At 62.7% G+C, this 84,034-nt stretch carries 55 protein-coding genes and 1 tRNA gene; 16 read left to right on the top strand and 40 right to left on the bottom strand.

Features of this window, described 5'->3' with window-relative positions:
- Nucleotides 1-19: 19 nt before the first annotated feature.
- The 5 genes from JSS27_14610 to JSS27_14590 all read right to left on the bottom strand — a co-directional run bounded on the left by JSS27_14610 (nucleotide 20) and on the right by JSS27_14590 (nucleotide 6,938).
- Nucleotides 20-1,081 (bottom strand): phosphoribosylformylglycinamidine cyclo-ligase, encoded by a 1,062-nt coding sequence (locus tag JSS27_14610; protein MBS0210177.1) that lies wholly within the window; start codon nucleotides 1,079-1,081, stop codon nucleotides 20-22.
- A gap of 590 nt (nucleotides 1,082-1,671) precedes the next feature.
- Nucleotides 1,672-3,165: a hypothetical protein gene (locus tag JSS27_14605; GenBank protein MBS0210176.1), complete on the bottom strand. Its 1,494-nt coding sequence runs from the start codon at nucleotides 3,163-3,165 to the stop codon at nucleotides 1,672-1,674.
- A 243-nt stretch (nucleotides 3,166-3,408) separates the two neighbouring features.
- Nucleotides 3,409-3,942, bottom strand: coding sequence for a DUF4416 family protein (locus JSS27_14600; GenBank protein ID MBS0210175.1), 534 nt, complete (start codon nucleotides 3,940-3,942; stop codon nucleotides 3,409-3,411).
- A 10-nt stretch (nucleotides 3,943-3,952) separates the two neighbouring features.
- Nucleotides 3,953-5,209 (bottom strand): MFS transporter, encoded by a 1,257-nt coding sequence (locus tag JSS27_14595; GenBank protein MBS0210174.1) that lies wholly within the window; start codon nucleotides 5,207-5,209, stop codon nucleotides 3,953-3,955.
- Nucleotides 5,202-6,938 (bottom strand): proline--tRNA ligase, encoded by a 1,737-nt coding sequence (locus tag JSS27_14590; GenBank protein ID MBS0210173.1) that lies wholly within the window; start codon nucleotides 6,936-6,938, stop codon nucleotides 5,202-5,204. The genes JSS27_14595 and JSS27_14590 overlap by 8 nt, the downstream gene beginning before the upstream one ends.
- A 237-nt stretch (nucleotides 6,939-7,175) precedes the next feature.
- Between JSS27_14590 and JSS27_14585 the strand changes: the two genes are divergently transcribed.
- Together JSS27_14585 and rnr are read left to right on the top strand one after the other, a co-directional pair.
- The gene (locus JSS27_14585; protein MBS0210172.1) at nucleotides 7,176-8,162 is read left to right on the top strand and encodes an HD domain-containing protein; all 987 of its coding nucleotides are present in this window, start codon (nucleotides 7,176-7,178) and stop codon (nucleotides 8,160-8,162) included.
- A gap of 358 nt (nucleotides 8,163-8,520) precedes the next feature.
- A complete protein-coding gene (gene rnr, locus JSS27_14580; GenBank protein ID MBS0210171.1) occupies nucleotides 8,521-10,872 on the top strand; it encodes a ribonuclease R in 2,352 nt (783 codons plus the stop codon).
- A gap of 104 nt (nucleotides 10,873-10,976) precedes the next feature.
- Here rnr and JSS27_14575 read toward each other — a convergent pair whose 3' ends face one another.
- Nucleotides 10,977-11,492, bottom strand: a complete 516-nt coding sequence (locus JSS27_14575) for a transposase (GenBank protein ID MBS0210170.1) — start codon at nucleotides 11,490-11,492, stop codon at nucleotides 10,977-10,979.
- A 287-nt stretch (nucleotides 11,493-11,779) separates the two neighbouring features.
- A complete protein-coding gene (locus JSS27_14570) occupies nucleotides 11,780-12,979 on the bottom strand; it encodes a DNA-binding transcriptional regulator (GenBank protein MBS0210169.1) in 1,200 nt (399 codons plus the stop codon).
- A gap of 226 nt (nucleotides 12,980-13,205) precedes the next feature.
- Between JSS27_14570 and JSS27_14565 the strand changes: the two genes are divergently transcribed.
- Together JSS27_14565 and JSS27_14560 are read left to right on the top strand one after the other, a co-directional pair.
- Nucleotides 13,206-14,321, top strand: coding sequence for a Gfo/Idh/MocA family oxidoreductase (locus JSS27_14565; protein MBS0210168.1), 1,116 nt, complete (start codon nucleotides 13,206-13,208; stop codon nucleotides 14,319-14,321).
- A 54-nt stretch (nucleotides 14,322-14,375) separates the two neighbouring features.
- Nucleotides 14,376-18,818, top strand: a complete 4,443-nt coding sequence (locus JSS27_14560; protein ID MBS0210167.1) for a ThuA domain-containing protein — start codon at nucleotides 14,376-14,378, stop codon at nucleotides 18,816-18,818.
- 14 nt (nucleotides 18,819-18,832) lie between these two features.
- On the opposite strand, the gene guaA is transcribed toward JSS27_14560, so the two are convergent.
- The 19 genes from guaA to JSS27_14465 all read right to left on the bottom strand — a co-directional run bounded on the left by guaA (nucleotide 18,833) and on the right by JSS27_14465 (nucleotide 47,085).
- A complete protein-coding gene (gene guaA, locus JSS27_14555; GenBank protein ID MBS0210166.1) occupies nucleotides 18,833-20,431 on the bottom strand; it encodes a glutamine-hydrolyzing GMP synthase in 1,599 nt (532 codons plus the stop codon).
- Between the two features lie 310 nt (nucleotides 20,432-20,741).
- A complete protein-coding gene (locus JSS27_14550; GenBank protein ID MBS0210165.1) occupies nucleotides 20,742-23,591 on the bottom strand; it encodes a PQQ-dependent sugar dehydrogenase in 2,850 nt (949 codons plus the stop codon).
- 41 nt (nucleotides 23,592-23,632) lie between these two features.
- A complete protein-coding gene (locus JSS27_14545; protein ID MBS0210164.1) occupies nucleotides 23,633-24,961 on the bottom strand; it encodes a right-handed parallel beta-helix repeat-containing protein in 1,329 nt (442 codons plus the stop codon).
- A 7-nt stretch (nucleotides 24,962-24,968) separates the two neighbouring features.
- Entirely contained in the window at nucleotides 24,969-26,429 is a 1,461-nt protein-coding gene (locus tag JSS27_14540) for a DUF1501 domain-containing protein (protein ID MBS0210163.1), read from the bottom strand.
- Between the two features lie 3 nt (nucleotides 26,430-26,432).
- Complete coding sequence (locus tag JSS27_14535; GenBank protein ID MBS0210162.1) at nucleotides 26,433-28,949, bottom strand: PSD1 domain-containing protein; 2,517 nt, start codon at nucleotides 28,947-28,949, stop codon at nucleotides 26,433-26,435.
- A 232-nt stretch (nucleotides 28,950-29,181) separates the two neighbouring features.
- The gene (locus JSS27_14530) at nucleotides 29,182-30,408 is read right to left on the bottom strand and encodes a right-handed parallel beta-helix repeat-containing protein (GenBank protein ID MBS0210161.1); all 1,227 of its coding nucleotides are present in this window, start codon (nucleotides 30,406-30,408) and stop codon (nucleotides 29,182-29,184) included.
- Nucleotides 30,409-30,420: 12 nt separating this feature from the next.
- Nucleotides 30,421-30,897, bottom strand: coding sequence for a GNAT family N-acetyltransferase (locus JSS27_14525; protein ID MBS0210160.1), 477 nt, complete (start codon nucleotides 30,895-30,897; stop codon nucleotides 30,421-30,423).
- Between the two features lie 69 nt (nucleotides 30,898-30,966).
- A complete protein-coding gene (locus JSS27_14520; protein MBS0210159.1) occupies nucleotides 30,967-32,319 on the bottom strand; it encodes a DUF5009 domain-containing protein in 1,353 nt (450 codons plus the stop codon).
- 12 nt (nucleotides 32,320-32,331) lie between these two features.
- Entirely contained in the window at nucleotides 32,332-33,294 is a 963-nt protein-coding gene (locus JSS27_14515; protein ID MBS0210158.1) for a glycosylase, read from the bottom strand.
- 133 nt (nucleotides 33,295-33,427) lie between these two features.
- On the bottom strand, nucleotides 33,428-33,919 hold the full coding sequence (msrB, locus tag JSS27_14510; protein MBS0210157.1) for a peptide-methionine (R)-S-oxide reductase MsrB: 492 nt from the start codon (nucleotides 33,917-33,919) through the stop codon (nucleotides 33,428-33,430).
- 203 nt (nucleotides 33,920-34,122) lie between these two features.
- A complete protein-coding gene (locus JSS27_14505) occupies nucleotides 34,123-35,262 on the bottom strand; it encodes a bifunctional methionine sulfoxide reductase B/A protein (protein MBS0210156.1) in 1,140 nt (379 codons plus the stop codon).
- 397 nt (nucleotides 35,263-35,659) lie between these two features.
- The gene (gene bla / locus JSS27_14500) at nucleotides 35,660-38,326 is read right to left on the bottom strand and encodes a subclass B3 metallo-beta-lactamase (GenBank protein ID MBS0210155.1); all 2,667 of its coding nucleotides are present in this window, start codon (nucleotides 38,324-38,326) and stop codon (nucleotides 35,660-35,662) included.
- A 220-nt stretch (nucleotides 38,327-38,546) separates the two neighbouring features.
- Complete coding sequence (rarD, locus tag JSS27_14495; GenBank protein MBS0210154.1) at nucleotides 38,547-39,479, bottom strand: EamA family transporter RarD; 933 nt, start codon at nucleotides 39,477-39,479, stop codon at nucleotides 38,547-38,549.
- A gap of 125 nt (nucleotides 39,480-39,604) precedes the next feature.
- Nucleotides 39,605-41,251, bottom strand: a complete 1,647-nt coding sequence (locus JSS27_14490; GenBank protein MBS0210153.1) for an alpha-D-glucose phosphate-specific phosphoglucomutase — start codon at nucleotides 41,249-41,251, stop codon at nucleotides 39,605-39,607.
- A gap of 263 nt (nucleotides 41,252-41,514) precedes the next feature.
- Nucleotides 41,515-42,168 carry a ribose-5-phosphate isomerase RpiA gene (gene rpiA, locus JSS27_14485; protein MBS0210152.1) on the bottom strand — a complete coding sequence of 218 codons (654 nt, stop codon included), beginning with the start codon at nucleotides 42,166-42,168 and terminating at the stop codon, nucleotides 41,515-41,517.
- Between the two features lie 74 nt (nucleotides 42,169-42,242).
- On the bottom strand, nucleotides 42,243-43,613 hold the full coding sequence (gene zwf / locus JSS27_14480; protein ID MBS0210151.1) for a glucose-6-phosphate dehydrogenase: 1,371 nt from the start codon (nucleotides 43,611-43,613) through the stop codon (nucleotides 42,243-42,245).
- Between the two features lie 204 nt (nucleotides 43,614-43,817).
- A complete protein-coding gene (gnd, locus tag JSS27_14475) occupies nucleotides 43,818-44,837 on the bottom strand; it encodes a decarboxylating 6-phosphogluconate dehydrogenase (protein ID MBS0210150.1) in 1,020 nt (339 codons plus the stop codon).
- A gap of 219 nt (nucleotides 44,838-45,056) precedes the next feature.
- On the bottom strand, nucleotides 45,057-46,529 hold the full coding sequence (locus JSS27_14470) for a neutral/alkaline non-lysosomal ceramidase N-terminal domain-containing protein (GenBank protein ID MBS0210149.1): 1,473 nt from the start codon (nucleotides 46,527-46,529) through the stop codon (nucleotides 45,057-45,059).
- A gap of 121 nt (nucleotides 46,530-46,650) precedes the next feature.
- A complete protein-coding gene (locus JSS27_14465; GenBank protein ID MBS0210148.1) occupies nucleotides 46,651-47,085 on the bottom strand; it encodes a carboxymuconolactone decarboxylase family protein in 435 nt (144 codons plus the stop codon).
- A gap of 153 nt (nucleotides 47,086-47,238) precedes the next feature.
- Between JSS27_14465 and JSS27_14460 the strand changes: the two genes are divergently transcribed.
- Nucleotides 47,239-49,794 carry a VWA domain-containing protein gene (locus JSS27_14460; GenBank protein ID MBS0210147.1) on the top strand — a complete coding sequence of 852 codons (2,556 nt, stop codon included), beginning with the start codon at nucleotides 47,239-47,241 and terminating at the stop codon, nucleotides 49,792-49,794.
- A gap of 222 nt (nucleotides 49,795-50,016) precedes the next feature.
- Here JSS27_14460 and JSS27_14455 read toward each other — a convergent pair whose 3' ends face one another.
- Entirely contained in the window at nucleotides 50,017-50,886 is an 870-nt protein-coding gene (locus tag JSS27_14455; protein ID MBS0210146.1) for a dienelactone hydrolase family protein, read from the bottom strand.
- 184 nt (nucleotides 50,887-51,070) lie between these two features.
- On the opposite strand from JSS27_14455, the gene JSS27_14450 reads away from it, so the two are divergent.
- Entirely contained in the window at nucleotides 51,071-51,517 is a 447-nt protein-coding gene (locus JSS27_14450) for a hypothetical protein (GenBank protein ID MBS0210145.1), read from the top strand.
- A gap of 202 nt (nucleotides 51,518-51,719) precedes the next feature.
- On the opposite strand, the gene JSS27_14445 is transcribed toward JSS27_14450, so the two are convergent.
- The gene (locus tag JSS27_14445) at nucleotides 51,720-53,864 is read right to left on the bottom strand and encodes a PPC domain-containing protein (protein ID MBS0210144.1); all 2,145 of its coding nucleotides are present in this window, start codon (nucleotides 53,862-53,864) and stop codon (nucleotides 51,720-51,722) included.
- A gap of 319 nt (nucleotides 53,865-54,183) precedes the next feature.
- Between JSS27_14445 and JSS27_14440 the strand changes: the two genes are divergently transcribed.
- Together JSS27_14440 and JSS27_14435 are read left to right on the top strand one after the other, a co-directional pair.
- Nucleotides 54,184-56,076, top strand: a complete 1,893-nt coding sequence (locus JSS27_14440; GenBank protein ID MBS0210143.1) for a CocE/NonD family hydrolase — start codon at nucleotides 54,184-54,186, stop codon at nucleotides 56,074-56,076.
- Nucleotides 56,077-56,218: 142 nt separating this feature from the next.
- Nucleotides 56,219-57,433, top strand: coding sequence for an MFS transporter (locus JSS27_14435; protein MBS0210142.1), 1,215 nt, complete (start codon nucleotides 56,219-56,221; stop codon nucleotides 57,431-57,433).
- A 207-nt stretch (nucleotides 57,434-57,640) separates the two neighbouring features.
- Here the strand turns inward: JSS27_14435 and JSS27_14430 are convergent, their stop codons facing one another.
- Nucleotides 57,641-57,826: a hypothetical protein gene (locus tag JSS27_14430; protein MBS0210141.1), complete on the bottom strand. Its 186-nt coding sequence runs from the start codon at nucleotides 57,824-57,826 to the stop codon at nucleotides 57,641-57,643.
- 367 nt (nucleotides 57,827-58,193) lie between these two features.
- Here JSS27_14430 and JSS27_14425 point away from each other — a divergent pair, with 367 nt between their 5' ends.
- A complete protein-coding gene (locus JSS27_14425; GenBank protein ID MBS0210140.1) occupies nucleotides 58,194-59,642 on the top strand; it encodes a GGDEF domain-containing protein in 1,449 nt (482 codons plus the stop codon).
- Between the two features lie 103 nt (nucleotides 59,643-59,745).
- On the opposite strand, the gene JSS27_14420 is transcribed toward JSS27_14425, so the two are convergent.
- Nucleotides 59,746-60,612, bottom strand: a complete 867-nt coding sequence (locus tag JSS27_14420) for an SDR family oxidoreductase (protein ID MBS0210139.1) — start codon at nucleotides 60,610-60,612, stop codon at nucleotides 59,746-59,748.
- Nucleotides 60,613-60,822: 210 nt separating this feature from the next.
- On the opposite strand from JSS27_14420, the gene corA reads away from it, so the two are divergent.
- Nucleotides 60,823-61,956 carry a magnesium/cobalt transporter CorA gene (corA, locus tag JSS27_14415; protein MBS0210138.1) on the top strand — a complete coding sequence of 378 codons (1,134 nt, stop codon included), beginning with the start codon at nucleotides 60,823-60,825 and terminating at the stop codon, nucleotides 61,954-61,956.
- Between the two features lie 817 nt (nucleotides 61,957-62,773).
- On the opposite strand, the gene JSS27_14410 is transcribed toward corA, so the two are convergent.
- The 4 genes from JSS27_14410 to JSS27_14395 all read right to left on the bottom strand — a co-directional run bounded on the left by JSS27_14410 (nucleotide 62,774) and on the right by JSS27_14395 (nucleotide 67,431).
- A complete protein-coding gene (locus tag JSS27_14410) occupies nucleotides 62,774-64,174 on the bottom strand; it encodes a HAMP domain-containing protein (GenBank protein MBS0210137.1) in 1,401 nt (466 codons plus the stop codon).
- Nucleotides 64,167-64,820, bottom strand: coding sequence for a response regulator transcription factor (locus tag JSS27_14405; GenBank protein MBS0210136.1), 654 nt, complete (start codon nucleotides 64,818-64,820; stop codon nucleotides 64,167-64,169). Before JSS27_14405 ends, JSS27_14410 begins: the two co-directional genes overlap by 8 nt.
- A gap of 84 nt (nucleotides 64,821-64,904) precedes the next feature.
- Nucleotides 64,905-65,663 carry a hypothetical protein gene (locus tag JSS27_14400; protein MBS0210135.1) on the bottom strand — a complete coding sequence of 253 codons (759 nt, stop codon included), beginning with the start codon at nucleotides 65,661-65,663 and terminating at the stop codon, nucleotides 64,905-64,907.
- Between the two features lie 364 nt (nucleotides 65,664-66,027).
- The gene (locus tag JSS27_14395) at nucleotides 66,028-67,431 is read right to left on the bottom strand and encodes a sulfatase-like hydrolase/transferase (GenBank protein MBS0210134.1); all 1,404 of its coding nucleotides are present in this window, start codon (nucleotides 67,429-67,431) and stop codon (nucleotides 66,028-66,030) included.
- Between the two features lie 325 nt (nucleotides 67,432-67,756).
- Here JSS27_14395 and JSS27_14390 point away from each other — a divergent pair, with 325 nt between their 5' ends.
- On the top strand, nucleotides 67,757-69,124 hold the full coding sequence (locus JSS27_14390; GenBank protein MBS0210133.1) for a DUF1501 domain-containing protein: 1,368 nt from the start codon (nucleotides 67,757-67,759) through the stop codon (nucleotides 69,122-69,124).
- Here JSS27_14390 and JSS27_14385 read toward each other — a convergent pair.
- The gene (locus JSS27_14385) at nucleotides 69,121-70,062 is read right to left on the bottom strand and encodes a porin family protein (GenBank protein MBS0210132.1); all 942 of its coding nucleotides are present in this window, start codon (nucleotides 70,060-70,062) and stop codon (nucleotides 69,121-69,123) included. The genes JSS27_14390 and JSS27_14385 overlap by 4 nt on opposite strands.
- A gap of 232 nt (nucleotides 70,063-70,294) precedes the next feature.
- On the opposite strand from JSS27_14385, the gene JSS27_14380 reads away from it, so the two are divergent.
- On the top strand, nucleotides 70,295-71,560 hold the full coding sequence (locus JSS27_14380) for a beta-lactamase family protein (protein MBS0210131.1): 1,266 nt from the start codon (nucleotides 70,295-70,297) through the stop codon (nucleotides 71,558-71,560).
- Between the two features lie 191 nt (nucleotides 71,561-71,751).
- Here JSS27_14380 and JSS27_14375 read toward each other — a convergent pair whose 3' ends face one another.
- Complete coding sequence (locus JSS27_14375) at nucleotides 71,752-72,846, bottom strand: alpha/beta hydrolase (GenBank protein MBS0210130.1); 1,095 nt, start codon at nucleotides 72,844-72,846, stop codon at nucleotides 71,752-71,754.
- A gap of 52 nt (nucleotides 72,847-72,898) precedes the next feature.
- On the bottom strand, nucleotides 72,899-73,891 hold the full coding sequence (locus JSS27_14370) for a PIG-L family deacetylase (GenBank protein MBS0210129.1): 993 nt from the start codon (nucleotides 73,889-73,891) through the stop codon (nucleotides 72,899-72,901).
- A 771-nt stretch (nucleotides 73,892-74,662) separates the two neighbouring features.
- On the opposite strand from JSS27_14370, the gene JSS27_14365 reads away from it, so the two are divergent.
- Nucleotides 74,663-74,744, top strand: a tRNA-Leu gene (locus JSS27_14365).
- Between the two features lie 217 nt (nucleotides 74,745-74,961).
- Here the strand turns inward: JSS27_14365 and JSS27_14360 are convergent.
- Nucleotides 74,962-77,289: an aminotransferase class III-fold pyridoxal phosphate-dependent enzyme gene (locus JSS27_14360; protein ID MBS0210128.1), complete on the bottom strand. Its 2,328-nt coding sequence runs from the start codon at nucleotides 77,287-77,289 to the stop codon at nucleotides 74,962-74,964.
- Between the two features lie 262 nt (nucleotides 77,290-77,551).
- Here JSS27_14360 and JSS27_14355 point away from each other — a divergent pair, with 262 nt between their 5' ends.
- Nucleotides 77,552-78,589, top strand: coding sequence for a Gfo/Idh/MocA family oxidoreductase (locus tag JSS27_14355; GenBank protein MBS0210127.1), 1,038 nt, complete (start codon nucleotides 77,552-77,554; stop codon nucleotides 78,587-78,589).
- Nucleotides 78,590-78,599: 10 nt separating this feature from the next.
- On the opposite strand, the gene JSS27_14350 is transcribed toward JSS27_14355, so the two are convergent.
- Nucleotides 78,600-80,291 (bottom strand): hypothetical protein, encoded by a 1,692-nt coding sequence (locus JSS27_14350; protein ID MBS0210126.1) that lies wholly within the window; start codon nucleotides 80,289-80,291, stop codon nucleotides 78,600-78,602.
- 251 nt (nucleotides 80,292-80,542) lie between these two features.
- Here JSS27_14350 and JSS27_14345 point away from each other — a divergent pair, with 251 nt between their 5' ends.
- Both JSS27_14345 and JSS27_14340 read left to right on the top strand, forming a co-directional pair.
- Nucleotides 80,543-81,313, top strand: coding sequence for an SDR family oxidoreductase (locus tag JSS27_14345; GenBank protein MBS0210125.1), 771 nt, complete (start codon nucleotides 80,543-80,545; stop codon nucleotides 81,311-81,313).
- 135 nt (nucleotides 81,314-81,448) lie between these two features.
- Nucleotides 81,449-82,942 (top strand): PQQ-binding-like beta-propeller repeat protein, encoded by a 1,494-nt coding sequence (locus tag JSS27_14340; protein MBS0210124.1) that lies wholly within the window; start codon nucleotides 81,449-81,451, stop codon nucleotides 82,940-82,942.
- A 12-nt stretch (nucleotides 82,943-82,954) separates the two neighbouring features.
- Here JSS27_14340 and JSS27_14335 read toward each other — a convergent pair whose 3' ends face one another.
- Nucleotides 82,955-83,872, bottom strand: coding sequence for a dihydrodipicolinate synthase family protein (locus JSS27_14335; protein MBS0210123.1), 918 nt, complete (start codon nucleotides 83,870-83,872; stop codon nucleotides 82,955-82,957).
- Nucleotides 83,873-84,034: the final 162 nt, after the last annotated feature.

The raw sequence follows: 84,034 nt of genomic DNA, 5'->3' as shown, positions 1-84,034 counted from the left end.
CTCAAGTGCATAACAGGCTCTAGGCCCAGCAAACCCGCGTGCTGCCTTCCACCATCTGCCCGAGCGTCCAGTTCTCGAGGCCCATGTCGGTCAACTGGTGCTGGATGCTGGTGGCGTAGTAGGGGCTGACGACCAGGACCAGGCCGATGCCCATGTTGAACACGCGGTCCATCTCGGCCTGCTCGATTTCGCCCATTTCTTGCAGCCAGGTGAACAGCTTCGGCACCGGCCACGAGTCGCGGCGAATCACCGCCTGTAATCCCGCGGGAATGATTCGTTCCAGGTTCTCGTGCAGCCCACCGCCGGTAATGTGGGCCAGGCCGTGTACCACGCTCTTCACCGTGTAGTTGGCCAGAATCTGTCGCACCGGCCGGGCATAGATTCGCGTCGGCTCTAGCAAAGCGTCGGCCACGGTGCGGTCGAGCGCCTCGACATGGTCGTTGATCTGGTAACCGCCGATGTCAAACACAACCTTGTGGACCAGGCTGTAGCCGTTCGAGTGGAACCCGCTGCTGGCCACGCCAATCAGCACGTCGCCGGCGGCGATCGCCTTGCCGTCGATGACCCGCTTCTTCTCGACCACTCCCACGCAAAAGCCGGCCAGGTCGTAGTCGCCGTGCTGATACGTGCGGGGCATAATCGCCGTCTCGCCGCCGAGCAAGGCGCAGTCGCTTTGCAGACAGCCGTCTGAGATACCCTGGACAATCTGCTCGAGCCGGTTCGGGTCGTCGTGCGACATGGCCACGTAATCCAAGAAGATCAGCGGTTCGGCCCCGCAGCACAGGGCGTCGTTCACGCTCATGGCCACCAAATCGATGCCGACCGTGTCGTGACGGTCGGCCATCGTCGCCACCGTCAGCTTGGAACCCACGCCGTCGGTGCAAGCGACCAGCAGGGGCTCGTCATACTTGCGCGAGAACAATGGCCCGGCAAAGTCCAACTGGAACAATCCGGCAAAGCCGCCGACCAGCGGCACCACGCGCGGCGAGAAGGTCCGAGCCAACAGCCGCGGCAGCCGGGCCATCGATTCTTCGTAGATGTCGAGATCAACGCCGGCGTCTTTGTAGCTTGCCTTGGCCATGTGCTGCACGTGCGACGGTTTTGGTGAAAAACAAGCCGCGATTCTACCGTAAGTGGCAGCAGCCTTGTAGGGCCAGAAAGCGTGCGGAAAACAGCCGCCCAAGCGATGGGCTTTCCAACTGGGGTGGCACGCCCGTCCTTCGGGCGCGGGGAAGCAGGTGCTCGTTGCAACGGCGCATGAGCAGTTCACCACGCCCTGCGCTGCGCTGGGGACGTGCCACCCTAAGGCATGCCGCACACGTGCTACTTCGTCGCCTCGGCGCTGATGACATTTGCGCTGGCCAGGAGAACGATCGACAACGAGAGGAGTGAAACGTATCGCGCAAGTGTGAGCATCGACGAGCCTCAATCGTGAGCGAGTAGACGCAAACCCTTCTCCCCCCGGGAGAAGGTGGCGGCGCTAGCCGCCGGATGAGGGTCACGCCGCAATCTAGCGCGACGTCGTTGCCCTCCCCCCTGCGCCTCCCTACAAGGTAGGGGTGTTCATCTGTTCGCGCGCCGACGTCGAGATGAAAAACACGCTCTTCGCCAGCGTTGCGAACATCACACCGTTCTAAACCCCGGCCGCGTCCGATGCGACCGCCGGCGCGACTATTTTTTTCCCTTGTGCTCGACTTGCGGCCAATAGGTCGAGAAGTCGAACTCGGGGCTGTTGTCCAAGTCGTGGCACGCCGCACAGGCTTTGTCCTTGGCCAGTTGCACCGTGATCTTCATCCGGTCGCGACCCACATCGCGCAAGGCCGCGTCGCTTCCCCGCTCGGCCGCCACGTGGCCGGCGCCGGGGCCGTGGCAGTTTTCACAGCCGTTTCCCATCAAGTGCGGCGTTTGGTCCATTCCGACGAAGCCCGACGCGTACGGGAAGAACTCCTGCGGGTTCCAGCCCGTCGCGTGGCAACTGATGCACTCGGGGTCAAATTGCCGCGCCGGAGTCAGCTTGGCCAGCGTCTCGGTGGCGTGAGCGTGGGGCGTTTCGGCCCAAATGCCGTACGCCGTCGGGTGACATTCGGCACAGGCCTTCGAGCCAACGAACTGGCCGTTCGGGTCGGTCGGGCCGCTCGCCCGCGGGAAAGCTTTTGGCCGCAGGCCCAATCCTTCCCAGCCGAGGGTCTTGAGTTGCTGCTGGTAATTCTCTTTCAGCTTTTGCATCTCGGCCGAGTCGACAAACCGATCATCGATCGGCACCCGCTGGTAGCGCACCGGAGCGGCCTTGTCGGCGTATAGTCCCAGCACGATGCCGAACATCCCCTTGTGTCCGACTTCGATCAACAGTGTTTCGGTCCCTTCGATTCGGTTGGGTTCGGCGGGCGGCTCCGATGCCCCGTGGGCGGTGACCACGACCTGGTACTGGGGATACTTCTTGGCCAGTCGCGCTGCTTCCTCGGGTTCGCCATAGCAGAGCAGAATCCGGAAATCACTTTCGGCGGCGAGCTTGGGGGTCACCTCGTCGAGCGCCGTCTCGGCAGCGACGAACTTAACGTCTTCGTTGTTCACATCTTTTTGCAGCTTGTCGGTCAGGACGGCCGTCACGCCCAGCTTGCGCCCGCCGCGCTCGACCACGCGATAGCGGCTGGTCAGCCCCGAGTCGATGGCGAACAGCCCGACGTTGGCCGCCACGAACCGGCTGGGCGAACCATCGGTCTCGGCGACACTCGACGCCAAAACGCCCGCCGGCAAGCGCAGATCGTCCGGCCCCCAGCCGACCGCTTCATAGCCAATGGCGCGAAGCGACTCGACGGCGGTCTGGAACTTGATCTCTTGCTGCAGGCCGAACCGCTTGATCGTCTCGCCCAGGTCAACCGGCAACACCGGCCAGCCCTTCTCGGCAAGTTGCTTGACCAGTGTGTGCCGACGGCTCAGGCCGCCTTTCTGATTCTCCAGGCCCGCGCAGCCACACGGCTCGATGTACCCCATCTGTTCGCCGGTGATCAGGATCGCGACGTCAGGCTTGGGCCAGTCGACGAACAACGGCTGGTGCTTGGCATTGGGGTCGTGTTTGGGCGCGCCGGCGGCCGTGGGGACCGAAGGGGCTACGGGCGCTGACGGTGCGGCGGGCCGCTTGGGCGCTTCGACGGTTGCTGGCGGCACCGGAGTCGTCGGGGGCGTGGGCGGGGGAGGCGTCGGCGCGGCGGGCGTCTCAGGCTTAGCCGGCTCTTTCGCCGGGCAACCGGTTAACCCGAGCGCGACGCCCACAAGGAAAAGGCCAAGCCAGACTGAGGGTCGCGCGCGCATCGTCACTCCTTGAACCATTCATTCGATCCTTCTACATCCGTGTGGCCATACGGCCGACGCTCGATTGTCGGCCGAGGGGCGAATTCTGGCAATCCTGGTTTAGCTAGCTTGCGCTCGCAGCCAGCGGCGGACGGTGTCGAAAAAAGCGTGATAGTCCGCGCGGCGGTAGTCGGGGAACGTGTATTCGTGGTCGCGCCAGGCTTTGTGCTTGTAGAACAGCGTGATCTCGGCGTACATGCCGCGACCGAGGTAGATGCGATGGGCGTGGTCCTTGGTCGACGCCAGCACCAGCTTGGCCGGCGAGATGTAGCCGCTGTCCAGGTTCAACGGCCGCGGCTCCGGGTGGCGTCCGAGCGCCGCAAACTCGTCCTCCCAAGCGTTGGTCTGGTACTTCCACTCGACCAGCTCGCCGGGGTCGACCAGACGTTCAAAGGCCAGGAATGTTTTGCCCAGGCCGGCACCCATCGTCGAGGTGTAGTAATCGGTCTGGGCAAAGTCGAACGTCGGACTGCGCAGCGCAATCGGCCCCCACGCGGCAGCCAGCGTTTGCTCGGCCCAGGACAGCGCTTCGGCATGGCGCGTGATCACCGCGACCAGGCGTACGACCGGAGCATGTGGTGAAGGCTGGCCCATAGTTTGACCGCTAAGCGTGAGAAACTTCTGGCCGCGGCGCGCGCACCAGCGTCAACAACCCCGCCGCGACGGCGGCCATGCCTGCGCCGAAACCGAATGCAGTCAGCGCGCCGAGACTTTCGTACAAATACCCGAACAGCACGCTGGCCGGCAACGCGCCAAGCCCCATCGCGAAGTTGTACCAGCCATAGGCGATGCTCTTCCGCTCGCGTCCGGCTAGATCGGCCACGAACTTCTTTTCAATCGGTTCGGTCACGGCGTAGTAAATGCCATAGACGAGAAACACCGGCCAGACTTGCCACGCGCTGGTCAGAAACGCCATCGTCAGATAGACACACGCATAGATCGCCCAGCCGGCGACGATCATCGGTCGCGCCCCCAGCCGGTTCACGACCGCGCCGGCGGCGATGCTGCCGGAACTTTTCACCAGATGCAGTGCCAGCCAGAGCAACGGAATCTGCCACCCCGGCATCCCCAAATCTTCGGCGCGCTTGAGCAGAAACATGTCGCTCGAATTGCCCAGCGTGAAGATCAACATCGCCAGCAGAAACAGCCGGAAGTTTCCATCGAAGGGCTTCAAGCTGAGCGAGAACTTCTTGTCGTGAAGCTCGTGCGGTGGCACATCTTGCAGGCCGAACCGCAGCAACAGCACCACGCCGATCCCTGGAATGATCGTTCCAAAGAACAACCAGCGCACGGCCACGGGATTGCTGTGCATCAGCGCCAGCACGGCCGTGGAAATCAGCGGGCCGATCGACGCCCCCAGATGGTCCATCGCCCGCTGAAAGCCGAACGCCCGGCCCAGTTGACTCGGCGCGGTCGTCTCGGCGATCAGGGCGTCGCGCGGCGTGGTGCGAATCCCCTTGCCCAGTCGATCGGTCACGTATGTGGCCGTCAGATGCCAAGGCAACGTCGCCAGCCCCGCCAACGGTCGCACCAGTGCCGTCAGCCCATAGCCCAGGATCACTAGCGGCTTGCGAGCGCCGATCCGATCGGACAGGCCGCCGGACGTGAGCTTCAGTAAGCTCGCCACCGAATCGGCCAGCCCTTGAATCCAGCCCAGGTCGACTGCCGTGCCGTGCAGCACGTGCGTGACGAATTGCGGCAACAGCGGGAACGTCATCTCACTCGAGATGTCGTTCAACAGACTGCACCAGCCCAGCACCTTGACGTTGCGACTCAAAGCTGGCTTGGCGGCCAGTGCTGGCTTGTCACCCGGTGCGGGGATCGCGTGAGTCGCATCGCTGGTGGCGTCGGGCTCAGGCATTGACGTCTCGCTGGGCCTTGACCAGCTCGGCAATCTTGGCGGCCGCGCCGGCCAGCGGAATCTGGCTCGGCTCGGGCTGGTTGCGCCACTTGATTTCGAGTTGGCCGTCTTTCAGGCTGCGACCGCCGACCACCACGCGCAGCGGAATGCCGATCAGGTCGGCGTCTTTGAACTTCACGCCCGGCCGCTGGTCGCGATCGTCGAGCAGCACGTCAACGCCGGCGTGTTGCAGCTCTTTGTAAAGCGACTCGGCCGCTTGCATCACATCGGCCTGGCCGGCATTCAACGGCGAAACGATGACCTCGTACGGCGCCAGCGACATCGGCCAAATGATGCCGTTCTCGTCGTGATTGCTTTCGATCAACGACGCGAGGATCCGATTCACGCCGATCCCGTAGCAGCCCATGATGATCGCGTGCTGCTGCTCCTTGGCGTCAAGGAAGCGGGCGTCGAGCGATTCGGAATACTTGGTCCCCAGCTTGAAGACGTGGCCAATTTCGATGGCGTGGCGAATGGCCAGCGGCTTTTGACAGCGATGGCAAGGATCGCCCTCAGTTGCATTGCGCAGATCGGCGAACTGCCCGGCTGGCAGATTGAAATCGCGCCCCAGCTTCGCGCCGGTGTAGTGCTTGTCTCCTTCGTTCGCGCCAACGACGGCTTGCACCATTGCGGCCACGTCCTTGTCGGCCCACATGTTCACGTTCAGGCCGACCGGGCCGGCAAAGCCGACCGGCGCGCCGGTGACTTGTTGCACCACGTCGGCCGGTGCCATTTCGAGCTTCGTGGCCTTCAGCGCGCGGCGGACCTTCCCTTCGTTCGCGTCGTGATCGCCGCGCACCAGGATAGCCACCGGTTTGCCGTCGGCAACATAAATGAGCGTCTTGACCATTTCGGCGGACTGGCATTTGAGCAACTTGCAGACCGCGTCGATGCTGCCGACCTGCGGCGTGTCGACCTTGATCAACGGGCCCGCCTCGGCCTTGGCGGCCGGCGGTTTCCGCTCGCCGATGTCGGCCCGTTCCAGGTTGGCGGCATAGCCGCACGATTCGCAGTGGACGACCTGGTCTTCACCGTGCTCGGCCACGACCATGAACTCGTGACTGGCGTCGCCGCCGATCGGCCCGCTCTCGGCTTCGACGGCCAGGTACTTCAAGCCTGCGCGGCTGAAGATGCGGCAATAGGCGGCGTACATCTTGTCGTAGCTGGCGTTCAGCCCTTCGATCGAGGTGTCGAAGCTGTAGGCGTCCTTCATCAGGAACTCGCTGGTCCTCAGCACGCCGAAACGGGGGCGTTCCTCGTTGCGGAACTTGGTCTGAATTTGATAAAGCGTGATCGGCAGTTGGCGATAGCTATTCACATGGTGCGCCACGAGATCGGTGATCACTTCCTCGTGCGTGGGACCGAGGGCCATGTGAACCTGTTTGTTCTGGCGACGCACCTTAAAGTTGATCAGGACGTTGCCGAACGCTTCGACGCGGCCGGTCCGCTCCCAAAGCTGAATCGGCGTCAGCGCCGGCATCAGCACTTCGACAGCGCCGGCCTTGTCCATTTCCTCGCGGACAATGCGCTCGGCCTTGCGCAGCGCACGGAGCCCCAGCGGCAAGTACGTATAGGCCCCGGCCATCAACTGGCCGATCAGGCCGGCGCGGACCATGAGAATGTGGCTGGGGATTTCCGCCCCTTCGGGCGTTTCCTTCATGGTGGGGATGAGCGTCTGGCTCCAACGCATAGCAACGTCCTTGAACTACTGGGCGGTCGTGAATGAGCGGTCTGGGCAAAGCGAGCATTCTAAAGCAGCGCCCAGAATCAAAGAACCCCATCGACGACAAGATGTTCGCGACAATCCCAGCACCTTACCCATTCGCCGGTTGACTGTTATCATCATGAGCTTAAAGCGTCGGGCCGGCGGTCTTTGGACCACGTCCCGATCGCTTCGACGCAACGGAGTTTCACGCAAAGGCAAGACATGGCGCGGCGCAACGTCAAGGAACTTGGGCATCAGGACTCGATCGACCAGATTTTTCTGGCCGCGCAAAAACAGCTCCGCCCCAACCGGAACGGCAACCTTTACTTGCAGGTTGAACTGTCGGACCGGACCGGTTCGATCAGCGGCCGCATGTGGAACGCCACCGAGGCAGACTACCGCGGCTTTGAAGACGGGGAGTTCGTCCGGGTCGAGGGAGCGACCCAGCTCTACCAGGGGGCGATCCAACTGATCTTCACGAACATCTGCCGGGCGCGCGAGCAAGAAGTCGATCCGGCCGATTTCATGCCGTTGACGCCGGCCGAGATCGATCGGATGGCGGTCGAGGTGGCCAAGATTCTGCGCAGCCTGGGGAACCCGGCGCTGCGGAACCTGGCCGAATGCTTTTTGACCGATGCCGAGTTCATGAGTCGGTTCACCCGAGCGCCGGCCGGCGTGAAGAACCATCACGCCTACATCGGCGGCTTGCTCGAGCACGTGCTGCAATTGATGCAGGTGGTTCGCGCCGTGGCGCCGTGCTATCCGGTGCTCGATGTCGACTTGCTGATGATGGGCGCTTTCTTGCACGATATGGGCAAGATCGAGGAGCTGGCCTACGACCGGGGCTTTAGCTATACTGACGAAGGGCAACTGATCGGCCACCTCGTCATGGCCGTTGGCATGCTCGATGCCAAGTTGCGCGACGCCGAGCGACTGGCGGGAGAACCCTTCCCGCAAGAAATGGCGCTCAGGCTCAAGCACATGATCGTTTCGCACCATGGTCAGTACGAGTATGGCAGCCCCAAGCTGCCGATGACCCTGGAAGCCATGGCGCTCAATTTGCTGGACACGATGGACGCTCGGATCCATTCGTTCGCCCAGTTGATGCGTGACGATCCGAACCTGGACAGCCCCTGGACCAGTTTCAACCAGGCGCTCGCGCGCAAGCTGTTCAAAGGCGCTCCGACCGAAGACAATAACGGCCGGTAGGTCATTCGATAATTCGGCGGGTGACAAAACTCAGCGGCGTGCGCGACACCGGGCGAACCCTTCTCCCCCCGGGAGAAGGTGGCGGCGCTAGCCGCCGGATGAGGGTCCCGCGTCAAGCTGAAAGCAATGTCGCGCGCGAGCAACGCGAGCGGGTGAGGGTGAAAACGTCGCAGGCCAAAACGCATCGCGCAAATGAGCAAGGGCTCTGAGCGCAGTGTCCATTGGCCACCAACGCATTTACCCTCCCCCCTGCCCCTCCCTGCAAGGGAGGTGTGTTTGTCGCGCAAGCCGCGCACATCAAAATATTTTCCGCATCGACCTCCAGCGAGGTCAGAAAGTCTCAGAGTAAGTCAGTTTTATGAGTGAACAGAATTCCAAGCGTGAACCTTGGGAAGAGGCCATCGTGGCCTTTGTCAATCAAGAGAATTACCGGCCGGTCAAGCCGCGAGTGTTGGCCGAGCAGCTCAATGTCTCGGAAGAGGACACGGTGGCGTTTCGCCGGGTGGTCAAGCGACTGGTCAAGCAAGGCAAGCTGAAGTTCGGCGCCAAGCACCGCGTCGGCCCGCCGGGCCTCAGCCAGCACGAGTTGCACGATCGCCAGCAGAAGACCAAACATCGCGGCGAGACGATCACCGGAACATTTCGCCGGGCACAAGGGGGCTTTGGCTTCGTGCGGCCCGCCAATACCGCGCCGAGCGAAGGGCGCGATCGCGACATTTATATCGCCCAGGAAGACTCACTCGACGCGGCCACTGGCGACGTGGTGTTGGTCCGCGCCAAGAAGAAAGGTGGCGGCAAGCGCGACGGTCGCTTCGGCGGCTTGCGTGGCGAGATTGTCGAGATCGTCGAACGCCAGACGCGCCGCTTTGTCGGCAGCTATTTCGAGGCCGGCGGCAGCGCGTTTGTGCAAGTCAACGGCACGTTGTTCAATCGGCCAATCGCGGTCGGCGACCCGGGCGCTCACACGGTCCAGACCGACGACCAAGTCGTGATCGAGATGCTCCGCTTCCCCACTCAGTGGCAGGACGGCGAAGCGGTGATCGTCGAAGTACTGGGCGCGCGCGGTCAACCGGGCATCGACACGTTGACGGTGATTCGGCAGTTCGACCTGCCCGACGAGTTCGATGACGAGACGTTGCAAGACGCCCGGGCCGAAGCCGACCGGTTCGACGAATCAATTCCGCCGGGGCGCACTGATCTGACTGGCGAGGTGATCATCACCATCGACCCGATCGACGCTCGCGACTTTGACGACGCGATTTCGCTGGCCTGCAACTCGGAAGGGCACTGGCGCTTGGGCGTGCATATCGCCGACGTGTCCCACTTTGTGCGGCCGGGCAGCGCGCTCGATCGCGAAGCGTACGGGCGCGCCACGAGTGTTTACTTGCCTGATCGCGTCATCCCGATGCTGCCCGAGCTGATCTCGAACGGCCTGGCCAGTCTTCAGCCCGACAAAGTTCGGTATGTGAAGACGGCGTTCATCGACTTCTCGCCCGAGGGGATTCGCACCGGCGTTGAGTTGCACTCGGCCGCCATTCGCAGCCGGCGGCGGTTCACCTATGAAGAAGTCGACGAGTACCTGGCAAATCCCGAGGCCTGGCGCGAGAAAGTGACGCCCGAGGTACACTCGCTTCTGGGGCGGATGCACGAGCTGGCGATGATTCTGCGCGGGCGGCGAATCAAGCGTGGGGCGCTCGAGCTGACCATGCAAGAAATCAAGGTCAAGCTCGACAAGAGCGGCCAGGTGACCGGCGCCGTCCGCGTCGAAAATACGGTCAGCCATCAGATCATCGAAGAGTTCATGCTGGCCGCCAACGAAGCGGTGGCCGAGAAGCTGGCCGACGCCGGGGTGGCGTTCCTGCGGCGCGTCCACGCCGCGCCGTCGCCGCTAAAGCTCAAGGCGCTCAACGAGTTCATGACCGCGCTCGGCTTCGAGACCGAAGGGATGCACAGCCGCTTCGAGCTACAGCAGTTGCTGAAAGACGTCGCGGGACAGCCCGAGCAATATGCCGTGAACTACGCCGTGCTGCGCAGTTTGCAGCGGGCCGAGTACAGCCCCGTCGAGGAAGGTCACTTCGCGCTGGCCAGCAAGTGTTATTGTCACTTCACCAGCCCGATCCGCCGCTACCCGGACCTGACGATTCATCGCTTGGTCAATTCGCTCGTTCACAAGGGCAAAGCGGCCAGCGACGAGACCGAGTTGATGGTTCAAGGTCAGCACTGCTCGGCCAACGAGCGCCGCGCCGAGGACGCCGAGCGCGAGCTGGTCAAGATCAAGCTGCTGACGTACATGCAGGACCGCATTGGCGAAGAGATGGACGCCGTGCTGACCGGCGTCGAATCGTTCGGCTTGTTCGCCCAAGGGATCGAGCTGCCGGCCGAAGGGCTGATTCACGTCACGTCGTTGGAAGACGACCGGTACATGTACGACAAGGCGACCCATTCGCTGACCGGCCGCCGTCACGGCAATCAGTACCGGTTGGGGGATCGGGTGCGAGTGAAGATCGCCCGAGTCGACATCGAGCGGCGCGTGCTCGACTTGCGCTTGGTGCGCGACCTGGGACGCCCCCAGGACGCCAAGCACGGCGGCCAGCGTCACGAACCGCGTGGCAGCAAACGTCCCCGCCCCGCCAAGCACGAAAAACGCGGCAGCAAGCCCACCGGCAAGCCGGCCAAGCGCCGCGGCAAGCACAATCGCAACAGGGAGTAAGCTGCTGTCGCGTCGGACCCCAAACATGGAGTGGCCCTGATTGCGCCAGCAACCAGGGTGGCGCAGCCACAAGAAACTCGATGAACACGGCGTCAAGCTAGTATCTAGTCAATCCAGGTAATCGGCACACCGACGGTACGTTGCTGATCATACCAGCGCGCCGAACTCCAGCGCCAATCGGTCGCCTGCTCTACAAGTCCGGCCTTCACGGGATTGTTGTGCATGTAGACCAGCTTTTCGTGCAGTTTGTCAGGTTCATAGATCTCAAACGCATAATACTTGGGCTGCCAGAACCTCGGACTCTCCCCGGCAGCTAAGCAGTATTCCGGAGCTCGCTTCTGCAACCAGTTCCGAATCTGCATGCTCGATGAGCGCTTCCAGGCTCGCATGAACTTGGCTAGTTGATGCGTTTTGGGTAGCCAAATGAGCGCGTGTACATGATCTGGCATGATCACAAACCCTATGCAAGCCGCACCGAATTCCTTGAGCTGACGATTCAACGTGCCAAGAACAAATCGCTTAGGAACGTCACGGGAAAGGAGCTTGCGCTTTCGATAAACCGAGAAAGTAATGAAGTGAACGTAAAGTTGGTCATCGACGACGTGACGCTTTTGGACCATTAAGTATCGACCAGCTCGGAAATGCCTATGCGAAGACAGATGCCTTCGGCAGTATCTCCATTCAGTGAACGCACAACAATGGTTTCTTGTCGCTGACGCGACCTCGGTTGCTTCGCAACCGAGGCCACCCAGTGGTTGAGTGCGTGACCAGATTCGGGGTGGCCCTGGTTGCGCCAGCAACCAGGGTGGCGCAGCCACAAGAAACTTGATGAACACGGAGTCAGGCTAAAGGCACTTCAGAACTCGTTGCTTCCAGCGAGAACTTGCCATTCATCACTCAGCACTCATCATTCCGCCTTCACCTTGTTCCCTCGAAACTCGGTCGGCAGTGTGCCAGTCTCGCGTTTGAACGCGACGGTCAGGTATTCGACGTGCCGGTAACCCGCCCGCTCGGCAATCGCCGCCAAGGGTAAATCGGTCTCGGTGAGCAACTGTTTCACGCGATCGATCCGCACTCGCACGATTTCGTCGTGTGGCGTGCGGCCGATCAGGCCGGTGAACCGCGACTCGAGCACCCGCCGCGACCAGGGAACCACGCGCAGCACGTCGGCCACCGTGATCCCGTCGCAGGCGTGATCGCGGATGTACCGCACCGCGGCCGACACCACCGGATCGTCGATGGCCAGCGCGTCGGTCGACGCCCGAGTAACCACGCCCAGCGGCTTGAGCAGGTGCGCCCCCGCGGCCACATGTTCGCCAGCCATCATGCGGGCCAACAACTCGGCCGCCAGGTAGCCGGTTCGATGCGTATCGGGCGCCACACTCGACAACGGTCGCCACGCCAAGTCGCACAGCAATTCATCGTTGTCCACGCCGATCACCGCCACCTGGTCAGGCACGTCGATCGCTTCGTCGCGGCAGATGTCCAGAACCTGCCGCCCGCGAATGTCGTACGCCGCCATCACGCCGACCGGCTTGGGGAGCGAATGGAGCCAACTGGCCAATTGCCGGCGCTCGTGCTCCCATGTTTCGGAGGTCGAGCCTGAGGCGCGGGGCTGGAACACACTGGCCGCAATGCCGCGCTCGGCCGCGATTCGCACAAACGCTTCACAGCGCAGCCGCGACCATTGGAATCGATCGTCGCCACAGAACGCGACCTGGCGAAAGCCGCGCTCGAACAAATGTTGCGCCGCTAGTCGGGCAACGGCCTCGTCATCGGTTTCGACAAAGGGCAAGCTGGGGACGTGCCGAGCGGCGCTAACGTCAACCGCCGGCAAGCGCGTGCGCCGCACGGCGCGGGCGATCTCGGCGGTTTCGATGCGGGCGATGATGCCGCTGCCTCGCCAACGTCCCAGCCAACTTGGCGCCGGCTCGCCACGTCGCTGCTCGCCCAAGTAGAACGACCACGGGCCGTGCTCGCGGACGTAACTGCGAATGCCGCGCAGCAGCCCGCGGGCATAGGCGTTCGACGTTTCGATCAGCAGCGCCACCTCCGGTCGCTTGGCGCGAGGAGCGCTGAGGGCGGGCGGTTTGAGCTTGGTAGGCATGGCAGAGCGTGGGGCAAAATCTCAAGTAATAGGACACAACGTGCGGGCTGTGGCGGCACGCCTGCGCAAAAGTGCGATAACCCAGCCTGATCGATCACGTAAAAAAACTCAACAAGATTGCGTTGATTCTCATGGCGGCGAACGAAGCAGCCACTAGAATCAAACCAGCCCGCCGCGAACCCGTCGAGGATATCAGCACACTCAGCCCTCCAGGAGCACGCTCGCCATGGCCAAAGATCGCGTCAATGTCGCCGCCGTCGGACTCGCCTTCGGCGCCGAGTTTGTCCCCATCTACCAGCGACATCCCCAGGCCCGCGTGACGGCCATCTGTCAGCGCAATCCCGAGAAGCTCAAGCAGGTCGGCAACGCGCTGGGGATCGAGAAGCGGTACAGCAAGTACGAGGATGTGCTCAAGGATCCCGAGGTCGACTTCGTCCATATCAACACACCCATTCCCGATCACGCGCCGATGTCGCTGGCCGCGCTGCGTGCCGGCAAGCACGTGATGTGTACCGTGCCCATGGCCACCACCGTCGAAGAGTGCCAGCAGATTGTCGAGCTGGTGAAGAAAACCGGCCTCAAGTACATGATGGCCGAGACGGTCGTCTACTCGCGCGAGTTCTTGTTCCTGAAAGAGCTCTACGAGCGCGGCGAGCTAGGCAAGATCCAATACATGCAGGCCTCGCATCCTCAGGACATGGACGGCTGGCCCGATTATTGGGAGCGGATGATCCCCATGCACTACGCCACCCACGTCGTCAGCCCGGTGCTGGGACTGGTCAACGCCAAGGCGGAGTACGTGTCTTGCTTTGGCAGCGGAACGATTCGCGACGATCTGCAACGCAAGTCGGGTAACAAGTTTGCTGTCGAGTCGTGTCACATCAAGCTGCAAAACAGCGACATCTCGGCCCACATCTGGCGCTGCTTGTTCGACACTGCCCGGCAATATCGCGAGAGCTTCGACGTCTATGGCACCAAGAAAAGCTTCGAGTGGACGCTGGTCGAAGGGCGCGAACACGTGCTGCACACGGCCAAGCTCCCCGAGCCACAAATCGCCTCGCCGATCGAAGTGCCCGACTTCGCTCACCGGCTGCCCGAGCCGATTCGTCAGTTCACTTCGACCATCCAGGACGCGCATCACTTGTCGTTCATTCAAGGTGGCGGCCACGGCGGTTCGCACCCGCACCTGGTGCACGAGTTCGTGACCGCGATTCTCGAAGATCGTCAGCCCTACCCCGACGCCGTGACGGCGGCCAACTGGACCTGCGTGGGCATTTGTGCTCACCAGTCGGCCCTGCGCGGCGGCGAGATCGTTAAGCTGCCAGCCTTCACGCTCGGCTAAGGTCCGCTCGGCCCGTATTGCCCGCCCTACCCTGCTGTTCGCACGAGGTTCGTCATGTTTCGGAACGCTCGATTGGTTCGCTGCGCGCTGATTCTTGGTTTGTTTGGCGCGTACGCTACTGCGCCAAAGGCCGAGGCCACCGATGCGCCCAAGCTGCGCGTGATGTTCCTCGGCGACAACGGGCATCACCAGCCGGCGCTTCGCTTTAAGCAGTTGCAGCCCGTGCTGGCCGAGCGCGGCATTGCACTCGACTACACCGACAAGGTTGAAAGCCTGAAGCCGGCCCACCTGGCCGAGTACGCGGCCGTGATGATCTATGCCAACCAGGATCGCTGGTCGCCCGAGCAGGAAGCGGCGCTACTCGACTATGTGCGCAGCGGGCGGGGGCTGGTCGCGCTGCATTGCGCGTCGTTCTGCTTTCGCTCGTCCGACGCGTATGTGAACATGGTCGGCGCGCAGTTCAAAAAGCATGGCACCGGCACCTTTCGCACCGAGCTTGCCGAGCCGAATCATCCGCTGATGCGAGGCTTTGCCGGGTTCGAGAGCTTCGACGAGACTTACGTCCACGCCAAGCACAACACGGCCGGGCGCACCGTGCTGGAATATCGTGTTGATGCCGAGGGACGCGAACCGTGGACCTGGGTGCGCGACGAGGGACGCGGCCGAGTGTTCTACACCGCGTGGGGACACGACGAGCGGACTTGGGGGAACCCAGGGTTTCAGAATCTCGTCGAGCGCGGCGTCCGCTGGGTAACCCACAGCGACGTGCCGGTCCCCGATTTCGCCGCACCGGCGGCCGAGTACAAGCCAAATCTGACCGCCAAGCGGACCGACGTGGCGCCGTTCGAGTATCGCCAGGCCCACGTGCCGTTCTACCCGCCCGGAGGCGCTCGCAAGGGGGACGGTGAGTGGAACAAGATGCAGCAGCCCCTCGCGGCCGAGGAATCGCTCAAGCATTACATCACGCCCGACGATTTCGAGGTGCAACTATTCGCGGCCGAGCCCGAGATCGGCAAGCCGCTGGCCATGGCCTGGGACGAGCGCGGGCGACTTTGGATTTGCGAGACGGTCGACTATCCGAACGAACTCCAATCGCCGCCGACCGGGCGCGACCGGATTCGCATCTGCGAAGACACCAACGGCGACGGCCGCGCCGACCGGTTCACCGTGTTTGCCGAGCAGTTGAGCATTCCCACGTCGCTGGCGTTCTATCGCGGCGGGGTCATTGTTCAGGACGGCACCGAGACGATTTATCTGCGAGACACCAACGGGGACGATCGCGCCGACGAGCGCGAAGTGCTGCTCACCGGCTGGGCCCTGGGCGACACGCACGGCGGCGTCAGCAACTTCCGCTACGGACTCGACAACTGGTACTGGGCCACCCAGGGCTACAACCAGTCGTCCCCCACGCGGCCCGACGGCAAGAAATTGGCCGAGTTCCGGATGGGCTTCTTCCGCTTTCAGATGAACGACCGTCCGCGGCAGGTCGAGCAAGTCGAGTTCATTCGCTCGACGAACAACAACACCTGGGGGCTGGGCATCAGCGAAGAAGGGCTGATCTTCGGCAGCACCGCCAACGGCAACCCCAGCGTCTTTATGCCGATTCCCAATCGCTACTACGAGCAAGTCCGCGGCTGGGGGCCGAGTGTCCTCAAGTCGATTGCCGAGGACAACCACTTCGAACCGGTCACCGACCAGGTTCGCCAGGTCGACCACCACGGCGGCTTCACGGCGGCCGCGGGGCACGCCCTCTACACGGCCCGCACGTATCCTCAGGAGTATTGGAATCGGACGGCGTTTGTCTGTGAGCCGACGGGGCACCTGATTGCGACGTTCACGCTGAAGGCCGACGGGACGAACTTCCGCGCGCGCAATGCTTGGAATCTGGCGGCCAGCAACGATGAATGGGCCGCGCCGATCATGGCCGAGGTCGGGCCCGACGGGAACGTCTGGTTCATCGACTGGTACAACTACATCGTCCAGCACAACCCGACGCCGATCGGCTTTGAAACCGGCAAGGGGAACGCGTACCAGACCCCGCTGCGCGACAAGACCCACGGCCGCATCTATCGGCTGGTCTGCAAGTCGGCCGCCAAGGAACCAGCTTTCACGCTGGCCGGCGCCACGCCCGAGCAGTTGGTCGCGGCGCTCCGGCACCCGAACATGCTCTGGCGCTTGCACGCGCAACGGTTGCTGGTCGAACGGGGCGAAGATGATGTCGTGCCGGCGTTGCTGGAGTTGGTCAAGGATTCAAGCGTGGATGAAATCGGGTTGAACACCGGTGCGATTCACGCGCTGTGGACCATGCAGGGGCTGGGAATCTTCAATGTCAAGGGATTGCCAATTCCAAGGGACATTATCGCGGTAGAAAAGGCATTGAAACACCCATCCGCGAGCGTTCGCCGCACAGCGACTTCAGTGCTCCCAAGTATTGAATGGACTTGCCATACGATTCTTCATAGAGGGCTATTTCGCGATGTTGATCCGCAAGTTCGGCTGGCGGCGGCTTTGAAGGCGGCCGAGGTTCGGACAAATCATGACGGCGCGTTATTGGCAATTTGGCTCCTTCAAGATGAAAGCGTACTCAACGATCCCTTGATGATTGATGCCGTCCTAGCAGTCGCTGCTCGACATGATTTGCCATTTCTGCTTGAGTTGATGGAAGAGCCAGGAGAAGCGGAGCTAAAACTGAAACCAGCGGCGTTGGAAGTTGTGCGTCGCGTTGCCGAACATTGCGCGCGGCTTGTCGATTCTCCCCAGCCGATACTTGGGCCAGGCGAGTGGCGGCGCAATATCGATTTGGTGGTTGCCAAGTGGTTGCCTGACCTTCTCAACGCTCGTGCAGAGAATAGCGACGCAATTATTGATGGGCTTGCGGCCGGTTGGCCGAAGGGACGGCCCGCATCGGAAATCGCTGATGCGAACGAAGCATTTATTCATTTGTGGGACCGCGCGCCTCAAGGTAAACGTGGGACTCTTTTCCAATTAGCTCGCAAGCTCGGTAGCAAGGCCCTCGAAGAACGCTCGACCGAGTTGGTCGCATCACTGGCTGCCAATGTCACTGACGAAAAGCTCCCCGTCGAGCAGCGGATTGCCGCGGCTCAGCAACTGATCGACTTCCGGCGCGATGACGCCGAGGTGGTGGCCAAGTTGCTCGGCGCGATCTCGCCGCGGACGCCGTTGCCCCTGGCCAGCGGGTTGCTCGAAGCCGCGGGGCGCAGCGATTCCCCCGCTGTCGGCGAGAAACTGGTTGCGAACCTCCCCGTCTTTACGCCGGCGCTGCGCACCGTGGCCCTGCGGGTCCTCCTGTCGCGGGCCGACTGGACCCGGGCGCTCCTCACCGGTATTGAAGGCGGCCAGGTGCAGTTGGCCGACCTTTCGCTCGACCAGCGGCAATCGCTGGCCAATCATCCTGACAAGCAGGTGAAAGCCCGCGCCCAATCGGTGCTGAAGCGCGGCGGCGGACTGCCCGACCCGAATCGCCAGAAAGTGCTCGACGAGCTGCTGCCGCTGGCCAAGGAAAAAGGAACCGTCGCGGCCGGCAAGCTGGTCTTTACCAAGCAGTGCGCCAAGTGCCACATGCACCGAGGCGAAGGGGCCAAGATCGGCCCAGACCTGACCGGCATGGCCGTACACCCCAAGGCCGAGCTGCTGGTCCACATCATCGACCCAAGCCGCAGTGTCGAAGGAAACTTCCGCGTCTACAGCGTGCAAATGGACGACGGCCGCGTGTTTACAGGATTGTTGGCGGGCGAGTCGCGCTCGTCGCTGGAACTGTTCGACGCCGAAGGGAAGCGGCACGTGATTCCGCGCGAAGAGGTCGAGCAACTGGCCGCGTCGACCAAGTCGCTGATGCCTGAAGGGTTCGAAAAGCAAGTCACCAAGGCCGAGATCGTCGACCTGCTCGAGTTCCTGGCCGATCGCGGGCAATACCTGCCTTTGCCGCTGGCCAAGGCGGCCACGATCGTTTCGACCCGCGGCATGTTTTACAGCGAAGGGAACATGGGCGAGCGGCTGGTCTTCGACGACTGGGGGCCGAAGACGTTCGAGGGAGTCTTCTTCCAGTTGATCGACCCGCAGGGGGACCGCGTGCCGAACGTGGTGATGCTGAACAGCCCGAACGGCTCGGTGTCGGCTCGCATGCCGCAGCGCGTCGAAGTGCCCTGCAACACGGCGGCCAAGGCGATTCATATTCTGGGTGGCGTCAGCGGCTGGGGCCATCCCGGTGGCGGCAAGGAGGCGAGCCTGATCGTGCGGTTGCGCTACGCCGACGGCGCGACCGAGGACCACGCGCTGGTCAACGGAGTGCATCTGGCCGATTACATTCGCCGGATCGACGTGCCCGAGTCGAAGTTTGCTTATGACCTGCACGGCCGACAGGTGCGATATTTGAAGTTGCAGCCGAAGCGCGACGCGGTCATCCAGACGATCGAGCTAGTCAAAGGCAAGGACAAGACCGCCCCGATCGTGATGGCGATCACCGTCGAGCCGAAGTGAGCGTTCACTGCGCCCTATTCCCATTCGATCGTGGCGGGGGGCTTGGAACTGATGTCGTACACGACGCGGTTCACGCCCTTGACTTCGTTGATGATCCGCGTCGAAATGTGGGCCAGCACGTCGTACGGCAGCCGGCTCCAATCGGCGGTCATGAAGTCTTCGGTCGAAACGGCCCGCACGGCAATCGTGTCGTCGTAGGTCCGCGCGTCACCCATCACGCCGACGCTCTGCACAGGCAATAGCACGGCAAAAGCTTGTTGCGTCTCACGGTACAGCCCCGCCTGCTTGATCTCCTCGACCACAATCGCGTCGGCCTGGCGCAGCTTGACAAGCCGCTCGCGCGTCACCTCGCCCAGACAACGAACCGCCAAGCCCGGCCCGGGGAACGGATGACGCCAGACAATTTCCTCGGGCAGTCCCAGCTGCAGGCCCAGCCGGCGGACTTCGTCCTTGAACAAATCGCGCAGCGGCTCGATCAGCTTGAAGCTCAAATCCTCGGGCAGCCCGCCGACGTTGTGGTGCAGCTTGATCGTGGCGGCCGGGCCGTCTTTGGCCGCGCCGCTTTCGATCACGTCTGGGTACAGCGTCCCCTGGGCCAGGAACTCAGCCCCCGAAATCTTGGCCGCTTCGTCGGCGAAACAGTCGATGAACGCGCGGCCGATGCGGCGACGCTTCTCTTGCGGATCGGTCACGCCGGCCAACGCGGTCAGGAACCGATCTTCGGCCTTGACCACGTGCAGATCGGTGGCAAAGTGCGTGGTGAACTCGCGGATCACCGAGGTCTCTTCGTCCTGACGCAGCAGGCCGTTGTCGACCAAAATGCACGACAACTGCGACCCGATGGCGCGGTACAGTAGCGCCGCCACCACCGACGAGTCGACGCCACCAGAAAGCCCGCAAATGACGCGGCGATTGCCGACGCGCTCGCGAATCTCGCGGACCGCCTCTTCGGCAAAGTTGGCCAGTTGCCAACTACCGCTGCAGCCGCAAACGCGACGCAAAAAATTCGACAACAGCGCCTTGCCGATCGGCGTGTGAGTGACCTCGGGATGAAACTGCAGGCCGTAGACTGGCAGGCTCTCGTGGCGCACCGCGGCGATGGGGCACGTGCCCGTCGCGGCCAGCGGCTTGAAGCTGCTGTCGACCTTGGTCACCTGGTCGCCGTGGCTCATCCAGACTTCGCTGGTCGGCGGCACGCCCTCGAACAAGACGTCAGGGGTGGTGACGTTGATTTTGGCGCGACCGTACTCGCGGGCGGGAAAATTCTGGACATGGCCACCAAGAACGTCGCAGGCCAGTTGCATGCCGTAGCAGATGCCGAGCACCGGTATGCCCAGGCGGAAAATCCGTGGATCGCAGCGCGGGGCGCCATCTTCATAGACGCTGGCCGGCCCGCCCGAGAGGATGATCCCTTTGGGCTTCAACTCTTCGATTCGCTCGGGCGTGATGTTGTAGCGGACAATTTCGCAGTAGACCTGATCTTCGCGCACGCGCCGCGCGATGAGTTGCGCGAACTGCGAGCCGAAATCGAGAATCAAAATCTTTTCGTCGGCCAGCCGTCGGGCCGGCGGGGTCTTGCTGCTAGTGGTCTGGGTCTTACCGCTGGTGCTCATGGCCCACAGAATCCGTGGAAGGCGATCGTTTCGCGCTGGGCCGCGAGGGCCGTTGGCGAAAGCCGCGTGATAGGCGGCTCGGGCGGTACTTCCTTGGCCGCCGCGACAAACAAAAAACGCCCGACAGTCGCGGGCGAATCGCGAATTATAGGACTTACGGGGTCCGGTGCCTACCACCCCTGAACCATGGCCGCGGCCCCCGCTTTCGAGCGAGATTCGGGCCACTAATCTCAGGTGTATGAAACGCGATGAATAAGGCCGCACAAGGATTTGCGACGCGGGACGCTTTTGGCCGTGGCGCTGCTGATTGTTAACGGTGTGCCGTCAGGAAGGCCAGCAGGTCGCGCAGCTCTTGATCGGTGAACCGGTCGATCAGCTTGACGGGCATGATCGACTCGGGCTGCGGCTGGATGTCCGAGACTTCGGTCGTGCGGACTTTGAACTGTTTGCCCTGGGCGTCGAGGTAGGTGTATTCATCGAGATTGGTGTGAATGAGCATGCCCGAGGCGACCTGGCCGTTGTCGAGCACCATCTGCCAAACCTGGTAGTGCGGGGCGACGATGGCACTGGGCTGCAAGATCGATTCCAGGATGTGCCGCCGCTCGGTGCTGCCGATCAGGCTCAAGTCGGGCCCCACCGATTGGCCGTGCCCCTCGACTCGATGACAGCGATTGCAACCGGCGAGCCGCGCGTTGAAGAACGCCCGCCGCCCTGCTTCGGCGCTGGCCGGTCCATCAAGCCGCAGCAACCAGCCCGCCGTGTCGCGCACGTCGGGTCGCGCTTGATCGGGTGACTTGCCGAGCGCCCGGGCAACCAGTTCGGCGCTGTCGGGTTGTTGCGTGGCCAGTTGTTGCAAGCGGGACTGCTGCTCGGCCGAAAGCTGCGCGCTAGTTAAGGCCCGCAATGCTTCGTCGCGCAGTAGTTTGCTCGAACCGAGCGCGAACTGCACTAGCGCTGGCACGTCGGCCGTCGGCGCCGAGGTCAGGCCGACGAGCGCTTCGGCCCGGACTTGCTCGTCGCGCGACGTGTCGTTCAGAATCTCGGTCAACAGCGCCAGGCGCTTTTCACTGGGGTGCTCGGCCAGCGAGCGGACTGCTTCCAACTGCAACGGCACGTCGCTTTGATTGGCCAGCCGCTTGAGCAGATCGAGCGACAATTGCTTGTGCGTGGCCGGCACCAGGCGCAACAACGTGGCGCGGCGCGCGGCCGGCTGGTTCGAATCGTTGAGCAGCTTGACGAAGTGATCGGCCATCTTGGCGTCGCTCACCTCTTCGCCGTCCAGTCGGGCCAGCGCTGTGGCCAGGCCTTGATACAAGCGAACCGAAAGGCCAGGCCCTTCCAGCGCGCTGGCGACCTGGGGACGCAGCTCGGTCAATTGTCGATCGGCGATCCACTTGGCCGCCAGAAAGCGAACCGCTTCGTCCGAGTCGGCCAGCCAGTCGGCAACGATCTTGGGATCGTTCATCCCGGCGGCGCGTTGGGCCAACAGGAGCCCGATCCGCTGTCGCGGTGTCTTCAAGTCGTCGGGACGAATCGCGGCCAAGCGTTCGCGGTTGTGCCCCAACTCGCGAACCGCCGCCGTACGCAAGAAGGGATCGTCATCGTCAAGTAGCGTTAGCAGCTGTTCAGGCGTGGCAATTGCGGAAATTGCCGCCAAACGCACGGCAGCAGGCTGTTTGGCGTTAAGCCAGTCGGCATTCCAAAGTTTAAGCTTATTCCTCAAAGCGATTTCGACAACATGGGCACGGAACGGGACGTCTGTCTCGATGTTCATCAATAAAAGCAGGGCGTCGCACGGCTCAATACAAGTGTCTGCGATTGTTGCCAATACTCGCAGTTGTTGCTTTTGATCGCGGCCAGGCTTTCTTGACAAGGTTGCAAGCAACTCGTGTCCATCTTTAGTTGCGACAAGTTCTCGCGCCGCTTGCTCACGCATTGAGCGGTCATGACTCTGCAACCTGTCTTCTAGTTTCTCCGGGCGAGGCTGCGGCTTGGCGCCAACCTGTCGCAAATGCCAGACCGCACCTTGGTGGTGCAGGTTGTAATCACGGCGGACCCAATCGCTGAAGTACAGCGAACCATCTGGCGCCGTGGCCAAGCCGACGGGGCGGAACTCGGTTCCGCCTTGTACGAACGGCTTGCGCTCGGCCACGTATGATGCGCCGCGCGGCTGCAATCGATAGCGCTCGACGCGATGATCGGCCCAGGAGGTGACCAGCAAGTCGCCCCGATACTCGTCCGGCAGGCCGTCCGACTCGTAGCTCAGCACCTCGCAGGGGGCTTCGCCGGTTCCCGAGACCATGGGGAGCGTGCCGGGCAACTGGCCGTTCCAGCTTTGAAACGGGTGGCGTCCCGAGCGGCCATAGCGAAACTGATAGCCGTAGTCGCCGCCGTCGATCACGTGCAACAGCCGGCACGGCGGGCTTGAATCGGGATCGTTATCGACGCACCAGACGCGACCAAAGACGTCGATCGTCAGCCCGAATGGATTCCAGAATCCGGTGGCCACGCGCTGCAGCTTGGCCCCTGCGGCCGTGCAGCGGAACACGTTGCCTCCCTCGCCCTGATCTTTGATCGTCGAACCGTCAGCAGCCACCAACTCGTAGCTGGCTCCCAGGTTTTCACCCATGCCGAACCAGAGGTTCCCCTCGGCGTCAAACGTCAGCCCCGACAGCCCGTTGTGCGGATAGTTCCCCGCGGTGTTGAGCTTGATGATCGTTTGCTTCGACTCAGCCGCGCCGTCCCCGTCGAGGTCGCGGAGCCGGAAGATTTCGCTGCGGGCGGCCACGTACACGCTGCCATCGCGGGCGGTGGCCAGGTCCATCGTGGCGTCCGAGCCTTCGTAGAATGTGGTGAACTTGTCCGCGCGGCCGTCGCCGTCGGTGTCCTCGAGGATGCGAATCCGGTCGTGCGCGGGGCCTTGATAGTCGGGCGGACGGAAGTGTGTATGGCTTTCAATCACGAGCAGCCGGCCGCGGGCGTCGAAGTCGATGCTCACCGGATGAACGATGTCGGGCGAGGCCGCGAAGCAGATGACTTCCAGCCGGTCGTCCACGACCCGCGGCGCGGTCGGAGCGGGTGCGTCGGCGGCCCGAGAGGTTGTTGCCAACAGGGCGATCACCGCGCCGGCGATGACGCCACCAACCAACGGTTTGCTCAACGTAACGCTCCCAGGCAGAAAAATGACAACGTGCGCGGCCGCTAGGCTCGCAAATCGGCAATCGGCGTGGCGAATCCTTGGACCTGATTGTCGACCAGGTCGATGCGCTTGGCGTGCTCGCCAATGCGAATGCCAGTCCGCTCGGCGGGGGAACGTGTCTCGCGCAACTGGTTCTTCACCAGTTGAATCGCCTCGGTCTCACCCTGTACGTCGATGCCAATACCGCGTTCGTCCCCCGAGTCAACAATCCGATTGTTCTCGATCCGATTGCGATGCGGCGCGAACGGCTGGCCTTGCTCGGGTCGGAACAGGACGCCGACCTTGCCCGAGCGGAGAATGTCGTTGTCGCGAACCAGGTTGTTGTTGTCGTGATGGCCGATTGAGACGCCGTACGAGCGGTTGCCGTCGATCGTATTGCGCTCGGCCAGCCCCCCTTTGACGCCCCAGCAGAAGAAGATACCGATCGTGTTTCGTTCCAGCTTGTTGTTGCGAATCACGGGGCGTTGCGAGCCCGAGCCAGGGTGCAAGCCCAGATCGGTGTTGTCGTGGCTGTGGCAGCGCTCGACCAACACGTCGTGACAGATTTGCCAGCTCATGCCGTCGCCGTTGTAGTTGCGGGCGGTCACTTCGCGCATCGTCATCCGATTGCAATCTTGCAGGAAAATGCAGCCGCCGTAGTTGCCGTTGAAGTTCTCGTTATGCTCCCGATTGCCGTCCAGCGTAATGTTCTCGATCGTCACGTCGGCGATGTTCTCGCCACTGAGCAGCGGAAACAGCGTGGCCACCGTCGACTCGCCCGAGCGCCAGAAGTTATCGCGCAGCGCCCGGTCGAGCTTGAAGCGATTGCCGCTGCGCGCCACCAGAGTTCGCTTAACGACGGTCGTGCCGCCATTGTGCGAGTTCTTGCAGGTCAAACAAACGCCGCCGCCGACCTGAAATCCTGCGGCGGAGGCGAGCGTGATTTCCTGGTCGAACCAATCGGAATCATCGGCTAGCTTGACGCGCGTGGACGGCTCCTTAACGAGCACGCTGTCCGCGCCGCTTCCCAACAGTCGGACCTTTGAAGCCAGGTAAACCGCATTGCGCAGTCGATACGTGCCGGGCAGCACGCGAACCGTGCCACCCCCCAGGCGCGCAACGTAATCGACGGCGGCTTGCAGCGCCTTGTCATCGGCACCCACCAGATCGGCCTTCGTCGGCCCCACGGTCACGGTCAGTTGCTCGTCCCAGCGCGGCTCGCGCGCGTCGCCCGAGGTGGCGCGGGGCTCGTAATCGGTGGTGTCGGGCCAGGCCCAGGCCGAGCGACAAGTCCACGCGCCGGCCAACGCGGACGCAGCGCCAAGAAAACGACGACGAGTCGACGTGCTCATGATTGCCTCACGCCAAAAGTTTCTTCACCACGTTGCCGGCCACGTCAGTCAAGCGGAAATCGCGTCCCTGGAACCGGTAGGTCAATCGCTTGTGATCCAATCCCAACAGGTGCAGGATCGTGGCTTGCAAGTCGTGAACATGGACTTTGTCTTCGACGACCGAGTAGCCCAACTCGTCGGTTGCCCCGATGGTTTGCCCCGCCTTGATCCCGCCGCCGGCCATCCACATGGTGTAAGCGTCAATGTGATGGTCGCGGCCGATCAGCTCGCGCGGCTCGCCCATCGGTGTGCGGCCGAACTCGCCACCCCAAATCACCAGCGTGTGGTCCAATAGGCCGCGCTGCTTCAGGTCTTTGATCAACGCCGCGGCGGGCTGGTCGACTTCGCGGCAACGATCGTCGAGCGGCTGGCCCAGGTGGGTTCCCTGGTTGCCGTGATGGTCCCAGTCGGTGTGATAAAGCTGGACGAAGCGGACGCCGCGCTCGACCAGCCGCCGGGCCAGCAGGCAATTGTTGGCGAACGACGGCTTGCCCGGCTCGGCACCGTATTGCTGCAGGGTGTCGGCCGTTTCGCCCGCGATGTTGGTCAGCTCCGGTGCGCTCGATTGCATGCGAAACGCCATTTCATAGGCGGCGATCCGTGTGGCGATCTCCGGGTCGCCGACCGTGCGCAGCCGTTCGGAGTTCAGCTTGCCCACCGCGACGAAGAATTCGCCCTGGTCCTTAGCGTCGACCCCCGGCGGGTTGGTCATGTTCAAGATCGGCTCGGGGCCCGACATCAGCGGCACCCCCTGGAAGCTGGTCGGCAGGAAGCCACTGCCCCACAACGGCGCGCCGCCGCGCGGGCCGCGTGGTCCCGATTGTAGCACGACGAAGCCGGGCAGATTCTGTGACTCGCTGCCGATGCCGTAAGTGACCCAGGCCCCCATGCTCGGCAAGCCGAACCGCGACGTGCCGGTGTTGACGAACAGCTTGGCCGGCCCGTGGTTGAACACGTCGGTGGTCATGCCACGAACGACCGATATCTCGTCCACCACGGTGGCCAGGTGGGGGAGCAATTCGCTGAGCAGCGTGCCGCTCTGACCGTGCCGCGCGAACTTGCGCCGCGAGCCGAGCAGCTTGGCGTCTCCCTTGATGAAGGCGAAGCGCTTGTTCTTGGTGTACGACGGCGGAATGACCTGGCCGTCGAGTTCGCGCAGCTTGGGCTTCTCGTCGAACAGTTCCAGTTGGCTTGGCCCGCCGGCCATGAACAGGAAGATGACGTTCTTGGCCTTGGCCGGAAAATGGGTCGGCCGCACCGCCAGTGGTGACGTGGCCGGCGGCGCGCCGGTCGCGCCATTGGCCGAGGAATTCAATAGCGAAGCCAGCGCGAGCGAGCCGAGCCCCACGCCGCAATCGGCAAAGAAATGCCGCCGCGTGCGCGCTCGCAGGAGCGCTTGTTCGAGTTGCTGGGCCGAATGCTCGTTCATACGTCACTCTCGCGTCACGAATTCATCCAGATTTAGCAGCACGCGGCCGACGCCGACCCAAGAGGCCGCTTCGACCGGCTCAAAACCGGCCAACGCCTTGCCGGCCGCAACTTGGCGCGCGGCGTCGGGCTTGGCGACGAAGGATTGGCGCTGCTTTTTCAAATAGTCAACGAGCGTCTTTTCCTCTGCTTCCGTCGGATCGCGCGACAGTGTGAACCGAGCGCCGGCCCGCACACGCGCGATGTCGTCCTTGGCCGAAGTGTTCAACATCCGCGCCGCCAGCGCCACGGCGAACTCGACAAAGGCCGGGTCATTGGCCAGTGTCAGGGCCTGTAGCGGCGTGTTCGAGCGCACCCGCCGCGTACACGTCGTATTGGCGTCCGGCGCGTCAAAGACGGTCAAGAACGGATAAGGGCTCGACCGCCAGAAAAAGGTGTACATCGCGCGGCGGTAGCGGTCTTCGTCCTTGCTCTCGGCCCAATACTTGGCGGTCTGGGTGAAGCTGAACATCGCTTTGGGTTGCGGTGGGTAAACGCCCGGGCCGCCGACCTCGCGCGACAACAGCCCGCTGCTGACCAGGGCCGCGTCACGAATCATCTCGGCTTCGAGTCGCAGGCGCGCTTGGCGCGCGAGCAGCTTGTTGTACGGATCCTTCTGCGCGATGTCGGCTCGAGCGTGGGACGATTGCCGGTACGTGGCGCTGGTGACGATCAGACGGTGCAGTTGTTTCATGCTCCAGCCTTGTTGCATGAACCGCGTGGCCAGCCAGTCGAGCAGCTCGGGGTGGGTCGGCCGGTCCCCTTGCACGCCAAAGTCGTTTTCCGTGCCGACGATTCCTTGGCCAAAGTAGCGCTGCCAGACCCGATTGACCGTCACCCGCGCGGTGAGCGGGTTCTGTTTGCCGATCAGCCAGCGGGCAAAGTCGAGCCGACTCGCGGACTTGCCTTCATGTTCCAAGCGAGGCAACACGGCCATCACGTTGGGTTGCACGACCGCGCCGGGGCGGAGGAAATCGCCGCGGAGGTGAACGTGCGTCACGCGCGGCTCGGCCCGCTCGCGCATCACTAGGGCTGTCGTGACCTTGGCCTTGAGTTGTTTGTGGCGCTCTTTCAGGTCGTTGAGGGCCTGCATCACCGGAATCCGCTCGGAATCGTGCTTCTGGAACTCATCGCGCAGGAGTTTCACCTGGGCCGCCGATCGCTTATCGGGCGCGACGCGCAGCGTGATCATCATCGGACTCAGCACCGCCAGCACTTCCGGAGATTTGTTATCACCGGCCAGTAGATCGACCTCGGCCAATAACCGCGCTTCCCAGTCCTTTTGCCGGCCGATGCCGCTCTGATCGACGTCGGCCAGACGTTTTTCGGTTTGGGCGATCTCAGCGGCAATGGCCGGTTCTTCCTTGGTTTGCTGATTGGTCGGCAAGGGCAAGGCCGGCTCGTCGGCGTTATTGAAGATGGCGAAGTACTGATAAAACTCGCGCTGCGAGATGGCGTCGTATTTGTGGTCGTGACACCGGGCACAGCCGAGCGTCAGCCCCAGGAACACGCTGCCGGTCGTGCTGACGCGGTCGACCACCGCTTCGACGCGGAATTGTTCCTGGTCGGTGCCACCTTCCTCGTTGCGCAGTGTGTTGCGATGAAAGCCGGTGGCCACGCGCTGGTCGATCGTGGCGTCGGGCAACATGTCGCCGGCTAATTGCTCGACCGTGAACTGGTCAAACGGCAAATCCCGATTAATGGCGTCAATGACCCAATCGCGGTATTTCCACATCGTCCGCGCGCTGTCGATCGTGTAGCCGTTCGAGTCGGCATAGCGGGCGGCGTCGAGCCAATAGCGCCCCCAATGCTCGCCATAGTGAGGCGACGCGAGCAGGCGTTCGACCGCGGCTTCGTAAGCTCCGGCCGATGTATCGGACAAAAAGGCGTCAAGCTCCTCGGGCGTCGGCGGCAAGCCGGTCAGATCGAGCGAAAGGCGGCGCAACAGCGTCGAGCGATCGGCCTCGGGCGAGGGGGCGAGGCCAGCCGCTTCGACCTTCGCCAGAACGAACTGGTCGATCGGGTTGCGGGCCCAGGTGGCTTGCTTCGTTGTCGGGGGCGCGGGGTTGGCGATCGGTTGATAGGCCCAGTGCTTGCTGACCACCGGCTTGGCGGCGGCTGGCGCCTCGACGGTCGGGCCCTTGGCCCCTTGATCGATCCATTGCTTCAGCAGCGCGATCTCGGTCGGCTTGAGTCGCGGCCCCTCGGGGGGCATCGGCGAGGCGTCGTCCCCGCCGGCGACCGCTTCGATCAGCAGACTCTCGACGCTCTTGCCAGGAATGATCGCTGGTCCGGTGTTGCCGCCCGTGGTCAGTCCGGCGACCGAATCGACCCGCAACTCGGCTTGCTGCTTGTCGGGGCCGTGGCACTTGACGCAATGCGCCGCCAGCAAGGGGTGAATATCCTGCTCATAGCGCACCGGTTCGGCAGCCGCCAGCGGTGCGGCACAAATCAGCAACAAGAGAACAGCGACTGATTTCATTGGCGGGAACTGGACGGGGCTAAGTCCGGTAGGAGGGCGTCACCATTATATCGTGCCCAGACCAAAGGTTGCCATGTTCGGTCGCCTGGCAAGCCGAGCGAATAACACCTCTCCCTGACAGGGAGGGGCTGGGGGAGGGTAGAGACGTCATTAGCCGCAACATTTCTACCCTCACCCGACTCGCTGCGCTCGCCGACCTTTCCCTGGGAGGGAGAAGTGTAAGCCTCAATTTTCACTGGGCGGGCGACGCGCTGGTGATGTTGCTGCTGACTTGCGAGTCGACCAGCTTCGACACGTCGCTGTCAACGTCGGTCAACACATTGCCGGTGAACGTCACCCGGCGGCTTGGCTTACCCGCTAGCTCGACGGCCTTGGTTTGCAGGCCGGCGAAGGTGTTGCCCGTGATCACGATGTCGGTGGTCGAGTCCAGGATGATGCCGCTCGATGGTTGCTTATCGGTGCGGAAGACTCGCCCTTGGCCGACGTAGCTGTCGCTGAAGGTGTTGCCGGTGATTGTGATTCGATCGCTCTCGGGTCCAACCGCCAGCGCCCGGGCCCAGACCAGCGGGAAGCTATTGCCAGTGACCGAGCAACCGTGGGCGTCGCGCAGGTCGATGCCTCCCTTCTTGTGGTGGGCGATCACGTTGGCCGCCAGGGTGATCCCGTAGCAGTCCCGATCGAGGATGATGGCGGTGTCTTCGCATTCCTCGATCATGTTGCTCGACACGATCGACCCGTAGGTGTTCTCGATGACCACGCCATGGCGCAGGTGATCGTCCACGTTGTTACCCGACATGCACAGGTTGAAGCTGTCCAGGCAGCGAACCGCGTCCAAGTTCTCTTCGAAGTGATTGGCCGCCACGACGATGTCGTGCCCGCCCAGGATCTCGAGCCCGCTTTGCTTGTTGTAAGTAATCAACGAATTGCAAACGCGCGGGTCTTCGTAGCATTGATCCAGACGGATGCCGTGACCGCCGTGGTAGCTGACGGTAATGCCATTCAGGAAGATTTCGTTGATGCCGGTGGCGTCGATACCGTGGCCGCATTTCTCGTTGCCGGTCAGGCGGAGGTTCTGCACCTGCACGCGCCAGACGCGGGCCTTCTTGTTCTCGGCGTACCCTTTGGGGCGAATGACAAGGGTCGACTTGCCGGCGGTGTTCACGTTCTTGATGTTGGTGCCGGTCCCCTGGCCGATCAGGAGCGTGTCTTCTTGTTCGACTACTAGCGGCTCGTTGATCTCAAACGTGCCGGCCGGCAATTGGACCACGCCGCCGGTCTTGGGCAAGGCGTCGATCGCCGCTTGGATCGACGGGTAATTGGCGGCGTCGATCGTGGCGACCGCGCCGGGCAAGCGACCGCTGGCCGGAGCTTGTTGCGCCTGACTAGTCGACCAGTGGGCGGCCAAAGCAGCGGCCGCAACGACTACGACACAAGCGATTGAGAATCGGGCGGTTGACATCGTGGGAGTTCCTTACAGTTTGCGGGCGAAATGGACCTGGCGGGCGACTTCGATGAACCCGCATGATGGATAAAGCCGGTTGCCGACCGCGTTTTGGGCCATCGTTTCGATCATGGCGTACGCCAGCCCCTCGCGGCGGAAATAATCGAGCGCGTATTCAACCAACTGGCGACCGAGTCCCTGGCCGCGCATTTCGGCCGACACGGCCAGGTTGGGAATGCGTCCCTTGCCGGCCTCGCGATCGACGCGGGTGGTGACGTAGCCGACAACCGCGCCGGCGGACTCGGCCACGAACACGCCGGCGGGGTTGGCTGCGACGTCTTCGTCGATGTGCCGGGCTTTGCGCCAGCGCCAATCATGTTCGTTCAACACGCCCAGCACGCGCTCGACGTCTTGCTCGAGTGTCACCTCGCCAAACGACTCGACCGTCAACCGTTTGAGGGCTGCCAGGTCGTCAGGTCGATAGGTGCGGATGACCAGCGAAGACATTTTCAAAGGCGCCGATACGTTCGAGTCGAAGCGAATTAGGTAGGAGGGTCAGGCGCGGTATGCGCGCCGTTAGATGCGCAAAAAGATCTTGCGGCGATACATCCACAACAGCACCAGCCAGAACACCAGCCCGACCAGGACGTTTTGCAGAATGGGCAAATCGGCGGCCGGCACCAGGCCAAAGATGCCGTGCTTTACGGCGGCCGCGTCGAACTTGCCAGTCCAGCCAAACAGCAGCTTACCGGCCGATTCGCTCCCCAGGTGGGTTTGCAACGTCTTCAACATCCACGGCTTCAGGAGTTGGCCCAAGAGGTAGCTGGCAATCGAGTTCATCCCCACCACGATCAGCGGGAACGTCCACCAGCGCCACTTGAGCACGTCGATCACCATGTAGAACCCGGCCAGCATCAAGCAGCACCAGCCGGTCGAAAACAGCGCCCACGACGGCGTCCAGATGCGCTTCACCAGCGGGCAGCCCAATTGCGAGCAGATGAGCCCCAAGCCCAATCCGCCAAGGCCGGCCGCGACGAGCATGATTGTTTTTTGCGACGGCGAGCGAGACGTTCGCAGCAACTCGCCGCACATCAGACCAAAGATCATCGTGGCCAGCGAAGTGATGAAATTGATGGTCTGATAGCCGCCGGCGTTGAACTCGAACGGCTTGCCGCGCGGGAGTTCGTTCAGGACTTTCAGGTCGACGGCCTGGCCGACGTTGGCGTTCTTGTGCCAGACCGGTGGGAGCGATTCGAGATGCGCTTGCGCCCACTGGGCCGTGACGCCGGCCTTGGGGTTGCCCGTCTCGAAGTTGATTCCTTGCGTCGGGTACGTGGCGTAGGCGATCCAAGCGCCGACCAACAGCACCGCCGCCACCACGCCTTGCAGCCACGTTGGCCGCCGCCACATCAAATAAAGGAACGGATAGCCCAAGCCGATCTGCGACAGCACATTCATAAACTGCCACTCGGTCGCTGACGCACTGCCCGAGGTGAGAAATACACCTAGAGCGACCAGGATCACGGCCCGCCAGCAAGCGTGGGCGAACATGCCGATCCACGACGCGCCTTGCTGCTGACGCTTCAGATACGAATAGGCCATCGACACGCCGACCATGAACATGAACGACGGCTGGATCAGATCCCAGAACGCGCAGCCCCGCCACTCGACATGGCTGAACTGGTACTGCACGGCGCTCCAAAAGGCGATCGGCTCATGGGCCGCTTGGTTCAGGGCCACATGATTCTTGGCCGCAGCCGCCAGGCCAAAGCCATTGAACATTAGGGCCGTCATGATCAGGCCACGATAGGCGTCGAGCGACAGTAATCGCTCTTGCCCAGCGGCCGTGACCGGAGGATTCGCCGCCGGGCTGCTGGCGGGCTTGGCGGGCGGTTGGGTCGGACGTTCGAGCAACGTGGATTCCGCCATGATGTCACCGAGTTATTGATTGAGGCGCGCCGCGGGCGTGTGCTTCGAGTAGCGCACGCGGACCTGGTCGTGCATGGTGTACAGCCGGAACTTCTGGCCGTCGTCGACCAGGATGCCACTCGATTCGTTCATCACCAGCGGATTGCCGGGATACTTTTCCCAGTGGATCAAGTCGTCGCTGGCCGCCAGGTTCGTCGACCATCGCTTCCACTCGGGCGTGTCGGCCGCGTGGTAGACCGCGTAGTAACGTCCCTGGTACTTCACGACCTGGTTCATCGCCACGGCGTATTGATCGTAGGGCGTTGGCCCGCGGGCGATGACCGGCTCGTCGCTGGTGTTCGTCCAGGTCTTCAGATCGGTCGAAGTCGCCAGCCAGATGCCGGCGTCGCGCCGCTCGTAGTACAAGTACCACTTGTCGCGCTCGCGCCAGAGGGTCGGCGTGCCGTACGGGCCGGGTTCGATCGGCTGGCCATTCACGCGCCGCACGTCGAGCGAGCCGTGCAGCTTCCATTCGACTCCATCGCGCGAGGTCAGCAACTCGGCAAGGTCGTTCAGCCCCTCGGCCACCATGTACCAGGTATCGCCGACGCGGAGAACCTGCATGTCTTCGACCCAATGGTCGCGGACGAGCGGGTTTCGCGGCCAGCGCGTCCAGCTCAGGCCGTCATCGCTGGTGGCGTAGCCCAACAGCTTGATCGAAGGTTTTTGGCCGTCGTACCCGGTGTACCACATTCGATACTGGCCACCTTCGCGGACGATGTAGCCGCGTTCGCGAATCTTGACGTCCCAGTGGCCGGGGCCGGCGCCGGTGAAGATGGGGCTGGCTTCGGCGGGCTCGAACTCGGTGAGTTCTTTGGGGAACTCGACGGCGATGACGGTGGTGGCAAAGGACAAGGAGACCAGCGCTAACGTGGCAAGCGTACGCGCCGCGGCGGTGATTCGTCCCAGGAATGGGCAAAGAGAGCGCGAAATGATGGGCAGGCGGGGCATGAGCGGCAGGCCGGGAAGTGAATTCATTTGGCGGGTAGGCGACCTTAGCCTATTCCATTGGCCGCCGGTTGGCTACCAGGAATTGGCGAAATCGCCACCGGAACCCCGCCAAGGAGCTTCAATCGGCCGTCGCCACCAGCGGGTCGGCCAGCTTGCTCAACTGCTCGCTGGGCGTGAAGTTCAACGACGCCGAGTTCAAGCAGAACCGCAGCCCCGTTGGCCGCGGGCCGTCGTCAAAGACGTGCCCTAGGTGCCCGTCGCAGCGCGCGCAGTTGATTTCGGTGCGAATCATCCCGTGACCTTCGTCGACCTGCTCGCTGACATTGCCGGGCGCGATCGGTTGAAAGAAGCTCGGCCAGCCGGTGCCGGAATTGAACTTGGCGTCGGACGAGAACAGCGGCAGCCCGCAACCGGCACAGGCGTAGACCCCCTGCTGCTTGTTGTCGAGCAGCGTGCCGCAAAACGGCCGCTCGGTGCCGGCGCTGCGCAAGACTTGAAACTGCTCGGGCGTCAGCCGCTCGCGCCACTGCGCGCTGGTCAGCGACAACTTCTCGGTCGCCACCGGGCCGACCAACTCGCCTTGGCTGTTGAAGACGTGGACCTGGATCATCTACTCAAGCTCCGTATCTTGCGCGCCAGATACAATGATTCGAGCCTGCGTGCCAACACGCAAACACCCCTCCCTTTCAGGGAGGGGTAAGGGGGAGGGTAGAGACGTTATTGGCCAGTAATGTTTTTACCCTCACCCGCTCGCTGCGCTCGCGACCTCTCCCTTAAAGGGAGAGGTGTAGCCTGTCGGCTAAAGGGAAAAGCTTACTGTCCCTTGGCGACGTCGCTTTTCTTCATCAGCTCGGGATGCTTGTCCCGAACCTTGCACGCCTTGGGATATGACGTCGACAGGATGTACGGCTGGTTCGGATTCAGCCGCGCGTAATCCTGATGATAAACCTCGGCAGGGTAGAACTCCTTGAGCGGCTCAAGCGTGGTGACGATCTTTTTCTTGAACGCATGTTTTGCCGTCAGTTGCGCGATCTTGTCCTCGACCGCTTTCTTCTGCTGCTCGTTGGCATAGAACACGGCCGAGCGGTACTGTGTGCCGATGTCGTGTCCTTGCTGGTTCAACTGGGTCGGATCGTGGGCGTCGAAAAACACGTCCAGCAACTGGTCGAAGCGAATCACCTTGGGGTCGTAGGTGATGCGAATCGCCTCGGCGTGGCCGGTCGCGCCGGTGCAGACGGTCGGGTAGTTGGCCGTTTCTTTCGAGCCGCCGCTGTAGCCGCTTTCGACGTCGCCGACCCCCAGCAATTGTTCAAAGGCCGCCTCGGTACACCAGAAGCAGCCGCCAGCAAACACCGCGGTCTCGGTCGACGATTGCATGCTCACTCCTTTGGCCGGCGTGCCGGTTGACGGGGCCGATTCGGCCGCCGGGTCGGCCAACTCGGCCAGCTTGGTGCTCGGGGTAAAGTTCAAGGATTCCGAATTCAAGCAGAACCGCAACCCTGTCGGTCGCGGGCCGTCGTCAAATACGTGTCCCAGGTGCCCGTCGCAGCGTCCACAGTTGATCTCGGTGCGCGTCATGCCGTGGCTGTGATCGGCGCGCTCGGCCACGTTTCCTTTGCCAATGGGCTGAAAAAAGCTCGGCCAGCCGGTGCCCGAGTGGAACTTCGAGTCCGACGCAAATAGCGGCAAGCCGCACGCCACGCAAGTGTAGACCCCTTCCTCCTTGTTATCGAGCAGTCGGCCACAGAACGGCCGCTCGGTCCCTTTGCTGCGGATGACGGCGAACTGCTCGGGCGTGAGCAGCTTTTTCCACTCGGCGGGCGTCTTGACGACGCGCGGCGAATTGACCGGGCCGACGAGCTTCCCTTCGCGGTTGAAGACATGGACGCTGACCGTCTTGGCGTCGTGCTTGGCTCCATCGGGAGGCGCGGCATTCGACGAGCTGTAGATCATCAGGACGGCAAACGTCACCAGCACCAGGGCCGTGAACAGAGCGATACGAGCGGGTTGCATAGTGGCGACAACTCCGAAGCGTAAGAGGGAGGACGTTGTTCGGTGGGCACACGTCTATTATAGGCGCGGCAAACACCCCTCCCTTTCAGGGAGGGGCTGGGGGAGGGTAAACGCGCCGCGCGAGCCTGACACGTGACCCTCATCCGGCGGCTTGCGCCGCCACCTTCTCCCGGCGGGAGAAGGGTGATCGGCGCGGCGCATCTTGAAATGGTTCAATCATCTCAAGACGACCCATCAGCCAGGACTTATCATAGCCTGAATCGCGGCAATTCCCCTAGAGGTTTTTGGCCGCTGGCGAGTGACATAACAATGGCCGCAGCCCGAGCGTTACAGCTTCTTAACGCCGCGGATTCTCGTACCAGACGACGTTTTTGCTTTGCTGGCCCGCTACCAGCAAGTCCAGATCCCCGTCCCGGTCCATGTCGACGGCTCTGAGGTCGTACGCCGCCTGGGCGGTGTCTAGAACGTGGGTCGTGAAGCCGCCGCGGCCGTCGTTCTCGAACCAGGCGCAAACCCGGTCGCCGTACGCGCACGTCGCGCAATCAATATCGCCGTCTCCGTCCAAGTCGGCCACCGCGAGCGAGTGGGGCTCTTTGAGCGTGTCGTGGATGTCGTGGATCTGCCAATCGGGAGCCTCGAACCAGATCACTCCTCGGCCGTGGCCGCGCGTGGCAATGAAGTCGACACGTCCGTCGCTGTTGACGTCGGCTTGCTGAATGTTCGTTGCGCCGGCCTGGCGATCGGCCAGCAGGTGCTTTGTCCAGGGCTGGCTGCGATCGGGCGGCGCTTCCCACCAGGCGAACTGCGCCTCGGGCACGGCCTCGGCCTTGTCGCCCCCCTTGGCGGCCAGCGCGATGTCGGCACGCCCGTCGCCGTTGACATCCCCCAAGCCAAAGTAATGGCTCAACCCGGGTGCATCGCGGTTGGCGAACACGTGCCGCGTCCAGCGCTCGGCCCCGCGCACGTCGCGCGGCACGGCCAGCCACACGGCCGACGAGGGGAACGGCTCCTTGGGTTGCGCGCTGTTGGCGATCAGATCGATCTTCCCGTCTCCATCGACGTCCCCTTTCAACAGTCCGTGGATGCCAATGATCTGGTCGTCGACCACGCGCAGCGGCCAGCGCGATTCGAGCGGGCGCTCGGGCTGTTCGAGCCAGAAGACCAGCCCGGGCATGTGCTGGGCGCCGATGTAATCGAGGTCGCCGTCACCATCGACATCGAAGGTCTCGCTGTGGATGGCGTTGTGGCCGGGCGTCTCGTCCAGGATAATCTCGCGCCAATCGGGAGCGACGAACAAGCGTGCCTTGCCGCCGCTGTGACTGATCACGTCGGGCAGGCCGTCCCCCGAGAAGTCACCCGCCACCGCGGTGTTGGTGTGGATGCCTTGGTGGACGGTGTGCTTCTTCCAGGCGGTTGTCTTGGTGTTGGATAATGCACTCTTGATGCTGTCCGCGACCGCGCCGCCGAGCAAATCGTAGCCTTCGCCGTTGAAGTGGACGTCATCGGGCTTGCCGGTCTTTTCGGCGTGGGGGAGCATGAACGTGTACAAATCATCGATCGCCACGCCTTGCGCTTTCATCACCCGGGCCGCGACCTGATTGCGCTCAACGATCTTCTGGGGCAAGTCGGGGCCGTCCTTGGTCTGGGCTGGGCAAGGGGTCGTGCTAGCCCAGATCAACTTCGCTCCGCTCTGCTTCAACTTTTCGACCAGCTCAGTTAATCGCGCTTCATAGTCCGCGAGCTTGGTATTCCGGTCGTGGATGCCGAAGTTGAAATGGACCACGTCCCAACGGGCGTCACCGAGCCAAATGTTGAGCTTCTTTAAGCCATTGGCCGTTGGCCCACAATTCTCGGGGGCGCGATGCACGTTGGCCACGCCAGCCAATGCCTTACGCGCCGGCAACGTGTAACCGCGCGAAATCGAATCGCCGATCAACAGCACTCGCGGCAACATAGGATCGTCCTCGACATAGTCCCAGGCCGACGTGCGCCCGGCGATCGCGTCGCGCTGATACAAGGGCAAATAGAAGCCGCCCAGGTTCTTCTCCAGCACCGTTTCCCATTTCTGGCGCTCGGGCGTCTGCTTGGCTTTCCATTCGGCGAACTTGCGAGCCAGTTCGGCTTCTTCGGCAGCTTTGCGCGCCGCCTCGGCGTCGGCATTGGCCGCGGGGGCGGGTTTATTGTCGGCGGCGGGCTTTACGGGATCGTTGCCCGATTGCTGCTCGGCCAGTGTCTTCAAGTAAGCCTGTTCTTTCTGTTCGACGTAACGCTTGTAGCCGGCGGGGTCGATAAAGGGGTTCGACTTCGGCTGGGCCTTCTGCGCCTCGTACTTGTCGAGCATGCCGTAGTAGTTGCCATGCGCGCCCAGGAACAAATCGCAAGGCAGCGACTTGAGTGTTGCGAAAGTCTTGGCGAAGTCGGTGGCGATCTCCGGGTAGTCGCGATTGTTGACCAGTTGATAGCCCGGGTTGACGTTCGGGCTGCCGATGACGACCACGTCCAGGGCTTTATCACCGTCCTGCTCGCGCCAAGTCCACGTCGTGCATCCGCGCGTGTGGCCGGGCGTCCGCCGAGCCGTTAGCTTGGCGCCGCCGAGCGTCACTTCCTCGCCGTCTTTCAGCACTCGGTCGACAGGGCACGCGGGCCAGTGGCTGTCGGTGTACAGGTACTGCCCCTCGCCGCCGCGGGCGATCACAGAATCGTCCCCTTGCATGACGAACACCTGGGCCCCGGTCATCTGCTTCATCAGGGCGTGACCGGCCACATGGTCGCTGTGAGCGTGACTGGCCAGCAGGATCTTCACGTCGCCGATCTTGAAGCCCAGCGACTCGATGGCAATCCGAATCAGCGGAACCGTTTCTTCAAAGCTGCTGTTGATCAGAATGTGGCCAGCGTCGGTCGTGATCAAGTAGCTGGCCAGCTCCTTCGATCCGACGTAATAGGTGTTGCCCGCGACGCGGTGCGCCGGAAACGGCTCATCGGCCTGGACCGCACCGGACAGCAAGTTAAGAACCAGTACCGAGCACTGAAGCAAGAAAAAATGGAAGCGATGTTGAACAGGCATTGGAATCCGCTCTTGGTTTTGCCGTAGGTCAGGCCTTGGCCTGACAAGATTGTGCCGTCCACTGTCAGCGCACTTCTAACCGCGCGATAGAGCAAGCGAGAAGTGACAGTAGAGCGCACAACGATGTCAGGCCAAGGCCTGACCTACCGAATCCCCTGCACTACACGGTCTCTTCCACCGGCAGCGTAACTTCGGACTCGGTCGCGGGCAACCACTCGGGCCGCCGGCGTCGCACCAGGTAGGAATCGAGCAGATAGACGGCGATGGCCGCCCAGATCATCAGAAAGCTGGTGATTCGCGCCAGCGAGACCGGCTCGCCAAAGGCAAACACGGCCAGCAGCATTTGCACGCTCGGCGCCAGGTATTGCACCACGCTCAGCGTCTTCATCTCCAACCGCTTGGCCGCGCCCGCAAAGAACAACAGCGGCACCGACGTGACCACACCGCTCAGCGCCAACAGCGCGTGCTCGCCCGTCCCGTTGGCCGTGGTGCTTTCGGCGGGCAGCCACGCCAGGTAGGCCAGCCCCGCCGGCGTCAGCGCCAGAGTTTCGACGGTGAGTCCCGGCAGCCCGCCGACCGGCGCAAGCTTCTTCATCAGCCCATAGAGCGAGAACGACACAGCCAAAGTAATGGCGATCCAAGGGACCGCGCCGACGAGCCAAATGGGCGCGACCAGAGCCGCGGCCGCCAGCGTGAAGCAAGCCCATTGCACCCCACGCAGCCGTTCCCCAAGAAACACCACGCCCAGTAACACGTTGGCCAATGGCGTGGCAAAGTAGCCCAGGCTCGATTGCAGCACCTGGCCTCGATCGACGGCATAGATGAACGTCAGCCAATTCACGCCGATGAACAACGTGCTCAGCAGCAACAGCACCAGTGTCCGCCGATTGGTCGCCAACGGTTTGATTTCGCGCCACTGCCCCAACGCCGTCATCACCACCGCCAGCACGGCGAACGACCAGACGACGCGGTAGGCCAGCACCTCGAACGGCGCGATGCCCGCCAGGGCTTTGAAGTACAGCGGGATCAACCCCCACAGGCCGTACGCCGCCAAAGCAAAGATCAACCCGGCGGAGGACGTGCTGCGTGACATGGATGATTGTCGGGGGAGCGAGCGTTTGCCAAAGGGCCTTTAGCCCCCGGTCAGTGACCGGGGGCCAGTAGTGCGAAACAGGGACATCGCATAAGAGCGCAATCGGCGTGTCGGGTTCGCGCGATTTAACCCGCGGTCAGGGCCGCGGTCACGATCTGTTGCGCTTCTTTTACGATCGCGTCCAGGTGGGGCTGATCTTTGAAGCTTTCGGCGTAAATCTTGTAGATGTTCTCGGTACCCGACGGTCGGGCCGCGAACCAGCCGTTGGTCGAGGTGACTTTTAGCCCGCCGATCGACGCATTGTTCCCCGGCGCTTTGGTCAACTTGGCGGTGATCGGCTCGCCGGCCAGTTGCGTATCACGAACGCGCTCGGGTGAGAGCTTCTGCAGCGCGCTCTTCTGCGCCGGTGTGGCCGGCGCGTCGATCCGCGTATAGAACGGCATGCCGAACTCTTTAGTCAGCTCTTGGAAGTGGACGCCTGGATCCTTGCCGGTCGCGGCGGTGATTTCGGCCGCCAACAGGCACATGATTGGCCCGTCCTTGTCAGTGGTCCAGACCGAACCATCGCGGCAGACGAAGCTTGCGCCGGCGCTTTCCTCGCCGCCAAAGCAGCAACTGCCGTCGAACAAGCCCGGCGCGAACCATTTGAACCCGACCGGCACTTCGCACAGCTTGCGCCCCAAGCGGGCCACGACCCGGTCGATCATCGTGCTGCTAACCAGCGTCTTGCCAACGACCGCGCTCGCGGGCCAGTGGGGCCGGTGCTGCAACAAGTATTGAATCGCCACGGCCAGGTAATGGTTCGGGTTCATCAGCCCGGCCGACGGTGTGACGATGCCGTGCCGATCGGCGTCGGGATCGTTGGCGAACGCGACATCAAACTTGTCTTTCAGTCCCAGCAAGCCGGCCATGGCCCACGGGCTGGAACAGTCCATGCGAATCTTGCCGTCGTGGTCGACGCTCATGAACGAGAACGTCGGGTCGACCTTGGTGTTCAGCACCTGGATGTCGAGCCCGTACATGGCGTTGATCGGTTCCCAGTAGCGCCACGCCGCTCCGCCCAACGGATCGACGCCCAGCTTGAGCTTGGCGGCGCGAATCCGCTCCATGTCGATCACGAGCTTCAGGTCCGACACGTACGGCGTGACAAAGTCCTGGCCGTGCGTGGTCGAGGCCTTGAGCGCCGCCGCCAGTGGCACGCGCTTCACGGCTTTATTGTCGCCGCGGAGGATGTCGTTGGCCCGGTTTTGAATCCAATTGGTCACTTCCGACTCGGCCGGGCCGCCATTGGTCGGGTTGTACTTAAAGCCGCCGTCTTCGGGCGGGTTGTGCGACGGCGTGATGATAATGCCGTCGGCCAACTCGGTCTTGCGGCCGCGATTGTGGGTGAGGATCAACCGCGACACGACCGGCGTGGGGGTGACCTGGTCGTCTTTGTCGATCGCGGTTTCGACGCCGTTGGCGGCCAACACTTCGAGCGCGGTCCGGTGCGCGGCGGCCGACAGGGCGTGGGTGTCCTTGCCCATGTAGAGCGGGCCATTGATCCCTTGGCTTTGGCGGTACTCGCAGATGGCCTGCGTGATCGCCAGGATGTGCGCCTCGGTGAACGTGCCATTGCCGGGCGTGCCGCGATGGCCGCTGGTGCCGAACGATACCAGTTGCGTGGCGTCGGCCAGGTCGGGGCGTCGCTCGTGGTATTCGCGTTCAAGCTTGGCGACGTCGATCAACAGTTCCTTGGGCGCAGGTTTGCCGGCCAGCGGAGATCGTGCCACAGGTGCGGTCCTTGTGATGAGGAATCAGTAGGTGCTTCGAACTGTCGGAGCGGCGCGAAGTGCGAACGACAAACACCTCTCCCTTTCAGGGAGGGGCTGGGGGAGGGTAAACGCGCCGCGCGAGCTTGACGCTTGACCCTCACCCGGCAGCTAGCGCCGCCACCTTCTCCCGGGGGGAGAAGGGTTGGCGCCGAGCCGCGCACTACAAAATACCGCATCGAGAGGCTCGCGCCCACGTGCCGAATTCCGCGGCGAAACGGCCATTACTTCGCGACCAGCACCCGCGGATTCATGCCCAGAAAGAACCCCGTTTCAACCACGCCGGGAATGGCCAGAATCGCTTGCGCCAGTCCCTCGGGCTGATTGAGCTGGCCAATGTGGCAGTCGAGGATCAAATTATCATTATCGGTAACGAGCGGCGTGCCTGCGGCGAAGCGAATCTCGAACGTCACCCTCAGCTTGTTGAGTGCCCGCTGAGTGGTGGGCACGGCGAAGGGGACGACTTCGACCGGCAGCTTGCTGCGCGTGCCGAGCTTGGGAACCAGCTTTTCCCGGCCGATCAGGATCACCAACTGCCGCGAGTTCGTGGCCACGACCTTTTCGCGCAACAACGCTCCGCCGTAGCCCTTGATCAGATCCCCTTGCGGATCGACTTCATCGGCGCCGTCGAAGGTGATGTCAAGCGTGGCGACCTCGTCAAACGTCACCAGCGGAATCCCATACTGCGCGGCGAGCGTCGCCGACGCCTGGGACGTGGCCAGCCCGCGGACTTGCAGCCCGGCCTGAACACGCTCGCCGAGCGCCCGAATAAACGCCGCAGCGGCCCGGCCGCTGCCGAGGCCGATCGTGCTTCCCGGCGTCACGAGCGACAGTGCATCGCGGCCAAGTTGGTCAATAGCTTGTGAGTCTGAAGTCACGTTGATTTCGGCTTTCGTGGCTCAATCGCTTTCGGGTCTCATCCAATTCCCTCGGGAGGAGAGATGATTCTCGCTCACCCCACCACGGGGTTTTTCCAGCCGCCGGGGGGCGTGACCTCGTCGACTTCGGTTGGGCCCCACGTTCCTTTCTCGTACTGGTAAATCGGCGTCACGTTCCCCAGCACCGGTTCGACGACCCGCCAGGCTTGCTCGACGTAGTCTTCGCGCGCGAACAGGTTGGGATCGCCGCGCATGGCGTCGGTCAGCAGCCGCTCATAGGCGTCCATCTCGTCGCCTTGCGGTCGGCTGGCGGCGATCAGTTCGATCCGTTCGCCGACCATGTCTTCCCCCGGCGACTTGGTCAGCGCGCTCAGGCCAATCGCCACGTCGGGGCTGATCCGAAAGCGGAACGCCGTCGCCGCCGGGCGCAGCGCCGTCCAAATGGCCGGCGGCCGGCGGAACGTCACCATCACCTCGGTACACGTGACGGGCAAATGTTTGCCGGCCCGAATGTAGAACGGCACTCCTTCCCAGCGCCACGAGGAAATTTCCAAGTGCAACGCCACGAACGTCTCGACGTGCGAGTCGGGGGCCACGCCGCGCTCTTGGCGATAGCCGCGAAACTGTCCGCGGACCACGTGCTCGGCATCGAGCGGCTTGATCGATTTGAGCACCTTGGTCTTCTCGTCGCGAACCGATTCGCTGTCGGCCATGGCCGGCGCTTCCATGGCCACGTTGGCCAGCACCTGCAGCAAGTGGTTTTGCACCACGTCGCGGATCGCGCCGGCCTCTTCGTAGAACGCGCCTCGTCCCTCGACGCCAAAGTCCTCGGCCATCGTGATCTGCACGTGCTCGACAAAGTTCCGGTTCCAGATCGGTTCCAGGAACATGTTGGCAAAGCGGAAATACTGTAGATTCTGCACTGGACCTTTGCCGAGGTAGTGATCGATGCGAAAGATCGAGTGCTCGTCGAAGTTGGTGACGAGCGTCGAATTGAGTTGCTGAGCCGATTCCAAGCTGCGGCCGAAGGGCTTTTCGACGATTACCCGCGCGCCGGTTGCGCAGCCCGAACGCCCCAGTTGGCTGACCACCACCGAAAACATCTTGGGTGGAATCGCCAGGTAATGGGCCGGGTGCTTGGCGTCCCCCAGTTCTTTGCGCAGGGCCTGGAACGTGGCTGGGTCTTGATAGTCACCGTCGACATAGCGCAACAGCTCGCACAAGTGACTAAACAAACCCTCTTCCAGGAGGCCGTGCTTTTCCAGGCTGTCGCGCGCGCGAGCCTTGAGTTGGTCCAGGTTCCAGCCCGCCTTGGCCACGCCGATGACCGGCACGTTCAGGTGGCCGCGTTTGCTCATCGCGGCGAGCGCGGGAAAGATCTTCTTGTAGGCCAGGTCGCCGGTCGCGCCAAAGAAGACCAGCGCGTCGCTTTGCACGTGCTCCATCGATCGATCCTTCTTGCCGCCTTGCACTGACCTTGGACTTCATCTCTCACAGGGCGCCATGCTCAAGCCCCCAAAGGCCTAAGCATGCTTGGTACGCGCCTCGCATGCTCAAACAAGAAGTTTGAGCATGGCACCCGATCGTTGAAGATTGCAGGCATAACTCTTCTGATCTGACGCCGAGCCTATCGCGCTTGCGGGACAAGCTCAACCGCTAGCTGGTTTTTCGTGATGGCCGCCAAACTGAAAACGCATGGCTGACAGCAATTTGTCGGCAAAGTCCGCTTCGCCACGGGAGGAAAACCGCTGATAGAGAGCAGCGCTGAGCACGGGCGCCGGCACGGCCTCGTCAATGGCGGCTTTAATGGTCCAGCGTCCTTCTCCCGAATCGGAAACTCGCCCCGCGAAGTTGCCGAGTTGCTGGTCCTTCAACAGCGCCGTGGCTGTTAAATCCAACAGCCACGAGGCGATCACGCTGCCGCGCCGCCAGACCTCGGTAATGTCGGCTAGGTTCAAGTTGTACTGATAATGCTCGGGGTGCTGTAGCGGCGTGGTCTCGGCATCGACATCGTGTTGGCGCAGGCCGACGTTGGCCTGATGTAAAATCCCCAGCCCTTCGGCATAGGCGGCCATGATGCCGTACTCGATGCCGTTGTGGACCATCTTGACGAAGTGCCCTGCCCCGCTGGGCCCGCAATGCAAATAGCCGCGCTCGGCGGTTCCAGGAACCTGGTCACGTCCCGGCAGACGCGGCGCCGCGTCAACCGACGGGGCGAGCGCGGCAAAGATCGGGTCGAGCCGCAAGGCGATCTCGGGCTCGGCGCCGATCATCAGGCAATAGCCTCGTTCTAAGCCCCACACGCCGCCGCTGGTGCCGACGTCAACGTAATGAATGCCGGCGGGCTGCAGCTCAGCCGAGCGGCGCAGGTCGTCGATGTAGTACGAATTGCCACCGTCGATCACTACATCGTCGGGCGCGAGTAGCGGCTTCAACTGGGCGAGTGTGTGGTCAACGACGGCGGCCGGCACCATCAGCCAGATGGCCCGCGGCTTGGCCAGCTTGCCGACAAACTCGGCCAGCGAGGCGGCGCCAGTCGCGCCCACCTTGGCCAACTCGGCGACTGCCGGTGGATGGACGTCGAACACCACGCATTGATGGCCGCCGCCGATCAGCCGGCGGACCATGTTGGAACCCATCCGCCCCAAGCCGATCATGCCAAGTTGCATGGAGAACCTCGCCAAATCCAATACCATCGTCCCCGCGATCGCGGGGTAGCCTCACCACGACGACGCCACGTCAACACGTTGTATGCCAATTGCCCACGGACGACAATTGGATCGGTGATGAGGAATTAGAAAGGCGCCTAACGGCTCGCCAACTTACGCGGATCGGGAGCGACGCGGTCTGCTAGCGGGCTCAATCGACGTCGGCAAATCCGCTACTTGTTATTTCCCTTTCGCCAGCTCGCGCAGTAGCTCAAGCTGCGTGGCGCGAATCTTCGGTTCGGCGTCCACGGCTAGGTAGCTTGACCGCGCTCGCCAGGTTTCATAGCCGCCTAGCTTGTGCTGCTCGGGTGGGGGCAAATAGCCGTTGTAGCCGTTGGCCAGTTCGATCGTGAACGTCCGCCCGAGCGGGCTCTCGCGCTTGACGGCCAGTCCGGTCTCGGTGAACGTCTCGCAGGGGCTCGACACAATTCCCAACTCGCCAATCTTCAAGGCTTGAATCTTGCTCCGCACGGTCGACGGGTACTGCGACAGCAAGATCGTCTCGCGCGCGTAAATCTCGTCAAGCGTCTTCATCACCGGCTCTTTGGCTGCGGCGACAAGTTGTTTGGCGCGGTCGATTTCCTCGGGACGCGGCAGGCGAACTCCCAACTCGATTTCGCGCTCGCGCGCGGCCAGTGGCGCCCAGGCGTGATACTTCACTTCGGGCAAGGCTTTCATCACCGCCTGGGCCACGCTGTTGGCGACGATGCGACATTGTTCATAGGGCTCTTGCCGCGGCGGCGCGGGGGCGGTGAAGTTGACGTTGTTCACGTCGCCGCTGGTGCCGTTGGACATCATGCCGACAAAGGCCGGCTTGGCGTCGCGCGCGCCGAGCAGCTCGCCGATCCGCTCGGCAAAGGCGCCAAAGTAATCGGCCGACAGCGGTGGCACGCCGCCGACATAGTGCAACGAGTAATTCGCCAGCAAGGCGATCGGCCGGCCACCCTTGGCGCGTAACGCGACAAACGACACTTCGGGATCGACGGTCCCGGCCGGCTCGACAAGATTGGCGTTCTGGCGACCGGGGTTCATCTTCACCGTGTCGGTCGTGTTGCCGAACGGATCGGGCGCAATCGTGCCGGGCTTCATCTTCCAGCGCCGGTTAAACAGTTGCGTCGGGTCGTTGCCCGCGCCCCAGGCGATTTCGGCCGGTTCGAGCTGCGCGTTGGCCTGGTGAATCCCCTTGGCGATCTGCCGGGCGAGGAATGCGGTATATTTACGATCCGGTTCACTTTGAAACACCGCCACCGAAGTCGGGCACGAGTGGGCGTGCGTGGCTGAAATGAGCATGTTGCTTGTCGGGATGCCGGTCGCTTGCGCGGCCATCTGCTTGGCTTCGTCCATGATCTCGCGCGAGATCGCGCAACTGTCACAGACGACGATCGCCAGCTTGTTCTGGCCGTCGTCGAGCACGACCGCCCGCGCGTGGAGCCGGTCATGAACATTGGTGGCCGTCGCGTCGCGCATGTTCCCGTTCACCGAGATCGGCAGTTCTTCGGGCGTGATGTCGGCGGCAAAGGCTCCCGCGCGGAACACGGGTGTTGCGCCCGGCTGGTTTTGGGCCTGGGCGGACTGCGGCCAAAGCGCCGTTGACAAGCTGAATAACCCAATGGCGGCGAGGACGAACGACCGGCGGCGGAGTGCAACGCGCATGATCTACTCCCGGTGGGAATGATGTTGGAGGCGAGTGGGTGGTAGGGAATGGGCGGAAGGATGCGGGCATCGTAACGCGACAGCCCGCGCGCTTCAAACCTTTTTGGGGAGCGCAGGCGGTCTAGCCATCCAGCGGCGGCAGCACGTCGGGCTCAACCTGGTAACCGTCGGCCAGCGCGTTGGTCATGTTGAACAAGCCGGCCACGGCCAGCGCTTCGCCCAGCGCCTCGATCGACAGCCCCAGCTTGCGCAACGCCGTCGTGTGTGAATTGACGCAGTACGAGCAGCCGTTGGTGGCCGAGACGACCAGGGCGATCAGCTCGCGCGTCGTGGCGTCGAGGGCCGGCCGGCGGCCGACCGCCTCGGGATGCATCAGCGTCTTGAGCGATGTCCAAACCAGCTCCAACTGGGCCGGATTCGTGGCCAAGGTGCGCCAGAAGTTGGGCACGAAATCGAGGTTCTTGGTCCGGCGAATGTCGGCAAAAATCTCGGCCACGCGGCCGGTCGCTTCGCTTTCGGCGACCAGTCGAACCGTGGCCTGGCGTGGGCTTTCCATGGGGCGTCTCCAGCAAGGGGTGTCGCCGCCCGGCCGGGCTAGCAGGCCGGCGACGCGGCAATTGTTTCCAGTTTGAAAGCGCTCACTTATACTACTTGGAGCGTGCTCGTTCGATGGGCGACGCGCGGTTCTTATTCGGGACAGAGGCGGTCGATGAGGCTCACGCTACGAGTCTTGCTCGCACACCTGCACGGGCTGTTGCCCGCGGCCGAGGCCGAAGGCCTAGCCGAGCGGATCGCCGCCAGCCCCACGGCGAGCGAGTTGTTCGATCGTCTGCGCCGCTTGAGCGCGCCCGATGCGTTAACTTCCGTCGAGAGCGAAGTCGAACCGGCGTGCGACGACAACACACTGGCCGAGTACCTGGACAATGCGCTCGCGCCGGACGAGGTGGTCGAGTTCGAGCAGCGGCTGTTGCAAAGCGATGCGCTGCTGGCCGAAGTGGTGACGTCCCATCGGTTGCTGGCCGGGTATCTGGGCGAATCATCCGAAGGCGAACCGGCTCTGGCCGCGGCGATGTACGCGCTCGCTCCGCCAGAGCCGGCAACCATCGCACCGACCGCGATCACACGTCCGCCCGAGGTTGATGATTTCACCGACGTGGCCCCGCCGCCGATTTACGTCGCGCCGGCTGCTGCAACGCCACCGCCGCTGGTAACGGCGCTGGCGATTGACCCCGTGCCGGTCTGGTCGCCAACCGAAAATGCGGCCTTGCTCAGCATTGCGCTCGACGCCGCCGAAATCGAAGCCGCCGGCGATGGTCACGCGAACGCGCTGCGGTTCAGCAGCTCGTGGCTCGTGTCGGCCATCAGCAACACGATTGTGATCGTGCTATTGGGCATTTGGGTTGTGCCGACCGTGGCGCTGCAAGCGCCGGTGGTGCTACAGGCTTCGATGCCGGCTGACGACTTGTCCGACCCGCCCAGCGAGTTGACCCTGCCGGACCGGACAATGGTGATCGAGCCCTCGCTGGCGCCAGCTTTATCGCTGAGCGAGCCGTTGCCCCCCAGCCTGACGACTCCGGCCAACGTGGTGGCATCGGCCAGCATGACGCCGCGCCGCCAGCTTGAAAACGTCAAGCTAACACGCGAGCTTCCGGCCGAAGCGATGTCCACCAGCGCGACCACCGCGACGTCGAGCAAGCGGCCGGAACGTCCGCGTTCGGTGGCGGCCGAAGGGGGCGTGACCCAGGCGGCCAATCCCGGCGACGCGGTTGATAATGTGCTGAAGGGAATTCGCCGCGAGATGGAGAACGGCGATCTGCTGGTCGTCTGGCTGCTCGACGCCTCGCTCAGTCTGGTCGACGATCGTCAACTGGTGGCGGCCCGCATCGAGCCGTTCTATCAGGAACTCAACGGCCGGCAGCAGCAATCGCACAAGCTGATGAACGCAGTGGTCGCGTACGGGGCGACCACGCAAGAACTGATCGAGCCCACCCAGTTCGGGCTGCGCACGGTCGAGGCGGTGGCCAAGGTGCCGATCGATCCAACCGGGCTCGAAAACGTGATGACCGCCATCGAGCAATGCGTCTACCGCTATCGCCAGCGCTGGCGGTCGACGATCCAGATTGTCGTCTGGACCGACGAGTCGGGGGACGACATCCTCAGGCTCGAAGAGATCATCGCCCTGTGCCGTAAGCAGAATGTGATCGTCACGGTCGTTGGACCATCGGCAGTGTTCGGGGCCGAACGCGGCAGCCACTACTATCGCGATCTGGCGACGGGCTACGAGTTCCTATTGCCGATCAAGCGCGGGCCCGACACGTCGTTGCCCGAGCGGTTGATGCTCCCTTATTGGCACGATTCGGATCGGCTGCCGTGGACGCGCAACGGGGCGCAAATCGCCCGGGGCATTCCTTGGTACGGCGGGTTGTACCGCGAGCGGTTGTTGTCGGGCGTGGGGCCGTACGCCCTCACGCGGTTGGCGATGGAAACCGGCGGACGGTTCCTGTTGCTCGATCGCGAGGCCGACAGCGGCCCGATCCGCTTCGAGGCAGTGCGGCAGTATCTGCCCGACTATCAATCGGCCGCCGAGTTCATGCACTCGCTCAAGTACCATCCGCTGCGCGCGGCTGTGCTGGACGTGGTGCAGATGACCTATGCCGAGCCCGATGCGTTGTTGCCGCCGGTGATGCGCTTTCATACCGAGCGGAACGACGAATATCCGTTCAATATCTTCACGTTCTACGAAACACCGAACGACTTTCGCAACAATCTGCCACTCTGGTTCACCGAGCAGACCGTCAAGCTGACCCGCGGGGCGCAGTTGATCGAGCGCTGTCTAGCCCGGTTGGAGTTCAAAGGAGCCGAACGCGAATACGAGCGCGAAGAGTCGCCGCGCTGGCGTGCCTGGTACGATCTGACGCGCGGCCGGTTGTTGGCATTGAGCGCGCGGAACGTCGAATACGTGACGACTTGCCAATTGGTCGCCCAGAACCGCGGTATGCTCAACGCCGACACCAACTGCATTCGGCTGGTGCCGTCAATGAACGTCAAGTCGACACAATCGCAGGTGCTGTTGCGCGTGGCCGAAGCCAAGAAGTTGCTCGAACGCTGCGTGCGGCAGAACCCAGGCACGCCCTGGGCTCTGTTGGCGCAATGGGAGCTGGAAAAGCCGCTGGGGCTAGACGTCAATCAGATTGTCGTTCCGCCGCCGCGCCCCGGCCCACCCCGATTGCCAGGCGCCCCGGTCCCGGCGCTACCGGCTTTCTAAGACCCGCCACGGAGGCACGGTGATACGGAGATCTGCACGGAGAGTTCGAAGAGAATGACCAATGCCCAAGTACCAATGACCAGAGGACGTGGCTCAATGTCCTAATGTGAGGATAACTTTATCTTGGTCATTGGGATTTGGTTATTGCGGCTTGTCTCCCTCTCTCCCTAATCTTCTCCTCCGTGCATAACTCCGTGCCTCAGTGCCTCCGTGGCAAAGTCTTCAAGAGACCCCGTGGCCTTTGAACCACTCCAGCATGCGCTTCCAGCCGTCGTCGGCCGCTTCTTTGCGGTAGCTGGGGCGGTAGTCGGCGTAGAACGCGTGCGGCGTGTTCGGGTAAACGTGAATCTCGCTCGGCTTGTTCGCCGCCTTGATCGCCGCGCGCATTTTTTCAACGGTGTCCTGCGGAATCCCCTCGTCGGCGCCGCCGTACAAGCCGAGCACCGGTGCTTTTAGCTCAGCGGCCAGATCGGTCGGATGCTTCGGCTGCAACTCGGTCGCCTGTCCACCGCGCGGGACTAGCCGACCGTACCAGGCCACGCCGGCTTTCAAGTCAGGGTTGTGGGCCGAGTACAACCAGACGATCCGCCCGCCCCAGCAAAAGCCCGTGATCGCGAGCTTGGCGGTGTTGCCGCGGCCCGACTTCTTGGCCCAGGCCACGGCCGCGTCGAGGTCCGACATCACCTGCGTGTCGGGCACCTTGCCCACGACTTTGAAAATCTCCTGGAAGTCGGTCAGCTTCGACACGTCCCCTTGGCGAGCGTACAACTCGGGCGCGATGGCCAGATAGCCCAGCTTGGCCAGCCGGCGGCAGATGTCCTTGATGTGCTCGTGTACGCCGAAGATTTCTTGCACGACCAGAATCGTGGGCAGCCCCTCCCCTTTGGCCGGCGCGGCTCGATAGGCCGGAATCTCGCCGTCGGCGACCGGAATCTTCACTTCGCCGGCTTCGAGTCCCGTGGTGTCGGTGGTGATCGTCTGGGCCGACACGGGCTGGGTGGCCAGCGCGAACCCGGTGGCCAACGTGGTGACGACGAACTGGCGACGAGTGAAATCGAGCTTGGGCAATAGGCTGCGCAGGTCTTCGTGCATGACGTATCGAACTCCTCGGTTGGGAATAAGGCGGTATGATTCAACGCGGCGGAGCCTCTCGGTTCGCCGGGCGTGCGGTGTTACACTAGCGCGCGACCGCGCGGCATGCAACCATTTGTAAGCTGCCCGGCCGGAGTCGGGCATGTGCTGGCTGCCGCGATATGCCGCCGGAGGAGATTAACGGATGTTGTCGCGGATATTGCTAGGATTCTGGTCCGCCTGGTTCGCGATCGTCACGCTGACGAACGTGACCGATGCGTTGCGCTCGGCCGGTGTGCTGCCCGAATCGTGGAAGCTGGCTTCAGGCAACTTTGAGTTGGTGGTCAGGACGATCTCGATCTACGGCTGGCCTCGTGCGGTTGCTTGGGCGATGTTCGCCGGCGTGATCGCGTGGGAATTGTTAGCCACGCTGCTGTACGGACGCGCGGCCTTGTCGCTGGGGCGCGCTGATGCCAACCGGCAGATCGACGCGGCTGTTGGCTTGGGGGCAGGTTTGTTCTCCGCGTTCATCTTGGCCGATGAGTTGTTCATCGCCTTTCCGACCGGTATCGAGGGGACACACCTGCGCATTTTCATGGCGCAACTGGTCACCTGGCTGGTCGTCCGCTGGCAGTGTCGCGACCACGAGTAGAGATACTCCATCATCACAGATTGCGCGCAAACCCTTCTCCCTCCGGGAGAAGGTGGCCGAAGGCCGGATGAGGGTCATCGAACCATTGGATCGCCGCGCCCGACTGACGCGCGACCCTCATCCGTCGGCTAACGCCGCCACCTTCTCCCCGGGGGAGAAGGGTTTTGCGCGGCGTCGCGCAAGGGGGCGAGTGCGCGATTGGTCACTTCTTCTTTTTCTCAGCCTTGGCGACGGGCTTGGTTGCCGGCTGGGCTGACGACGGCTCGGTGACGCTGAGCATGATCGGGTTCGACGAATAGAGCGTGTCGATCGAAAAGCTGATCGACACTCCGGCCAAGACGCCAATCGGCAAGCGCTCGACCAGCAGCGCATCTTTCGCCGCTTCGAGTCCGATCTTCGCTTCCAGCGTGTTGCCGGCCAGGCGCGTCTGGCTCCCCTTGGCCAACGTGACCCCCGGCGGTAATTGCTCGCCGAGCCTGTTGGTGAAGTAATTCAGCGTCCATTCGAGCGAGACCGGATCCTTGTAGTCCTTACTTCGCGCGATCCGCAGCTTGACTTCGGCTTTGCCACCGCGGGGCAGTTGAATCGCGTCGGGCGTCGCCACCACCTCGGTCAAATCGAGCGGCTCGACCACGCCCACCAGCGACGTGTTGATCGGCCAGAAGCCCTGGCCGCCCCCCTGGCCTTGCAATTCACCCGTGATCAACGCCGGCCGGACCACATCCACGGGCTTGCCATCGGCGTCTTTCACCTGCGCACGTCCCCAGACGCGCGCCAGGCTGGCCCCCACCTGGGCGTCCTTGGCCGCCGAGAGAATCATCGCGCCATGGTTCATGCCCGCCGGAACCGTGAGGGGCGTGTACGTGACACCGGCCGGCAACCCATCGACGTGTACTTCAATCGGCCCGTCAAAGCCGTTCAGGCGCGCGACTTTGGCGAACCACATCATGCTGACGCCCGATCCGAGCATGGCGTAATAGAAACGTCCTTGCAATTGAAACTCGGGCCCCGCCTGCTCGATGGCCAGATGATAAACAAAGTTCGGGCCGCCCCGATCGTGAACGTCTTTCAATTGCACCGTGTAGCGCCCGTCGCTCGGCGCGGCAAACGTCAACTCGGCATCCGAGGTGTACTGCTGATCGTCCGCCTCGGATATTTTCTTGCCAGCCGAATCGAGCACGACCAGCATGCTGTCCAGCGGCAAGCCCAGCCGCTTCGAGGTGACATTCAGCCGATAGTACCGCCCCTTCTTGGCGTCGAACGAGTATTGATGCGTCTCGCCCGGCTTGGCCAGTCGGCCGCTGATGCCGACGGGCAAGCCGACTTCAAGTGGCTTGTCCGTCGGCTTGTCATCGCGGGTAATCTGCCGCTCGGCGCTGACCAGATAACGAACCGGATTGGCTTCCTGCTTGTCGATCGCGAAGCGACGTTCGGTGAAGCCGGGCGCGGCATCCTTCGCGGCCTTTAACTCGATTGGGCTCGTCTCATCGCTACCGGCAACGAGCAATTCCCCCTTGGTCGTTGCCCCTTGTTGCATGGCCAATGGGAACGTGGCCAGCCCGACTGGTCGTGCGGCCATCTCGATGCAATACGTGTAGCGCGGGTCGCCCGAATAGCGAGTGTCGCGCATCTCGAGCGCATAGATGCCGTCGGCGGGAAGCGTGGCGACCAGCAACGCATCGCCCCCAAAGAAGTTGTCGTTCTGGCCAATCACCGTCCCGTACGGGTCGTATAAGGTAATAATCGGGTCCAAGTGATAACCACCGCGGCCGACCATGTCGTGAATCGCCGCCGTGACCCGCTGGCCATAAACATTGAACGTGATCCGCTGCCCGCGTTTGCCTTCGAAGCGGTAGAAGTCAACGTCCTCGGCCTTTTCGACCGTGCCACAGACGGCCGCCGGCAGGGTGACCAACTGGCCCGTCTTGGTGACTTCGTTGGGCGAGGTTTGCTCCTCGACCACCGGAAAGTCGGTGATCAGCAAGTGGGTCACGCTCGACACGGCGGCCGGCGTGGCGATGCGCACTTCATAGATGCCCGGCGTCTGCTCGGCCGGCGCCTCGACCGTGAATTTGAAGGGCGTCCCTGCCGTGCCGCGGCCTTTCAGAGGGGCGTCGATCGGCGCCGTCTCGGCCAGTTTCATCATCAAGCCGGGGTGATCGAAGAAGACCTGATACGCCCGGTCGAGTGTGAAGTTGCTGCGCACCTTCACCGTGCCCGTGGTGCCGCGTTGCACGGCCACGGGATAGACGCTGGTCAATTGGCGAAAGCCGATCGCGGCCTCGGTCGTGGCCGCGAACAGGCTGGTGATTGTCAATGCCCAAAGAGCGACGCTGATACGCTTCATCAATCAGTCCTCGCCAGACGCCACGGCTCAATAAAGTGAATTCAATTGTCGCAACCTGGCGTCGAGGCGTCAAATGGGGAGACTATCGCGCTTCGGGTGGCACGGCCGCTTGTCGGCCGTGTTGCGCAAGCAACAAGAAAGAGAACCGGCACACATCTTCTTTTAGCTACTTGGGGATGATCGTTGATCTTTCCCGTCGCTGCCGCGACTCGGCCGCAAGCGGCCGGGCCATCCATCGGTCGGCGTGACGGTGGCGTGGGCGACCGAGGCCGAGTAGATTGACTCGCGTGAGTCGCCGCCCCTTGATACGAGGTTCCTGATGAACGCGATTTTGAAGCGGTTTGTATTTACCTTTGCGGTGGTCGTGGCCATCGCTCCGACGATTTACGCGGCCGAAGCCGATGACGACATCGCCTTTGAAGCCAGCGTGATGGTGCCGATGCGTGACGGCGTGCGATTGGCAACCGATGTCTATCGGCCGGCCAAGGCTGGCAAACCTGTCGATGAAAAGTTGCCGACGATCCTGATTCGCACGCCTTATGGCAAGGGGGACAAGCCGTTGAGCAGCAGCGAAGGTCGCTACTTCGCTCGGCACGGCTACAACGTCGTGGTCCAGGACACGCGCGGGCGTTACCGCTCGGAAGGCGTGTGGCGACTTCTGAATGACGACGGCCCCGACGGCGTGGACGCGGCCGCTTGGATTGGCAAGCAACCGTGGTCCAACGGCAAGCTGGGCATGCTCGGCACCTCGTACGTCGGCGGCACCCAGCACGCGCTGGCGCTGGAAAAGTGTCCCGAGTTGGTCACCGTGATCCCGGTCGACGCGGTCTCGAACATGGGCTACGCCAGCATGCGCAATTCCGGCGCGTTTGAGTTGCGGTTCTGGAATTGGATCATGCTGAACGCCGGACGCGGTAGCCGGGCCGCCAAGGATCCTGGCACGGCGGCGGCCTTGAAGGAGATGGCCGAGCATCGCCACGACTATCTGCAGCAGTTGCCGCTGCGTTACGGTACCACACCGCTCAAGCTGGCGCCGGAGTATGAAGATTGGCTGATTCAGGCCATGCGCAATGGCGAGAACGGCGCCTTCTGGCGGCATGTGAACATCACCGACTTCTCGGCCCGTTACAAGGACATGCCCGTCTACCTGGTGGGCGGCTGGTATGATTCCTGGGCGGCCAACACCACGTCGAACTACCGCGTGCTAAGCAAGCAATTGAAGAGCCCGGTCTACTTGATCATGGGCCCCTGGATTCATGGCCAGCAAGGTGCTTCGGCCCACGGACAAGTCAGCTTTGGTCGCGAGGCGGCCATTGCCGACCCGTTGGCCTGGCGACTCGCCTGGTACGATCATTGGTTGAAAGGCGTCGAGAACAGCGTCGGCCGCGACGAGCCATTTCGCAGCCGGGTGCGCGTTTTCGTGATGGGGACCGGCGACGGCAAGAAGACGGACGATGGCCGTTTGAATCACGGTGGCTCGTGGCGCGACGAGGAAGACTGGCCGCTCAAGCGCGCCAAGCCGGTGAACTACTTCTTACAGCCCGAGGGAAAGCTTTCCACCTCGGCGCCGCGCGGCAACGGGGGCGCGACGTCGTTTTTATTCGACCCCAAGAACCCGGTGCCGACGATCGGCGGCAACATCAGCTCGGGTGACGGCATTATGCTGCAAGGGGGCTGGGACCAGCGCGGCGGCAAGCACGTCTGGAACTTCCAGGAGCCGATTCCCCTGTCGGCGCGCAACGATGTGCTGGTGTTTCAGACCGAGCCGCTGGAACAAGACGTGGAAGTCACCGGCGAGCTGGAAGTGAAACTCTGGGTCAGCTCGACGGTCTTCGATACTGACTTCACGGCCAAGCTGATCGACGTTTATCCGCCCAGCGAGGACTTTCCTGGCGGCTTTGACTTGAACATCGTCGACGGGATTCTGCGGATGCGGTTTCGCGATTCACTACGCGAAGAGAGCACGGCTCCGCTGCGGCGTCTGGAGGTTTATCCGATCACGATTCGGCTTTATCCCACCTCGAACGTGTTCAAGAAGGGGCATCGGATTCGCGTCGACGTTTCGAGCAGCAATTATCCTCGCTTCGACGTGAACCCAAATACTGGCGAGCCGCTGAATGAACAACGGAGCCTGATCGAGGCGATGAACCGGGTGCATCACAATCGGGCCGAGCCGTCGCACATCGTGTTGCCGGTGGTCGAGTCGAACTAGCCGCGCGCATTGCCGTCAGCCGCGGGCCGACAGGATTTCAGAGAGAGCCGCTTCGTTGAGCGATCAAGAACGCTATTCCGCGCTGGGGGCCTTTCGCTGGCGCGATTTTCGCTATCTGTTCGCGGCCACGGGTTGCGCGACGATGGCGGGCCGGGCGCTGATCCTGGTGCTTGGCTACCGGCTTTACGCGCGGACGGGCGACCCTGGCGCGTTGGGGTTCTTGGGGCTTGTCGAGGCGATTCCGGCGCTGCCGTTGTCGTTGTTCGGCGGTCATGTGGCCGATCGTCACGACCGGCGGCGGATATTGTTGATTACTTTGCCCCTGCTGATCGCCTGCGCCGCGCTGCTTTCGGCCAGTGAATTTACCGGCTACGAGCAGGCCGAGTTGCCGTTGATCTTCGCCGTGGCATTCGTGGCCGGCGTGGCGCGCGGGTTTGCCGAGCCGGCGGCCTCGGCGCTCGAAGCGCAAGTAGTCCCCTTCAACTGGCTGGTCAATTCTTCGACGCTCATGGCCAGTTGTTGGACCACGGCCGCAGTGATCGGGCCGTTGGTCGGCCCGTGGATGTACGCCACGTGGGGCGGCGGCGTAACCTACGCGTCGATCGCGGCATTGTACGCAATCGCTTTCTTGGCCATTACGGGAATCGCGCCGAAGCCGATTCCCGTTGCGCCCGAGGGGGAATCGGTCTGGCAAAGCGTCGCCTTGGGCGTTCGTTATGTGTGGCGCGACCAGGTGCTGTTGGGCTCGATGGCGCTCGATTTGTTTGCCGTGCTGTTTGGCGGGGCGATCGCGCTGTTGCCGGTGTTTGCCAAGGACGTCTTACAAGTTGGCGAAGGGCGACTGGGCGAGATGGGAGCGGCGCCGACGTTGGGGGCCTTGTTGACCACGCTCTGGTGCGCGCGCCACCCGCCGGTAAAGCATGCCGGGCGGAACATCTTTCTGGCCGTGGGAGCGTTCGGTGTCACGATGATCGTGTTCGCACTATCAAAGTCATTTTACTTGTCGCTCGTCGCGTTGTTCTTCAGCGGCGTGTTCGATGGCGTCAGCGTCGTGATCCGCCGCTCGATCATGCGACTGCTCTCGCCCGAGCCAATGCGCGGGCGCATCGCCGCCGTCAGCATGGTCTTCATCGGCGCGTCGAATGAACTGGGGGCGTTCGAGAGCGGCATGGCCGCCAAGTGGCTCGGCACCGAGCGTGCGGTCTGGATGGGCGGCGTGATCACGTTGCTGATCGTGTCCAGCGCGGCCCTGGCGGCGCCACAACTGCGGCGACTCAGCCTAGATCCTCAACGAGCCAAGCAGCGCGAGATGGAAGAAGCGGCGAAGCTCGATGAAGAAGCCGCCGGGAACGCTTAGTTGCCCATCGCCGCGAGGGTAGCACTGATTGCTCGCAATCGGTGTTGCGCAGCAACAAGAGGCGGCGCGACCGGCGTCCATGCTTGTTGACACGATTGAGTCGTGCAAGATTAGATCCATCGCCTCTTGCGGGCTGCGCCCGCCCCGGTTGGCGAGCAACCGGGGCTACCCCTTGATGGATCGTCAAAGGAACTATTGCACCGCACCCTAGTGGTGCGCTTCGCGCCATAGGCCAAAGGCCAGCGTGCCGGCGACGATGCAAGCGATGAAGCTGGCCCAGAGCGGGATCATCTCGCCATTGATCGAAACGTCCCAGCCCATGGCGAACCTCGTCAACTGCAGCAGCGCGACAATTGCGAATACCACCACGGCGACCATCTGAATCGGTCTCATGATCGAACTCCCACGGTTGAAGGTTACGGCCTGACGTGTTCGATCGGCCAAGGCCGATCGCCCTTCTCCCATGAGTAATTGTAGGGGGCCAGGCAACCCAGGAGATCTGGGGGTCGCTGGGGCGAGTTGACAGAACACCGCCAACGCGGCCCCGGGACGATTCTGCCGGTTGTAACGCCCGATTCGGCCGGGTGCCCACGAATAGCCGGCTCAGCGATTGGCTAATCGGGCAAACGGTCAGATTGGGTAGGCTGATGCGTCAGGTTTTTGCCTAGCTCGCGACAAAAAGCTACATGCTGGGAGAGACATTTTGCGCGAATCGACCCGCGTGGCCAAAGCGAATCCTGCGCAGTATCGAGGGCATGTCATGGGACCGTTTGAAATCGTGATCATGATTCTGATTGCCGTGGCCCAATTGGCCCTGGGAATCGCGTGTGGCTGGTGGCTCAAGGAACGACGTACGACCGACACTGAGCAACTGCAACCGATGCTGGCCCGGCTGACCGATCTGGCCCAGAACGTCACCGACGACGTGGACGATCACTCGTCGGCGATGAATGATCTGACGCGCGAGCTCAACACCTTGGACAGCGGCGCCGACCTGAACATGTGCGTGCTGGCGGTGGTCGAGCGCATTGCCTCGGCCAACACCAAGCTGCAAACCAAGCTAGCCGACGCCAAGCAGCAGATGCGCGAACAGGCCGAGCGGCTCGACATTCACATCACCGAGGCCCGGATCGACGTGACGACCGAACTGGCCAATCGCCGCGCGTTCAACGACGAGCTCGGCCGGCGTTATGCCGAGTTGCAGCGGACGGGCAACCCGTTCTCATTGCTGGTGGCCGACATCGACCACTTCAAGCGGATCAACGATCAATTCGGCCACGACGCCGGCGACGTGGTGCTGAAGCGCGTGGCCCAGGCCCTGCGGACGACTGTTCGCGACATGGATCTGGTGGCCCGTTACGGTGGCGAGGAGTTTGCCATTCTGCTGCCGATGACGGCGCTGGACCGGGCCGCGCGCGCCGCCGAACGTGCCCGCGAGGCGGTCGAGCAACTGACGCTTGACGGCGAGTTGGCTGGTACGCGCGTGACCATTAGCATCGGTTATAGCCAGGCTGTCCCCAACGACAATTCACGCGAGCTGTTCGGCCGGGCCGACCTGGCGCTGTACGCCGCCAAGGAAGCGGGTCGCAATTGTTGCCGCTCGGACATTGCTGAAACAGCCGTTTCGTCCGCGGTCGATGCTCGGCAATCAGCCGATCTGGTCAACGCCGCGTCGGACACGAACGACAGCGAAAAGCGGATCGACGTGCTGACCGGCTTGCCCAATCGCCGGCAACTGGTCGACGAGCTGAAGAGCGCCTTCTCGGCCGCCCGGGCCAAGAACTCCGACCTGGCGCTGATGCTGATGGCTGTCGATCATATGGAAAAGCTGACGGCCGCTCACGACCAGGTGCAAATCGATCAGTTGCTGCTCCGCATCGCCGCCACGTTGACCGCCGAGGTGCGTCAAGCCGACTCGGTCCTCCGCTATGGTTGGGAAGAGTTCGCCGTGCTCATGCCGAAGGTCAACGCCAAGCAGGCCCTGGCAATGAACCTCCAACTGCGCGAGCGCCTCGAAGCCGAGTTGCCGGAAGTCGGAACCGATCTGCTGCCGACGTTTAGCTGTGGGGTGGCCTTGCTGCGGGCCGAAGACGACCCGATCAGCTTTGCCTCGCGCGCCGAGATGGAATTGGAAAAGGCCCGGACTCTTGGCGGCGGACGCATTTACATCAACGGTGTCGAGCACCAAGAACCAGTGGCCGTGGGTTAACGGGCTCTTGGTAGGGTGCATCGCTCATCCACCCAAGCCGGCGGCTCTGCCGCCAATCCCGGTGGCAAAGCCACCGGCTTGGAACGCGTGACGGATCGGCGCCTCACAGCCCCATCGCCCGTCGCAGGATCCAATCGAGCACTGCCGGCGGCACGTGACGCGCGCCACCCCAGGCGGCCCAGGTCTCGAGTCCCAGCGGATACCGGCTTTTCGGTCGCCGCGCCGTCAGCGCGTGAATCACCGCGCGTACCACGCGCTCGGTTGCCGCGCCGCCGGCCCCCATGTGGAGCGCTCGTTTGGCGACTTTACGAACCGCCGCCTCGTAGGCCCGTTGCACCTCGGGATCGGCGGCGCGATTCAAATCGTCGAGCGAGTTGGCGAACTTTTCCCAGATGGGCGTGTTGATCGCGCCCGGCTCGATGAGCGAGACCTTGATGCCCCACGGTCGAAGTTCGATCCTGAGTGCGTCGGCCATCGCTTCCAGCGCGTGCTTCGACGCGGCATAGGCCCCCATCAACGGCGGCGACACCAGCCCGGCAATCGAACCCATGAATACAATCCGCCCTCGCGCTGTGCGCACCAGCGGCAGGCATGCGGCCGTCACGGCGTGTACGCCCAGCACGTTCACTTCGAGTTGCCGGCGAAAACTGGCGGTCGATTGTAACTCAAGCGGCCCTGGCACAATCACGCCAGCATTGTTCACCAGGGCGTTCAAGCCCCGCTCGGCCGTCGCGGCTCCTACGGTTTCAGCCGCCGCCGCGATTGATGCTTCGTCGGTGACGTCGATCAGCACGGGTGTGATCGCGCCCGGCGTGCGGTCGCCCAACGGCTCGGCATCGGCCAACTTGCGTATCCCGGCAAACACGTGCCACCCTTGCTTGGCCAATGCCGTGGCACAGGCGGCGCCGATTCCGGTGGAAGTGCCGGTAATCAGGACCGTGGGGCGGAAAGTGACTTGATGCTCGGTCATGCGTTCGACTCGGGAAAGCAACGCGGAGGCAGAGCCCGCCACTCTAGTCCGGCAGCCTGCCAGGAATCAATCGCCCCTTTCTTCCCGGCGCTTTCTCGGCGTACTCTGCGCCTCCGCGGTGAAACCCTCTTCTGATGTGTTTCTATCGCGAATGGCGTATGATCGGTGGGAGAGGCACGCCTTGTCACCCTGCGCCCGTCGAGCCACGCGATGCACGATCCTTTGTCCGACAGCATTCCGCATCAGCGAATTCCCCAGCCGGTCTCGTCGTTGAACCTAGGCTTGCCGGGGCGCGAGCCGGGCATTGAAACCCACGAGCTGGCCAAGCTGGCCGCCACCGAGAAGGCGGGCATCACCTGCATCGACTACGCGCCGCACGACGTGCGCGAGCAGCACATCACGGCCAATGTCGACGAGTTCTTGTCGCGCCACCGACCCGAGTGGACCGCCGTCCGTTGGATCAACGTCAACGGCGTGACCGATCCGACGGTCATTCGCGCGCTGGCCGAGAAGTACGAGCTGCATCCGCTGGCGGTCGAAGACGTGATGCACGTGGTTCAACGTCCCAAGGTCGAAGGTTACCCCAGCACCGACGAGCAGCACCCGCGGCTGTTTGTCATCGCCCGGCTGTTGCGCTGTGTCGATAACGAGTTGCATAGCGAGCAGGTCAGTTTGTTCTTGGGGCGCTCGACGCTGTTGACGTTCATGGAGTCGCCCAGTCAGGTCTGGGAGCCGATTCGTCAGCGGCTGGCCACGGCCGGTTCGCGCCTGCGCCAGAACGACGCCAGCTTCTTGCTCTATGCTTTGTTGGACCGGCTGGTCGACGAGATGTTCCCGATCCTCGATTTCTATTCCGACCGGCTTGAGGAGCTGGAAGAAGCCGTTTTGGAGAAGCCAAGCCAGGAGACGATTCACCAGGTCCATTTGATCAAACGCGAACTGCTGACGCTGCGCCGGACGGCCTGGCCGATGCGCGAAGCGATTGGCATGCTCGAACGCGAGCCGCACGAGTGCATCTCGCCCACATCGCGGACCTATCTGCGCGACGTGTACGATCACCTGGTCCAGATCATCGACTTGGTCGAAACTTACCGCGAGTACGCCGCCAGCCTGGCCGAGACCTATCTGGGGTCGATTTCGCTGCGGATGAACGAAGTGATGAAAGTGCTGACGATCATGGGCACGATCTTCATTCCGCTCAGCTTCATCACCGGCGTCTACGGGATGAACATGGCGATTCCCGAACTGGCGTTCCCGTACATGTACGGAGTGTTCTGGGCAATCGTCATCGCCACAGTGGTGGGAATGGTCATCTGGTTCCGTCGCCGCGGCTGGCTGGACTAGAAAATACTTGCCACGGAGGCACGGTGACACGGAGTGAAGCACGGAGGGGATGCGAGAATGACTAATGTCCAAGCACGTGCGGCGAGCGCAACGAGGGCAATTCACGGGTCAGTTTAGCAGGTAGGATGTTCCAATAGCATTTCGACACGCACGGCCAGTTGTTGACTTCTGATTCGTACGATGAATTGATCATGCCATGAGCAAAAACCCATATGCAACCTTGCTCGGGTTAGATTCGGATAGTCCCAACTATTACGAGCTGCTGGGGCTGCCGTTGGGCTGTGATGATGGGGATGCAATTGAAGTGGCAGTCCGCCGACAGACGGCTGAGCTGGCAAAATTTAGGACCGGGCCAAAAGCCGATGACTGCCAGCGGTTGCTTGAAGAGGTCTTAAGGGCTCGTATGATTCTGATTGATCCGCTGGAACGAGGGCTCTACGACGATACGCTAGGCGGTTCGTCAAACAGCGATAAGGACATGCCCAAGCCAATAACGAGCACTTGGCACCCCGGCGTTACTACCTCACAAACGAGTGTGCCCTTAAAGACGAAATCATTGGCGTATGTCCCGCACGGCGACGATTTTTTAACACGCCTCGAACGATTGTCGTGGAAAAGCATTCTGTTTCTATGCACTTGTATCGTATGCGCGACGAGCATTATCTGTGTTTGGATGATAACGCATAGGGTCTGAGGGCACTTGACTTGCGAGTTGTGAGCCTGGCGCTCAATACTTGGTCATTGGTGCTTGGACATTGGGCATTGGGCATTCTCGCTTCCCCTCCGTGCTAAACTCCGTGTCACCGTGCCTCCGTGGCTAGTCTTTCAAAGGCAGACGAACCGTGAACATTGTGCCGGCGTTGGGTTGGCTTTGCACTTCGATCGTGCCGCCGTGGCTGCGGACGACTTCTTGACAGATCGCTAGGCCGAGCCCGCTGCCGATAATTGCGCTGCCCACCATTGCTCCGCCGTTGGTCGCGCCGGTACGTGAAGCATCGGCGCGATAGAAACGATCAAAGATCTTGGGCAGGTCCGCCGTGTCGATGCCCATGCCGGTATCCGTGACGGTCAAGACCGCGTGCTTGTCCTGCGGCGCGAGCGTCACGCGAATCGAGCCTTGCTCGCGGTTGTAGTTGATGGCGTTGGCGACCAGGTTGGCGACCACTTGTTCCAGGCGGGCGCTGTCTCCCACCACCGTTGCCGGTTGCAACTCGGCGGTCAACGTCAGTTGCTTTTCCTGGGCCAGCGGGCGGAGCATCGCCACCGCCCCCTCGACGACTTGCTGAAGGTCTACCGGTTCGTGCTCCATTCGCAGTTGCCCGGCGTCGCTGCGAGCGAGCGTCAGCAGCCCCTCGACCAGCGTTTTCATCCGCCGCGCCGCGCGCTCGCAAGCCCCCAGTGCCGTGCGGTAATCCTCGGGCGAGCGTTCCTTGGCCAGCGCGAACTCGGTCTGTGACAGGACCACGGCCACCGGCGTGCGCAACTCGTGCGAAGCGTCGGCCGTGAACCGCGTTTGCCGCTCGAACGAGGCTTGCAGCCGGCCGATCATCTGGTTCAGCACCAGTGCCAACCGCCCCACTTCGTCGCGCCGCCGGGGCACGTCGAGCCGCTCGGCTAGATTCGCCGCCGAGATACGTTCCGCCGTGCTCGTCATTTTCTCTAACGGCCGGACAATCGCCCGCGCCAGCCAGGCCATTCCCAGGCAGCCGAGCACAAGCGCCGCCACGCCCGCCAGCACGAGCCACAGCCCCAGGCTGCGCAACTGGTTCCACTCGCGAAACATCGGCCGGCCGACGAGCAATTGCAGATTCATCGGCCCGCGGACAAGCACCTCGCGGTTCGGCCCGTCGTTGCGCGCGACGTAAGGACGCGGCCCTTCGTTCGGCGGCGGCCGTCGCTCAGGAGTGACGTCGGGCGGCAAATGGGGCGACGAAGCGAGTAGCTTGCCGCGCCGGTCCCAGACCGCAAAGTACGGCGCGTCACGCTCGTTGGGACCGGCGCGATGCCGGTAAATGGCCGGAATCGCCAACTCAGGCTTCTCGTCTCCCGCTGGATACTGAGCGAGCAGCACCTGAGCCGCGCCGAACAAATCGGCGTCGGCCTGATCGAACGTCGACCGGCTAACCGCCCAAAATGTCGTCACGGCAAAGCCGGCGATCACGGCGAGCAGGATCACAACTTGCCAGGCGAGCAACCGCCAGCGGATCGAGTTAACCATCGATCAGGTATCCTTGCCCGCGACGTGTGACGACGAACTCCTTGCCCAGCTTTTTGCGCAGGTTCGAGACATGGACATCGAGCAGGTTCGACAACGTGTCCTCGTTCTCGTCGAACAGGTGGTCGTAAAGCGTGGTCCGCGAGACGACTTCGCCTCGGTGCAATGCCAGGAACTCAACCAGCGCATACTCGCGGGCCGTCAACGGGACGTCTTCGCCCGCGCGTGACACGGTCTTGGCCGCGGTGTCGATGACGACATCGCCAAGTTCGATTTGCGACGACGCCTGCCCCGCCGAGCGGCGAATCAACGCCCTGAGGCGTGCCAGCAGCTCGGCTCGCTCGAACGGCTTGGTCAGGTAGTCGTCCGCTCCGGTGTCGAGTCCGCGGACTCGATCGCGGACTTCGTCGCGCGCCGTCAGCAGCAGCACGGGTGTCCGCTTGGTCTTGCGCAGCGTAGCCAGCACGCCCCAGCCGTCCAGCTTGGGCAACATGATATCAAGGACGATGGCGTCGTAATCGACGGCCTGGGCCTTGGCGAGCCCGGTCGCGCCGTCGGCGGCGGTGTCGACGGCATAGCCTTCCTCTTCGAGCGTCTTTTGCAGCACGAAGAGGAGGTCGCGTTCATCTTCGACCACTAACAGGCGCACGGCGGCGGTCCTCAACTGGAAGTGAAACAACGCGAGCGGCGTCGCGCCGCGATGGGCTCGACGCCGCTCGCCGAGAAATGACGACTAGCGATTGCTGTCGCGATTGGCCTTGCGTTCGAGGGCTCGACGCAGCTCGCGCAGTTCGGCGGTCACGCGATTGACCGGCGGGCCTTGGCGTTCCCCTGCGGCGGCCGGGCGGCCTTCGTCGCTGGGACGGTTCGACTCGACGGGCAGTTCGAGCAGCTTGCGAATCGCCCGAATCTCGGTGATCTGCTCGTCTTGCAATCCTTGCCGGCGCGGCTGCTCGCCATCGGCGGGACCGGTACGAGGACGCTCGCCTTCGGCCGGTTCGCGGCGCTGGCCTTCTTCGCCAGGGCTGCGCTCGCCGGGCCCTTGATCGCGGCGCGGAGCGAACGTGGCTGCTTCGCCCGACTTTACATTCTTGATCGAGTCCAGGCGCTGGCGCGGCCGGCGACCCTCGTCCCCTTCGCGCTGTGGCGGAGTGACGAGCCGGACTTCGATCTCATCGCCGGTCTTGGCGACCTTTGACACGCGTTCGCCGACGTGCGGCGGAAAGCGAACATCCTGGCCATCTTCAAGCTCGATTCGGTCGATCTCGCCGTCAGGATTCTTGCCAAAGCTTTTGACCACGCCACGGACGATCTTCTCTTCGCCCACAGCGGGGGGCGGTGGAGGCCGATCGTTCGGCGCCGGCGGCGCTGGCGGTGGCTCCTTCTCGCCAGCGGCGGGCGGATTGTCCCGTTCCTTTTGAGCCAGCAGCGGTGCGGCGGTCGTGAGGCTGAGCAAGCCAGCCAGGCTGGCGGTCTTCCAGAAGTGTTTCATGGTCTTCGCCCTTGCGTTGATGCGGTCCCCGGTTCCTCGACAAACCCGGCGTTTGCCAAGCTATGGGGGGATGATACCGAGTGGAACCTTAACCCGAGATGAAGGCCCGTTAGAATCATAGGATTTCGGCAGTTCCTAGAAAAAATGGAGATAACTGCGATGCAGCAAAGGCAAGATGTCACCGCAAAGGCGCAAAGGACGCAAAAAAGACAGGAGCCGGGCCCTCTTCCGAGCCGTGACACGCAAGAGGCCTACTAAATAACCGCAGATCGAGCGCATTTTGCATCTACTTTCTTCTTTGCGCCCTTTGCGTCTTTGCGGTTCAAAATTACCTTTGAATATGCCTCAGGTCATATGAAGGCATTTAGTCTTTCTTCGATGCCACGTCGCCGGCTTCGGCACGAAGGGCCGCTAGCCGCGCTTTAAGTTTTGCCACCGTGCCGGCGTGCCCGGGTCGGTCGATCAAGTCGTTGATCTCGTCCGGATCGGCCTGCAAGTCGAACAGTTGCCAGCGATCAAGCTGAGGATAATGCACCAGCTTCCACCGTTCGGTGCGGACGGCCCGCTCGACTTCGCCGAAGTAGCAGAACACTTCGTCGCGGACCTTGGTGGCCGAGCCATTCAGCACCGCAGCCAGGCTGCGCCCGTCGAGACCATCGGGAACGGCAACACCGGCCAGCTCACAGATCGTCGGATACAAATCGCGTAGGTAAACCAGCGCGTCGCGCCGCTTTTCCGCCAGGACGCCCGGCCCGGCCACAATCAACGGCGTGGTGATGGTGTGCTCGTACATGCTCTGCTTGCCGCGCAGGCCGTGACTGCCGATGGCCAACCCCTGATCGCTGGTGAAGATAACCAGTGTCTGGTCACGTCGGCCTGACTGATCGAGCACCGCGAGCACGCGACCGATTTGGGTGTCTAAGTCGGTGATCACGGAGTAATACCGGGCCAGTTCGGCCCTGACCAACTCCGGCGTGCGCGGCCAGGGCCACAACAGCTCGTCGCGTCCGCGGAGATTGCCGTGGTCGAACGGATGCTGCGGCAAAAAGTTTTTGGGAAGTCGCATTTCAGTCGACTGATAGCGGTTTTTCAGCTCCGGCGGGACCAACAATGGATCGTGCGGCGCGGTGAAATTGACCTGCAGGAAGAACGGCCGGTCGGCGTCGCGCCGCAGGAATTCAATCGCCGCGTCGGCGAACTTGCCGCTGATGTCCGGCGTCAGCCCGATGCCGCGCTCGGGATGCTTCGTGCCGTCATCATCTTGAAATACGTAACCTCGATAGCCGGTCACCGCCGCGCCGCCATCATCGACGGGATAGGTGTTCGGCTGTCCCGCGCCGCCCCCCGTAAAGAGTCCGTGCGTCGCTTCGTAGCCCGCGTCGGTTGGCCGACCGCCGCTGTCCCACTTGCCAACGTGCCAGGTGTGATAACCCGCGCGGCGCAAGCGCTCGGGCAAGGTGACCAGCCCACGCTTCAAAGTTCCCGATCCGAGCACGCCGTTATGAAAGCTGGTCATGCCGGTCATCAGTTCGGCACGCGCCGGTCGGCACAATGGATTGGGAGAAATGGCGTGGCGAAAGGTCATGCCACGGCGAACCAGCGAATCGAGCTGCGGCGTTTCGATCGTCGAGTTGCCCAGCGCTTGAATCGTGTCGGCCCGCTGATCGTCACTGACCAACAACAGCACGTTCACCCGCGGCGCGGCATGGACCACGACGGTCGCGAGCGCGCCCACCAGGCACGCAATGAAAATCAGATGGCTTTTCAACTGATAACTCCGCGCCTGGCGGCAGGCAGTGAAAGACCAATTACGACGACACAACGGCACGACGAGAAGAAATGTCCAATGACCAAATCCCAATGTGCAAGGAAGCGATTGCGCGCGGGCCTCCCACGCTTGGTCATTGTGGCTTAGCGCAATGCCCCGTGCGGCAACGAATGTAAAAACTGTTGTACTTTCCCGGAACTCACGATAACATAAGCGCGGGTCGATGCGTCGCCCGTGCCGATTTGCCGAGTGTCGTGCGTCTGGCCCCCCCCGATCACTTGCCTGTTTACACCCGCCCTCTCCTCCTGCCGTTTGAGGCGCCGCCATGCCGCCGCGCACCGAACCGTTTCCCGCCGTGGGATTGAACCGCCGCGATTGGCTCGGCGCTGCCGGGGCCGCGAGCGTCGGCGCCTGGTGGTCGGGGCTATTGACGGCCGACGCGCTGGCCGCGGGCGCCAATTCGAAGCGCGCCAAGTCGGTGATCCTGATCTTCAACTGCGGCGCGCCGAGTCATATCGACCTGTGGGATCCCAAGCCACTTGCCCCGGAGCAGGTGCGTGGCATCTATCGACCGATCGACACCAACGTGCCGGGTATCCAGGTTTCGGAAATGCTGCCGCGCATGGCCCAGCGGGCCGACAAGCTGGCGATTGTGCGCTCGGTGCATCATCGGCACTCATCCCACAACTCGGGCATGTACTGGTCGATCGCTGGTCGGCCTTATCCGATCGACAATACGTTGATCAACCCGGGACGCATCGACCTTCCCAGCTTTGGCACGCTGACCGGTTGGCTGGCCCAGCGCGATGGTTACTCGGGGGCATTGCCACCGTACGTGATCACGCCGCAGCCTCACTGTGACAGCCTGGTCTACCTCACGCCGGGACAATTCGGCGGTTGCCTGGGGCCGCGGTACGATCCGTTGGTATTGAACGCCAATCCAAACGACGACAAGTTCCAAGTGCCCAATTTGAGCCCGGTCGAAGGTTTGGACGACGCGCGATTGGAACGCCGCAGCCAACTGCTCGGTCAGGTCGAACAGCAAAGCCGGCCCATCGCCAGCGACCTGGTGCGCGACATTGACATCAATCGAGAAAAGGCCTTGCGAATGGTGGCCGGCGGCAAAGCCCGCGAGGCGTTCGATCTGTCGCGCGAGCCGTCGGCCGTGCGCGAGCGCTATGGCCGGCACACTTGGGGGCAGTCCCACCTGTTGGCTCGCCGGTTGGTCGAGGCAGGTGTCAAGTTTGTCACCACGGTCAACGGCCCAAGCATCATTTGGGATACGCACAAGGACAACTTCAATCTGCTGGAGAAGAAGCTCGTGCCGCCGATGGAGCAGGCCTATGCGGCCTTGCTCGATGATTTGTCCGAGCGCGGCTTGCTTGACACGACGCTGGTGATCTGGATGGGCGACTTCGGCCGCACGCCCCAGATCAACAAGGACGCCGGTCGCGATCACTGGCCTGGCTGCTACACGATGGTCCTGGCCGGTGGTGGCGTTCGCGGTGGTCAGGTCATCGGCCAGTCGGACAAGATTGGCGGCACGCCAAACCTGCGCCCCGTGTCGCCGGCCGACATTCACGCCACGGCGTTTGCCGCGTTGGGCTACGACGCCCAGGCAATCACCTATCAAACGGTCGACGGCCGGCCGATGCACCTTTCAGATGGCCAAGTGATTCGCGAACTGTTCTAGAATGGCGCGGTCGTGCCCGACGTGTTGGCCGAGCGTCGCCAGCGCCAATGCCGCTTGGGCAGAGCAAAGCGGTATTCAATCCCACCGACCAGCGCCACGTCGTTCACCGTCGACAGCACTCCGGTCGCCGGCAGAATCAAGTCACTCAACTCGGCCTGGAACGCCCAGCGCTCGTGTAGCAAGTACTTGACGCCGATTCCAAAGCTGCCCGCGAATGCCGTGCGATGAACGCGGCCTCCTTGGTCGTCTTGAAACCGCAGATCGGCCATACCCAGACCGCTGACCAGGTAAGGCCGCCAGCGCATGTCGCCCCACGGATAGTAAAGCACGCGATACTGTCCGAACCAGACGTGGCCATTGCGCGATTGATCGCCTTTGCTGTTGGTGACCAACACCGGCTGATAGCCCAAGTATTTGTCGACGCCCCAGCGATGGTCATAATCCCAACCATAATGAATGCCGACGAAAGTGGTCGCGCGTTGTGACAATCGCCCCTGAATCAGCGGCGTGCCGAACATGCCACCGCCGATAGCCCCCAAGCTCAACGGTCGCGCCAGCCAACTGGTGGTAGTCAGCATCTCGCCGAAACCGCTGTGGCGATCTGCCTCGCGAGTGCGCGGGCCAAAATGAGGAACCATGCCGCGCGGGAGATACTGCCAGACGCCATGTGGCGAATCTTCCGACGCCAATTCCCACTCGTCTCCACTGGGCGGTTGGAAAGCAACCAGCGTCGCTTCGCAGCCGGCCAAGAACTGTGCCGACTGGGCGGCCGACGCTTCTTGGTCCCATTCGCCCTTGCGCCAAATGTCCGTGGGCAAATCGAACACCGTCTGCTCGGCGTACCAAGACGAGGGGACGCCGCGATGAAAGGCCACCGCGCGAGGCTGTTCACCGAGCGACACCCAGGCGCACAACACCAGCGCCGTCAATGTTGCCACTGCCAGCCAGCGCCAACACCTACTTGTTCGGCGATGCGAAATGTCCGTTACGCCTGAATCGAGAGATGAAAGGGGCGCAAAGTGTCGGTTTTTCGACGAGATCCGTCAATGACAGGATGGCATGCTAGCTGGCCGGGCGGCGGGCAAGTACAACGGATTGGCCGGTCGGGAGGATGATTCCACGCCGAATCAGGGCGCGCCAAGGCCGGTATTTACACCTTACAGGCTGAGTATGATCCGCAGTGCTCTCGCCAGCGTTTTGTTACTTCTCGGTTGGGCGTCATGGGGCCAGGCGGACGAAGTCAACTGGCCGTGCGAAATCGCCGACACGCTCGAACCGATTCGCGCCAAACACGATCTGCCGGCGCTGGCCGGGGCGATTGTCACGTCGCGCGGCATGTTGGGCGCCGCCGTCGTCGGCGTGCGCAAACGCGGCGAAACGACGCCAGTCGCCGTCGACGATCGCTGGCACATGGGCTCGTGTACCAAAGCGATGACGGCCACGATGATCGGCCGGCTGGTCGAGCAGGGAAAGCTGCGCTGGGACACGACGGTTGAAAGCATGTTTCCCGAGGCGGCCGCCGAGTTGCCGGCCGAACTGCGGCAAGTGACGCTGAGGCAACTGCTGTCGCATCGCGCCGGGCTGTCGGGAAACTTGCCCTGGGGCTCGTTTCGCCGCGAGCAAACCCGGGCCGAGCGCCAGGCCGACGTGCTGGTCCGCTTGACCCCGCTTTATATGAACTCCAAACCCGGAACCAAGTGGGAGTATTCCAATACGGGCTACGTGCTGGCCGGGATGATGGCCGAGCGGGCCGCGAACCAGGATTGGCAAACGCTGATGCAGGAGTTGGTGTTCGAGCCGTTGGGCGTGAAGCGCGCCGAGTTTGCCGCGCCCAACTCGCCGGGCTTTGCCGACCCGTGGCCCCATACGTCCGCCGGCGTGCCAATTGGAGGCAAGTCCTCGGTTCGCCTGCGCAAGGCCTGGAACGAAGGGTTCAAGTCGCTGGTGACCGCGGCCAAAGACGAGTTGAATAACCAGGCGCTGGCGGGCTTGCTGGGCCCCGACGGCGAAGCGCCGGTGGCCGCGCCGGCTGGCTCGGTGCTGCGACTGTCGCTGGACGATTGGGGCAAGTTCGTGGCCGACCATTTGCGGGGCGAGCGCGGCGAGCCGGCCCTGCTGAAGCCCGAGACCTATCGCGTGTTGCACAATCAGCTTGAGGGGGGCGGCGACATTAAGGCGCTCGGCGACGGGCAATATGCACTGGGCTGGGTCATTGTCGAACGACCTTGGGCCGGCGGCCGGGCGCTAAGCCATTCGGGCAGCAACGGCTACAACTTCTGCGTCGTCTGGATCGGCGTGAAACGCGATCTGGCCGTGCTGGTCTGCACCAATCAACCGACACCCGGCACCGACGCCACGGCCGGCGCGCTGATCCGGCTGTTCGACAAGCATTTTTCGTTGCAGGAAAAAGTAAAGGCTGTTTCAGAACTCAAGTGATCGATACCGCGTTAAGGATAACGCCGATGTTTAACCACCACACGCCCATGATTCGAGCCACGCTCCTGCGGTTGTCCGGTGGTCGGTGACGATGACCGCAACCGGAGCGAGCTGCGCGGACCTCGCCCGGTCGTGTTGAAGGTGGTGGCCAAGATCAAGCCGACCAACCCTTGGCCCTTGACGGCAGGCGATTACTTCAGCGCCTTGTCGAGCAGCGCGTAGGCGTGCTCGCGCTGCTCCTCGGGGAAATCGTGCGGGCAGTCGGGGTGTTCAACGGTGATGCCATTTGGCGCGCCGAGCAGGGCGTACACTTCGCGCGCCGACGCGACGACGCGGTCCACGCTCGCCCATTGGAAGTTCGAGTCCCGCAGCGGCGCGTTCACGAAGACCGGACGCGGCGCGAGCGCGGCCAACAGGCCGTCGAAGTCGAACGGAATCTCGTCGAGCCGCCCGCGGTAGATTGCCATGCGCGGCATGTAGCGGTCCTGGCACCAGCCTCGCCCGCGATCCCAGTTCTTTGGGTCGCCGCCATAGTAGTCACGATACGAATCGAAGCCGCAGCTCGACACGACGACCTTGACCCGCTCGTCGAAGAGCGCGGTGAAGATCGAATTGTGCCCGCCGAGCGAGTGGCCGATCGCGCCATACGCGCCGCGCTTCACCTCCCGCATCGAGTCGAGCAAATCGAGCGCGCGGATATTGTCCCAGATCGCCTTCATTGTGCCGCTCGCGTAGCCGAGTTTGAAAATGTCGGGCTGATACTTCGCGAGCAGCGGATAATTCGGCGCGATCGTCACGAACCCGCGCTGCGCCAGTTCGCTTGCGTATTGCCGATTGGGCGTCTTGTTGCCGAGCCCTTCGATCACGACCGCGTGACCGATCTCCTTGTTCGTCCCGTGCAGGCAAAGCGCGGCGGGCGAGGGCTTCCCCGCCAGCGCCGTCTTGGGGATGAGCAAATACGCCGGTGTTCGCCCCCCCGGTTCGCTCGCATAGGTGAGCAGCCGACGCACGTGGCTGCCGCAATCCACCTCCTCGCTCACTTCCACGTCGAGCGCGCATCGCTTCTCCGCGCCCGGCAGCGGTCCCATGACCTCCTGGGCCGCGGCGAGGATTGCCGCGCGGCGTGTTTGCCAATCGGCGGGTGTTTTCACCGGCTGGCCATTCGCGAGCGTCAGCAGGGGCTGGCGCGTTTTGTTTTCCGCGGCGAACAACGCGCGGCCGCACGCGGCGGCGGCAAGTTGGAGGAAAGTGCGTCGTTGCACGTGGGGGAAGGTGGGGCGTTTCATGGCAGGACTCCCGCGAGCGTTGGCCGCGTGATGGATGTTTTCGTGACGAGTCTCATGGCTGGGCGACGCGGAGAAAATGCTCCGTGCTGAGGTCGCGCGCTTGCTCGGGGTGCGCCTCGGCGGTGGCAGGCAAACGGAATTGCGACTCGTGGCGGCGCGCGGCGGCGAGTTTGAGCGCCCAATACGTCTGGGCCTTGTCAGCCGGGCGCGCCGTCGTCGCCGTCGCAAAGGCGTCGGTGAATGCCGCGTCCGAGGTGACCGCGTACGCCAACTGCGCGCCGAGTTGTCGCGCTGCCCGGCGCGCGAGTTCCGCCGCGGCGCGATGCTCGGCGTGGCCGGTCCAGCCCCAGTTCGGCTCGATGGTGAGGATGACCGTCGCCGCAAAGTCCCGCGCCTCGTCCGCCACCACGCGCTCCGGGCCCGGCTCCTGGTCCCACGCCGCAAGCACGTCCGCGGGGAGCCAGAGTTTGCGGTCTGGAAACTTCGCGCGAAACGCCCCATTGCGGAAGTCCGCGATGCGGTACTCGATGCCGAGCGCCGACGTCGCGCCACGCAATTCCTCCGCGCGCTTCTCGCCGAGCGCGTCGCCGCGCAGTCCGGCGGAGTGGGGGTTTTCGCCTTGTTCGCCGCGCGTGAGGCAGAGCAGCCGCACCGCGCAGCCGTGGTCGTGCGCGAAGGCGAGCAGGCCGCTCATCATGTTCTCGTCATCGGGATGCGCCGTCACGGCGAGCACGCGATCCTTTCCCGCGGCGAGCTGCGCGATCAGTTTATCGTCCGGCTTGCGCGCGGCTTCACGGGAAAACGCCGCCTCCTTTGCCTCGAGCGCCGCCTTCACTTCGAGATAGAGCGGCCGCGCCTTTTGTGGCTCGCCGCGCAGTGCGGCGAGGTCGTTGAGCTTCACGAGTTCCGCGTCCATGTTCACGCCTCGCCGCCCAAGCGTCACCAGCAGGCCCTCGATCGGATCGCCACCCCGCTGTGCAAGGCAGAACGCGGCCACCGCCAGGATGCAGCCGGTGACAAGGAGAAAACGGAACGCGGATTTCATTCGATCGCGGCTAGGTGGGGTCACGACTATTTTGCCTTGGCTGCCATTGCTGTCTGTTTTCCTTGCTTCGCCGAGTGGTCCCGTCCAGTTGTGGGGCGCGACACGGGCAATCGGAACCGCGGGGATCGCCTCTCGTCCGGCCTCAGGGTGAACTGATAGGGGGGATGGACGTCTTCATGTCAAATACTTCCCAATACCCCAGCAGGGCCATCGCTTTGATAAGTATTCGCGTCCGCACGCTCGGGTGACGTTCTATAAAACCAGTCGCATTTTCAGGACCATCTTGCACGATATTGCTGGCAAATTGAGTATGCGCATTGTATTTCAGGCCATCGCCAGTATCAATTCCGCGCCTGGCGTGGGTTTTCTGGAACTGGGATTGGGCGTGAAGCCTCTGCCCAAGAACTTCCACACGAGCGGCCGCTTCGTTGTCGGCCGTTGAGCGGTTGCTGGGAAGTCCGCATGGTGTACTGGCGCCGAGCGCCGACGATCAAGCAGCCAAGCAGAAGCCGCTCAGTTCACGGGAAACACCTGCGAGCGGAGCAGGTCGCCGCCGCAGGCCCTGGCGGAATCGCGACGACGCGGGCTCACGGGCCGAACTAGGCGCTGGCAACGACTTTGTTCAATTCTTCGCGAAGGTGGTTGCACCGAGTGGTTGATTGCCAGCGACGAGAACACGCGCTTTTGCGATGCAGGTTTGCTGTCAGTTTTCGTTCGCAACCGGCATGTCCGTTGATGTAACCTTTTCCGGCGGCTACAATTTCCTGATTCGCCGCTCTGGTGGAATTGGCAGACACGCAGGTCTTAGGAGCCTGTGTCGAAAGACGTGTGGGTTCAAGTCCCACGGGCGGCATTGCCGAGGGGCGAGGTCAGGGCGACTCGGGAAGGAGTCAATAAGACGATTGCCCCGAGCCACGGGCTCCAGGTTTCCAAAGCGGATTTGGCGCCGCGGGCGACGATGGCCCCAATTCGCTCGCGGGAAACGAAGCGGCGGATGGAACTTGCCAGTTGGGACACTACCTCAGCGCCCCTTGAGGGCAAGACGCCAATTACCGCGTCGACCCGCGCGGTCAAGTCAGGCGGGCAAAGCCAGTATGACGCACGCGCCCCTCGAGGCGTGATTGCACATCATTGCGTCGTAATGCTTCGGCGAGTTCCGCGAACACGCCGTCGAGGGCCGTCAAATAGGCGTCAACGTGCCGCGCCTCGTGAGCCAAGCTGGGATAGAACCCACCGCCGGTGAGGAAGCCGTGGTCGAGCATCCGCACCGTTACCAAAGTACCGAGTGCCGCGGCATTTTCATGGTCAAAACCAAGCGAGAGAATCGCCGGATGACCTGTGACTTTCACTGGCACACCGTGCTCGCGGCCCAGTTTCAGCCACCCCGCGCGCATCTGCTGGCCCAGCTTGCGCAGGTGTTCTGGAGCATTCATGCGTTCGAGTTTGCGAACCGTCGCCAACGCGGCCGCTGGCCCCACGCCCTCGGTCCAATAGGTGCTCGAGATGAATGACGTTTGCGCCGCTTGCATCATCGGACGACGTCCGATGATCGCACCGATCGGATGTCCGTTGCCAAGCGCCTTGGCAAACACGGCGATGTCAGGTTCGACACCATAGTGCAGGTGCGCACCCCCCAGCGCCATCCTCCAGCCGACGGTGATTTCGTCGAAGACCAACACGGCGCCGCATTCTTGACACAAACGGCGAACCGCATCCAAGAATCCTGGCTGGGGATCGACCGAGCGTGTTGGCTCCATGACCACGGCGGCAAGTTGCGAGCCGTGATCGTGAACATGGCGTTCCAATTCCTCGAGCCGATTGTAAGTGAACGGGAGCATCGTCCCGGCCAAACCCGATGGCACCCCGGCCGGAGACAGCCCCGGTAGCAGGTGTCCTTGCAGCCGATCGCTGGCGCCCGCCGCCATCTGCTCGCCAGCGGGCAGATTCGCCGCCAAGTACCAGTCGGCCCAACCGTGATAGCCGCAGAAGGCCACGCGGTCGCGGCCGGTATAGGCGCGAGCAATTCGCACGGCCACGGCCATCGATTCGCCGCCGCTGCGGCAGAAGCGGGCTTGCTCGGCCCAGGGATGCAGCGCGATCAATCGTTCGGCCAGTTCAACTTCTTCCACGCAATTCAGCGTGGCCATTGAACCCAACTCGACGCGCCGCACGACCGCGTCGGTGACATCGGGATCGGCATAACCCAACAAACAGGAGCCAATCCCCGAGGTGGTCATGTCAATGTACCGACGCCCATCGAGATCGATGACTTCGCAGCCGCGAGCCTCGCGAAAGTAGGCCGGCCAACGGCCGGGGGCGTACATCTCGGGACGCTTCGAAAGCAATTGCGTTCCGCCGGGAATCAATTGCTTGGCGCGCTCGTAGGCCGCGGCGGTCTTTGCGCCGTTGGACGGGTCGCCAATGCCGAACATCGAGCGCGCGTTCGAGCAAAAGATGCGTTCCACGTCATCGTCGCGTAGTCGCAAGGTATGGCAGGCTTGCTGGAGGGCCAGTAGCGATTCCAGGCCAACCAACTCGGGCCGCGCGAATCGCGACTTTGACCAGTCGAAGTTGTCGCCGTACAGCCACAAGAACCCATCGCCGACGCTCACACAGCGCCCCGAAAGCTCGCTCACCGAGAAGTCAGTGCCAAACAGCAATCGTCCCGTGCCAAACTCGCGCACAATAGCTTCCAGTGGGGCGGCTTCACACACCGCCGAGGTGTCGAAATAGACGTTGTCGAGCCCTCGCAACGAGGCGATCCCCTGGACCGTGTGGTAGCCGCAAAAGCCCCGCGCCGCGTGAGCGAGAATCAATCGCGCATGAGGATAGCGCAGGCAATGCTCGCGAATGTATGTCTGGTTGCGCACGTCGGCCAAGGCGCGAGCCAGCACCATGTGCAGCGTAATCGACAGCGAATATCGCTCCGCCAGTTCCCAGGCCCACTCGGGCAAGAACGTCTCGGTCGGCGCCTCCAGCGTGTCGGGCTGGCCCGAGTAGACATGATAGACCTTGAAGCCAACAAAACCGTCAGCCTGCAGCGTAGCTTCGACCGTGGCAGGATCGTCGAGCGGATGAATCATCATCTGGGCCCGCGACCCGGGCAGCTTTCGGACTTCGTCGGCCACGTAACGATTGGCGGCCGGCATGTCGAGGGTGGGTTTGGGAATCGTGAAGATTAGCCCCCCTGTCGGCCGGCGGTCCCCCATCCATCGTTCGACCGCCGTGCAATATGCCGCCCAACTGGCGTTGCCATGAGCGTCGAGCACCCCGCGCGGCAAGCCGTCGATCGCGTCCTCTTGCCGATACAGATGCAGATGTGCGTCGAAACTATTCGGCGGCACGAAGGACCGCAGAAACTGATCGAAAAAATCCAGCGGCTCTTGCGACGTGCTCACCGAGCGATCTCCTTTTCAACCCATGAATACAGGACATTGCGCCGCGTGCGCGCCTTTCCCCTTAAACTGAGCCCAAGGCTGCTCCACGCGCGGCGATGCTGCCGCATTGTAGCCGGTAAGCGGTCGTCAAATCATCCCTGGCTAGGGACAATGTTTGAATGAACCGAGTTCGTTGCTTTCGACCGGGGCTAGCGAGTGCTACACTCGTGGCTTGCCCAGTTCGACTCGCATGGAGCCCTTCTGAAATGGAGCCTGTCAGCGCATGCCTGGCCGCATCACCGCCATTGTCGTGACGGGCGCCGGCGGCGCTCATCTGGACGCGTACTTCGCTGCTCTAGCCGAGATCGACGCAGTGGATCGTGTGGCGGTCGCTGATGCCAGCGGCGAGTCGCAGGCGGTCGCCGAGCGTGCGTTGGGCAAGAAGCTTGTTCGGTTTGATCGCGACCTGACCAAAGCGCTGGCGGCCGAGAAGCCCTCGTTCGCGATCGTTTCGGTCGAGGCGGTCCTGGCTCCGCCGTTGATTCGCGAGGTGTTGCAGGCCGGCTGCCACGTGCTGGCGGAAAAGCCCTCGTGCGTGCGCGTCGCCAACTTTGCCGAGCTTGTCACTTTGGCCGACGGCAAACATCGGCACCTAATGCTGGCCCTGGCCAATCGCATGCGGCCTCGCGTTGCGCATGCTCGCATGCTGATTCAAACGGGGGCGATTGGCGCGCTCTACGGCGCCGAGTTGCACATCATCGCCGATCAAACACGCCTGCATAGTCCCGCGTATCACCAGTCCTGGTTCGCCGACAAGTCGCGCGCTGGAGGCGGGCATCTGGCGTGGCTCGGCATCCACTGGCTCGACCTGGTGATGTTTCTGACCGGCGCCAAGATCACCGAAACGGCGGCGTTCATCGGCAACGTCGGCCAGCAACCGATCTCGGTCGAAGATTCGGCGGCGGCTATCCTGAGATTCGATTGCGGCTTTTTCGGCACCATTACCAGCGGCTACTATCTGGACCGTGGCTACCATTCGTACATCAAAATCTGGGGCTCGCACGGCTGGCTGCAAATGGAACCGCACGGCGACGTACAATTGCAGTGGTACAGTACCAAGGACACGCCGCCGCAGATCAAGCAATTCGAGGGGCCGCCCGAGATGCCAAGCTACACGCCTTTTGTCCGCGCCTGCGTGGCCAGCGCCGTCGACCCGATGATTCCGCCGCCGATCACGGGCGCCGAAGGCCTGGCGGCGCTGAAAGCCGTCTTCTCGTGCTATGCCTCGGCTGAGTCACGCCGGGTCGAACCCACGGCATAGTAAGCCGCGTTCACTCGGTGGGAGCGGGCCGACTCATCACGCGCCGCCACGAGAAGTCAGCGCCAGGATGCTCGTCGGCTCCCAGCAGCCAACTGAACAGCCAACCGGTCGCTAGTCCGAACAGCACGGGCACGGTGATGGCGATCATCACCGAGGGGGTTTTGGGGTGCCCCGCGGCATCGACGCCCAGTAGCGCGATCCAACGGTTGGCCAGTTCTGGTAAGCCCAGCTTGTTAAGCAGCACGGGCACTTCGCCCCACCAGGACCACAGCGAAGAGAACGCCTGGGTCAGAACGACGACAATCACGATCACGCGCCCCGTGGCCCGGCGAAAAAACATACCAATCATGAACATCGACGCCAGCGGGCCGAGGAACATGTTGAACATGCGCGGCAACATGTCGAAAATCGTTTTACCCGAGTGAATGGCAAAGTTCGCCGCGAACATCGCCAGCACCGTCGTCACGGCGCCAGTAGCCAAGGTGACAAACCGCGCCGATCGCAAGTCACTGGCGCGCGTATCGGCGTTTGACCGCTGGCCGTCGTTCCGCCCGCTCACGTTGGTCGTGATCACGGCGGCGATGCTATTCACGCCCGAGCCGAGGGTTTGCATCGCGTCGCACAAGAAACTCACCAGAATCAAGCCGCCAAAGCCCGCGGGCAATTGATAAGCGTAAAAGAATGGCATCAATTGATCGGCGCCACTCTCGGGCGTAAGGCCCGCCGGTAGCCGCGCCGCATGCTCAAGATAGTAATATCGCAAGGCCAAGCCCGACGTCGACAACAACAGGCCGATCACGGCCGCCGAGACGATATTGACGATAAAACTGTTGCGCGCGGCCGACAAGTTCGTCGTGCTGAAATAGCGCTGCAACGCCACCTGGTCCGAGCAATGCGTGCAAACATTCCAAGTAAAGATGGCCAGCAGCGCCCACAGGACGGTCGTCCGTTCGGTGATATCGGCGCCGAACCAGCGGAGTTGAGGCGCATGTTCTTGGTGGGTTGAAATCGTGGTCCACCACGTCTCCACGCCCGTCCGCTCGTCCCACATCACATAGCCGATGATGACGATGACCCCGCCGAAGAGCATCAGGGCCTGGAGCACATCGGTCCAGATCACCGCGCGAATGCCGCCGACGCAGGCGTAGATCGACGCGACCAGCCCAATCACGGCGATCACCGGGTAAATGGGATGCGACGCGCCAAAGAGTTGTGCGAAGGCGCCGAGCGGTTCGGACGCCATCGTTACCATTGCCATCGACGCCGTGTAGACCACCATCGACATCCATCCCAGCCTGAGGCCCAGAAACAGCAGCCCCCCCAACCAGCGGGCTCGATGGTCGAAACGGCGTTCGAGGTACTCATAGGCGCTGGTCATGCGCAAACGCATGAAGAAGGGAATCCAAAAGCAAATCACCACGAACGCCACCGCCGGATAAGCCAGATAGCCAATCAGATACGCCGGGCCGTACTTAATCATCTCGCCAGGCGCGCCCAGGTAGGTGTTGGTCGAAAGCAGCGTCGCCATGATCGACAAACCCACGGCGAACCAGGGCATGCTGCGACCCCCCAGGAAGAAATCCTCGGTGTCGTCCTGTTTGCGACTCGACCAATAGACGATGAACGCCGTGATCGCCAGGTAGCCCACGACCGCGACGTAGTCAAGTGTTTGCAAACCAACGGCTGCGTCATGCTCGTTCATGGTCAACAGATACCAAGCAAAGGGGCGACGGGCGGCGCGACTTGTTGCATTGATCGCGCCATGAATCAGGCGTGGATTGGCCGATACGCAGGATACTTGGTGGCGCCCTACATTGCCACCAGGGCTATTTTCTCCCGTGCGGTGGGAGATGTCCGCGTGTTATAACACGGCGGCAATCGAGCGTTGACGACTGGCGCCACCCTCGAGTGGCCCTCCTTGGTCCAGGCGCGGCTAGCTGGCCGTGAACGATCATGAATCTGGCCGGAAAGTTTGCCTTGGTTACCGGCGCGGGGCGCGGCATCGGTCAGGGTTGCGCCTGGGAATTGGCGCGTGCCGGCGCCAACGTGATCATCAACGATCGCCCTGGTAGCTCCGACCTGGCGGCCACGGCCGATGAAATTCGCCGACTTGGCCGGTCGTGCGTGGAGATCGATGCTGACGTCTTCTCGCGCGCCGGCTGTGAAGAACTGGTATCCCGGGCCGTGGCGGCAACCGGGCGGATCGACATTCTGGTCAGCAACCCCGCTTTTAGTAAGCGCGGCACGTTTTTGGAGTACGACCCCGCCCTGTTCGAGCGCGTGATCCTGGGCACCCTGACTGCGGGGTTTCACATGGCGCAACTTGTCGCCCGTCAAATGGTCTCGCAAGGCGCTGGGGGCAAAATGGTATTTATTTCGAGCGTCCATGCCGAACGCCCCTACGCGCGAAGCGTGGCCTACAACGCGGCCAAGGCTGGCTTGAATCACCTGGCCGCGACGATCGCCGTCGAGTTGTTGCCGCACCGCGTCAATGTCAACGTCATCGAACCCGGCTGGATCGACACGCCGGGCGAAAAAAGCACCTTCGGCGCGGAAGCCATTCGCCAGGCGGCCCCCACGCTACCGTGGGGGCGCCTGGGCACTCCCCAGGACATTGGCCAGGCCGTGACGTTTCTCTCGTCCGATCAGGCAGACTACATCACCGGCAGCGTCCTGCGCGTCGATGGTGGTTGGGTCATCAAAGACGCGATGGACAATAGCTGAGCGTCTTTCCGGCCCCCACCGCGTGATCAGCGGAGCAAATATTTGACTGGCGATTCGCGACATGTCATTCTGCACGGGGCAGGGTCGATCCGACAATTTTGCCTGCCATGAAGGGCAGCTCTGATGAGGCGACTTATGCCACGCTTATGCGCCTTGAAAATCGCCAACGTAAGTTGGCTGTTATGCTGGGGGTTGCTGGTTGCTCAAGCCACGGCGGAGGACTGGCCGCAGTTTCGCGGGTGCAATTGCAGCGGCATTTCCAACTCGAAGCTGCCATTGCCGACGACTTTTTCCGCCACCGAACATCTGAAATGGTCGGCGCCGCTGGGCGACGGCATTGGCTGCCCGGCGATTGCCTCTGGCCGGGTGTTTATCACCTCGATGATCGATTCTGGGCATGTGGCGTTATCGGCTTTTGATGCCCAGACGGGGGCCAAGTTGTGGGAGCGCTCGTGGCCGACGGGCGAGCTGCCTGAGATTCACCATACGAACAGCCACGCCTCGACGACCCCCGCGACCGACGGCGAGCGAGTTTTCTTTTACTTCACGACGCTGGGACTGCGCTGTGTCGACGCGGTGACCGGCGCCGACCGGTGGCAGGCCGAGTTGCCGATCCCCTACTACGTGTTCAAATGGGGGCCTGGCATGTCACCAATCGTGCATCAGGATTTGGTGATCTTTTGCCAGGATGACGACCTGTCTCCCGCCCTGTACGCCTTTGACAAGCTGACCGGCAAGTTGCGTTGGCGAGACGATCGCAGCGATATGTGCGCTGGCTACTCACACCCGGTCATCAACCAGGCGGGGCATGGCGACGAGTTAATCGTTGCCGGCACCGGCATGCTGATTGGCTACGATTTGGAGACTGGCAAGCGGGCATGGTTTGCGCGGACGTTGCTGCGCAACATCAAAACGACGCCGGTCAGTCGTGACGGCATTATTTATATCTCGCTGCAAAGCGGAGGCATCGCCAAGCAATGGATCGCGTCGATCGATCAGGCCGAGACCGGCAACCGTGACGGCAAGATCACCAAGGAAGAGCTACAGGCATTCGTTGGCAAAATGCCCGTGCCAGCGGCCTTCTATCGTCGGACATTTGATCGCGGTGACCTGAACGGCGACGGCGCGCTCGAAGGCGAGGAACTCGACAAAGCGTTTCTCCCACCGGGAAACTATGCGGGAGCCAGCTTCGAGTCGGCCAATCCGGCCAGCGAATACGTGCTGGCCGTGCGCGGCGGAGGCGCGGGAAACGTGACTGACACCCATGTGCTGTGGAAGCACGCGACGAAGCACACGGATCACATCGTTTCGCCCATGGTGGCCAGCGGACGCATGCTGTTGGTGAAGTGTGGCGGCATCGCGACCTGCTTTGAGACATCGCAAGGGAATCAGTTGTGGGGGCCGAAGCGAATTGACAACGCGAGCGATTACTTTGCCTCGCCGATTCATGGCGATGGCAAAATCTATGTTGCCGGCGAAAACGGCGTGGTCGTCGTGCTCAAGGATTCGCCCGAACTCGAGATCCTGGCCAAGAATCAACTCGGCGCCGCCATCGTCGCCACGCCGGCCATTGCCGACGGTCGGCTTTTTTTTCGCACGCGTGAATCATTGCTCTGCTTTGGCGAGTGATCGCGCCGGCCGCTATCGCACCCAGGTCGACGCGAGCGAGGTTCTTTCCAGGCTGCGCCGCAGTTCAGCTTGAGCGGGCGGCGTAAGCGGCGCTCGCGGCGCCGCGCAATCGGGATGGTCAATTAACCCTTGCCAGTAGAGAATTTGCTTCGAGGCGGCTAGTCCTTGGTGTCGCAGTAGCGCTTCGATGATCTCGTTGACCTGTTTCTGCACTTGCGTGGCCTCGCGCAGTTGCCCCGCGGCCACATACCGGGCCACCTGCAGAATCAGTTCCGGCATGAAATTATAAGTGGTGCCAATTCCACCGTGGGCACCCATGCCGAGCCCCATGGCCAACAATTCGTCAGGGCCGTTGTACATGATTTGGTCGGAACTGAATCGCGACAGCAGCCGTTGCATCAGGTATAAATTGGTGTCGGTACTCTTGAAACCGACGATGTTCGGCAGCGACAAAAGCGACGCCAACTGGTCGACCGAGAACGTCTGGCCCGTCAGCCCTGGAATGTAATAGGCCACCACGGGCAACGGACTAGCTTCCCCCAGGCGGCGGTAATAGTCATGCACCTCGGGCCAACTGAAGCCGCCCACGAACGGCGGAATGCTGCTCACGGCCGTGGCCCCGACTTTTGCCGCGTGCGCGGCCAACTGCAACGCCGCCGAGGTTTGGATCGCGCCGACGTGGACCACAACTTGCCCACGGTTGGCGGACATGCTGACGGCCAATTCAACCAACCGGCGGCGGATTTCAAAGTCGAGGTAAATCCCTTCGCCGGTGCTCCCGGTGACGTACAAACCACCCACGCCACGCGTGTAAAGATGGTCGATCAGCCGTTCCGCGCTGGCCACGTCCAAATCGCCGTTGGGCGTCAGCGGGGTCACCAACGCCGGCAAAATGCGATTCGGCGTCGCCAGCAGCGGGTTTTTCAGCACGAGCGGTTCCTTGGAAAAATGATGGGAGCGATGCTTGTCGCGAGCAAAGCGCGGCGCGAATCAAACACCCCGCCACGGCGCGCGGCTGCCCGCTCCCATCGGCGTGGGAGCGGGCGATGCGTTGGCTGTGGTGGCCTTGATGGCACGCGAGTTCGACGCGCC

Source organism: Planctomycetota bacterium (assembly GCA_018242585.1).
In the GTDB taxonomy this organism is placed as follows: domain Bacteria; phylum Planctomycetota; class Planctomycetia; order Pirellulales; family PNKZ01; genus JAFEBQ01.
The sequence above is the reverse complement of the archived record's forward strand: the minus strand, read 5'-3'. Positions and strand labels throughout refer to the sequence as shown.

Bases quoted from the DNA above. Each gene is read 5' to 3' on its own strand.
- JSS27_14610 (MBS0210177.1), bottom strand. From the start codon at position 1,081: ATGGCCAAGGCAAGCTACAAAGACGCCGGCGTTGATCTCGACATCTAC.
- JSS27_14600 (MBS0210175.1), bottom strand. From the start codon at position 3,942: ATGGGCCAGCCTTCACCACATGCTCCGGTCGTACGCCTGGTCGCGGTG.
- JSS27_14595 (MBS0210174.1), bottom strand. From the start codon at position 5,209: ATGCCTGAGCCCGACGCCACCAGCGATGCGACTCACGCGATCCCCGCA.
- JSS27_14590 (MBS0210173.1), bottom strand. From the start codon at position 6,938: ATGCGTTGGAGCCAGACGCTCATCCCCACCATGAAGGAAACGCCCGAA.
- JSS27_14585 (MBS0210172.1), top strand. From the start codon at position 7,176: ATGGCGCGGCGCAACGTCAAGGAACTTGGGCATCAGGACTCGATCGAC.
- rnr (MBS0210171.1), top strand. From the start codon at position 8,521: ATGAGTGAACAGAATTCCAAGCGTGAACCTTGGGAAGAGGCCATCGTG.
- JSS27_14575 (MBS0210170.1), bottom strand. From the start codon at position 11,492: ATGGTCCAAAAGCGTCACGTCGTCGATGACCAACTTTACGTTCACTTC.
- JSS27_14570 (MBS0210169.1), bottom strand. From the start codon at position 12,979: ATGCCTACCAAGCTCAAACCGCCCGCCCTCAGCGCTCCTCGCGCCAAG.
- JSS27_14565 (MBS0210168.1), top strand. From the start codon at position 13,206: ATGGCCAAAGATCGCGTCAATGTCGCCGCCGTCGGACTCGCCTTCGGC.
- JSS27_14560 (MBS0210167.1), top strand. From the start codon at position 14,376: ATGTTTCGGAACGCTCGATTGGTTCGCTGCGCGCTGATTCTTGGTTTG.
- guaA (MBS0210166.1), bottom strand. From the start codon at position 20,431: ATGAGCACCAGCGGTAAGACCCAGACCACTAGCAGCAAGACCCCGCCG.
- JSS27_14545 (MBS0210164.1), bottom strand. From the start codon at position 24,961: ATGAGCACGTCGACTCGTCGTCGTTTTCTTGGCGCTGCGTCCGCGTTG.
- JSS27_14540 (MBS0210163.1), bottom strand. From the start codon at position 26,429: ATGAACGAGCATTCGGCCCAGCAACTCGAACAAGCGCTCCTGCGAGCG.
- JSS27_14535 (MBS0210162.1), bottom strand. From the start codon at position 28,949: ATGAAATCAGTCGCTGTTCTCTTGTTGCTGATTTGTGCCGCACCGCTG.
- JSS27_14530 (MBS0210161.1), bottom strand. From the start codon at position 30,408: ATGTCAACCGCCCGATTCTCAATCGCTTGTGTCGTAGTCGTTGCGGCC.
- JSS27_14525 (MBS0210160.1), bottom strand. From the start codon at position 30,897: ATGTCTTCGCTGGTCATCCGCACCTATCGACCTGACGACCTGGCAGCC.
- JSS27_14520 (MBS0210159.1), bottom strand. From the start codon at position 32,319: ATGGCGGAATCCACGTTGCTCGAACGTCCGACCCAACCGCCCGCCAAG.
- msrB (MBS0210157.1), bottom strand. From the start codon at position 33,919: ATGATCCAGGTCCACGTCTTCAACAGCCAAGGCGAGTTGGTCGGCCCG.
- JSS27_14505 (MBS0210156.1), bottom strand. From the start codon at position 35,262: ATGATCTACAGCTCGTCGAATGCCGCGCCTCCCGATGGAGCCAAGCAC.
- rarD (MBS0210154.1), bottom strand. From the start codon at position 39,479: ATGTCACGCAGCACGTCCTCCGCCGGGTTGATCTTTGCTTTGGCGGCG.
- zwf (MBS0210151.1), bottom strand. From the start codon at position 43,613: ATGGAGCACGTGCAAAGCGACGCGCTGGTCTTCTTTGGCGCGACCGGC.
- gnd (MBS0210150.1), bottom strand. From the start codon at position 44,837: ATGCAACTTGGCATGATCGGCTTGGGGCGGATGGGTTCCAACATGGTC.
- JSS27_14470 (MBS0210149.1), bottom strand. From the start codon at position 46,529: ATGCGCGTTGCACTCCGCCGCCGGTCGTTCGTCCTCGCCGCCATTGGG.
- JSS27_14465 (MBS0210148.1), bottom strand. From the start codon at position 47,085: ATGGAAAGCCCACGCCAGGCCACGGTTCGACTGGTCGCCGAAAGCGAA.
- JSS27_14460 (MBS0210147.1), top strand. From the start codon at position 47,239: ATGAGGCTCACGCTACGAGTCTTGCTCGCACACCTGCACGGGCTGTTG.
- JSS27_14455 (MBS0210146.1), bottom strand. From the start codon at position 50,886: ATGCACGAAGACCTGCGCAGCCTATTGCCCAAGCTCGATTTCACTCGT.
- JSS27_14450 (MBS0210145.1), top strand. From the start codon at position 51,071: ATGTTGTCGCGGATATTGCTAGGATTCTGGTCCGCCTGGTTCGCGATC.
- JSS27_14445 (MBS0210144.1), bottom strand. From the start codon at position 53,864: ATGAAGCGTATCAGCGTCGCTCTTTGGGCATTGACAATCACCAGCCTG.
- JSS27_14440 (MBS0210143.1), top strand. From the start codon at position 54,184: ATGAACGCGATTTTGAAGCGGTTTGTATTTACCTTTGCGGTGGTCGTG.
- JSS27_14435 (MBS0210142.1), top strand. From the start codon at position 56,219: ATGGCGGGCCGGGCGCTGATCCTGGTGCTTGGCTACCGGCTTTACGCG.
- JSS27_14430 (MBS0210141.1), bottom strand. From the start codon at position 57,826: ATGAGACCGATTCAGATGGTCGCCGTGGTGGTATTCGCAATTGTCGCG.
- JSS27_14425 (MBS0210140.1), top strand. From the start codon at position 58,194: ATGGGACCGTTTGAAATCGTGATCATGATTCTGATTGCCGTGGCCCAA.
- JSS27_14420 (MBS0210139.1), bottom strand. From the start codon at position 60,612: ATGACCGAGCATCAAGTCACTTTCCGCCCCACGGTCCTGATTACCGGC.
- corA (MBS0210138.1), top strand. From the start codon at position 60,823: ATGCACGATCCTTTGTCCGACAGCATTCCGCATCAGCGAATTCCCCAG.
- JSS27_14410 (MBS0210137.1), bottom strand. From the start codon at position 64,174: ATGGTTAACTCGATCCGCTGGCGGTTGCTCGCCTGGCAAGTTGTGATC.
- JSS27_14400 (MBS0210135.1), bottom strand. From the start codon at position 65,663: ATGAAACACTTCTGGAAGACCGCCAGCCTGGCTGGCTTGCTCAGCCTC.
- JSS27_14390 (MBS0210133.1), top strand. From the start codon at position 67,757: ATGCCGCCGCGCACCGAACCGTTTCCCGCCGTGGGATTGAACCGCCGC.
- JSS27_14380 (MBS0210131.1), top strand. From the start codon at position 70,295: ATGATCCGCAGTGCTCTCGCCAGCGTTTTGTTACTTCTCGGTTGGGCG.
- JSS27_14375 (MBS0210130.1), bottom strand. From the start codon at position 72,846: ATGAAACGCCCCACCTTCCCCCACGTGCAACGACGCACTTTCCTCCAA.
- JSS27_14370 (MBS0210129.1), bottom strand. From the start codon at position 73,891: ATGAAATCCGCGTTCCGTTTTCTCCTTGTCACCGGCTGCATCCTGGCG.
- JSS27_14355 (MBS0210127.1), top strand. From the start codon at position 77,552: ATGCCTGGCCGCATCACCGCCATTGTCGTGACGGGCGCCGGCGGCGCT.
- JSS27_14350 (MBS0210126.1), bottom strand. From the start codon at position 80,291: ATGAACGAGCATGACGCAGCCGTTGGTTTGCAAACACTTGACTACGTC.
- JSS27_14345 (MBS0210125.1), top strand. From the start codon at position 80,543: ATGAATCTGGCCGGAAAGTTTGCCTTGGTTACCGGCGCGGGGCGCGGC.
- JSS27_14340 (MBS0210124.1), top strand. From the start codon at position 81,449: ATGCCACGCTTATGCGCCTTGAAAATCGCCAACGTAAGTTGGCTGTTA.